The sequence below is a fragment of the Roseivirga spongicola genome (genome assembly GCF_034376045.1).
Lineage (GTDB): Bacteria > Bacteroidota > Bacteroidia > Cytophagales > Cyclobacteriaceae > Roseivirga > Roseivirga spongicola.
This window is the reverse complement of the sequence record NZ_CP139724.1, coordinates 346,029-461,371: the sequence shown is the minus strand read 5'-3', so window position 1 is coordinate 461,371 and position 115,343 is coordinate 346,029. Positions and strand designations below refer to the sequence as shown.

Annotated in this window: 95 protein-coding genes and 1 tRNA gene (2 of these 96 cut by a window edge); 46 read left to right on the top strand and 50 right to left on the bottom strand. The window is 41.3% G+C overall.

Features of this window, described 5'->3' with window-relative positions; all coding sequences use genetic code 11:
• The 6 genes from T7867_RS02085 to T7867_RS02060 all read left to right on the top strand — a co-directional run.
• On the top strand, positions 1–10,191 hold the 3' portion of the coding sequence (locus T7867_RS02085) for an Ig-like domain-containing protein (RefSeq protein WP_322299793.1). Its footprint begins 483 nt before the window's first position; 10,191 of the gene's 10,674 nt are visible here — the last part of the coding sequence; the start codon falls outside the window, past its left edge; it ends in the stop codon at positions 10,189–10,191.
• Between the two features lie 82 nt (positions 10,192–10,273).
• Positions 10,274–10,708: a hypothetical protein gene (locus tag T7867_RS02080; protein ID WP_068224778.1), complete on the top strand. Its 435-nt coding sequence runs from the start codon at positions 10,274–10,276 to the stop codon at positions 10,706–10,708.
• A gap of 442 nt (positions 10,709–11,150) precedes the next feature.
• Positions 11,151–11,978 carry a helix-turn-helix domain-containing protein gene (locus T7867_RS02075; RefSeq protein ID WP_068224776.1) on the top strand — a complete coding sequence of 276 codons (828 nt, stop codon included), beginning with the start codon at positions 11,151–11,153 and terminating at the stop codon, positions 11,976–11,978.
• Between the two features lie 397 nt (positions 11,979–12,375).
• Positions 12,376–22,275 carry a Calx-beta domain-containing protein gene (locus T7867_RS02070; RefSeq protein ID WP_322299792.1) on the top strand — a complete coding sequence of 3,300 codons (9,900 nt, stop codon included), beginning with the start codon at positions 12,376–12,378 and terminating at the stop codon, positions 22,273–22,275.
• An 82-nt stretch (positions 22,276–22,357) separates the two neighbouring features.
• The gene (locus T7867_RS02065) at positions 22,358–22,792 is read left to right on the top strand and encodes a hypothetical protein (protein WP_322299791.1); all 435 of its coding nucleotides are present in this window, start codon (positions 22,358–22,360) and stop codon (positions 22,790–22,792) included.
• Between the two features lie 203 nt (positions 22,793–22,995).
• Positions 22,996–24,564, top strand: coding sequence for a 7TM diverse intracellular signaling domain-containing protein (locus T7867_RS02060; protein ID WP_068219029.1), 1,569 nt, complete (start codon positions 22,996–22,998; stop codon positions 24,562–24,564).
• A gap of 2 nt (positions 24,565–24,566) precedes the next feature.
• Here the strand turns inward: T7867_RS02060 and T7867_RS02055 are convergent, their stop codons facing one another.
• From T7867_RS02055 to T7867_RS02045, 3 genes are read right to left on the bottom strand one after another with little or no spacing between them, the layout of a single operon-like run.
• On the bottom strand, positions 24,567–25,214 hold the full coding sequence (locus tag T7867_RS02055; protein ID WP_068219032.1) for a response regulator: 648 nt from the start codon (positions 25,212–25,214) through the stop codon (positions 24,567–24,569).
• Positions 25,207–26,964, bottom strand: a complete 1,758-nt coding sequence (locus T7867_RS02050) for an ATP-binding protein (protein ID WP_068219035.1) — start codon at positions 26,962–26,964, stop codon at positions 25,207–25,209. Before T7867_RS02050 ends, T7867_RS02055 begins: the two co-directional genes overlap by 8 nt.
• 2 nt (positions 26,965–26,966) lie before the next feature.
• Positions 26,967–27,446, bottom strand: coding sequence for a hypothetical protein (locus T7867_RS02045; protein WP_068219038.1), 480 nt, complete (start codon positions 27,444–27,446; stop codon positions 26,967–26,969).
• A 211-nt stretch (positions 27,447–27,657) separates the two neighbouring features.
• Here T7867_RS02045 and T7867_RS02040 point away from each other — a divergent pair, with 211 nt between their 5' ends.
• Complete coding sequence (locus tag T7867_RS02040) at positions 27,658–27,870, top strand: response regulator transcription factor (RefSeq protein ID WP_068219041.1); 213 nt, start codon at positions 27,658–27,660, stop codon at positions 27,868–27,870.
• A gap of 166 nt (positions 27,871–28,036) precedes the next feature.
• Here T7867_RS02040 and T7867_RS02035 read toward each other — a convergent pair whose 3' ends face one another.
• From T7867_RS02035 to queA, 7 genes are all read right to left on the bottom strand, one after another.
• Complete coding sequence (locus T7867_RS02035; RefSeq protein WP_068219044.1) at positions 28,037–28,768, bottom strand: 3-keto-disaccharide hydrolase; 732 nt, start codon at positions 28,766–28,768, stop codon at positions 28,037–28,039.
• A 5-nt stretch (positions 28,769–28,773) separates the two neighbouring features.
• A complete protein-coding gene (locus tag T7867_RS02030) occupies positions 28,774–29,826 on the bottom strand; it encodes a sugar phosphate isomerase/epimerase family protein (RefSeq protein WP_068219047.1) in 1,053 nt (350 codons plus the stop codon).
• Between the two features lies 1 nt (position 29,827).
• Positions 29,828–30,973 carry a Gfo/Idh/MocA family protein gene (locus tag T7867_RS02025; protein WP_288339361.1) on the bottom strand — a complete coding sequence of 382 codons (1,146 nt, stop codon included), beginning with the start codon at positions 30,971–30,973 and terminating at the stop codon, positions 29,828–29,830.
• Between the two features lie 33 nt (positions 30,974–31,006).
• Complete coding sequence (locus T7867_RS02020) at positions 31,007–32,239, bottom strand: nucleoside permease (protein ID WP_068219053.1); 1,233 nt, start codon at positions 32,237–32,239, stop codon at positions 31,007–31,009.
• A gap of 34 nt (positions 32,240–32,273) precedes the next feature.
• The gene (locus tag T7867_RS02015) at positions 32,274–33,062 is read right to left on the bottom strand and encodes a 3-keto-disaccharide hydrolase (protein WP_322299790.1); all 789 of its coding nucleotides are present in this window, start codon (positions 33,060–33,062) and stop codon (positions 32,274–32,276) included.
• A 54-nt stretch (positions 33,063–33,116) separates the two neighbouring features.
• Positions 33,117–33,779: a 2-C-methyl-D-erythritol 4-phosphate cytidylyltransferase gene (locus T7867_RS02010; protein ID WP_322299789.1), complete on the bottom strand. Its 663-nt coding sequence runs from the start codon at positions 33,777–33,779 to the stop codon at positions 33,117–33,119.
• Positions 33,780–33,846: 67 nt separating this feature from the next.
• On the bottom strand, positions 33,847–34,893 hold the full coding sequence (gene queA, locus T7867_RS02005) for a tRNA preQ1(34) S-adenosylmethionine ribosyltransferase-isomerase QueA (RefSeq protein WP_068220752.1): 1,047 nt from the start codon (positions 34,891–34,893) through the stop codon (positions 33,847–33,849).
• 279 nt (positions 34,894–35,172) lie between these two features.
• Here queA and T7867_RS02000 point away from each other — a divergent pair, with 279 nt between their 5' ends.
• Entirely contained in the window at positions 35,173–36,408 is a 1,236-nt protein-coding gene (locus T7867_RS02000) for an ABC transporter permease (RefSeq protein ID WP_245660223.1), read from the top strand.
• 70 nt (positions 36,409–36,478) lie between these two features.
• On the opposite strand, the gene recA is transcribed toward T7867_RS02000, so the two are convergent.
• Positions 36,479–37,498: a recombinase RecA gene (gene recA, locus T7867_RS01995; protein WP_068219065.1), complete on the bottom strand. Its 1,020-nt coding sequence runs from the start codon at positions 37,496–37,498 to the stop codon at positions 36,479–36,481.
• Positions 37,499–37,597: 99 nt separating this feature from the next.
• Between recA and T7867_RS01990 the strand changes: the two genes are divergently transcribed.
• The 9 genes from T7867_RS01990 to tsf all read left to right on the top strand — a co-directional run bounded on the left by T7867_RS01990 (position 37,598) and on the right by tsf (position 44,758).
• A complete protein-coding gene (locus tag T7867_RS01990) occupies positions 37,598–38,638 on the top strand; it encodes an aminopeptidase (RefSeq protein ID WP_068219067.1) in 1,041 nt (346 codons plus the stop codon).
• 44 nt (positions 38,639–38,682) lie between these two features.
• Positions 38,683–39,486, top strand: coding sequence for a DUF3108 domain-containing protein (locus tag T7867_RS01985; protein ID WP_068219070.1), 804 nt, complete (start codon positions 38,683–38,685; stop codon positions 39,484–39,486).
• Positions 39,487–39,553: 67 nt separating this feature from the next.
• A complete protein-coding gene (locus T7867_RS01980) occupies positions 39,554–40,240 on the top strand; it encodes a response regulator transcription factor (RefSeq protein WP_068219073.1) in 687 nt (228 codons plus the stop codon).
• On the top strand, positions 40,241–41,347 hold the full coding sequence (locus tag T7867_RS01975) for a sensor histidine kinase (RefSeq protein WP_068219075.1): 1,107 nt from the start codon (positions 40,241–40,243) through the stop codon (positions 41,345–41,347).
• Positions 41,347–42,057 (top strand): RluA family pseudouridine synthase, encoded by a 711-nt coding sequence (locus T7867_RS01970; RefSeq protein ID WP_317038751.1) that lies wholly within the window; start codon positions 41,347–41,349, stop codon positions 42,055–42,057. Before T7867_RS01975 ends, T7867_RS01970 begins: the two co-directional genes overlap by 1 nt.
• Positions 42,058–42,192: 135 nt before the next feature.
• Positions 42,193–42,636, top strand: coding sequence for a 50S ribosomal protein L13 (rplM, locus tag T7867_RS01965; protein ID WP_068219081.1), 444 nt, complete (start codon positions 42,193–42,195; stop codon positions 42,634–42,636).
• 10 nt (positions 42,637–42,646) lie between these two features.
• Positions 42,647–43,033, top strand: a complete 387-nt coding sequence (gene rpsI / locus T7867_RS01960; RefSeq protein ID WP_068219084.1) for a 30S ribosomal protein S9 — start codon at positions 42,647–42,649, stop codon at positions 43,031–43,033.
• 24 nt (positions 43,034–43,057) lie between these two features.
• A complete protein-coding gene (gene rpsB / locus T7867_RS01955; protein ID WP_068219088.1) occupies positions 43,058–43,828 on the top strand; it encodes a 30S ribosomal protein S2 in 771 nt (256 codons plus the stop codon).
• 96 nt (positions 43,829–43,924) lie between these two features.
• Positions 43,925–44,758 carry a translation elongation factor Ts gene (tsf, locus tag T7867_RS01950; RefSeq protein ID WP_068219091.1) on the top strand — a complete coding sequence of 278 codons (834 nt, stop codon included), beginning with the start codon at positions 43,925–43,927 and terminating at the stop codon, positions 44,756–44,758.
• 125 nt (positions 44,759–44,883) lie between these two features.
• Here tsf and T7867_RS01945 read toward each other — a convergent pair whose 3' ends face one another.
• The 5 genes from T7867_RS01945 to T7867_RS01925 form a co-directional block, all read right to left on the bottom strand.
• Positions 44,884–45,363 carry a hypothetical protein gene (locus T7867_RS01945; protein ID WP_068219095.1) on the bottom strand — a complete coding sequence of 160 codons (480 nt, stop codon included), beginning with the start codon at positions 45,361–45,363 and terminating at the stop codon, positions 44,884–44,886.
• Positions 45,350–46,495, bottom strand: a complete 1,146-nt coding sequence (locus T7867_RS01940) for a DUF4221 family protein (protein ID WP_068219098.1) — start codon at positions 46,493–46,495, stop codon at positions 45,350–45,352. The genes T7867_RS01945 and T7867_RS01940 overlap by 14 nt, the downstream gene beginning before the upstream one ends.
• Before the next feature lie 64 nt (positions 46,496–46,559).
• The gene (locus tag T7867_RS01935) at positions 46,560–46,766 is read right to left on the bottom strand and encodes a hypothetical protein (protein ID WP_157717570.1); all 207 of its coding nucleotides are present in this window, start codon (positions 46,764–46,766) and stop codon (positions 46,560–46,562) included.
• 556 nt (positions 46,767–47,322) lie between these two features.
• Positions 47,323–48,258: an MBL fold metallo-hydrolase gene (locus tag T7867_RS01930; protein WP_068220755.1), complete on the bottom strand. Its 936-nt coding sequence runs from the start codon at positions 48,256–48,258 to the stop codon at positions 47,323–47,325.
• Between the two features lie 43 nt (positions 48,259–48,301).
• On the bottom strand, positions 48,302–48,475 hold the full coding sequence (locus T7867_RS01925) for a hypothetical protein (RefSeq protein ID WP_185101236.1): 174 nt from the start codon (positions 48,473–48,475) through the stop codon (positions 48,302–48,304).
• A gap of 580 nt (positions 48,476–49,055) precedes the next feature.
• On the opposite strand from T7867_RS01925, the gene T7867_RS01920 reads away from it, so the two are divergent.
• From T7867_RS01920 to T7867_RS01900, 5 genes are all read left to right on the top strand, one after another.
• On the top strand, positions 49,056–49,595 hold the full coding sequence (locus tag T7867_RS01920) for an RNA polymerase sigma factor (protein ID WP_068219102.1): 540 nt from the start codon (positions 49,056–49,058) through the stop codon (positions 49,593–49,595).
• Positions 49,596–49,599: 4 nt separating this feature from the next.
• Positions 49,600–50,472 (top strand): DUF4097 family beta strand repeat-containing protein, encoded by an 873-nt coding sequence (locus T7867_RS01915; protein ID WP_068219105.1) that lies wholly within the window; start codon positions 49,600–49,602, stop codon positions 50,470–50,472.
• 5 nt (positions 50,473–50,477) lie between these two features.
• On the top strand, positions 50,478–51,272 hold the full coding sequence (locus T7867_RS01910) for a HEAT repeat domain-containing protein (protein ID WP_157717571.1): 795 nt from the start codon (positions 50,478–50,480) through the stop codon (positions 51,270–51,272).
• A gap of 17 nt (positions 51,273–51,289) precedes the next feature.
• The gene (locus tag T7867_RS01905; RefSeq protein ID WP_157717572.1) at positions 51,290–52,324 is read left to right on the top strand and encodes a DUF4097 family beta strand repeat-containing protein; all 1,035 of its coding nucleotides are present in this window, start codon (positions 51,290–51,292) and stop codon (positions 52,322–52,324) included.
• 139 nt (positions 52,325–52,463) lie between these two features.
• Positions 52,464–53,081: a LolA family protein gene (locus T7867_RS01900; RefSeq protein ID WP_068219114.1), complete on the top strand. Its 618-nt coding sequence runs from the start codon at positions 52,464–52,466 to the stop codon at positions 53,079–53,081.
• Positions 53,082–53,140: 59 nt separating this feature from the next.
• Here the strand turns inward: T7867_RS01900 and T7867_RS01895 are convergent, their stop codons facing one another.
• The 15 genes from T7867_RS01895 to T7867_RS01825 form a co-directional block, all read right to left on the bottom strand.
• Positions 53,141–54,076 carry a carbon-nitrogen hydrolase family protein gene (locus T7867_RS01895; protein ID WP_068219117.1) on the bottom strand — a complete coding sequence of 312 codons (936 nt, stop codon included), beginning with the start codon at positions 54,074–54,076 and terminating at the stop codon, positions 53,141–53,143.
• Between the two features lie 4 nt (positions 54,077–54,080).
• Complete coding sequence (locus T7867_RS01890; protein WP_084375623.1) at positions 54,081–54,848, bottom strand: DUF6503 family protein; 768 nt, start codon at positions 54,846–54,848, stop codon at positions 54,081–54,083.
• A 322-nt stretch (positions 54,849–55,170) separates the two neighbouring features.
• Entirely contained in the window at positions 55,171–55,890 is a 720-nt protein-coding gene (locus tag T7867_RS01885; protein WP_068219119.1) for a heavy-metal-associated domain-containing protein, read from the bottom strand.
• Positions 55,891–56,373: 483 nt separating this feature from the next.
• Positions 56,374–56,937 (bottom strand): AraC family transcriptional regulator, encoded by a 564-nt coding sequence (locus T7867_RS01880; RefSeq protein ID WP_068220762.1) that lies wholly within the window; start codon positions 56,935–56,937, stop codon positions 56,374–56,376.
• Between the two features lie 66 nt (positions 56,938–57,003).
• On the bottom strand, positions 57,004–57,465 hold the full coding sequence (locus T7867_RS01875) for a DUF3347 domain-containing protein (RefSeq protein WP_068219125.1): 462 nt from the start codon (positions 57,463–57,465) through the stop codon (positions 57,004–57,006).
• 19 nt (positions 57,466–57,484) lie between these two features.
• On the bottom strand, positions 57,485–59,245 hold the full coding sequence (locus tag T7867_RS01870; protein ID WP_068219128.1) for an efflux RND transporter periplasmic adaptor subunit: 1,761 nt from the start codon (positions 59,243–59,245) through the stop codon (positions 57,485–57,487).
• A gap of 2 nt (positions 59,246–59,247) precedes the next feature.
• Positions 59,248–60,456 (bottom strand): hypothetical protein, encoded by a 1,209-nt coding sequence (locus tag T7867_RS01865; protein WP_068219131.1) that lies wholly within the window; start codon positions 60,454–60,456, stop codon positions 59,248–59,250.
• Positions 60,453–61,688, bottom strand: a complete 1,236-nt coding sequence (locus tag T7867_RS01860) for a TolC family protein (protein ID WP_068219134.1) — start codon at positions 61,686–61,688, stop codon at positions 60,453–60,455. The genes T7867_RS01865 and T7867_RS01860 overlap by 4 nt, the downstream gene beginning before the upstream one ends.
• Entirely contained in the window at positions 61,685–62,416 is a 732-nt protein-coding gene (locus T7867_RS01855) for an acetolactate decarboxylase (RefSeq protein ID WP_084375624.1), read from the bottom strand. Before T7867_RS01855 ends, T7867_RS01860 begins: the two co-directional genes overlap by 4 nt.
• Positions 62,413–66,150: an efflux RND transporter permease subunit gene (locus tag T7867_RS01850; protein WP_068219141.1), complete on the bottom strand. Its 3,738-nt coding sequence runs from the start codon at positions 66,148–66,150 to the stop codon at positions 62,413–62,415. The genes T7867_RS01855 and T7867_RS01850 overlap by 4 nt, the downstream gene beginning before the upstream one ends.
• 196 nt (positions 66,151–66,346) lie before the next feature.
• The gene (locus T7867_RS01845; RefSeq protein ID WP_157717573.1) at positions 66,347–66,757 is read right to left on the bottom strand and encodes an HYC_CC_PP family protein; all 411 of its coding nucleotides are present in this window, start codon (positions 66,755–66,757) and stop codon (positions 66,347–66,349) included.
• 143 nt (positions 66,758–66,900) lie between these two features.
• Entirely contained in the window at positions 66,901–68,442 is a 1,542-nt protein-coding gene (locus T7867_RS01840; RefSeq protein ID WP_068219147.1) for an IS1182 family transposase, read from the bottom strand.
• Positions 68,443–68,608: 166 nt separating this feature from the next.
• Entirely contained in the window at positions 68,609–69,718 is a 1,110-nt protein-coding gene (locus tag T7867_RS01835; protein ID WP_157717574.1) for a hypothetical protein, read from the bottom strand.
• A 22-nt stretch (positions 69,719–69,740) separates the two neighbouring features.
• The gene (locus T7867_RS01830; RefSeq protein ID WP_322299788.1) at positions 69,741–70,232 is read right to left on the bottom strand and encodes a Cif family virulence factor; all 492 of its coding nucleotides are present in this window, start codon (positions 70,230–70,232) and stop codon (positions 69,741–69,743) included.
• Positions 70,233–70,278: 46 nt separating this feature from the next.
• Positions 70,279–71,928 carry a S41 family peptidase gene (locus T7867_RS01825; RefSeq protein WP_273272920.1) on the bottom strand — a complete coding sequence of 550 codons (1,650 nt, stop codon included), beginning with the start codon at positions 71,926–71,928 and terminating at the stop codon, positions 70,279–70,281.
• A 162-nt stretch (positions 71,929–72,090) separates the two neighbouring features.
• Between T7867_RS01825 and T7867_RS01820 the strand changes: the two genes are divergently transcribed.
• The 6 genes from T7867_RS01820 (at position 72,091) to T7867_RS01795 (ending at position 76,666) form a co-directional block, all read left to right on the top strand.
• A complete protein-coding gene (locus T7867_RS01820) occupies positions 72,091–72,843 on the top strand; it encodes a hemerythrin domain-containing protein (protein WP_068219163.1) in 753 nt (250 codons plus the stop codon).
• A complete protein-coding gene (gene ruvX / locus T7867_RS01815; protein WP_068219166.1) occupies positions 72,843–73,259 on the top strand; it encodes a Holliday junction resolvase RuvX in 417 nt (138 codons plus the stop codon). Before T7867_RS01820 ends, ruvX begins: the two co-directional genes overlap by 1 nt.
• Positions 73,256–73,816 carry a peptide deformylase gene (gene def / locus T7867_RS01810; protein ID WP_273272923.1) on the top strand — a complete coding sequence of 187 codons (561 nt, stop codon included), beginning with the start codon at positions 73,256–73,258 and terminating at the stop codon, positions 73,814–73,816. Before ruvX ends, def begins: the two co-directional genes overlap by 4 nt.
• 35 nt (positions 73,817–73,851) lie before the next feature.
• On the top strand, positions 73,852–74,235 hold the full coding sequence (locus T7867_RS01805; RefSeq protein ID WP_322299787.1) for a Dabb family protein: 384 nt from the start codon (positions 73,852–73,854) through the stop codon (positions 74,233–74,235).
• Between the two features lie 83 nt (positions 74,236–74,318).
• A complete protein-coding gene (locus T7867_RS01800; protein ID WP_322299786.1) occupies positions 74,319–74,861 on the top strand; it encodes a transposase in 543 nt (180 codons plus the stop codon).
• A gap of 122 nt (positions 74,862–74,983) precedes the next feature.
• Positions 74,984–76,666 carry an alanine/glycine:cation symporter family protein gene (locus T7867_RS01795; protein ID WP_068219179.1) on the top strand — a complete coding sequence of 561 codons (1,683 nt, stop codon included), beginning with the start codon at positions 74,984–74,986 and terminating at the stop codon, positions 76,664–76,666.
• Positions 76,667–76,698: 32 nt separating this feature from the next.
• On the opposite strand, the gene T7867_RS01790 is transcribed toward T7867_RS01795, so the two are convergent.
• The 7 genes from T7867_RS01790 to T7867_RS01760 form a co-directional block, all read right to left on the bottom strand.
• Positions 76,699–76,980, bottom strand: coding sequence for a DUF427 domain-containing protein (locus tag T7867_RS01790; RefSeq protein ID WP_322299785.1), 282 nt, complete (start codon positions 76,978–76,980; stop codon positions 76,699–76,701).
• 70 nt (positions 76,981–77,050) lie between these two features.
• A complete protein-coding gene (locus T7867_RS01785; RefSeq protein WP_322299784.1) occupies positions 77,051–78,274 on the bottom strand; it encodes an NAD(P)-dependent malic enzyme in 1,224 nt (407 codons plus the stop codon).
• A gap of 5 nt (positions 78,275–78,279) precedes the next feature.
• A complete protein-coding gene (locus tag T7867_RS01780; protein WP_322299783.1) occupies positions 78,280–79,893 on the bottom strand; it encodes a glutamate synthase-related protein in 1,614 nt (537 codons plus the stop codon).
• 57 nt (positions 79,894–79,950) lie between these two features.
• Positions 79,951–80,646 (bottom strand): ceramidase domain-containing protein, encoded by a 696-nt coding sequence (locus T7867_RS01775; protein WP_068219190.1) that lies wholly within the window; start codon positions 80,644–80,646, stop codon positions 79,951–79,953.
• 544 nt (positions 80,647–81,190) lie between these two features.
• A complete protein-coding gene (locus T7867_RS01770) occupies positions 81,191–81,742 on the bottom strand; it encodes a transposase (protein ID WP_322299782.1) in 552 nt (183 codons plus the stop codon).
• 238 nt (positions 81,743–81,980) lie between these two features.
• The gene (locus tag T7867_RS01765) at positions 81,981–83,120 is read right to left on the bottom strand and encodes a methionine aminotransferase (protein ID WP_322299781.1); all 1,140 of its coding nucleotides are present in this window, start codon (positions 83,118–83,120) and stop codon (positions 81,981–81,983) included.
• Positions 83,121–83,158: 38 nt separating this feature from the next.
• The gene (locus T7867_RS01760; RefSeq protein ID WP_322299780.1) at positions 83,159–85,000 is read right to left on the bottom strand and encodes a sugar-binding protein; all 1,842 of its coding nucleotides are present in this window, start codon (positions 84,998–85,000) and stop codon (positions 83,159–83,161) included.
• A 133-nt stretch (positions 85,001–85,133) separates the two neighbouring features.
• Here T7867_RS01760 and T7867_RS01755 point away from each other — a divergent pair, with 133 nt between their 5' ends.
• The 6 genes from T7867_RS01755 (at position 85,134) to T7867_RS01730 (ending at position 91,253) form a co-directional block, all read left to right on the top strand.
• Positions 85,134–85,853: a hypothetical protein gene (locus T7867_RS01755; RefSeq protein WP_322299779.1), complete on the top strand. Its 720-nt coding sequence runs from the start codon at positions 85,134–85,136 to the stop codon at positions 85,851–85,853.
• 41 nt (positions 85,854–85,894) lie between these two features.
• Positions 85,895–87,364 (top strand): cryptochrome/deoxyribodipyrimidine photo-lyase family protein, encoded by a 1,470-nt coding sequence (locus tag T7867_RS01750; protein WP_068219195.1) that lies wholly within the window; start codon positions 85,895–85,897, stop codon positions 87,362–87,364.
• Between the two features lie 36 nt (positions 87,365–87,400).
• Positions 87,401–87,577: a DUF2256 domain-containing protein gene (locus tag T7867_RS01745; protein WP_084375625.1), complete on the top strand. Its 177-nt coding sequence runs from the start codon at positions 87,401–87,403 to the stop codon at positions 87,575–87,577.
• Between the two features lie 77 nt (positions 87,578–87,654).
• A complete protein-coding gene (locus T7867_RS01740; protein WP_068219198.1) occupies positions 87,655–89,184 on the top strand; it encodes a cryptochrome/photolyase family protein in 1,530 nt (509 codons plus the stop codon).
• Complete coding sequence (locus T7867_RS01735) at positions 89,181–90,452, top strand: DASH family cryptochrome (protein WP_084375626.1); 1,272 nt, start codon at positions 89,181–89,183, stop codon at positions 90,450–90,452. The genes T7867_RS01740 and T7867_RS01735 overlap by 4 nt, the downstream gene beginning before the upstream one ends.
• 24 nt (positions 90,453–90,476) lie before the next feature.
• Positions 90,477–91,253: an amidohydrolase gene (locus tag T7867_RS01730; RefSeq protein ID WP_068219204.1), complete on the top strand. Its 777-nt coding sequence runs from the start codon at positions 90,477–90,479 to the stop codon at positions 91,251–91,253.
• Here T7867_RS01730 and T7867_RS01725 read toward each other — a convergent pair.
• On the bottom strand, positions 91,243–91,632 hold the full coding sequence (locus T7867_RS01725) for a hypothetical protein (protein WP_273515584.1): 390 nt from the start codon (positions 91,630–91,632) through the stop codon (positions 91,243–91,245). The two genes, T7867_RS01730 and T7867_RS01725, sit on opposite strands and share 11 nt — an antisense overlap.
• A complete protein-coding gene (locus tag T7867_RS01720; RefSeq protein WP_322299778.1) occupies positions 91,629–93,785 on the bottom strand; it encodes a T9SS type A sorting domain-containing protein in 2,157 nt (718 codons plus the stop codon). Before T7867_RS01720 ends, T7867_RS01725 begins: the two co-directional genes overlap by 4 nt.
• 94 nt (positions 93,786–93,879) lie before the next feature.
• On the opposite strand from T7867_RS01720, the gene T7867_RS01715 reads away from it, so the two are divergent.
• Complete coding sequence (locus T7867_RS01715) at positions 93,880–95,160, top strand: UDP-N-acetylmuramoyl-tripeptide--D-alanyl-D-alanine ligase (RefSeq protein WP_322299777.1); 1,281 nt, start codon at positions 93,880–93,882, stop codon at positions 95,158–95,160.
• Between the two features lie 100 nt (positions 95,161–95,260).
• On the opposite strand, the gene T7867_RS01710 is transcribed toward T7867_RS01715, so the two are convergent.
• From T7867_RS01710 to T7867_RS01695, 4 genes are read right to left on the bottom strand one after another with little or no spacing between them, the layout of a single operon-like run.
• Positions 95,261–96,205 carry a FecR family protein gene (locus tag T7867_RS01710; RefSeq protein ID WP_322299776.1) on the bottom strand — a complete coding sequence of 315 codons (945 nt, stop codon included), beginning with the start codon at positions 96,203–96,205 and terminating at the stop codon, positions 95,261–95,263.
• 53 nt (positions 96,206–96,258) lie between these two features.
• On the bottom strand, positions 96,259–99,000 hold the full coding sequence (locus T7867_RS01705; protein ID WP_322299775.1) for a carboxypeptidase-like regulatory domain-containing protein: 2,742 nt from the start codon (positions 98,998–99,000) through the stop codon (positions 96,259–96,261).
• Complete coding sequence (locus tag T7867_RS01700; protein ID WP_322299774.1) at positions 99,000–99,899, bottom strand: FecR family protein; 900 nt, start codon at positions 99,897–99,899, stop codon at positions 99,000–99,002. Before T7867_RS01700 ends, T7867_RS01705 begins: the two co-directional genes overlap by 1 nt.
• A gap of 14 nt (positions 99,900–99,913) precedes the next feature.
• Positions 99,914–100,405, bottom strand: coding sequence for an RNA polymerase sigma-70 factor (locus tag T7867_RS01695; RefSeq protein ID WP_322299773.1), 492 nt, complete (start codon positions 100,403–100,405; stop codon positions 99,914–99,916).
• Positions 100,406–100,592: 187 nt separating this feature from the next.
• On the opposite strand from T7867_RS01695, the gene T7867_RS01690 reads away from it, so the two are divergent.
• The 5 genes from T7867_RS01690 to T7867_RS19650 all read left to right on the top strand — a co-directional run bounded on the left by T7867_RS01690 (position 100,593) and on the right by T7867_RS19650 (position 102,276).
• Positions 100,593–100,667: transfer RNA gene (locus T7867_RS01690), tRNA-Val, on the top strand.
• An 86-nt stretch (positions 100,668–100,753) separates the two neighbouring features.
• Positions 100,754–101,038: a GIY-YIG nuclease family protein gene (locus tag T7867_RS19655; protein WP_068219230.1), complete on the top strand. Its 285-nt coding sequence runs from the start codon at positions 100,754–100,756 to the stop codon at positions 101,036–101,038.
• Positions 101,039–101,165: 127 nt separating this feature from the next.
• The gene (locus tag T7867_RS01685; protein WP_322299772.1) at positions 101,166–101,450 is read left to right on the top strand and encodes a GIY-YIG nuclease family protein; all 285 of its coding nucleotides are present in this window, start codon (positions 101,166–101,168) and stop codon (positions 101,448–101,450) included.
• Positions 101,451–101,577: 127 nt separating this feature from the next.
• Positions 101,578–101,862, top strand: a complete 285-nt coding sequence (locus tag T7867_RS01680; RefSeq protein WP_322299771.1) for a GIY-YIG nuclease family protein — start codon at positions 101,578–101,580, stop codon at positions 101,860–101,862.
• Between the two features lie 129 nt (positions 101,863–101,991).
• Positions 101,992–102,276 carry a GIY-YIG nuclease family protein gene (locus T7867_RS19650; RefSeq protein ID WP_407691166.1) on the top strand — a complete coding sequence of 95 codons (285 nt, stop codon included), beginning with the start codon at positions 101,992–101,994 and terminating at the stop codon, positions 102,274–102,276.
• Positions 102,277–102,399: 123 nt separating this feature from the next.
• Here the strand turns inward: T7867_RS19650 and T7867_RS01675 are convergent, their stop codons facing one another.
• Positions 102,400–102,702, bottom strand: a complete 303-nt coding sequence (locus T7867_RS01675) for a hypothetical protein (protein WP_068219238.1) — start codon at positions 102,700–102,702, stop codon at positions 102,400–102,402.
• A gap of 83 nt (positions 102,703–102,785) precedes the next feature.
• On the opposite strand from T7867_RS01675, the gene T7867_RS01670 reads away from it, so the two are divergent.
• Both T7867_RS01670 and T7867_RS01665 read left to right on the top strand, forming a co-directional pair.
• Complete coding sequence (locus tag T7867_RS01670; RefSeq protein WP_273515604.1) at positions 102,786–103,496, top strand: TIGR04283 family arsenosugar biosynthesis glycosyltransferase; 711 nt, start codon at positions 102,786–102,788, stop codon at positions 103,494–103,496.
• Between the two features lie 127 nt (positions 103,497–103,623).
• Complete coding sequence (locus T7867_RS01665) at positions 103,624–105,258, top strand: B12-binding domain-containing radical SAM protein (protein ID WP_273515607.1); 1,635 nt, start codon at positions 103,624–103,626, stop codon at positions 105,256–105,258.
• On the opposite strand, the gene T7867_RS01660 is transcribed toward T7867_RS01665, so the two are convergent.
• Both T7867_RS01660 and T7867_RS01655 read right to left on the bottom strand, forming a co-directional pair.
• Positions 105,259–105,564 (bottom strand): type II toxin-antitoxin system RelE/ParE family toxin, encoded by a 306-nt coding sequence (locus tag T7867_RS01660; protein ID WP_273515609.1) that lies wholly within the window; start codon positions 105,562–105,564, stop codon positions 105,259–105,261.
• Positions 105,546–105,785, bottom strand: a complete 240-nt coding sequence (locus tag T7867_RS01655) for a hypothetical protein (RefSeq protein WP_273515612.1) — start codon at positions 105,783–105,785, stop codon at positions 105,546–105,548. Before T7867_RS01655 ends, T7867_RS01660 begins: the two co-directional genes overlap by 19 nt.
• A gap of 213 nt (positions 105,786–105,998) precedes the next feature.
• Here T7867_RS01655 and T7867_RS01650 point away from each other — a divergent pair, with 213 nt between their 5' ends.
• Positions 105,999–107,315: a phosphatidylserine decarboxylase gene (locus T7867_RS01650; protein ID WP_273515613.1), complete on the top strand. Its 1,317-nt coding sequence runs from the start codon at positions 105,999–106,001 to the stop codon at positions 107,313–107,315.
• Between the two features lie 61 nt (positions 107,316–107,376).
• Here T7867_RS01650 and T7867_RS01645 read toward each other — a convergent pair whose 3' ends face one another.
• The 3 genes from T7867_RS01645 to T7867_RS01635 form a co-directional block, all read right to left on the bottom strand.
• Positions 107,377–110,061: a valine--tRNA ligase gene (locus T7867_RS01645; RefSeq protein ID WP_273515616.1), complete on the bottom strand. Its 2,685-nt coding sequence runs from the start codon at positions 110,059–110,061 to the stop codon at positions 107,377–107,379.
• 220 nt (positions 110,062–110,281) lie between these two features.
• A complete protein-coding gene (locus tag T7867_RS01640; RefSeq protein WP_068219255.1) occupies positions 110,282–111,631 on the bottom strand; it encodes a methyltransferase RsmF C-terminal domain-like protein in 1,350 nt (449 codons plus the stop codon).
• Positions 111,632–112,093 (bottom strand): Lrp/AsnC family transcriptional regulator, encoded by a 462-nt coding sequence (locus T7867_RS01635; RefSeq protein WP_068219256.1) that lies wholly within the window; start codon positions 112,091–112,093, stop codon positions 111,632–111,634.
• 222 nt (positions 112,094–112,315) lie between these two features.
• Between T7867_RS01635 and T7867_RS01630 the strand changes: the two genes are divergently transcribed.
• From T7867_RS01630 to hppD, 3 genes are all read left to right on the top strand, one after another.
• Positions 112,316–113,542: a Glu/Leu/Phe/Val dehydrogenase dimerization domain-containing protein gene (locus T7867_RS01630; protein WP_068219257.1), complete on the top strand. Its 1,227-nt coding sequence runs from the start codon at positions 112,316–112,318 to the stop codon at positions 113,540–113,542.
• Between the two features lie 116 nt (positions 113,543–113,658).
• Complete coding sequence (locus T7867_RS01625) at positions 113,659–114,816, top strand: homogentisate 1,2-dioxygenase (RefSeq protein WP_068219258.1); 1,158 nt, start codon at positions 113,659–113,661, stop codon at positions 114,814–114,816.
• Positions 114,817–115,006: 190 nt separating this feature from the next.
• A protein-coding gene (gene hppD / locus T7867_RS01620; protein WP_068219259.1) for a 4-hydroxyphenylpyruvate dioxygenase crosses the window boundary here: on the top strand, positions 115,007–115,343 show its 5' portion. 803 nt of this gene lie beyond the right edge of the window; 337 of the gene's 1,140 nt are visible here — the first part of the coding sequence; its start codon is at positions 115,007–115,009; the stop codon falls past the right edge of the window.

The following is a 115,343-nucleotide window of genomic DNA, read 5'->3' as shown; positions in this document are numbered from 1 at the left end:
GTGACAGTAGGTACTTTGGCGCTTTCTGTTGGTCATAAGACTTTGGCATCAGTCGATTTAACCACTCCTACGACTGGCTCGTTCGCTAATATAGATGAATTAGTCATTACTCCAGACGCTGGAATCATTGGAGGCTGGTCAATTGATGATTTGGTAATTGTAGCGGCTGCATCGGCCAACAACGCACCTACAGACATAGCGCTGACTTCAACCTCTATCAACCAAAGTGCGACTGGCATAAATGCAACAGTAGGCACGCTCTCTAGTACAGATGCAGATGGTGGTGATACCCATACCTATTCTTTGGTTTCTGGTTCAGGAAGTACTGATAATGCGAGTTTCAATATAAGTGGTAGTACCTTAAGAACAGGTGGTGCTCTAGCTGCAGGTACATATGATATAAGAATAAACACCAATGACGGTACTGATGATTTTGCCGAAGAGTTTACGATTACCGTGGTAGATAATGTAGCTCCTTCAGCCCCTAGTACCCCAGATTTAGCTACTTCCTCAGACTCTGGTAACGAAGAACATACCGCAGGGTCTACGTCAGATAACCTGACAAATGATACCACACCCGCCTTTGAAGGTACAGCGGAAGCTGGCTCTACCGTAAAAATAATATCGAATGTCGATGGAGAAGTAGGTAGCGGTATTGCTACGGGTGGAACTTATTCAATAACTACGAGCGCTTTGACTGCTGGTGCTCATACCATTACGGCAACTGCAACAGATGGATCCGCAAACACCAGTTCTGCTAGCTCTGCCTTAAGTATTACTATCGATACTACTTCACCTACAGTGAGTATTTCTACCACTTCCAGTAATCCAACCAATGATAATCCCATTCCCGTAACTATCACCTTCAATTCTGAGGCGGATAATATGACGGAGAACGACATTACCGTGGTGAATGGCACAACTAGTAATTTTGTTTCTCCGGACAGTACTAGTTTTTACGTGGATGTTACGCCTTCGGGTAATGGAGCCGTACAAGTATCCCTTGGTGCAGGCACGGCTTTTGATCGAGCAGGGAATGCCAATACTGTTTCGAATACATTAAGCGTAACTTATGATGGAACTGCTCCAGCGTTCAGTTCGGTAAGTCCAAGCTCAAGTAGTTCAGTGAGTAATGCGAATGTTGGTTACACCTTATCTGAAGCTATTGCTTCAGGTACAGTTACCTTTACCAGAACTGGAGGTTCAGCCGATGGCAGTTCTCCACATGTGGTAAACCTTACGGGTAGTGAGTTGAATGCAGGAGTAAGGGCTTCGGCAGCTTTGACCAATGCGCCATCTTTGGTCTCTGGAACGATTTACACAATCAGTTTCAATGGACAAGATGCTGCTGGGAATTCAGCAACGACTGTGGATGTTACCAATGTCACTTTCGATACCACGGCTCCAACCTTGGTTTCAAGCAATCCTGCAGACGATGCTACGGGCTTTAATATTAGCGACAATTTAACCCTAACATTTAGCGAGAATATTGCTTTTGGCACTGGCTCTATTTTAGTTATGGATGAGAAAGATGGTTCAAGATCGTTTCTAATTGATGCTGCTTCTCCAGGAACCCAAGCTTCTATTAGCGGTGCGGTTTTAACGATTAACCCAAGTGCTAATTTAGACCCTTCATCTCTTTATTCTGTTCAAATCTCGCCAACGGCTATTGATGATCTAGCAGGAAATGGTTATGCTGGAATCTATAATTCCACCAGTTATAATTTCTCAACGAACTTCCCTCCAACGGTCAGTGTGAACAATGGTTTGACGATGAATCAAGGAGCTACTGGTTTAATCGATACAGGAAAGTTAAATGCAACTGATACTGAGAGCAGTGCTTCAGATATAACATTTACCATTACTACAGCAGCAACCAATGGTACTTTGTTTGTTGATACAAACCCGAGTAACACTTACAATGCTGGAGATGTATTGCTAAGTGCTAATGCTACATTTACCTTAGATGATCTAAACAACGACAAAATTAGATATACCAACTCATCTGGAACTTCTGATAGTTTTGTGTTTAAGGTTAGCGACCCCAACGGTGGTGAATTAACCAATCAGACATTCAACATTACTTTGAATGATGTTACCCCTCCTTCTATCACAAGCCTAGGCTTAAACAATAGCAATGCCTTCGTAGAGATTTTCGCCAACGAAGGGCTTTACAGTACAAATGGGGGCAGTGGAGCACTGGAAATTTCAGATATAGACATCTCCATCTCTGGTGGAACGGCTACCAATCCGGTGATTACCAGTCTAAAACAATTAAATGGAACTTCTGATCTAGTAGGTGGCGAAAGTAACCTGAGAGTAAACTTTACAACTACGGGAGTAGCTGATGGAGGAGAAATCGTAACAATCAACTTTGCTGATGGTAGTTCAGTTTTTGATGTAGCTGGTAATGCTGCTGCGGCAACTCAGAGTAATAATACACGAATTCTGAATGATTTGGTGGATCCATACATAACAGGGGTAAGCTTAGCTGCAGACAATTCTTATATAGATGTAATCTTCAATGAAGGAGTTTATGAAGACAATTGCGGTGGCGGTGGTCTTACTGTAGCTGATTTTGATTTGAAGATATCGGGTGGTTCAGCAACCTTTAACACTATTTCTAGTGTTAAACAGAACAATAGTACTGTAGAGGCGTCTGCTTCTGCCTTATCAGGTGGAGAAACAACAATCAGAATATTCTTCTCTGTTACAGGAACTCCTGATGGAGACGAAACCCTTGAAGTAGATCTTAAAGCTAATGAGGTTTTTGATATTAACGGTCGTACCGCAATAGCAGACCAAACTGCCAATAATACTGCTACAATGAACGATAAGGCAGCACCGAGAATCAGCTCTATTGTTCGTCAGTCGCCAACCACATCGCATACCAATGCAGATCAAGTAAGCTGGGATATTACCTTCTCTGAAGTGGTTAGTAATGTTGGACCCGAAGATTTAACGGTTTTAGGTACAACGGGGACTGTCACTTCTGTAAGCAATCCAAGTGGTAATACCTATAGGATAACTATCTCTGGAGGAAATATGGAATCTTTAGAAGGTACCATTACACTAGGATTCGTTAATGGTCATGTTGTAAAAGATGCAGGAGGAAATGCCTTGATAAATACTGTTCCTACAGGCACTTGGGACAATACGTACGCTATTGATAACACCGCACCAGCTATAACAAGCTTTACAAGGAAGAACCCAACCAGTTCACTTACTTCTGTTAGTCAGTTGGTGTTTTTAGCCACTTTTAGCGAAGATGTAACCAGTGTAGACTTAAATGATTTTGCTGTTACCGGTCTTACTGGAGCATCAATAGCGGTAAGCCAATTAACCGCATCTACCTATGATGTTACAGTTTCTGGTGGGGATATATCTACCTACAGCGGTGTGGTTGGTTTAAACTTATCAAGCCCAAATATTACAGATTTAGCAGGAAATGCTTTACCAATAACAGAGCCTACTACCGATGAGACATACTCATTAGATAACACTGCGCCTACTATTACTAGTATTACAGTGCCATCAGACGGAAGTTATGAAACAGGTGAGCATCTAGACTTTACTCTGACATTTAGCGAAGTGGTAAATGTTGATGAAGGCTGCGTTAATCCTCCTGCTTTGAATATTACGGTAGGAAGTAATACAAGAGCCGCACATTATTTATCTGGCACTAACTCTAACTCAGTTAAGTTCAGATATACCGTACAAGCCAGCGATTCAGATACCGATGGAGTATCTATAAATTCTTTTTCAGTAGGAGATGGAGTTGTATATGATGCAGTAGGTAATTCGATGGTTGAAGATTTACCGTCAAATATGCCTAGCACTGCAGATGTTTTGGTCAATATTTGTGCGTCTGCTACCATTGCCAATGCCGGGTCCGATGAAGAAGTATGTGGTGGTTCAGCCACTTTAGCTGCCAACGCGGCTTCAGGTTACAATGAAACAGGAGCTTGGTCTGTAGTTTCTGGAGCAGGTGGTAGCTTTAGTGATGTAAATAGCCCAACAGCAACCTTTACTGGTATAAGAGGGGCTAATTATACACTTCGATGGACGATCAGCAATGGAATTTGCACCAACAGCACAGATGATGTGGTTATTACTTTTGACGAGGCGGTAACGGCCAATGCAGGCTCAGACCAAAACGTTTGTGGAACATCTACTTTCCTTGGTGCTTCATATAGCACTGGTAACACAGGAAGCTGGTCAATTCTGTCAGGTGCAGGTGGTTCAATTACAAGTCCATCGAGTCCATTTTCAAGCTTTAGCGGAGTTGTTGGAACAGTTTATACGCTTCAATGGACAGAAACTAATGGAAGCTGTTCAGATAATGATACGGTAAAAATCACATTCTTTGATAATCCAACACCAGCCAATGCTGGCCTAGATAAGGATATCTGTGGACCGACAGCATTATCAGCTAATGCGGCATCAGGCTTTGGAGAAACAGGAACTTGGTCTGTAGTTGCTGGGGCAGGTGGAAGCTTTAGCGATGCGAATAGCCCAACCGCGACTTTTACAGGAACAGAAGGTGTGAATTATACATTGCGTTGGACTATCAGCAATGGCGTATGTCCAATCAGCTCAGACGATGTAGTAATTACAGTAGAAGTAAACGATGTTGAAGCTAATGCTGGATCAGATCAAAATGTATGTGGAACACAAACCTTCCTTGGTGCAGTTTATAGCACAGGTAGTACAGGAAGCTGGTCAATTCTATCTGGGGCAGGTGGAACAATCACTACTCCAACTAGTAACACTTCAGTGTTCACAGGAACAGTAGGAACTACCTACACGCTTCAGTGGACTGAAAATAGTGGAACTTGTTCCGATACTGATATAGTTGAAATCACTTTCTTCGATAATGTGACCGTTGCAGCAGCAGGCTCAGACCAAGAGACATGTAACACTTCAGTGACCATGGCAGCCAATGCGGCCTCAGGATTTAGAGAAACCGGTACATGGTCTGTTGTTTCAGGAGCAGGAGGAGGCTTTGCCGATGCAAATAGCCCAACTTCTAGCTTTACAGGAACCAAAGGTGTAAGCTATACGCTACGATGGACAATCAGCAATGGTGTTTGCCCAATTAGTTCAGACGATGTTGTCGTTACTTTGAGCGATGATGTAACCGCCAATGCAGGTTCAGACCAAAATGTATGTGGAACTAATACCTTCTTGGGTGCTTCATATAGCACTGGTAACACAGGGAGCTGGTCAATTCTGTCAGGTGCGGGTGGTTCAATTACAAGTCCATCGAGTCCATTCTCAAGCTTTAGTGGAGTAGTTGGAACAGTTTATACGCTTCAGTGGACAGAAACTAATGGAAGCTGTTCAGATAATGATACGGTAAAAATCACCTTCTTTGATAACCCAACACCAGCCAATGCTGGCCTAGATAAGGATATCTGTGGGCCTACAGCATTATCAGCTAATACTGCATCAGGATTTAGAGAAACAGGTACTTGGTCTGTAGTTGCAGGAGCAGGCGGAAGCTTTAGCGATGCGAATAGCCCAACAGCGACATTTACAGGAACAGAAGGTGTGAATTATACATTGCGTTGGACCATCAGCAATGGTGTATGTCCAATCAGCTCAGACGATGTAGTAATTACAGTAGAAGTAAACGATGTTGAAGCTGATGCTGGATCAGATCAAAATGTATGTGGAACACAAACCTTCCTTGGTGCAGTTTATAGCACAGGTAGTACAGGAAGCTGGTCAATTCTATCGGGAGCAGGAGGAAGTGTAACTACACCAAGCAGTAATACTTCAAAATTCACAGGAACAGTAGGAACTACCTACACGCTTCAGTGGACTGAAAATAGTGGAACTTGTTCCGATACTGATATAGTTGAAATCACTTTCTTCGATAATGTGACCGTTGCAGCAGCAGGCTCAGACCAAGAGACATGTAACACTTCAGTGACCATGGCAGCCAATGCGGCCTCAGGATTTAGAGAGACCGGTACATGGTCTGTTGTTTCAGGAGCAGGAGGAAGCTTTGCCGATGCAAATAGCCCAATTTCAACCTTTACAGGAACCAAAGGTGTAAGCTATACGCTACGATGGACAATCAGCAATGGTGTTTGCCCAATTAGTTCAGACGATGTTGTCGTTACTTTGAGCGATGATGTAACCGCCAATGCTGGAGCAGACCAAAATGTATGTGGAACGAATACTTTCCTTGGTGCTTCATTTAGCACTGGTAGTACTGGAAGCTGGTCAATTCTATCTGGAGCAGGTGGAACAATCACTACTCCAACTAGTGCAATATCTACCTTCAAGGGTAAGGTTGGAACTACTTATACGCTTCAATGGACAGAAAACAATGGAAGCTGTTCAGATAACGATACAGTTGAAATCACCTTCTTCGATAATGTAACCGTTGCAGCAGCAGGTGTAGATCAGAAAATAGATGGTGCACTTGCCACTATGAACGCTACGTTAGCGGGTAATACTGCATCAGGATTCAGAGAAACTGGAACTTGGTCAGAAGTAGCAGGAGATGGTAATAGTGTGTTTAGTGATGCTAGCAGTGCAACTTCAACCTTTACAGGAACAGTAGGAGTAACTTATACTTTGCGTTGGACTATTAGTAATGGCGTTTGCCCAATTAGCTCAGATGATGTGCTAATTGAATTCGCTAACAATGCAGGCTTCACAATTACAGAGACGGCTTCGTCTACCGAAGTAGACGAGTCCGGTTCTACAGATACTTTCGATGTTGTGCTTGATTCAGAGCCAGCTTCAGATGTGGTAATCAATGTTTCAAGTGGAAGTACATCAGAAGTTACAGTAGACCAGTCTTCTTTGATCTTTACTTCAGGCAACTGGAATGTACCGCAAACGGTAACTGTTCAGGGTGTTGATGATTCAAAGGTTGATACTGATAAATCTGTTAAGATCACTTTGAGTATTGATGATGCTGCAAGTCATGATAACTACGATGCTGTAATTGATCAGAGCGTTTCGGTGATCAATGAAAACACAACAACTGCTAGTGTAACAGCAGCCGATGTATCTATAGCCGAAGCTGATGGAACAGCAACAGTAACCTTCACTTTAGATAATGCAGTTGAAGGAGGTCTTTCAGTAGATGTAAGCACGGTAAATGGTACTGCCACGGGCGGAGTAGACTTCTCACCAATAACAGCTCAAACCATTATGTTTGATGGTACAGCTGGCGAAACAGAAACACTTGATATCTCTATTACAGCTGATGCAATAGTTGAGGCAGATGAAACAATTACCGTTTCCATGAGCAACCTAACTCCTGTAACGGTGTCTTCAACAGACATTGATATTACAGACGGTGCCACGGTAACGATCAATAATGACGACCAAGCAACTGTAACCATTGCCGATGCAAGTGGAGCAGAAGCTGATGGAGCCATTACGCTAACGGCTACATTAGATAACGCAGTAGACGGAGGCTTCTTTGTAGAATTAAATACTGCCGATGTAACAGCGCTTTCAACCTCAGATTACACTGCGCTTATTAGCCAAAAGCTGACCTTCTCAGGAACAGCAGGAGAGCAGCAAACCTTCACTATTACTCCTACGGATGATAGTATTGAAGAATCTACGGAGACACTTACTGTGAGCATGAGCAACATCTCGGCAGGAACGGTAGATAAAAACAACATCGATATTACCGATGGAGCTACAATAACCATCACAGATGAAGATGATAATACCGCACCTGTTGGATATTCAGTTACCCTTGACGATGCCTTGATCGGCTCAGCCGAAACAGCCATCAGTACCTTCACCTTTGCAGGGGCAGAGATCGGTACTACATACAACTATATGGTGAACTCAGATAATGGCGGAACCAAGGTTGCAGGATCAGGAACAATTGCTACAGCTACAGATCAGGTAACATTAACAGACCTTTCAGGACTGAACGATGGAACACTGACCTTGTCAGTAACATTGACCGATGCCTCAAGCAATGTAGGAACAGTAGTAACTGCTCAAGCAACAATCGACCAGACCATGGAAGCTACCTTGTTACCAGCCGATGATGCGATTGACGTTCTACCAGATGCCAAACTAAGCATGGACTTTGGTGAAAATGTTTACAAAGGAACCGGTAACATCATCATTGCACAGAGCAGCAATGACGAGGTATTGGAAACTATAGACGTGACAAGTACTAATGTTGTGGTGAATGGATCTGAAGTAACCATAACTCCAACAAACCTATTGTTGCCACCAAGCACAGAGTTCTATGTTTCTATAGAAATAGGAGCAATTACAGACGATGCTGGTAATAGCTATTCAGGTGCTACAAACAAAACAGCTTGGACGTTTACAACAATTGCAGCACCAGTAGTAACCGCTACAACGGTTCCTACGGCAGAGACTTATGCGATAGGCGATAAGCTAACTTTCGAGACCAGCTTTACGCTGCCAGTAACTATTACAGGTACGCCAAGCCTGCCAATTACAATTGGGACAGAAACGAAGGCAGCCACACTAAGTGGAACAGTAAGCGAAAGCAACACTGCTACATTTACTTATACCATTACAGAAGGCGACTTGGATACAGACGGTATCACGGTTGGATCAACCATCGACCTGAACGGAGCTACCATAGTAGATGAGTTCGGAACCGATGCGATCTTAACGCTTAAGAATACCGCCAGCACGGCCAATGTTAACGTAGACGGAATAAGAGCAACACCGAGCATTACTTCAGTGGTGAGCGACCTGACCAATGCAGCATTTACAGTAACTGTTACTTATGATGAACCAGTTTCAGGCCTAACAGCCGAAGACCTGAACATCACCAACGGTACGGCAGATAATTTAACGGTAGTAACCGCAGGCCTAGTTTGGACAGCAGACATTACCCCAACAGCAGACGGAGCAATTACTGTGGCAGTAGCCGCAGCAGCAGTAACCGATGCTGCAGGTAATACCAGTGTAGCTTCAGCAGCTGAGATTGCAACTACCTTCGATGGTACAGCACCAGCAATTACAAGCATTGCAAGGGTTGAATCAGAGCGAGTGAACACAGGAGTAGACAAGCTCAACTTCACTGTGAAGTTCTCTGAGAATGTAACAGGAGTAGATGCATCAGACTTCCAAGTGGCAACCACAGGTACAGCCACAGCAAGTGTCAATACAGTCACTCAAGTAGATGGTAAAACCTATACAGTGAACGTGAACGGAATCTCAGGCGAAGGCACCATAGGCCTGAATGCCAAAGATGATGACAGCATCATAGATGCAGCCACCAATGCCCTAGCTTCAGCATTTACAGGAGAGGTGTACACCACCAACTTTGTAGCTACAGATATCGCGCTTTCTACAACAAGCATTCAAGAAAATAATGCAGTAGGAACAGAGATTGGAGCATTCAGTACTACAGATGCCGATGCTGGCGACAGCCATACTTACACTTTAGTGTCAGGAACAGGAGATGCAGACAACGCAAGCTTCACCATTACTGGTAATAAGTTGCTAGCCGCAGAAGTCTTCGACTTTGAGACTAAGAACAGCTACAGCATCAGAGTGAAAACAGATGACAGCTTTGGAGGAACCTACGAAGAAGTGTTCACCATAGAAATCATCAATGAGGCAGAAGCAGTAATAGTAGTGACAGGCGAAGGAACCTTTGATGAAACCATTCTTGGTCTTTCGGCCACTAAGAGTTGGACTATTGAAAACCGAGGCGAAGCCGCTACAGAAGTTAGAATCATCAGTTCAAGCCAAGGCTTTAGTGTTAACCCAGGCTCTGTTCAGCTTAACCCAGGTGATACAAAGAACATCACCGCAGTGTTTACACCAACAGAAGCCAAAGTGTACAATGGAGTTGTGGTGTTCAACTATGACATCACCAATAGCATCCAAGACAATGTATTGGAAATTGGATTGAGTGGAGAAGGTGTGATAGTGACGGGCTTGGATAACGGACAGATCAGCGAAGAGCAGATCGGAGTGTTCCCTAACCCAGCCAGCACCTATGTGACCATAGACTTGAGCGAGCTCAGCGGCATGCCGTTGAACATCCAGATGATCAGTCCAACAGGAGTGAGCAGACTAGAGAAAGAAGGTTATGACAAGTCGGAGCTGACTATCGATGTAACCAACTTTGAAAGTGGTCTGTACATCATCCAGTTCAGCAATGAGAGATCACTTGTGAGAAAGAAAGTCCTAATCAGAAAGTAGTAACAGAAGTAAGTAGAATATACCGACCCCACGTCCTCCCAATCTTTGGGAGGGCAGGGTGAGGATAAAACATGCAACCAAGATGAAAATAAAGAGCATATACACCCTCACACTAATAGCAGTAATCGCTTTGTTGTCGTTAGGCTGCGAGCAGAAAGATGACGGTACGGGGCCAAGCATTCAAGACCTTGCTTACGAGAAGCTAGCTGGTCAGTGGACGCTAGGAGAGTTTGGGAGCATCAAGCTAGAAGGAGCAGATGTTAGCCCCAACTATCCGGGCTTTGCCCTGTCTTTTGCAGATGGCACATACACCACCACCAACGCTGGCGACCTATTCAGTGCCAGTGGCACATGGGAGTGGGCCGATGAGTCAGCCGCAGTGGTAAACCTAGACGATGGCAAAGTGGTGAACATCCAACAGCTCACCTTTAGCAAGTTTGTGTTCAGCTTTACTAAGTCCGATGGGCCGGTAAGAGCTGGCATGGCCGGTAACTACGTGATAAGGGTAGAAAAATAAATTGTTGATCATATTTATGTTGATTTTGAGCTCATGGCAAACGTGTCATGAGCTCTTTTCTTTGGCTAATACTAAAAGGGTGGGCTTAATGGAATACGAAGTATGATTTTGAGAAAAAAATAAGCAGAAATAAGAATTAGGCTGTTTGTTGATATTCAGTGCTTTACCTTGTGAAAGTAGGCGAATGCTACTAGATGAAGGCAAAACCATTTAGCTAAATCTCTTGGTTTTTTAAGGTTGTATTCTGTTTTAATGGTATTTTTAGAGCGGTTATTGGGGTTTTTAACCAGATCGCCATAGACTCAACTTTTATTTCGCCTAATATGAGGTGTCCTTCATTGTACAAATGTAAGACGCATTTTTTCTCGTGGCCATTACTTAATGGTTATCTCAGTGATTACATCCTCTGGTTTGGGTTTGTTAATCATTTGGCTAACTGTAAATGACTTTAAAGCTCGGCCATATTGAACCTCGCAAAGAGCTTTCTTGTGCTGTCAGGTCTTTCTTTGAAATGTCTTACGATGCAGAGAAGAGTAGAGAAGATTACCTGCTTCCTTCTGGTAGAATTGCATTCTTCTATATCAAAACAGAGAGCGAGTTTCAAGTTGAATTCGAATCTTCAAACAACTGTTCAACAGTAAGCACTGGTTATTATTTAGCTTATTTAGATGGTGCTGCTCGTTATGTTCACCCTAAAATAACAGTTTTAGCAGCCTCGATATATCCTGTTTATCTAGGTCTAATCTTCAGAGTAAAACCTAAAGACATATTGAATACTTTTACTAGGCTAGACACTATCTTTAATATTGAAGATAGTGGTTTGCCAGTAGATGTTAGTCAGCTGAGTTCACTTCGGCTAATGAACCAGATGCAGCGATTTATACTAGCGCAACTTCAGAAAAACCCCATGAGGGAAGATGTAGAGTCAGTTTATAAGAAAATAGTAGACGCCAAAGCATACTCCCTTACTGTAAAGGAGCTTTCAGAGTGGATGGGCTATACGGAAAGACACTTTACAAGCATATTTCAAGAGTATTCAGGCTTTTCCCCTAAGCGATTTATACAGCTAGTTAGGTTTGATCGATCTCTGAAAATGATTGATGATCTTGGTAGTTCTGGTAAATTATCTGATGTGGCTTACGAAATGGGCTACCACGATCAGGCTCACTTCACAAGAGATTTCAAACAGTTTTGTGGTAAAACACCTAAAGAAATAAGAGCTGAGAGAGGCTCTGCTGCTTATCTTTTTCGCAGAGGCAGAGTGTATTAGCCTGTGCCAACTTCCGATTAGTACAATTTATTGTGTTCGAAAGGTTCTTTTTTTGTGTTCTAAGACCCCTCTTTCAGATGCATACTACCATCTGTTAGAGACTCAACTAAAACATTAACGAGTTTCCCTGCTACTACCAGGTCTATTATAAGCTAATGGCTTAATAATGGTGTCCTTGTTTTAGGGAGCATAACACCTTTCACCACACTCATGAAATATACAGTTAGGCAACCTTTCAAATCCAGTGGGCAAGAAGTTCCTACTGGTAAAATAGTATTGAACATTCCTGCTAAAGAGAACATTTAAAGCTCATTTGAGTCACCGAATCTCTTGAATACTAACTGTCCTTTTATAAACGAATTACCAAGCATCTCCATATAGTTTAATTGACTTTTTTATGAAAAGAATCATTCTGTTTTTAATTCTATTAACGTACTATCAAGCAGCATATGCCCAATCAGTTTTTCAAGGGTTAGAATCTTCGGGTTCTGATAGCCGGAATTACACCTCAAATATCACTCCGTATAATCTTAATACTGATACAGACTTATGGACTAGATATACATCTAATATTGCTGAAACAAACGAGATATATTCAGGTGCTACTACTGCTGATTATGCAGAGGAGTTTACTAAAACAGTGAGGGGTGAGGATGAGTATTCAAATACACTTAGTGCTGGAGATATTGCGTTTGTGGGGTATCATACCGATTCAGACGATGGCTTTACTTTTATAGCTTTAACGGATATACCCGGAGGTGAAGTTATTTATTTTACGGATAAAGGTTGGAATGCAACAAATGCTACTTGGTATCTAAATTCAGAAGACCATATTACTTGGACTGCACCAGCAGGAGGAGTTTCTATAGGTACTGTTATATCAATCATAGAAACTTCAGGCGATAGCTTTACCGTTACTCACGGAACAGCATTTCTGTCTGGAAGTGGCTTCAGTTTACTTGGGGGAGACAGTATATTGGCTTATCAATCATCATCTGGTGTAGAACCGGCTAACCCAACTTTTATTGCCGGTATATACGGAGATGATAATTATGTACACACTGTTGGATGCGATGATGCAGGCGGTTGGCTTAGCTGTTCTACTTGTACTCATATTAGTGGATCTTGTAGTACCGCAAGTGGAGATACTTCGGGTATGCCTGCAGGTTTAACAAATGGGGAAAATGCTTTAGCTTTATTTCCTAATAAAGGAGAGGAAGATAATGCTAAATACACAGGAACACTTACAGGAACAGTTTCTGTTGTAAGAGCAGCAATACACAATCCTGCTAATTGGACTACAAATCAGAGCCCTATTAATATAGCTGCTAATCAATATTCAGGTATTAATATAACTCCTGATGTATCCAATAATGCCCCCACCGCCTCTGCCTTCACTGCAAATCCATCAGGGAATCTGACTTATACCTTTTCGACTAATGATTTTGGTTATAACGACAGTGATTCAGATGCTTTAGATCATGTATTAATTGAGGCTGTACCAACAAACGGTACATTGTATTTAGATGCTAATTCTAATGATACATTTGATGCGGGAGAAGCAGTCACTGTGGCTCAGCAAGTGACAAAGGCAGATTTAGATGCTGGTAACCTTCAATATATACAGAACGGAAATACAAACACTTCATTTCAGTTCGAAGTCAATGATGGTAAAGCCGATAGTTCTGGAGACTATGTTGCTACCTTAAATATGATCTCTCATTCAGTGGTTAACTGGGCTGGAGGAAGTAACGCAAATGCTGCTACTACAGGACAAGATGGTGTAGCTGCAATAGCCCTAGGCGAGTTTAGATTAGATGCTGGCGCAAGTGTACCTTATACCGAGTATGACGATTTTAATTATTTTGCAAATTTCCCGCCTGATGGATTGGATTTAGCCTATTCCAACAGTCTAGTGAACACTTCGGCACCTAATGCTGGTTATTCGTTTGCTGAAACCTCTGGAGCAGAGTTCAGCTTAGATTCATGGGTTTTCTTTTCAACTACAGATAGAACGCCTGGTGATGATTTTAGGATGATTGGGCTTAGAAATGGGGTGGAAGTTGTACGGTCAGATTTTCAGTTAGGAGATATAGACAATATGCAATATGTTACCATGACCAGAGATACACACTATTCTGGTAGTGAGTGGCAGAATGTTGATGAAGTTTATTTGGTTCACCTAGGTACTAATCCGAATGACGCTCAAAACAAAGGCCAAGTTAAGTTTATGATAGGTGATGTAACCGTATCTGCTGCGGTAGCGCCTACCCCACCAATTATAGAAGTAGGCACGGAAAACACTGCCAGCTCTAGCAATGCAGTTACTCCGCAAAGTAATTTTTTCGAAGACTCTAGAAGGGAATATTTAATTACAGCTTCCGATCTGGGTGCTCTAGGGTTAAAAAATGGAGATAAGTTGTATTCACTAGCATTCAAATATACTAGTGTAAACCCAGTAACATCCAATGTTACAATTAGTCTCAAATCTACCACGCAAACGGAATTTTCTAGTTTCTCATTCGAAGGTGGGGGAACGCAGGTCTTTTCAGGAACACATACACCTAGTGTGGGATGGGCCACAATAGTTTTCGACACTCCATATACTTATGATGGCAATGGCATAGTGGTGAGTTATTGTTATGATAACAATTCTTTCAGTGGTAACTCTACAGTAGAGTATAGTGTAACAACATATAGCTCAAATAGGTATGCTTATACCGATGGTGCTTCAGGTTGTAGTCTAAGTAGTTTTGGAGTCAACTCGAATAGACCGAACATGCAGTTTGCTACTGTCCCACCTAATAATGCTCCTACGGATATTTCGCTTACTGCTACTTCTATCAACCAAAGTGTTACAGGAGTAAACACAACGGTTGGTACACTTTCTACCACAGATGCAGATGGTGGTGATACCCATACCTATTCTTTGGTTGCAGGTACAGGAGACGATGATAACGCTAGTTTTAATATTAGTGGTACTACTTTAAGAACAGGCAGTGCCCTGGCCGCAGGTACATACGATATAAGAATAAACACCAATGACGGTACTGATGATTTTGCCGAAGAGTTTACCATTACCGTGGTAGATAATGTAGCTCCTTCAGCGCCTAGCACCCCAGATTTAGCTACTTCCTCAGACTCTGGTAATGAGGAGCATACCGCAGGGTCTACTTCAGATAACCTGACCAATGATACCACACCAACATTTGAAGGTACAGCGGAAGCTGGCGCTACCGTAAAAATAATATCGAATGTCGATGGAGAAGTAGGTAGCGGTATTGCAACTGGTGGAAATTATTCAATAACTACGAGCGCTTTGACTGCTGGTGCTCATACCATTACGGCAACTGCAACAGATGGATCCGCAAATACCAGTTCTGCTTCTTCTGCCTTGAGCATTACCATCGATACTACTTCACCTACAGTTAGCATTTCTACCACTTCCAGTAATCCGACCAATGATAATCCCATTCCCGTAACTATCACCTTCAATTCTGAGGCAGATAATATGACGGAGAACGATATTACCGTGGTGAATGGCACAACTAGTAATTTTGTTTCTCCAGACAGTACTAGTTTTTACGTGGATATTACGCCTTCGGGTAATGGGGGCGTTCAAGTATCCCTTGGCGCAGGCACGGCTTTTGATCGAGCAGGGAATGCCAATACTGTTTCGAATACATTAAGTCTAACTTTTGATGGAACTGCCCCAGCGTTCAGTTCAGTAAGTCCAAGCTCAAGTAGTTCAGTGAGTAATGCAAATGTTGGTTACACCTTGTCTGAAGCTATTGCTTCAGGTACAGTTACCTTTACTCGTACAAGTGGTACAGCCGATGGCAATTCACCACATGTGGTAAACCTTACAGGCAGCGAGTTGAATGCAGGAACTTTTTCTGCAAGAGCTCTTACCAATGCACCAAGCTTGGTTAGTGGAGCAACTTATACTATATCATTTGATGCAACAGACGTGGCAGGTAATAGCGCTACTACTGTGAGTTCTACGGGTGTGACTTTTGATAATATTGCACCAACTATTACGTCCATTACAGCACCTGTTAATGGGGCTTATAATTCAGGAAAAAACCTACAATTTACAGTAGCCTTTAGTGAGTCAGTTAGCTATGACGATGGGAACTCATGTGAGCCACCTTATTTGCAGATCAACGTAGGAGGTGCTATTAAAGTAGCGACTTACTCATCAGGGAATGGTACGGCTTCTTGGACTTTTACTTATTCAGTGGGGAGCAATGATAGTGATGATGATGGTATAGCAATCAGCTCTTTTAGTTTAGGAGATTTAGGGGTTCAAGATGTAGCAGGAAATGCTCTGAACACTACTTTGCCAACATTGCCGAATACATCTGCCATTATCATAGATAATACGGATCCAGTAATTAGCTCTGTGAGCCCAAGTTCGAGCAGTATGATAAGCAATGCTAATGTAGGTTATGCTTTATCAGAAACAATAGCTTCCGGTACAGTTACCTTCACTCGTACCAGTGGTACAGCCGATGGCAGTTCACCACATGTGATAAGCCTTACAGGCAACGAGTTGAATTCAGGAACTTTTTCTTTAGGAGCTCTTACCAATGCACCAAGCTTAGTTAGCGGAGCAACCTATACTATATCATTTGATGCTACAGACGCGGCAGGCAATAGCGCTTCTACTGTGAGTTCTACTGGTGTGACTTTTGATAATACAGCTCCAGTAATTAGCTCAGTTAGTCCTAGTTCTAACAGCGCTGTAACTAATGTAAATGTACGTTACACTCTATCAGAGGCAATTGCTTCGGGTACAGTTACCTTCACTCGTACTAGTGGCACAGCCGATCGCAATTCTCCACATGTGGTAAGCCTAACAGGCAGTGAGTTGAATGCAGGAACTTTTTCTGTAGGCGCTCTTACCAATGCACCTACTTTGGTAGATGGTTCTGTTTATACAATCAGCTTTGATGGAGTAGATGGAGCGGGCAATGCGGCAACAACTGTGAACTCAACAGAAGTGACTTATGATGTTACCTTACCAACAATTACATCCATTACTGCCCCTGCAAATGGCTCATACAACGCAGGTAAAGATCTAACATTTACTGTGACCTTTAGTGAAGCAGTGACTTATAGTCAGATAGGTTCATGTTTTCCTCCGTCTTTGAGAATCGATGTTGGAGGATCTATCAAAGCTGCAACTTATGTATCTGGAGACGGTACCGATTCTTGGACCTTTACTTATTCAGTGGGAAGTAATGATAGCGATAGTGATGGAATTGTAATCAGCTCTATTGATGTAGGTGATCTAGGTATTAAAGATGAAGCAGGAAATGTTTTAAACACTACTTTACCAACACTACCAAATACATCGGCTATTCTAGTAGACAATGCAGCTCCTACAATTAGCACATTAAGTCCAGCAGACAATACCACTGGTGTTAGCTTAGATGGAGACTTTGTCCTTACATTCAACGAGGCCGTAGTAGCTAATACAGGTAATGTTACCGTGCATAGAGTGAGCGATGATGGTGTAGTAAGAACATTTGATGTGACTAATAATGCTATTGTATCTGTTTCTGGCAGTGTAGTTACGCTTGATAACACTTCAGATCTTGCTCTCAATACAGAGCATTATATTTTGGTTGATAATGGAGCGTTTGAGGATGTGGCAGGGAATAGTTTTGCAGGTATTTCAAGTATCGCAACTTGGAGTTTTACCACAATCGAACAAACTAAAATGTCAATTGATGATCCTTCTATTGCAGAAGGAGAATCTGATAGCAAAAGCCTTACGTTTACGGTTTCTTTGTCTCAACCAGCACCTGCAGGAGGAGCAACAGTAGACTATGCTACTTCTGATGGCACAGCTAGTTCGGCTTCAGATTATACTGCTACTTCAGGAACGGTAAGCTTTGTAGAAGGAGAGTCTAGCAAGACCATTACCGTTACTGTTTCTGATGATGCTGTTGTGGAAGATGATGAAACATTAACCGTAGGTCTTACAAACCCTGCCGGTGCTAATGTGGTGATTGATGATGCTACAGGAGTTGGAACCATCACTAACGATGACCAGGCAACTGTAACTATTGCAGACGTTACTGTAGCCGAAGCTGATGGAACAGCAACGGTAACCTTCACTTTAGATAATGCAGTTGAAGGAGGCCTTTCAGTAGATGTTAGTACTACAAATGGTACCGCCACGGGCGGAGTAGACTTCTCGCCAATAACAGCTCAAACCATTACGTTTGATGGTACAGCTGGCGAAACAGAAACACTCGATATTACAATTACAGCTGATGCTATAGTTGAGGCAGATGAAACAATTACTGTTTCAATGAGTGGACTGACACCAGCAACTGCGGCTTCAACAGATATTGATATTACAGACGGAGCCACGGTAACTATCACAAACGATGATGTAGCTGTGATTACCATTGCCGATGTAACAATAAGCGAAGATGCTGGAACAGGAACCGCAACGCTTACCTTAGACAAAGCAGTAGCAGCAACATTCGATGTTTATGTAAACTCAGCAGCCGGAACAGCTGGCCACAACGATGACTTCACTGAAGTATTTAATGAGATTGCTTCATTTGCAGGAACAGCAGGTGAGACGCAAACCATCAACTTCACTGTGCTAGATGATGATGTAGTTGAACTTGATGAAACCTTCAGGTTATTGTTGAGCAGTGTAACCAATACATCTCTAAATCATGATGATTTTAACCTAACCGATGAGGCAACGGTAACCATTAAAAACGATGATGCCGCTACACTTGCTATTGATGATGTTGATAAGGCGGAAAATGCTGATGGAACAACAGCTACATTGACCTTTACAGTAACGCTAACTGGTGATGTTGATCAAGGTATGACGGTTGATTTCGCAACAAGCGATGGAACAGCACTTTCCGCTAGCGATTATACTTCAGGGTCAGGAACCTTGAACTTTGCAGGTACCGATGGCGAAACGCAAACGCTTTCAGTTGCAGTTTCAGATGACGATTTAGTTGAAGCAGACGAAACATTTGATGTCACGCTTTCTAACCTGCTAGCCGGAGGAAGAAACGTTAGCATCTCTGATGCTACAGGAGTTGGGACCATCACTAACGATGATCTAGCGTCTATCACTATAGCCGATGTCACTGTTGATGAAGAAGACGGAACGGCTACTGTAAGTTTAGTGCTAAATAAAGCGGTAGAAGGAGGTCTTACTGTAGACCTAAGTACAGCAGATGGAACAGCGACTACTACCGATAGCGATTACACCGCGTTGGTTTCTAGTCCAGTAACTTTCGCTGGTACAATTGGTGAGTCACATGATGTAAACATTACTATTGGCTCGGATTCCAAGCTTGAAGCAAACGAGACCTTTACAGTTTCCATGAGCAACCTAACTCCTGTAACGGTGTCTTCAACAGATATTGATATTACAGACGGAGCCACGGTAACCATCAATAATGACGACCAAGCAACTGTAACCATTGCCGATGCAAGCGGGGCAGAAGCTGATGGAGCCATTACGCTAACCGCTACATTAGATAACGCAGTAGACGGAGGCTTCTTTGTAGAATTAAATACTGCCGATGTAACAGCGCTTTCAACTTCAGATTACACTGCGCTTATTAGCCAAAAGCTGACCTTCTCAGGAACAGCAGGAGAGCAGCAAACCTTCACTATTACCCCTACAGATGATAGTATTGAGGAATCTACGGAGACACTTACTGTGAGCATGAGCAACATCTCAGCAGGAACGGTAGATGAAAACAACATCGATATTACCGATGGAGCTACAATAACCATTACCGATGAAGATGATAATACCGCACCTGTTGGATATTCAGTTACCCTTGACGATGCCTTGATCGGCTCAGCCGAAACAGCCATCAGCACCTTCACCTTTACAGGGGCAGAGATTGGAACTACTTACAACTATATGGTGAACTCAGATAATGGCGGAACCAAGGTTGCAGGATCAGGAACAATTGCAACAGCCACAGATCAGGTAACATTAACAGACCTTTCAGGACTGAACGATGGAACACTGACCTTGTCAGTAACATTGACCGATGCCTCAAGCAATGTAGGAACAGTAGTAACTGCTCAAGCAACAATCGACCAGACCATGGAAGCTACCTTGTCACCAGCCGATGATGCTATTGATGTTCTACCAGATGCCAAACTAAGCATGGACTTTGGAGAAAATGTCTACAAAGGAACCGGTAACATCACCATTGCACAGACCAGCAATGACGAGGTATTGGAAACCATAGACGTGACAAGTAGCAATGTTGTAGTAAATGGTTCAGAAGTAACCATAACTCCAACAAACCTATTGTTACCACCAAGCACAGAGTTCTATGTTTCTATAGAAATAGGAGCACTTACCGATGATGCAGGGAATAACTATGCAGGTGCTACAAGCAAAACAGCTTGGACGTTTACAACAATTGCAGCACCAGTAGTAACCGCTACAACAGTTCCTACGGCAGACACGTATGCGATAGGTGATAAGCTTACTTTCGAGACCAGCTTTACGCTACCAGTAACTATTACAGGTACGCCAAGCCTACCAATTACGGTTGGAACAGAAACGAAGGCCGCCACACTAAGTGGAAAAGTAAGCGAAAGCAACACCGCAACGTTCACTTATACCATTACAGAAGGCGACTTGGATACAGACGGTATCATGGTTGGATCAACCATCGACCTGAACGGAGCTACCATGGTAGATGAGTTCGGAACCGATGCGATCTTAACGCTTAATAATACCGCCAGCACGGCCAATGTTAATGTAGACGGAATCCGCGCAACACCAACCATTACTTCAGTGGTGAGCGACCTGACCAATGCAGCCTTTACAGTAACTGTTACCTACGATGAACCAGTTTCAGGCCTAACAGCTGAAGACCTGAACATCACCAACGGTACAGCAGATAATGTAACGGTAGTAACCGCAGGCCTAGTTTGGACAGCAGACATTACCCCAACAGCAGACGGAGCAATTACTGTGGCAGTAGCCGCAGCAGCAGTAACCGATGCCGCAGGTAATACCAGTGTAGCTTCAGCATCTGAGATTGCAACTACCTTCGATGGTACAGCACCAGCAATTATAAGCATTGCAAGGGTTGAATCAGAGCGAGTGAACACAGGAGTAGACAAGCTCAACTTCACTGTGAAGTTCTCTGAGAATGTAACAGGAGTAGATGCATCAGACTTCCAAGTGGCAACCACAGGTACAGCCACAGCAAGTGTCAATACAGTCACTCAAGTAGATGGTAAAACCTATACGGTGAACGTAAACGGAATCTCAGGCGAAGGCACCATAGGCCTGAATGCCAAAGATGATGACAGCATCATAGATGCAGCCACCAATGCCCTAGCTTCAGCATTTACAGGAGAGGTGTACACCACCAACTTTGTAGCTACAGACATCGCGCTTTCTACAGCAAACATTCAAGAAAACAATGCAGTAGGAGCAGAGATTGGAGCATTCAGTACTACAGATGCCGATGCTGGCGACAGCCATACTTACACTTTAGTGTCAGGAACAGGAGATGCAGACAACGCAAGCTTCACCATTACTGGTAATAAGTTGCTAGCCGCAGAAGTCTTCGACTTTGAGACTAAGAACAACTACAGCATCAGAGTGAAAACAGATGACAGCTTTGGAGGAACCTACGAAGAAGTGTTCACCATAGAGATCATCAACGAGGCAGAAGCAGTAATAGTAGTGACAGGCGAAGGAACCTTTGATGAAACCATTCTTGGTCTTTCGGCCACTAAGAGTTGGACTATTGAAAACCGAGGCGAAGCCGCTACAGAAGTTAGAATCATCAGTTCAAGCCAAGGCTTTAGTGTTAACCCAGGCTCTGTTCAGCTTAACCCAGGTGATACAAAGAACATCACCGCAGTGTTTACACCAACAGAAGCCAAAGTGTACAATGGAGTTGTGGTGTTCAACTATGACATCACCAATAGCATCCAAGACAATGTATTGGAAATTGGATTGAGTGGAGAAGGTGTGATAGTGACGGGCTTGGATAACGGACAGATCAGCGAAGAGCAGATCGGAGTGTTCCCTAACCCAGCCAGCACCTATGTGACCATAGACTTGAGCGAGCTCAGCGGCATGCCGTTGAACATCCAGATGATCAGTCCAACAGGAGTGAGCAGACTAGAGAAAGAAGGTTATGACAAGTCGGAGCTGACTATCGATGTAACCAACTTTGAAAGTGGTCTGTACATCATCCAGTTCAGCAATGAGAGATCACTTGTGAGAAAGAAAGTCCTAATCAGAAAGTAGTAACAGAAGTAAGTAGAATATACCGACCCCACGTCCTCCCAATCTTTGGGAGGGCAGGGTGAGGATAAAACATGCAACCAAGATGAAAATAAAGAGCATATACACCCTCACACTAATAGCAGTAATCGCTTTGTTGTCGTTAGGCTGCGAGCAGAAAGATGACGGTACGGGGCCAAGCATTCAAGACCTTGCTTACGAGAAGCTAGCTGGTCAGTGGACGCTAGGAGAGTTTGGGAGCATCAAGCTAGAAGGAGCAGATGTTAGCCCCAACTATCCGGGCTTTGCCCTGTCTTTTGCAGATGGCACATACACCACCACCAATGCTGGCGACCTGTTCAGTGCCAGTGGCACATGGGAATGGGCTGATGAGTCAGCCGCAGTGGTAAACCTAGACGATGGCAAAGTTTTGAACATCCAACAGCTCACCTTTAGCAAGTTTGTGTTCAGCTTTACCAAGTCCGATGGGCCGGTAAGAGCTGGCATGGCCGGTAACTACGTGATCAGGGTAGAAAAATAAATTGTTGATCATATTTATGTTGTTGTTTGGGCCTGCAATAGAAATATTGCAGGCTCTTTTAATATTAAAGCATCCAAAAAAATGAATGAGGAGATTTGCCTTTGATTTGGCTTCAGAAAGTGCATATTAGTAACCTATAACTGTACTTGCCTGTGCTAAAAAATCGAGTTAGCGTCTCTTTCTGCCTGCTCTTGCTCTGTGTCATGTCCCTCAATGCCTTTCAGGTTAATGAGCAGATAGTGCAGTTTTCTGATATGGATAGAGCTTATAAAGTCAACGATTTTGTGAGCGTTTATCAAACTCCCGACACCATTTCGGCACAAGAAGCATGGCGAAGAATTCAAGCGGGCATCTTGGAAGAGGTTCCGTACCAAGGGAATCCGGGAATGACTAATTCAGATGTAGCCTATTGGTTGGTGTTTCAAGTCTATAATAGCCTAACGGACAACGCTCAATTTTACTTAGAGCTTTCATATCCGCAGTTAGATGCTGTGAGCCTCTCGGAAATTCATGGTGAAAGTGCTAAGCTGCTTTTTGCTACAGGAGATAAGTTCAAATTCAGTCAGAGGTCCGTAGACAATAGAAACTTTGTGTTTCCGATCAGCATTTCTTCTAAAGAGCAAAAGACCTTTCTATTAAATGCGGATAAGCGCAATTCTGCTGTTAGGTTTCCGCTACGATTATACAGTCAATCTCATTTTTTAGAAACAGCCAATAGAGAGCAGATTTACCTTTCTGTATACTATATATTCTTGGCTGTTTTGGTTATTTCTTCATTGATGGTAGGGCTTGGGCTTAGCAATAAGGTGTTTGTTTGGTATGCCGTTAGTGTGTTTTGTTATGGGTTGTGGCTGTTTACTTGGCAGGGATTCTCCTATCAATACATTACCTCTAATTGGCCTGAGTTCAACAGACATTTTCTTCCATTTTGTTCTCAGATAGCGATAATGTCTCTATTGATATTTGTGCAGAGCTTTTTTGAAACGAAAAATACGTTGCCTGCTTTCAATAGAATAATGAATGGTGTATTGCTGCTCTTTGTTTTAGGAACAGTTGTCTGGGTAATTATTCCTAATACTTATGTAGCCTTTGCGCCTAGGCTCTTTGCTTTGAGATACTTTTGCGTAGGGCTCATCTTAGTGTTTTCAGTTACTGCTGCCATAAAATACCGAAAGCAGGGAATGAATAGGTCGGTGATATTCGCCATTTCCTACGCTCTCTTTTTCATTACCATTGTTGGTAAAATACTCGATGAGTATGGTTTAATTACTGAGTTCAATTTTGTAGTAGATCCTATTCTCATAGGGAATTTAATGCAGGTTACAGGGCTTTCCGTTGCTATGATGATAATGCTCATAAAGGTGTTGAGAGAAAAGGAGCTACTTAAAACCACTAATATGGAGTTAGCTAGGTCTTTAGAGCAGACTAAGCGCGAAGCTTCAGAAGAGCCATTGGTACCTAAGTTTGAATACTTAACCTTAAAAAGTAAAGCCGTCATTAACTTGGCCGATATAGAATACATCTCATCAGATGGTGGCTATTGCGAGTTCCACATAAGAAATAAAGAGCATCCAGAAATTGATCGTAGATCGCTTACGTCATTAGAAGCAGATTTGCCTGAGTATTTTGTTAGAATCCACAGATCTACCATTATCAATTTAAACCATGCTCGACAGGTCAAGTCTAGTGCGGTGGTACTTACCTCTGGAGTTAAATTGGTGGTTTCCAGAACCTACAAAGAGGCGCTTTTAGAGGCGGCAGGGAAGAGCTAAACCTAAAGGTTGATCACTTCATTTTGAATAGCCCATTTGACTAAGCCGACCGAATTTTTTAGCTCGAGCTTTAACAGAATGTTTGACCTATGACTTTCTACGGTGTGTACGCTTATGGATAGTTCTTCGGCTATTTCTCCTGTGGTTTTTTCATCACAAATCAGCTGAATGATTTCCAGTTCGCGCTTGGTGAGCAAGTCTTTTTTAGCGAAGGAGCTAGAAGATTTCTGGTTGTCAAAGTCTAGGAAGTTCTGCATTAGCAACGGATCGAAGTAATTTCTGCCTTGCATTACATCTCTTATCGCTTCAAGTATTTTCTCTTTGTTGGAGTTTTTAAGCAAGAAACCGAAAGCCCCATTTTTAATCATCCGCTTGGCCAAGCGCGGGTTATCGTGCATACTCAAAGCGATTACCCTAATCTGTGGATAATGCTTGTTGAGATAGGTTGTACATTCCAAACCATCCATTTCTGGCATATTAATATCCATTAGCACTAGGTCTATGGTTTTAGTTTCAACAGCCTCAATAACTTGATTGCCATTGAGTGCTCCGCCCGCAAACGATAGATCGGAAACACCATTAATAATGGCTTCCATTCCATCTATTATTACCTGATGGTCGTCTGCTACCAGAATATTCGTTTTATTCATCGATAGGTATGTTTATGTTAAATTCTGCCCCATTGCCAGGAGCGCTCTGAATTTGGAGTTTTCCTCTTAGAATGTCTACCCTAGAGGCAATACTCTTCAGGCCTAAGCCTTCCTTAATTTCAGTTTTATCAAAGCCTTTTCCATCATCTTTATATTGAATGGATAGTGTAGAGTTGCTTAGTTTCACTGACAAGGCTATGGTTTGAGCATGAGCATATTTCATGCTATTGTTAATGAGCTCCTGAATAATGCGATAGATCAGCACTTCTTTTTCTTCATCAATAATGCCTTCTTCTACTGCAATTTCTTCTTTAACCTTTAGTTGGGTTGAAGCCTTTACATTGTCTAGCAGGTCTAAGATGGCTTCTGCTAGCCCAAGCTTTGTTAAGCTGGCTGGTACCATGTTGTGCGAAATTCGTCTCACTTCGGTACATGCGTTGTCAATTTGCTCCAATGATTTTCGATAGCCTTCTCGATCTTCTACTTTATCTTCAAAATTACTGAGCCTCAACTTTACACTTGTCAATAACACCCCGATACCATCATGAAGGTCTTTTGCTACACGCTTGCGTTCTTGTTCTTCGCCCATAACCATGGCCTGTAGGTTTTCTAGTTTCTTTTTTTGCAAGGTTTGAATAAAGATGAGGTAAGAAATGAGCAAGGCTATGACCAAGATTATCAGTCCGATACTAAACAGGCGAGCCTTTCGGCTAGCAAAGAACGCGGTTTGTTCAGCTTGGTCAAGCTGTTTATCTGTTCTGTAATCTTCGGTTATTTGAGCTACTCTGGTTCGTTCCTTTTCCATCAGAATTCCAATAACTTCAGAATATCTTTGATTACTGTAGGTTAATGCCTTTCTAAAATCTCCCACCAGTTCATAAGCCCTAGAAAGGCGGGTAAATGTGGTGGCGTAAACCTCATGTTCCATTTTATGTCCTCGACTTTTTTCTAGTCTATCAATTAACTCTACAGACTCTAGCAGAACGGCAATAGCAGCTGGGCCATTTTCTTGCTGAGTGTAAATACTACCGAGCAATGAATTTACTTGAATGGTGCCTAACGTGTCGCCTGCATTAGTATATAGGTGTTTAGAGGCTTTTGCATGATATACTGCGGAGTCTAAATAAGTGTCTAGGTTGCCGGGTACTTCGTCTATTAAAAAATTGTAGGCCGATCCGAGCCAAAAATGACACTTAGCTATATCTGTTGCTGACCTATTTCCTTCAAGTAGCGTCAATGCCTTTCTGTTGAAGTCTATGCAATCAGCTAGCTTTCCGAACCTGTAGCTATTAATGCCTAAGTTGATGTAAGATTTATATAGCTCTTCTTTTAGGTTGTACTCAATTCTGAGATTATAGGCGCTCTGAAAATAGATTTTCGAAGATTCCTTTTGGCGCATCAGGTCATACACCTCACCTATTTTGTCATTAAGTTCGGCCATTATCAGTGCATTCTCTTCTGTTGCTTTCAATAGCTTGAGGGCTTCGATTAAGAAGTTAATGGCGCGTTCTCGATTGTTTGAAGTATTGCTCTTTAAATGGGCATCACTGATTAGGCTGAGGTATTTTACTCTTTGGTAAGTACTTGTGCTGGATGTGTCTATTTTTTGAATGATAATGAAAGTACTATCAGTATCACCATTTGCCAATTGTTGGTTTGCAGCGAAAAATAGTGAGTCGAAAGTATATTCTTGAGAAGAGGCATTCTTCATTAAGAAGAACGCCAGTAAGATCATAAAGAGTTGCCTCATTCTTATTGAACAGGGGGAATATCGGTTTCACAATATTTATCGTCCCAAACAACCAAAGCAGACTCCGCATCTTTTTTGTTTGACTTTTCAAACACCTGCATAAGTAGCTTTTTTCCACTCAGGTTTTCATGGAAGAATATGGTATGCTTTACCATGAGCAGCTTTACCTTTCCAGACTGATTGTCAAAATCTCGCTTTATGAATTCTAAGTATACATTTCCATCGGCATCTGCATTGTTTATGGAGTATACCTCATGGTTTTTGGGTGAAAGTAAATGGTGTTCCATGTCCCATTTATTATGGAAGGCCATAAAGGTTGCTTTTACATATTTGCCAGGAATCGCTGCAACATCTTTAGGTAGTTCAGAACTGTCGAGTATTCCATTTATTCCAGTATGAAAATGGATATACGCTTTACTATTTACCAAGTCATTGACCTGGGCTAAGTCTTCAGCTTTCTTAATTGGTTTGCCAAGTTTCATGGTTACGTTATTTGTTGATGGTTGATTATACTTTAAAGATAGAAGTTTGTAAAAGATTTAAAATCAGCAGCTTCTGTGATGTGGGTAAATGGCAGAAAACCACTACCCGAATTAGGGTAGTGGAAAACTACTAATTCTTTCTTTCGGAACTTTCATTGAAAGAACTGATCTATAAAATGGCTCACTTTGGTTCTACTAAACCGATAGTATTATGAATGCCGTGCAGATTAATGAACAGTTTACTGACAGAGAATTCGAAATTATTAGCCTTATGGCTGAAGGGGCTAGCGCTAAAGAAATTGCAAATCACTTATTTGTTTCCATCAATACGGTTACTACCCACCGCAAAAATATTTTGGGCAAAACAACAGCGCCAAATACCACGGCCTTGGTGGCTAAGTGTATTCGGCTTGGATGGATATAACTGGAGTAGCATTAACGGAGACTCAAAGTCTGATAGAAGAGCATAAAAAAAGCTGTTTCAAAAGAGTGCATCCTCGTCATTCCCCATTTTGCGAAAACCACAATTCAGGGTTATGAATAACGGGTAACCTCTTGAAACAGCCTTTTTAGTTATTGTTAAGGCTTGTTTAGAGCTCTCTTATCCAGATATTTCTATACCTCACTGGGTTGCCATGGTCTTGTAGAGCAATTGGGCCAGGGCCGTGAGCAGGATTTTGTGGAAGACCAATGTATGGAGTAGTGCCAGATAATATGTGATGATTCTGTACTACCACACCGTTGTGTAAAACAGTAACTGTTCCACTGGCTACTTTAATGCCATCTTCATTGAAGCGAGGCGCCTTGTAAATAATGTCGTAAACGTTCCACTCGCCAGGGGCAACAGTGGCATTTACCAAAGGCATAGCCTGCTTATAAATGGCTGCAGCTTGACCATTGGAGTAAGTTTTAGACTCGTAGCTATCTAATACTTGCACTTCATAAATTCCCTGAAGAAATACGCCAGAATTACCTCGCCCTTGGCCTTCGCCCACAATTACAGTTGGTGCAGACCATTCAATATGTAGCTGGAAATCTTCAAACTCTTGTTTGGTTTGAATGTCTCCAGTGCGAGCTACAACTTCCATATAGCCGTTTTCTACTTTCCAAGCAGCGGGCTTTCCTTCATTTTTAGATTCCCAAGCATTTAGATTCTTACCATCGAAAAGAACAATGGCATCTGAAGGGGCAGCTCCATTTTTGCCAGGGGTAATTTTTCTAGGAACGGGGTCCCATACTTCGGTGGCTTTTGGGTCGGTAATTTGAGCCATCAACCCTGCTCCAAAGCAAATTAAAGTAAGTGTCAACGCAATCTTTTTCATATCAATCAATTATCTATTCCTAATAGTTTTTTGAATTCATCATCTGAAATACCAGCATCGGCAAAATCATCGAAGTTTTTCTGAGTTGCCTCTATAATGAACTGGCTAATATATTCTGCACCCTCTCTGGCTCCTTGCTCAGGAGATTTAATGCAGCATTCCCATTCTAAAACAGCCCAACCGTCATATCCATACTGTGTTAGTTTTGAGAAGATGCCCTGAAAATCTACTTGCCCATCGCCAATAGATCTGAACCTTCCCGGACGGTCTATCCAGTCCTGATAGCCACCGTATACACCCGATTTGCCATTCATGTTGAATTCGGCATCCTTTACATGGAACATGCGAATGAACTCATGGTAATGATCTATATAGGCCAGGTAGTCTAACTGCTGAAGTACAAAGTGAGATGGATCATAAAGTAGCTTTACTCTATTGTGTTTACCAGTAGCTTCATAGAACATCTCAAAAGTAGTTCCATCATGAAGGTCTTCACCAGCATGAACTTCGTAACAAACATCTACACCTTGTTCATCAAAATGATTAAGAATAGGTTGCCATCTATTCGCTAGCTCGGCAAACCCTTTTTCAATTAGGCCGGCTGGTCGCTGTGGCCAATTGTAGAAATATGGCCAAACTAATGCGCCAGAGAATGTAGCGTGTACATCTATACCCAAGTTTTTAGAAGCTACGGCAGCCTTTTTTACCTGATCTATAGCCCACTCATTTCTTTGTTTGGCATTCATTCCTTTTGGTGCAAAGCCTTTGAAAAGCTCTTCGTAAGCAGGGTGAACAGCTATGAGTTGCCCTTGTAAATGGGTGGATAGTTCACTTACCTCCAAGCCATACTCGGCTAATGTGCCCTTAAGCTCATCGCAGTAAGTTTTACTTTCTGCCGCTTTGTCTAAATCTATAAGGCGAGCATCCCAAGTTGGTATTTGCACTGCCTTATAGCCTAAATCGCTTGCCCATTTAGCAATATTAGGTAAGCTGTTGAACGGTGCCTGGTCATCTGCAAACTGTGCTAAGAATACAGCTGGTCCTTTTATTGTTTTCATCTTAATCTTCTATTTCTGTCCACACATTACCATTTTTAGACGATGCTAAAACGGCTTCAATAAACTTCATTCCTCTCACCCCTTCGTGTACTGTAGGGAAGGCACCTTCTAGATACTCTTCGCCCCGAATGGCTTTGGCTGCTCCAGAATAAATATTTCCCATAGAGTCGAAAATGCCCTCTGGGTGCCCTGGAGCTATTTTGGTGCTTATAGCGGAAAGTTCGCTGTTGTACTCGTGCCCTGGCTTGAGCACCTGAACTGGCTTTCCTTCTTCCATAAAATAGAGGTAGTTAGGGTTTTCTTGTTCCCACTTTATACCTGCTTTGGTACCATAAACCGCTATGCAGAGATTATTTTCTTCACTGGTGGCAATTTGGCTAGCTCTTACTAGGCCTTTCGCACCATTATCGAACTGACACATAGCAGTTCCATCAATATCTAATGGATTGTCTTCGTAAAGTGTATTTAGGTCTGCTAATACTTTGGTGGTTTTTAGCCCAGTGGTGTACTCTACCATGTTAAAGGCGTGAACTCCAATATCTCCCATACAACAGCTTTGACCAGCTTTTTCTGGGTCTAAGCGCCAAACGCCAGCTCTTTTTTCCTTGTCGTGAATAACAGGGTTAATCCAGCCTTGGTAGTATTGGGCATCAACCTTCTGAATTTTACCAAGTACACCTTCGGCTATCATACTTTTCATTTGGCGTACCATTGGGTAGCCAGTGTAGGTATGGGTTAGGGCAAAAGAAACACCATGCTTCTTGGTTAGAGATTCTAGCTCCATAGCTTCTGCAGCGGTATTGGTAATTGGTTTTTCACAGATTACGTGAAAACCGTTTTCAATTAGCTGTTTGGCCATTGGGTAGTGAAGAAAGTTTGGTGTTACCACCACTACTACTTCAATCCTTTCTTCGGCTGGTAAAGCCAGTTCTTTTTCTACAAAAGTATCTATATCAGCATATGTTCTGCTTAGGTCTAGCTCTAGCTTTTTTGCAAACTTCTGACCGTTTTCAAAGTTGGAATCGAATACTCCTCCAACTAAAGTATACTCTTCGCCAATATATGAGGCTATTCTATGAACAATACCGATGAAGGAGTTGAGTCCTCCACCCATCATGCCCATTCTAATTTTCCTTTGTGTAGACATAAATTTTGAAGTTTTATAATTTGGGTTCTACTCTTAGTCTTGTTTGTAAGCTACTTTCTCGTTTTTGAAGAAAATAGAGAAGAGGATAAATACTAACACAGAGAAGCCTGCAGGTAATAACCAAATGTTCTCCCAAGTGTGAGTTCCATCTGCATTGGTGTACATTCCTGAAATTTGGCCAGCAGCCCAGAAACCGATTAACATACCTACACCGTAGGTAGCAAGAGTGATAAGCCCTTGGGCGGCACTTTGGAATTTGGCTCCAGCTTTAGAGTCAGTATATATCTGACCAGATACAAAGAAGAAGTCATAACATATTCCATGAAGTGCAATACCTAATAGTAGCATCCAGGTGCCAGAATCTGCATTTCCGTAGGCAAATAGTACGTATCTAATTGCCCAAGCTAGCATTCCGAATAGTAAAGTCTTTTTTATGCCATAACGAGTTAAAAAGACAGGTAATAATAGCATGAAGGCTATTTCTGATATTTGACCGATAGCTTGCTTTCCTGTGGCGTTAGTCATGCCAATCTCTAAAAGGAAAGGGTTGGTCATTTGATAGTAAAATGCTAGCGGAATACAGATAAGAACCGATGAAAAGAAGAATACAGCAAAGTTCTTATTGGCCAAAAGCTTAAGTGCGTCTAGTCCAAGAATATCAGAAACCTTAATTTTTTCACCCTTGTCAACTTGCGGTGGAGTTTTAGGTAGGGTAAAGCTGAATATACCAAGAACGGCAGAAGCTGCTGCTACCATTAAGAAGGTGTTTTTTAACATACCCGCCTGAGCTGCTTCTTGAGAGTCCCAAGAGAGCGCACTGATTACAAACCCAGCGATAACCCACCCAATGGTTCCGAATACTCTAATCTTAGAGAACTGTTTAGAAGGATCGGTTAACTGTCTGAATGAAACAGAATTTACAAGGGCCAAAGTAGGCATGTAAAGAATCATGTATGCTAATACGTATGGGTAAAAGCTGGCAAAATCTGTGGCCTGATACATCATGTACATCAGCACTGCACCAGCAAGGTGTAATACGCCAAGAATACGCTCGGCATTAAAAAATCTATCGGCAATAAGGCCAATAATAAAAGGTGCTATAATGGCTCCCCAAGATTGTGTTGAAAAAGCCATGCTGGCTTGAGCATCGGTAGTTTGGAGGTTGTTGCCCAAATAAGAGCCTAGTGTTACAAACCAGCCACCCCAAATAAAAAATTGGAGAAACATCATAACGCTAAGTCTGATAGAGATTCCCGTTTGGTTCATAGTTATCAAGTTTATGTATTTGTCTGTAGTTGAATTAGTCTTTTAATTGTTTGATCATCACCTTTCTGAATTGCACAGGATGACTCTCACTTTGAAGTGCAAAATAACCGCCATTGAGCGGTTTGCCATCTTCCATAATATTGTCTTTTAGGTTACTTACCATTCCAATACCCATTACAGGGTTGCTATATTTCATTACGGTATCGCCTTCCACCACATGAGCGATTTCGCCATTGGCTCTCGCCACTATATCCATGGTAATCCATTGGTCTCCATCATAAGTTTTGGCAGTTGAGGTAATACAATGGTCAGTGATCTGAACTCCATCAATATCTACGTGGGTTCCAGGAGTACAAAGGCTGCCAGTAGGCCTAGGGTTGCCATCGCTTAGGCCTCCTAAAAACTGAGCTTCTAAAGAAATGGGGAAGTCTTGTTGTTCTCCCATGGTTTCTGGTGCCTGTGAGTGAAACATTACTCCACTATTTCTAGTGGCCCATGCGGCTCCACCTTCTACTTGCTCTCCAATAAATCGGTACTCTACTCTTAGAACATAATTAGAGAATGGCTTTTCATAAAAAAGATGTCCAAAACGGTTGTCGAACCTGTAGTACTTGTCATAAGAAACGGTAAGAAGACCGTCTTCTACTCTGAAAGTCTCTCCATAATTTTCACCAGCCGGATAGCCAGTTATTTTAGGTGTCCATCCTTCTAAGTCCTTGCCATTGAACAGGTTCTCCCATTCGTTGTTGTTTTGAGGGGTGCAGCCTAAGACTAATAAGAGTACTGCCACACCAAGAAGGGTGGTTAATTTTGCGCGTTCCATAGTAAAATTTAGGAGCAATAAGTTAGCTAAAATCTTATTCTTAGCAAGCCTAGTTTATGCCTTCAGTAGAGTTTCGGCAACAAGTAAATCTTCTGGAGTAGTTATTTTTATGTTTTTATAGTCGCCCTCTATTAAGTTAATACTGTGGCCTGCTTGTTCTAAAACTGAAGCATCGTCTGTAAAGCTGGGAGTGTATTCTTGTTCAAACGCCCTTTTAATGAGTTGAATTTTAAAGGTTTGAGGGGTTTGAATAAGCCTGAAGTTAGTCCTGTCTTCTTGTTGGTTAGCGTGTGGAGTAATGGACCTAATAGAGTCTTTGAGTTGAATTGACGCAATGGCGTTCCCTGTCCGTTTCGCTTGTTCAAAAGACTCAGAAATTATTTGACGTTCTAATAATGGTCTAACACCATCATGAATGGCTACTAATCCATCGTCTGCCTTTATACTAGAAAGACCATTTTTTACAGAATGAAAGCGCTGTTCGCCACCAGCTATAATGTTATGAGGAATTTTGAATTGATGTTCATCAACTAACTCCTTCCAGTAAGGAATCTGACTCTCTGGAAGCACGAGGATAATTTGAATATCATCAAAATGGAATGCCTCAAGCGTGTGCATAAGAATAGGCTTCCCTGCCAGCTTTATAAACTGCTTCGGTAGTTCGCTTTTCATGCGGGTTCCGCTTCCTCCTGCTACTACGATGGCGTATTTCTGCATAGCACAATATTAAACAAAAAAGCCTTCCTGAATCAGGAAGGCTTTTCTTTAGCACTGCTTTATTATCTTAGATAATTAGCATGGCATCACCATAGCTGAAGAATCTATATTTCTCTTTGATAGCCTCTTTGTAGGCTTTCATTACATTCTCGTAACCACCAAAAGCGGCTGCCTGCATCAATAATGTAGACTCAGGTAAGTGGAAGTTAGTCACTAAGGCATTACAGATTTTGAACTCGTAAGGAGGGAAGATAAACTTATCTGTCCATGCTGAGTTCGCTTTTAACCTGCCTCCCGCTGAAACCGAAGATTCTAATGCTCTCATTGAAGTTGTTCCAATAGAAACCACTCTTTTCTTCTCATCTAGCGCTCTGTTTACTAGCTGAGCAGTTGGTTCTCCAATGCTGTAGTTTTCAGAGTCCATTTTGTGCTTAGTTAGGTCTTCAACATCTACCGGACGGAAGGTGCCTAAGCCAATATGAAGCGTAATTGGAGTAACATCAATGCCTTTAATTTCCAATCTCTTTAAAACCTGCATGGTAAAATGGAGGCCAGCTACTGGTGCAGCCACTGCTCCTACATGCTTAGCATAAATTGTTTGGAAACGCTCTCTATCCTCTGGCTCTGTGTCTCTTGGGATAGTTCTTGGGAGCGGAGTCTCGCCTAAAGTATCGATGGTTTTGTAGAATTCTTCATCGGTACCATCGAACAGGAATCTGATGGTTCTACCTCTAGATGTAGTGTTGTCGATAACCTCAGCTACCAACTCACCTTCTCCGAAGTAGAGCTTATTACCTACACGGATTTTTCTAGCAGGATCTACCAACACATCCCAAAGGTGCATTTCCTGGTTGAGTTCTCTCAAAAGGAATACCTCAATTTGGGCGCCTGTCTTCTCTTTTTGGCCATAAAGCCTAGCAGGGAAAACTTTAGTGTCGTTGTTAACCATCACATCACCTTCATCGAAATAGTCCACAATGTCTTTAAAGACCTTGTGTTCAATTTCTCCAGTGTCGCGGTGCAACACCAACATTCTTGACTCGTCTCTGTTTTCGGCTGGATATTTGGCAATTCGGTCTTGAGGTAACTCAAACTTGAATGCCGATAATTTCATTTTCTCGATACTCAATTCTCCTGTCTTTTGAAATAGCTGGCAAAGATAAAAAATAAATAATGAGCGACATAAGGTAAGTTGAGCAAATGAATAATTCAAGTAAAGAATTAAAGAAGTAGTGCTTCTCCACTCAACCACCTTAACTTCCTTTCGCTCCATGAATTCACTTTTTTAACCATTAAAGGTTTGAGCATGTTTACTTTTTCCGATTCTTTACGTTGCAATAGTAACCACTAAAAGCTAGGTCGATTTATGCGCTTTGGTATCTTTTTGAAATTAATGGGCGAAAGTATTCGCTTTGCAATTCAGGTCTTAACTACAAACCTCCTCAGAACAACGCTCTCTTTGTTAGGTGTAACCATTGGTATTATGCTGATTATTTCGGTATTCACCATGGTGGATTCATTGGAGAAAAATATTCGCGATAGCCTCGATTTTCTTGGCTCAAACGTGGTTACTGTAGATAAATTCCCGTTCGGAACAGGGCCAGACCCTAATTATCCGTGGTGGAAATACTTCAGAAGACCCAATAATAGCTACTCTGAATTTGAGTTTTTGCAGGCTAATTTAAAGAATGCTGCCGCTATTACTATTGTAGGGCAAGCTTCTACAACCGCCAGATATGGTAGTAGTAGTTTGGGAGGAACAGACCTTTGGGGAATGACCTACCAGTATAAAGATGTATATGAGGTAGATATTGCTCAAGGTAGATATTTCACTCAGCAAGAAATAGAAGGGGGGAGAAATGTGGCGATCATCGGTGATGAAATTGCCCAAACACTTTTTCCTAATGAAAGTGCTATAGGGAAAGATATTAAGGTTCGGGGCTTTAAGGTTCGGGTAATTGGAATAATGACCAAAGAAGGCGAGAGCTTTATAGGTACACCAAGTAGTGACGACCGAATATATATTCCTTATAAGATGTTTAACAAAATGTACTACATCGGTTCAAGATGGGGTATAAACCCTTCTCTAGCTGTGAAAGGCTTTGAAGACGATATAGGAATGGTGGAACTTCAAAATGAGATGGAAGGGCTGCTTAGAAAAGTTCGTGGACTTCGTCCTAAAGAAGAATCTAATTTTGCGCTAAACAGGCCAGAAGCTATTGCTGAAGCATTGGGTGGTATTTTTGATGTGCTAGGTCTTGCTGGTTGGGTAATCGGAGGTTTTGCCATTTTGGTAGGAGGCTTCGGAATTATGAACATCATGTTTGTGTCTGTACAAGAAAGAACCAAGCTTATAGGAATTCAAAAGTCGCTTGGGGCTAAAAATTATTTCATTCTATTCCAATTCTTGTTCGAATCTGTTTTTCTATGCTTGTTCGGAGGAGCCATTGGGGTATTCATTGTCTTCCTACTTACATTCATTCCGTTCGGCACCTTAGAAGTTACATTGAGTGTTAAGAATATTTTATTGGGTGTAGTGGTGTCTAGTATAATTGGGGTGGTTTCTGGAATTATCCCTTCTGCAAAAGCAGCTAGACTAGACCCGGTAGAAGCTATGAGAGCTGGTTAAGAATTTGATTGTTTAAAATAAGAAAGGCTACTCATCGAGTAGCCTTTTCTGTTTCTATTTTAGAGTAATATTATTCCTCTCCTTCGGCAGGAACTTCGCCACTGATGTGAGCCTTAATTTTACCCTCAAGCTCTTCTGATAATTCAGGGTTGTCTTCAATGAGCGATTTTACTGCATCGCGCCCTTGGCCAAGCTTTTCGTTGCCATAAGAGAACCATGAACCAGCTTTCTTAATAATGCCTAATTCAACCCCAATGTCTAGAATTTCACCTGACTTTGAGATTCCCTGACCATACATAATGTCAAACTCAACCACTTTGAATGGAGGCGCTACTTTGTTTTTCACAACCTTTACTCTAGTGCGGTTACCCATAATGTTGTCTGCACTCTCTTTAATCTGACCGATTCGTCTAATATCTAAACGAACAGAAGCATAGAATTTAAGGGCGTTACCACCAGTTGTGGTTTCTGGGTTTCCAAACATTACGCCAATCTTCTCTCTTAACTGGTTAATGAAAATACACGCACAACCCGTCTTATTAATGGTACCTGTTAGTTTTCTTAATGCTTGTGACATTAAGCGAGCTTGAAGCCCCATTTTGCTGTCGCCCATTTCTCCTTCAAGTTCACCTTTAGGAACCAAGGCGGCTACTGAGTCAATAACAATAATGTCTAATGCACCAGAACGAATTAAGTGTTCTGCAATTTCTAAGGCTTGTTCTCCATTGTCTGGCTGAGAGATCAATAGGTTTTCAGTATCTATTCCTAATTTCTCTGCATATGTTTTGTCAAAGGCATGCTCTGCATCAATAAAAGCGGCTAAGCCTCCTTTTTTCTGTGCTTCGGCAATGCAATGCATGGTTAGTGTGGTTTTACCAGAAGATTCTGGCCCGTAGATTTCAATCACTCTTCCGCGAGGAATACCACCAATGCCCAAGGCAATGTCTAGCCCTAGTGAACCGGTTGGTATAGAAGGGAGGTCAACAACTTTTTCATCACTTAGCTTCATTACAGTGCCCTTGCCGTAAGATTTTTCCAACTTGTCTATAGTGAGCTGAAGTGCTTTTAGTTTTTCTTTATTATCACTCATGTTAATTGGGTAAGACTTGAAAGATGTGCGTTTAGAGTGTGAAGATAGCAGTAAAGCCTGCAATACACAACCATATAATCTTTGTAATTTCGCTGCCCTATGAAGGTCAAGAAAATCTTAAAATGGGTAGGCTTAAGTCTATTGCTGATAATCATAGTTTTAGGAGTTTGGCAGCGAGAACTTGTTGCTTATGGGTGGCTTCAACTCAAAGGGCAGCTTAACGTAGTGAATAATGCTATTCCATTAGAAGAGTTTATGGAGTTGCCAACTACCACTGAAGAGCAAAAGAAAAAGGTAGAGATAGTACTAGAGGCTAAGCAATTTGCTTTTGAGGAATTGGGGATTAATTATTCCGAAAACTATTCTAAGATATTTGATCAGCAGGGAAAGCCATCTATGTATGTAGTAACTGCTTGCGATCCGTATTATTTCAGACCCAGAATGTGGAAGTTTCCTGTGGTGGGTAGTGTGCCTTATAAAGGGTTCTTTGAATTAGAGAAAGCTAGGGAAGAAGCAAATAGAATAAAGACTGAAGAAGCAATAGAGGTAGATATCAGAACAGCCGGTGGATGGTCGACATTAGGTTGGTTTCAAGACCCTGTGCTTAGCAATATGCTCAATAGGTCTGAAGGAGATTTGGCTAGTTTAATTATTCATGAGCTAACCCATGGAACCCTCTTTGTGAAAGATTCTGTCACTTTCAATGAAAACCTCGCATCTTTTATAGGAGATAAAGGAGCAGTAATGTTCTTGGAGAAAAAATATGGTAAAGGTTCTGCTCAAGTGACGGACTATCAGCAGAGTCTTAAAGATGAAGTTACTTTTAAAAACTACATGCTAGGTGCGGCACAGCACCTAGATTCTGTTTATAAGGCAATGGTAGACTTATCGATAGATGAAAAGGAACAATTGAAATCTGATGCGTTACTAAGAATAAGAAACAATTATGATACGTTATCGTTTGGTTCTGAGGTATATCAGGGTTACTTTAAAGAACGTACGCCTAAAAACACTTTCTTCATGTCCATGCTTCGGTACAACAGTCAGCAAGAAGAATTGGAAAGACAATTGCAAGACGACTTTGGAGGAGATTTACTGGCTTATTTGACTTACTTAAAAAAACGCTTTCCTTCGCTATAACTTTTTTTGGTATGGCCTTTGTCAAGTGAAGGGTAAAAGAAGAAATGAAAAAGACACTACTTGCCATATTTCTACTAACTGCTTTCGGTTTGAAGGCACAGAAATATGAACTTTCAAAAGAAATTCCCTTTCAACCAGGAGAGAAAATTGAGTTGAAAGCTACTGTCGGTTTCATAAGAGCTGCAGAAGCAACCTTTTCTGTTAGCGATGTAATTTATACTATTAATAATAAGCCTACTTGGAAGATAGATATCAATGCTAAAACGGTAGGTGTTTTCGAGTTTTTCTCTTCAGTCAGAGATAATTGGGGTACTTATTATGATACCACCAGTTTAGTGCCTCAGCAGTTTTATAGATACATAAAAGAAGGAAGGTTTCGTAAAAATGAGATTCTTTACTTCGATCATGATAAAGATTCAGTAACTGTAGCTAAGCTTCATAAAGAAACCATGAAGCTGGAGAGTCAAAAAGATCACGCTATTCCTGAAAACGTTCAGGATATGGTAAGTGGCTATTATTATCTGCGTTCCATTGATTTCGATAAGATTAAGGAGGGAGAATTGATTGTGATCAATACTTTCTTTGACGACAAGCAAAAGCCTTTTGCGGTAAAATTCATGGGTAGAGAGGTGCTCAAGACCAAACTGGGAGATGTGAATGCCCTCGTACTTGTGCCAATGATGAAAAAGGATAGCCTGTTTGAAGAAGATAACACCCTTAAAATTTGGTTATCTGACGACCTAAATAAAATTCCATTGAAGGTTCAGGCTAAAATCTATGTTGGTTATCTCAATGTAGAACTGAAAAATGTCGAGAATTTGCGACATCCACTCTCAATCATAGAGTAAACTATCAAATACATGTTGCCTAAAAGCTTTCAAAAACTATATCTTTGAGCAATTAATAAGACAACTCATGGCGAATAAGCAGAGCCCCAAGGTCTTGGTGGTAGATGATGATCCGGATATTCTGGAGCTTTTAAAGTACAACCTCAAGAAGGAAGGATACGATGTTGAAACTGCTGAAGACGGAATGAAAGGAGTTTCAATTGCTAAAAGATTTACTCCAGAGCTCATTTTGTTAGATATAATGATGCCTCAGCAAGATGGTGTAGAGACTTGTCGTCAAATTAGGGAGATTCCTGAAATGGCAGATGCTCATATCATTTTCCTAACTGCAAGGGCTGAAGAATATTCAGAGGTAGCCGCTTTTGAAGCTGGAGCAGATGACTACATCACAAAGCCTATTAAGCCTAGAGCTTTAATGAGTAGAATTAGTGCCCTTTTTAGAAAAGAAAGTAAGAATAAATCTAAGCCGCAGGTAGTGGCCGGAGATCTTACTATAGATAGGTCTAGTTATACCGTTTCAGCAAATGGTAACCAGTTTACCTTGCCCAAGAAAGAGTTCGAACTCCTTTACTTTTTGGCTCAGAACCCTAATAAGGTTTATAGCAGAGACGAATTGCTTCAAAATATTTGGGGTACAGACGTTTATGTATTAGCCAGAACAGTTGATGTTCACATTAGAAAAGTGCGTGAAAAAATAGGAGATGGCTACATCTCTACAGTGAAGGGCGTAGGCTACAAGTTCGAAGTCAACTAAATGTATTTTAAGTCGAGAGTTGTAGCACTGGTGCTGGCTGCCTTAGTGGCCATAGTTACCACTGCATTCTTATCTCTCTTGCCAGATTCTACGCCAACTGTAATGCTGGTGGCTGGCTTGCTCTCTTTTGCAGTTACCTACTTGTTGGTTTATGTGACCTTCGAGTTTTTGGTTATGAAGGAGATAGGTGAAATCTACAATGTGCTCAATAAGATGCGCAAAAAAGATTTCTCCTTTATAGAAGAATATGATAATGGTAACTCAAACCACCCCCTAAAGCGGATTAATCAAGAGATATATAAGTACGGAATTAATCGTCATCGAGAGATTGAGGACCTTAAAAAACTCGAGGCTTTTAGAAGAGAGTTTTTAGCAGATGTGAGTCACGAGTTGAAGACTCCCGTGTTTGCCGCACAAGGTTTTGTCCATACTCTATTGGACGGAGCTATAGATGATAAAAAGATTCGTAAGAAATTCTTGAAGCGTGCAGCCAAGAGTTTGGATAATCTCGACTCACTTATTCAAGACTTGCTAACCCTTTCTCAAATTGAAACTGGTGAAATTAAGATGCATTTCGAGCATTTTAATATTGTTTCAATAGCCGAAGAGGTAATAGATCAGATGGAAAGTAAAGCAGAAGATAAGAACCTTACCGTAAGGTTCGATTCTGCTTATGAAACACCCATCTTCGTTCATGCCGATGCAGACAGAATTTATCGAGTGTTAACCAACTTGGTGTCAAACGCTATTAAGTACACGCTAGAAGGCGGTGTTCAAATAGGCTTTGAGGTAAAAAGTGAAAAAGTGCTCGTATATGTGAAGGATACTGGGGTGGGTATTCCACCAGAGCATCTTACTAGAATCTTCGAACGATTCTTTAGAGTGGAGAAGTCTAGGTCTAAGGAAATGGGCGGTACGGGACTTGGCCTAGCAATTGTAAAGCATATTCTAGAAGCGCATAACACCAAAGTCAGTGTAATCAGTACGGTAGGAAAAGGTTCAACCTTCAGCTTTAAGTTGCCAATAGGTCAAAGCGCTGAAGAAATGGAGGAGGAGTTAGAAGAAGAAAGGCTTGAGCTAGAGTCTTTAGGGGAGGATAATAGATAATGAAGCTAGATTTTAAATCGCTAGTCTTATTTGAAGACGATAATTTTTTGGTAGCCAACAAGCCTCCGTACATTTCATCGCTAGACGATCGGAACAATGATGTGAATCTTCAGATGCTGGCCAAGCGATATGACGAATCACTTTCTGCCTGTCATAGATTAGATAAAGAAACTTCTGGTTGTTTGTTGTTCGCTAAAAATGCCGAGGCTTACCGACATGCCTCCATTCAGTTCGAAAAACGAACCGTAGACAAGGTTTACCACGCATTTGTGAATGGTATTCATGAATTCAGAAACCTAAAGGTTGAGCTACCTATACTCTCTTTAAATAAAGGTAGTGTAGTGATAGACTTTAAAGGAAAGCCTGCAACTACCATTTTCAATACATTGGAGGTTTATAAAAGGCACTCTTTAATAGAGTGTAGACCAGAAACGGGTAGAATGCACCAGATAAGAATTCATCTAAGTAAAAAAGAGGCACCTATTATAAACGACCCTTTGTATGGAGGGGCTCCTTTGTTCTTGTCTGAGATTAAAAAGAAGTTCAATTTGGGTAAGTATGAAGAGGAGCAACCACTTATTAAACGATTTGCCTTACATGCCTTTGCCTTAAGTTTTCGCTCCTTAAATAACGAAGAGGTAACTGTTCAAGCAGGCTATCCGAAAGATTTAAGGGTTATAGAAAAGCAATTAAAAGCTAATAGGTACTAGATTGGGCTCCAATCCCTCTGGTTTTCAATTAATTTGCAAGCCTATGTTGGAATTGAAAAATCAAACTTCTATCTTTGTGTCCCTTTTTACGGGAAGGTCTGAATAAAGTATTTAAAGTCAATAAATTATACTGAAGTGGATACACTAAGTTATAAGACAGTATCGGCAAACAAAGCGACAGTAGACAAGCAGTGGGTGTTGGTCGATGCCGAGTCTAAAACATTGGGAAGATTGGCCAGCGAAGTGGCTAAAATCATCAGAGGTAAGAACAAGCCTAGTTTTACTCCACATGTAGATTGTGGTGATAATGTAATTGTTATCAATGCCGATAAAGTAAGACTTACAGGTAAAAAGTGGACTGACAGAGTATACCTAAGTTATACTGGTTACCCTGGCGGTCAGAAGAGAACTACTCCAAGAGAATTGAAAGCAAAATCTTCTACTCTTCTAGTGGAAAGAGCTGTAAGGGGTATGTTGCCTAAGAACAGATTGGGAAGAAGTATTTTCCACAACCTGCATGTTTATGAAGGAACAGAGCATCCTCATGAAGCTCAAAAACCAAAAGTTGTAGAATTATAAGAAGCCTTCAATGGAAGTAATTAATACTATAGGAAGAAGAAAAACATCAGTTGCAAGATTGTACATGCAACCTGGTAAAGGTGAAATCTCTATCAACGGAAGAAACCTTGGTGAATACTTCGGTTCTGATGTGATGGAAATTGTTGTTAAGCAGCCATTGGTTAAAGTTAACCAAGAGTCTAACTTTGATCTTAGAATCAATGTAGATGGTGGTGGACCAAAAGGTCAGGCTGAGGCTATTAGAATGGCTATCTCAAGAGCACTTTGCGAAGCTGATGCAGAATTCAGACCTGCTTTGAAGAGCGAAGGTTTCTTAACTCGTGACCCTAGAATGGTTGAGCGTAAGAAATACGGTAAGAGAAAAGCAAGAAGATCATTCCAGTTCTCGAAACGTTAATTCGAATTAATTTCAAAATATATAATGTTTAATTTAACTCATAAAGACTTACTTGATGCTGGTGTTCACTTCGGACACTTAACGAGAAAGTGGGATCCAAGAATGGCTCCGTACATCTTCATGGAGAAGAACGGAATCCATATCATCGATCTTAATCAAACCCTTAGCAGCCTCGAAGAAGCGTCAAACGCTGTTAAGAACATCGTACGTTCTGGTAGAAAAGTTATGTTCGTAGCTACTAAGAAACAGGCAAGAGCGCTTGTTTCTGAAGAGGCTAAGAGATTGAACATGCCTTTCGTGACGGAAAGATGGTTAGGTGGTATGTTAACCAACTTCGCGACCATTAGAAAGTCATTAAAGAAGCTTCAGGGAATTGATAAGCTCATGAAAGATGAGGCTTACAAAGCTTTGGCTAAGAAAGAAAGATTAATGAAAACCCGTGAAAAAGCTAAATTAGAGAAGCTTTTAGGTGGTATCACTGATCTTACTAGACTTCCTGCAGCACTTTTCGTTATCGATGTAAAAAGAGAGCACATTGCAGTAGCTGAGGCGCACAAACTAGGTATCCCGGTTTTTGCACTTTGCGACACTAACTCTAACCCTAACGATGTAGACTTCCCAATTCCTGGTAATGATGATGCGTTCAAGTCGATCGAAATCATTACTCAAGCATTCGGTAAGGCTATCGAAGAAGGTCTTGCTCAAAGAAAGGTAGATAAAGAAGAGAGAGAAAGAGAGAAGGCCGAGCAAGAGAAGAAAGATGTTGATGCTCAACCAGAAAATCAAGACGCATAATTAATTGACAAAAACTTGATATAAATTGAACATTGAATTCGCTTCGATGTTCAATTTTTGTTTTAACCAAATTAGGAATCATAAATAACTCATAAAATGGCTATTACAGCAACAGACGTTAACAAACTAAGACAAATGACCGGTGCCGGTATGATGGATTGTAAAAAGGCATTGGTTGAAGCAGATGGCGATTTCGATAAAGCCATTGAAATCCTTCGTAAGAAAGGTCAGAAGCTTTCAGAGAAAAGAGCTGACAGAGAGACAAAAGAAGGTAGCGTGTTTGTAAGAACTAGTGAAGACAAAACTTCTGCTATCATCATTTCATTCACTTGTGAGACTGACTTCGTAGCTAAAAACGATGACTTCCAATCTTTAGGTAATGAAATTGCTGATGCTGCAATGGCTAACAAACCTGCCGACCTAGCTGCTTTGAACGAGTTGAGCCTTGGCGAACTTACTGTTCAAGCAAAAGTAACTGAGTACATCGGTAAAATTGGTGAGAAGCTAGCGGTTAATCACTATGAAACTCTTACTTCTGAGCAAGTTGCTTCATACATTCACTCTAACGGTAAATTAGGTGTTCTTGTGGCATTGACTGGCACAGATGGTAATGATGTTGCTGAAGCTGGTAAAGATGTTGGAATGCAGATCGCTGCTATGAACCCTGTAGCTGTTGATAAAGACGGTGTAGACCAAGCAACTATTGAGAAAGAAGTAGAGATCGGTAAAGAGCAAGCGAGAGCTGAAGGTAAGCCAGAGCAAATCATTGAGAAAATTGCAATGGGTAAGTTGAACAAGTTCTTCCAAGAGAATACTTTGTTGAGCCAGCCTTTCGTAAAAGATTCTAAGCAATCTGTTCAGCAATACTTAGATTCAGTAAACAAAGGAATGACCGTTACTGAATTCAAAAGAGTAGCTATCGGAGACTAGTTTTCTGATTAAATATAGTGCTTAAAAAGCAGTCCCGAGTGATCAGGGCTGCTTTTTTGGCTTTCAGGTAATAGCCCTTTATAGCTGGAATCGTTGTGAAGAAAATAAACTAGGGGAATTGGTCTCTATCTCAAGTCTTTCAATCTTATAGCCAGAGTATCTAGAGCTTGCTCATTGTATGGAGATACTTCTTCTATTTGGACTGCTTTCTTGTCTTTTAAATATACTATGCTAGGATAAATACTTGCCAAAGTAGAAGAATAAAATATATTATCCGTATCAACAAAAACATTTTCTCGTTCCACCAAATCTCTACCTAATTTTAGTTTTAATCCCTTTATTGAGGAAACTGCTGTAAATATAATGTCTAATTGATTTGTTCTGTCAATATTAGTCATTACAAAATTCTCTGAATTAGTTATGCAGCCTTCGCAGCCAGCATTAGGTATAATAAGTATAGCCGTCTCTAAATAGAATTCATGATTTAGATTTCCAGATTTGATAATTGAATTAACTTCTTCAAGCTTAGGGTTTGAATTTTTTGAGCAAGCGATTACGAGTATAGAAATGAATAGGATGATTATCTTTGACTTATTTTTTAACATAGAGATACTTTTTAAAGACTAGGATATCCTCATTATTTTTTTCGTAAAGGTTATCTTTAAGATATATTCCATCAACAGTTGCAAATGCTTCGTCATTTAACATGATATCTTTTACTTCTCCTATTTTTTGGAACGAAGAATCTAACAGTATTACACCTGTAAAGGTGTTGTCATTGGACTTGTTTTTCGATTTACGAGGTTGCTGCATATTTGCTTCTACAGAATTTTCTGTAATCTTAAGGCCGAACGTAATAGTGCGTAGGTATATTTTTTGATATTCATCATATAGGATGTTACGAAACCAGTTGTTACCTACTTGATATTTATAATTATTGAAATCAGTGAAAGATCCCTTGAATTTCGGGGGGGCTTCAGCATTATTAGAACCAGCATAATATTTTTTGATTTCATTGGTCTTAAGATCAATAACACTAATGTGACTATCAAAGGGGACAGAGCTTACATATTTGTTTTCATGCTTATTTAATGTGCCGAATATTGTTTCATTTTTACCTAAGTATTCTTTGAAGTCATCTTCCCATTTCATAAGTAGACGTTTTTCTTTTGTACGAAGGTTGTATTCGAGTAATGGTTTATTGTTGTTTTTCGTTGTAAAATTATTATTTCTTACTGGAATATAGATTGAATTAGTTAATTCATTATAGTTAAAAGAGTTGCTGAAAGTCTGTATTGAAGGATCTGAGTCGTCATAAGACAATAGAAGTTGACTTCTGACAACTTGACCATTGTTGGTAATGACATGAAGTTTATTGGTCAATCTACTAAAAGTGATTATTGAATCTATTCCATCAGTAGTCAGTCTGCTTACCTGCCCAATTCCCGTAGGACCTTCCTTAAAAAGTTTTATGGTTTTTAACTTAGTTCCATTTGCTAATGAAAAGAAATGGAGTTCATATTTGTAATCATCGAATACATAAATGCTATTGGATTTTTTGTCATATCCCACTTTGCTACCGAATCTCTTGGTCGTTGTGTTCAAAGGAAATATTATTCGTTCTTTTAACTCTAAAGTGAGTTTATCTTCAAAAATCACATCTTCTGGTCTTGAGTTGCATCCAGGTAATAAAATATATAAAATTAAAAGGAGGTAGGTGTTGAGTTTATTAGACATTATGACTGATTTTGTGAATTATAAGGTCAGGTACTATAGATTTATAATACCTGACTAATAATATTTACTCTGCTTTACGCGGCATCTTGCATTCTCTTGCCGTAGGATCTAGGGTTCCTTCCTCTTGGCATTTCAAAGATAGCAAGGTTTCACCTTCTTCGTTGGTAGAATAGTCCTTAACGCACCAGTCCTTTGTACCCTCTTTTAAAGTGCAGGTAGCGTTTGAAATCATAGGTGTAAGTACTCCGCACAACATTAGAACGATTGCCATTGATATCGCTTTGATTCTCTTTTTCACGTTTTGAATAATTATTAGTTAACCTACTCACTTTTGTTCAGGCATTTTCGGCATCCTCCTGTTTTTTTGAGCGGCAATACAAAGGCAGTTGTATACAGGACTGAGAGATGTATTGTGTGTGCTCATTCTTCGTTTTGCTTAGCAGCCAGATGAAGTTCTTTTTCTTAAGAATAGTATGAAGTAAGTTATCGAAAACATAAAAGTCAATAAAAAAGTAAAAAACATAATAAAATTAATTCAATGATATTTGAATGCCTAGAAATGGTAGTAAGAAGTGAACTGCTCTGTTAGTTACTAAACATGATTTATTTGGGGGGTAGATGTTGAGTTTTAAAAACAGGTAAGCAATCTGTTCAACAATACTTAGATTCAGTAAACAAAGGAATGACTGTTACTGAATTCAAAAGAGTAGCTATCGGATAATTTTATCCTTCAAGCCCATCAGGCCAAAGGTCAGATGGTATAAAATCAAAAAAAAAGCGACTTCGCAAGAGGTCGCTTTTTTTGTCTGCTAGAATTAATACTGATCTTACTTTTCCTGGAATCCGAAGATTTGCCCTTGCTGCGCCACATTGAAACCAGCCTGGCTTACTTCTTCATATTCTGGACTATTCATGTCCAGAATAGGGTTGGTATGATTGGCATGAATAAAATGAACCTTGGCTTTATCTGTTTTTGATAGCTCACTAAAGAGTTCCATACTTTCTTTAGTGAAAGGATGAGGAATAAGACTCATATCTCTGCCTTCTAGTTCACCGTCTTGGTAGAAGCTGGCATCAATGAGGATGATGTCATTGTTTTTAACTACTTCTCTAATGTCCACGTCCCACTTATTCCATTTGTCAATATCTGGGATGAAAACAACGGACTTTTGGTTGATCTGAATTTTGAACCCGACAGTTTCACTATACTCATCTCTGTGTGGAACAGTAAAGGGCATAACGGAAATATCTTTAGAAAGCTCAACCAAAGTTGAGTCTTGCATGGGTTTAATGCTGATATTATTCAGGCTTACTAATTGATTCCATGGGCCATTTTCTTCCAAGAAAGTCTTCATTTTAGGCATGGCGTGTACAGGAACGCCTGCAGTTCCCATCACTTCTCTGCCCAAATGCATGAGGCCGGTGTAATGACCAATATGGGCATGAGTAAGAAATATGCCGTCTAATGGATAGTCATTCGTTTCTGAGATTTCATCTAGCATTTGTAGCTGTTCTTTGAAATCTGGTGTAGCATCGAACAAGTATCGCTTTTTATTGATTGGGTCTATTAGGCCTAAAGATACCGTGTACAGTGGTTTTCTCTGTCCTAAATTTATGGCTTTCCATTCTTCTTGATAGCCAGCTTGTGGATAGCCAGCGTCTTGTGCTACACCCAATACCATAATAAAGGGAGTTTTCGGGGCAGTGTTTTCTACTTGACTTACCTCGGAGCAGCCTAAAAAAATGAATAAAAAAAGAGCCATAAGAGGCTCTAGTTTTTTTGTTGAAGATGATGCTGTTGTCATATTAGCTACCACAACCTACACAATCAAAATGAGAATCCATAGGTTTAACACCATTCAATTTCATTTTAAGGTTGTGAATTTGGTCTTTAATGTCCATATCATTGAACATGTCTCCAGTAAGCTGAGAAGATAGTTCATCTATCTGCTTTTGTAATTGTTCTGCAGTTTGTTCCATTGCTGGGTATTTGTTTAGGGTACGATGATGAATTTAAAGCTTCTCAACGTCAAATCAAATAACTCTAGTTCATTAACGATGGCTTAAAATTTAAAATGTTGAAAATTAATTGTCGGCCTTGAGTAGTTTTTAGCTAGAGTTCATTGATTCATAAATTTGTCTAAACTAGTCTTAAGGTCTCTCTAAGACTTCAGGTAGAAGGTCGAAGCGAGACGCTTTGACCAGAGTCGGTTTTGGAGATTGGTGCTTGAAAATTGGAATTTAACCCTTGCCCCTTTAGGGGCTCTACATCGGTAGCTTAATGATTAGCAGAATTCATTTTGTGCCTTGAGGTACAAAACATTATTTCACCTAGCCTTCTGGTGACAAGGTGTTCTGTGTGTTTCAAGATTCTGTTTCGGTAACAGCGCGGCAGGCCCGCCAGAGCAGGCCTAGGCGCAAGGGTTTGTGCGGCTGGGCGTCCCCAGAAAATAAAGATTGAATAAAATCTTAAATTGTGTGTAACCATTTCCAAATGGTCGGGTTTCCCCCACTGAATTCTTAAGACGAAGCATTGGATTCAATCTCAGACAACACATTAATGCTAAAGGTTAAGGCCGGCCAACTGGATCAGTTGGGGCTATTGTTTGAACGATACAATAGGCCGTTGTATGGGTTCTTCTTTAAGCTCACCTGCGACCAGGAAGTTAGCGAAGACCTTGTGCAGAATGTGTTTGTGAGGATCATCAAATACCGTCACACTTATAAAGGTGACGGTAAGTTTTCTACCTGGATGTACCACATGGCCAGAAACCTTTTTGCGGATCATTATCGAAAGGAAAAGCGAAGGGGTTATAAAGAAGATGTGGAGACTGCGGACAGGTATTACCAGAATGAAGAAAATGCAGAGCGTTCTAAGATTGCCAGTGAGGAACTGGACATGCTTCAGCTAGCGCTGAATAAACTGCCGGAGGATAAGAAGGAGATTCTTGTGCTCAGCAAGTATCAGGGCATGAAGTACAAAGACATAGCAGATTTGCTCGATTTAACTGAAAGTGCCGTGAAGGTGCGAATCTTTCGCGCGCTGAAGGAGCTAAAAGTGTGCTATGAGAAACTTGAATACGAGGTCGTAAAACCATAAGGAAATGAAAAGGAAATTATTACTCATGTCGGTTGCACTAATGCTTGCCTCAGTGGCATGGGCACAGAGCAAATCGGAAACAATAACCAGGAGCCTGGAGGTCAAAAACAAGAATATTGAATTCTGGTTCTGCGTGTGCAACATTAACGGCAGTGTTGATGTGGAGGCTTATGATGGCAACACGGTGGAAGTAACATTGGAGAAGCGTGTGAATGGTAAAAACCAGGCCGATGTGGATTTGGGAATGCAAGAGTTACAGCTCAAGAGTGAGCAGGGCGATGATTTTGCCAAACTATATGTAAGCATGTCTGGTCAACGCATGACCGAAAAGGCCGATCCGCTTCAGTGTGGCTGGGATTGGAATGGCAATGACAACAGGCGTGACTACTGGTACACTATGGATTATAAGATAAAGGTGCCCAAAGGCATTAGTGTAAAACTCTCTACTGTGAACAAGGGAGATGTCTTTGCCAAGGGCGTAACAGGAAATATTTATGCTTCTAATGTGAATGGAGATGTAACCTTGGAGGGAGTTCAAGGTGATACTAAAGCAAATACGGTAAATGGCAAAGTGGAGGTTTCTTATGTGAAGATGCCTAAGGAGTTTGCCAGTTTCAAAACTGTGAATGGAGATATTGAAATTTTTGTACCATCGGGCGGAAACGGAGTGTTCAACTTCCAGAGTCAGTGGGGCGAAATTTACAGTGACCTTGAGTTTAGCGAGAAGTTGGCACCTAAGGTGACCAAGACTTCAGCAGGAAATGGAACGAAGTATAAAGTATCTAACTCCAACAGCTACCAGTATGGCAGCTCGGGTGGAGCAAGCTTTGAGTTTGAGACACTCAATGGAGATGTATATCTAAGAAAGCAAAAATGATGGAGATGGACGATAAGTACATGTCTTTGATTACCGAATATATTGATGGAACACTCACAGAGGTTCGAAGAGAAGAATTCGAGACTTACGTAAAAGATGGGTTCATTGATATGAAAGAGTTGGAAGAGCTGGCCAGCATGCAAGAGCAGATGTTGCAGGCTCCTGAGCCAGAGCCTTCGGAAGCCTTAAGAACTAACTTCTACCAAATGCTTGCAGAAGAGAATCGTAAGCTGAAGAAACGCAGCAGTCGTGACCTGTTCGGTGAGTTTGTTCAAGCCCTGTTCTCAACAAACAAAGGCAGGCTAGCTTTCGGCTTCAGTGTATTGATGCTCGGTCTTTTTATGGGAAATGTTTTCTCTAGGTCTGCATACACTGGTCAGGTAGAAAGCCTTAGCAACCAGATGGCAGACATGAAAGAGGTAATGATGATGACCATGCTCGAAGGTGAGTCTGTAAGCCAGAGGCTTAAGGGGGTTCAGATGAGCAGTGGGTTGGTGAGCGAAAATAAGGATGTAACCGATGCTCTTTTGCTGACCCTGAATAATGATGAGAACACCAATGTGAGATTGGCCGCTTTGGCTTCATTGGCAGAATATGCCGAAGATCCTGCTATAAGGGAGGGCTTGGTGAGCAGTATAACACAACAAAAATCGCCATTGGTTATGGTGGCAATGGCAGAGCTGATGGTCGAATTACAGGAGTCGCAAGCCAAAAAGGAATTTGAGCCTATTCTAAATGCTGAAAATACACCAGATGATGTGAAATCAGCGCTTCGTCAGAATTTAGATAAAATCATGTAACAGAAAAGATGAAAGAAATGAGAATTACAAGATCACTATTGTGTGGAGTGCTAGTGTTCGCTTTAGTAGCGCCTACAATGGCACAGAACGAAGAGGTGAAGGTAGATCAGAAGTTGAAAGTGAAAGCTGACCCAAATGTACAAGTAGAAGTAGATCCGGTCATTGATCTAAATTTTGATACAAACATTGAGGTGGGGTCCGATTTTGAAGCGAACATTCAGGCTTTTGCTGAAAGTACCGTTGAGCGCGTGTTGGATGGTTTTGGAATGGCCAACTTAGAAAAGGACAAGCAAAAAAATAAAGCTGAATACCAAGAAACTACTCAAGAGGTAGAGATTCCACTTTCTAAGCCAGGCGAAAGAGGTGTGCTTGATGTAGATACTAAGAATGGTAAGATAAAAATCACTGCTTATGACGGGCCTACTGTTAAGGTTAAAATGACTAAGTATGAGAAGAAGGTAAAGAAAGATGAGTCTGCCGGAGGATTGCGATTGGTGAGTAGTGGTGGTTTTAATTTTGAAGCAAGCGAAAACAATAACCTTGTAAAAGTTGAAAACGAAGGCTGGAACGACCGTGTAGATTTTGAAATTCAGGTGCCTAGAAACTTCAATATTAAGGCGGAGGCCTATAATAATGGAAGCATTGAAATAGATGGGGTTAATGGCGAACTTAACATAGAAAGTTATAATGGCCCCATTACCTTGAATAATATTTCTGGTTCGGCAAGTGCATCGACCTATAACGGGTCTATAGTTGCGGTTTTCACAAAAGTTTCGGCCGATGTAGCCATGGCTTTTAGCACTTACAATGGAGATGTAGATGTTAGTGTGCCGAACGGAACCAAGTTCTCTCCTAAGATGAAGACTAATAGGGAGATTTATACTGACTTTGAATCATTCAGCATAAAAGAGTCTAAGCCTGTCACCAAAAAACCTGCTAAAGGTGGTTTTAATGTGAAATATGAAAACTGGGTAGAGGCCGATTTGAACGGTGGAGGAGCAGAAGTAATGATGAAAACTACTAATGGCAATATTTTTATTCGAAAGAAATAACTGTTAGTCAAATACATTTTTAATCCTGTGAATAGCAATTCAAAGGATTTTTCTATTTTTGATATACTCAACCGGTGGAACTCAATAGCCAGTCAGCTCAATTTGCCCCAACTTTGAAAATTAAGAGCTTTAAAAAATTATGAAGACACTGATGAAATCCGTTACACTGACCCTCTTGCTATTGATTGGAGCCAATCTTATGGCTCAAGATGCTACCAGCAAAGTGCAAGAACTTTATAATAAGTACAGCAACATTCCTAAGTATAGAGTAAACGTTGTCTATGAGGCTGTAAATGACAACATGGGCTTCAAAAATGTACAAGAGGGAATTTTAGCAGTAGATGGTGAAAAATACATATTGAAGTATGGACCAAATGAAACTTGGTTAGATGATGGTAAAACCGAGTATATTGGTACCAAAGAGCCAGACCATTCTCAGATAATGTACTTCTGTTCTGGGCAGAATACCGAGGCAATTATTGACTTTGGTGAAGCTATGACCTTCTTTGGTTCTGGTCACTCTGGTTCTGTGGATGGTTCAATGTTGAAATTAAAGCCATCTTCAAGTGCTGCCTATAAAGAAATTCATGTAGAATTTAGTGGTAGCGACATTATGTCTATCACAGCTTTAGACGATTTCGGAACTGCACATAAATACACCTTCTCTAACTTCTCTACTAACACTTCGGGGACTAGCTTTACCATTAACCCTGGAGAGTACTATGAAAAGATAGATGAAAGAAGAGGATGTAATTAAGAATTTGAATTTGCCAAGCAACTAAACCAATGGGCCGAGATCGTAGATTTCGGCTTTTTTTATTTTCTAGTTTGATTAATGCTCAAATCGAACACATCATTTCTCTGATAGTGACCAGTTACATCCAGAGCCATCTTTTCCTCAATACAGCGGGTTAAGTCCACTTCTTTCACAAAAACACCCTCCTTGTCCCAAATCGGCTCCATTATATAGTGCCCGTCAGGGCCAACAATACAGCTGCCACCGTTCAGCAACATGTGCTCGGGTTTGTCTTGGAGTTCTGTCGGTAGGTTCAGTTCTTTTGGGATGTCTTTTACTCTCATAATCTGACCTACTCCAACAGCGTAACAGCGCCCCTCAAAAGCGTATGATCTAGTGGCTATTTGCAGCATCTCATGAACCTTCGGCCAAACAGCCACATGAATGTGCTCTCCTGAGTTGTGCATGGTTTGGCGAGTTAAAGGCATCCAATGCTCCCAACAGATTAAACCGCCAACTCTACCAGTGCTAGTTTCTACCGCCTGAAGTCCTTTTCCATCACCTTGGCCATAAATAAGCTTCTCGGTGTAGGTTGGCATTAGCTTGCGGTGGTGGTTTGCTAGCTCACCCTTTTGGTTCCAGGTAAGCAAACTGTTATAGATAGTACCGTTACCAAGTCCAGAATTTACTTTTTCATTGATGCCCATAACAATGGAAAGGTTGAATTCTTTAGCCCAATGGCCTATTTGGGCAACCTCTGGTCCAGTAATATCTAAACTGTTTTCATAAGTTCTGGCGAACACCTCCTTGGTGGGTTTAAAATCCCACTTCGCGTATTCATCGCAGTAGTCAATCCAAGCTGGATAGCCAGTAAACCAAGTTTCTCCAAATGTGGCTAACTGAGCACCTTGTTCCGCAGCTTCTTTTAGCAGTGACTCTACTTTAGCAAGTGAATCGGCAACGTTTAGATAGGAAGGTGCGGATTGTACAACCGCAATTCTTGGTTTCTTATTCATTTGATCACTTTATACTAATTGCTACACCTTCGTTAATTATTCGAGAGAGTTCTTCTAGCTCTCCATTCTCATAAAGTTCGCTGATGTTATTGATGTCCATAGATTCATCTTCAGGCTTGAAGTTGATGTAATCTTGAATCAACACATCATTAACTCTTCTCGGATTAATAGCCTCTCTAAAGCGCATGCCGCCACCATCGGTGTGGTAAAGGTAGGCTAGGTAGTCCATGCTGTAGTCTTCGGTGTCGAACCAGTAGAGAAATACATCATCAAAATCCTCTCCACCGCCAGATTGCTTGAAGGTTACCCGGATTTCATGATAGTCTTTTCCTTTGATGCTGGTAGTTCCTTGGTACTCTTTAATTACCGCTTCATCATTCAGCCCAAATGGCAATCGAAAGAAATAAATTACTGAATTCACTGAGCGTGAATAAGCGGCTCTCTTTTCTTCTTCTAATTCAACTGAGTCTCCATTGATATATCGAGTTAAACCCTCGTTAGTTAGAACATCATATACTTCTTGGTCAATAGAATCTGTTTGTGTTCTGGTGTATTTGTAAAGGCCGTTCTGGAGGCTGTATGTATAGCTCATATCACGAAAAGTCAGGGAGAATTCAGCGTGATCAAGCTGTTCCATGCCATGATGGGAAATAGATTTGTCTACTATGTCTTGAGCCTCTGATTTCGGTGGGGTTTGCTTGTCTTCTTTTTGTGGGGAGCTACATGAGATTAAAAGAACGAATAATAAGAAAAGTACAACTCGGTTTTGCATAGTTCAATTTATCAGAATTACAGCCGAAGTTAACGATAAGTTCAATGTGAATTCAGCTTCTGGGGTCTAATTGAAAGATAACCGACACTTTTGGAATAGGCATAAAAAAACCATCCCGATCTCTCGGGATGGCCAATAAACACACACAATACCAGAGGATTGGAACCTCCAGGTCTCTTTAATTTCTTTTGATGCTTCGAAGTAATACTAAAAAAATGTTACCTGCAAGCGATTTGGTATATAAACTATAAAGTAGATGTTTTGGTTTCAAAGATTCTAAAAATAATTCAAAATACTTTGGAAAAAAGATTGTGATGCTGATTTAGAGTAGCATCACAGCGGCCATTGCCACCATGGTAACATCTTCAATTATGGTTACTTTACTCATGGGTAAATTGAAAACATCACCTAGGCAGGCACATTTTATTTTCTTCTTATCTAGGTTGCTTTTGATAACTCCAATGGAACTTGCCCCTAAAACTATAACAGTAATGAGGTTTGTAGTTGTTGGGTAAATGTTGATTAGATATGCGATTCCGAGGGCCAATTCTACAAATGGATAAATCTTTCCCCAATGGCTCCATTTTTTAGCTATGATGTCATACATCTTGTAACTGTTAGAAAAGCCTTGAATGTTTAGCAGTTTGAAGAATGAGAACACAATAAAGAATCCAGCCATAAAGTGTCTCATCCATAGCCTTCCATTAAATGAATCAAATGGATACTGTGTCAGAGTACTAATAAGAATAATGAAGAAGGCGATTAGGAGTAGAGGCTTGTAGGTTGAGAAAAAGCTTTTTTGTTCTTCTTCAGGTTTGATGGATGAAATGGGCTCTTGCCTAACAATCTGATATTTCGAATCTCTTCCAATAGCATCCTGAATCTCAGTTTCAGAATAAAGAGCATCTGAGTCGATTATGGTTTTGCCATTGGTCAAGTCAATTTCAACAGATTTGACTCCTTTTAATTTTTGGATGTTTCGGGTGACTTTGGCTTTACAGCCTTCGCAAGTCATGCCGGTAATGGTTATTTGCTTTTTCATTGATGGATAATTTTTAAGCAAATGTCTCCTGTTACAGAGAGGGCTGCGTTACACTATTTCAGTCATAGCGTATGATATTTCGGAGTCTAAGTAACCAGAGTTCAATATAGGAAAGGACGTCATGCCGGAAAAATTGGCCTTAAATTCAGACTAAGCCTATTTTATCCGGCATCTCACCGACAGTATCCTTTAGATTCTGGGTGTTTTTCTTCGATGCTAAAAGAACTTATAAAGAAAAATTCCGGAATGACGGTTTGGGGTGTGTTATAAGGGTTTTCGAAAATTTTACATCGAACTCTGGTTAAGTAAGGTGAGTTCTACTTAGAGATAAAGAATTGATTACGGAGAGTGACTATAAAGTTCATAGTGGACTTTGTTTGATTTAACCCTAACTCTAAAGGGAAATGAAAGTCGTTTGAACAGCCCTTTGGGGAATCAAAGGGCCTGTTTGATCACTTTATGGCCACCTAAACCGAACTCAATTTAAACTCTATCTATTGTTCTTCTTTGGCCGAGATCTCGGAACTTAGATGGGGTAAGTCCTGTCACTTTTTTGAACTGAGCAGAGAGGTACTGGCCGCTGTTGTATTCCAGCAAATCGGCAATTTCTGCCAGGCTCATTTGGTCGTAAACCAAGAGCTCTTTCGCCTTTTCAATTTTCTGTAGGGTAATGTATTGGCCAATGGTCTTTCCTTCAATACTGGAAAAGAGGTCGTTGAGATATGAATAATCGAGCTGTAGTTCTCTGGTAAGGAAGGACGAAAAATTCTCATTACTTCCTTTTCTTCCGCTCTGGTGGTGGATTTCTCGAATGATTGCTGTTTTGATGAGCTCCACTTTTTGACTTTTGTCATCATCGAGCAAATCGAACCCCTTCTGTTTTAGTTCCGATCTGAGTTCGGTAAGTGCTTGGTTGCTTAGGTCGTCTTCCAGCTCAATAGACCCCAAATCTACCCTGCGGACTTTCAGATTGCCCGTTTCATTCAAAATCTGTTCAACCACCATTACACAGCGATTGCAAACCATGTGTTTAACAGAGAGTTTCATTGGTCTCTTTTTTCTGGGAGTATATAAGGCATGCCGTAGCTCAACCTCCGACATGCCTTTTATAGTTTATTGAATCACTTCTTCTACACTTCCGCAGTGAAGCATTAAGTCTCCAAAGTATGGATTGTTCACTTCTTCTTCAGCAGCTAACCAGTAAGCTCCTTGGTTATTGAAAGCCATTGGGCAGTACTGCTTGTAAAGTGGGGTTTCATTATTGTTGGCTTTCACTACTTCATACATTTCCATTGAAAGCGTTTCAAAAGCCTGACGCTGAATTTTTACATCAGAAGTATTGGCAATGGTTTCTAATGAGCTGTCCAGTTTCTGATTTGAATTGCTTTTTAAGAAAGCTTTGGCTGCTTTGCTCGCTTCTGCCGCATCGGTTTTCACCAGAGCATCTTTAATGGCCAGATAAGATTCTACCGGATTTGCAGATTCTGTTGCTGTTTCCTGTTTCGTTTCTTTTGCGCCAGATCCGCAAGAAGTAAGTATTAGAGTTAGTCCTAAAAGTGCTATTAGCTTTTTCATTGTACAGGTATTATATCGATTAATTGTTTTCTATGGTGTATTCTACATTTCCACAGTGGAGCATCATGTCTCCGAAATATGGATTGATAATTTCTTCGTCCATTGATACCCAGGTGGCTCCTTTGTCATCATTAGCCATTGGGCAATACTGAACGTAAAGCATGTTTTCTCCTGAGTTGCCAAATGAGTCGAGCGCATTGATCAGTGCCTTAGAGAGGTTGATAAACTGAAGTCGCTGCTCGTCTCTATCGTCAGAGTTGTTGATTTTTTCTAGGCTTTCTTCCATGGGAGTCAGCAGTGCCATCCAGTGGATATGAGCATCACCCTGAACCAAACTCATGTCTACCTTGGAAAGTGACGCTTTCACCTTTTCTGCCTGGTCTCTGATTGGTCGTGCATTGCCTTCTACCATGGCATCTTTGAGAGGAATGTAGGCTTTGGCCACAGCGTTAAGCTGATTTTGGAAAGCCTTTGAAGTGCTAGATTTGAAATCATTAACCTGAGGAATTTCAACCTCTTTGAATCCCGTTTCGGGTGACTTACTATTTGAAGATGGGGTCATCATGCTGATTTTACCCTTGAGCTGAGACTCAGCATCTAGTGTAAAGGCTCCGTTGGTTACCACTTCTTCTCCTGCAGATAGGCCTGATAGCACTTGGTAATTATTTCCTATAGCTTCTCCGAGTTCTACCTCGCGGAGCTCAAAGCTATTTTCATCGTCTGACTTTACGTAAGTGACTGATCTTTTGCCTGTCCATAGTACGGCAGACCTCGGTATGACTAGATCTGCATTTTGAGAGGTGCTCAATTGGGCCTTAATGAACATGTCTGGCTTGAGTGTTTCGTTGCGGTTTCTTACATCGGTCCTTACCTCAATAATTCTGCTGTTAGCTTCAACTGAAGGTGAAATAAAGCTAACGGTAGACTCATAAACCGTTGGACTGCCATTCGGTTTGAATTGAATCTTATCTCCAATTTTCACCTTGCTCAGATCCTTTTCATACACTTCAAATACTGCCCAAACCGTAGATAAATCGGCTATCTGGTAAAGGGTTTGCCCTTGCATAAGGTGGGCACCATTATTAGCGAGCTTTTTGGTAATTACTCCATTGTAATTTGAGAGCAGATCGAAGTTTTGCATCACTTCTCCAGACTCCTCAATCTGTTTGATCTGTTCATCAGTGACTTTCCAGTACTTGAGCTTTCTGCGTGCAGCTTCAAGCAAAGTTGGGTTAGTGTTCGAAAGCTTTTTGGCTTCAAGTAACTCGTTTTGGGCAGCCACTAATTCTGGAGAATAAATAGAGGCTACTCTTTCACCTTTTCTTACATATTCGCCCTCAAAGTCTTTGTAGAGCTTTTCTATTCTTCCTGGGAAATGGGTGGTTTGAGATTGAACTAAACGTTGGTCAGCTTTTATCCGGCCATTTAGAACCAAAGTGGCATCTGCATTGAGGCTTCCCACAGTTTGAGTTTGAATATTGGCCAGCGCTATTGCCGAATTAGACATTTTCAAAACCCTCGGATTGTCGTCTTGGGCGGCATCTGCTACAGGAATCAAATCCATGCCACAGAAAGGGCAGGAGCCAGGCTCTTCTTGCCGAACTTGTGGGTGCATAGAACAGGTCCATAGGCCTGCTTCGTTATGCTCACGACTGTGTTCAGCAGAAAGAGATTCTGCCTGATTTTTAGCGCTGTTTCCGCCAAAGAGAATCGCGCCAAGGGCTAGTCCTATCACTAGTGTTCCCAGCACGGTGTATATCGTTTTTTTATCCAGTTGCATGACTAGAAATTAATTTTTGCTGTTTTTATCATCGATTGATCACCGGCCTGAGTCCAGGCCATGTAGACATCATCACCATTGCTGGTGATTACCGGAAAACCACTGGCTCTTTCGGCTGTGGTTTCTGCCACTGTCATTTTGTTAATCAGTGCGCCTGAGTTGTCGTATTCCGCTAGCATAATGGAGGCTTTTTCATCAGCATTGTCCATCCAGCTTACCAGTACATGTCCGTTGTTTAGAGTAGTGGTTCCAACCCTTCCACTCGTATTCACTTGGCTTACCATCACAGGTTCACCAAAATTGGCACCACCATCTTTTGAGAAAGCTAGTTTCACTTCTGGCGTTCCGCCTTTAGCCATAAACCATGCTACGGCTACATTATTCCCCTTGGCTGTAACCGAAGGGCCATTCACTGGGCAGGCAGGCATTTCCCACAACTCTACCATTAATGGTTTGGGTTGAGTCCATTCACCATCTACCAATCTCACTACCGACATATCCCTGATTTCGTTTTTAGATCGGTCTCTGTAAATAACCACTATGCCCTCGTCTGTCTGAGCTGCTGTGGTTTGGCAACAATCACAAACCCTGTCGTCTAACTCCCATTCTTCCAAAGCATTTCCATTCTTATCGAAAATAGCTGCTCTCAAAGACATTGGTCCACCACCATGGCCGCCATGACTTTCTTCTCCTTCCACTTTGGTGTTTCTGCCATCTAACCAAGTCATAAATGTTCTCTGGTCAGAAAGGGGAAGCATGGTGACGAAGCCATGTTCTGCGGCAATTCCATCTGTATGTGGAATAAATGAGTCGCTCCACTCACTACCGTTATTGGCAGACATCGCTACTCGCACATCATAGTCGAAAGTGCCTTTGTCGCTTTTCTGCAACCAATGGGCTGCCATGTGGCTATTGTTCTCAATTACCGATGGAAAATCCGCCCAGTTGACAAACCAATTGTCGCCTTCTGCTATCAATTTCGGTGCTCCCCATTGCTCGTTCTCCAACTTGGTAAAGTAGAGCTTGGCTACCTTTTCAGGAGTTCTTTCAACATAAGAAAGGAAGGTTTCTCCCTTGCTGTTGGTGAATAGTCTTGGTAGGCTGCTTGGGTTATCAGTTTGTAAGACAATTTCCTGAACCGGTTGAGGGGGCTGATCTTTGCATGATGCTAAGAGCGCCATGGACAAAACAATTGTTAGTAGTTTTTTCATGGTTTGATAGTTAAAAAGTTTCCGGTTAAATATCTCTTTTGAAGCCAGGCCTGATGCTGCTTGGTCATGGCTTTTACCTGAGCTATTTGAAGTTGTAAGAGCTGCTGCTGTGTCATTAGCAGTTCTTCAAAATTGCTGCTGTTGTTGCTGTACTCACTGGTGAGCACGTTAAGAAGGGAACGCGTGTTTCGAATTTCCCTCTCATAAAGTTCTAATTCCCTACTTGAAGTGCTTTCTAAGTACTCCGCTTTTACCCATTGATTCTTGATGTCGTTTTGAATTCTCTCATTTTGAAGGGATAGACTTTCTTTAACAAGCTCAGTCTCTTTGATAAGCGACCTGTTCTTTTTACCGAAAACGGGTAGGCTCAACGATACCATAGGCATGAGTGCATCTTTACCGTTATCTGCCATCGTCATATCCTTGCGCTCACTGATCAGAACATAGTCTAGGCCTACACCAATGTTGGGTCTACGTTTCAATTCTACCAGTTTCAATTGAGTATCTGCTCCAGCAATGTCCTTCTGATTGGCCTTGATTTTCGGGTTATTCGCCAATGCAGAATCAAGACTGGAAGTGATAGTGTGCTCGGGCAATGGATTGCTAATATCTACCTCGCTGTCTACAGAGCGGTTCAAATAAGTGTTGAAGTCGCTCACCAAGGGCTTTCTCTTTAGTTCAAGCAGCTCCAGGTTGGTAGCGGCATCCTCAATTTTAATCTGAATCCGAATCAGATCGGCCAATGAAGTTAGGTTAGATTCGTACTTGGTTTTGGCTATTGGTTCGTAAGTTTTGAGCAGTCTAAGGTTTTCCCTCTTTAGCTCAATCTCTTGTTCCAGTTCGGATAGCATCAACCAGGTTTCCGAAACCTTGAGGAATAGGCTGTTTCTGGCCTCTTCGAATTCAGCAAATCTGGCTTCAGCCATTTTTACCGCCAAGTCTTCTCGTGCGGAGTTGGTGCCCATCCATGGGAACATTTGGTTCAGCGAAATTCTCAATCTTTGCGCCCCCACTCTGGTCTCAACCGGAGAAACAAAGACTCCAAAGCTGACTGTTGGATCTGGCAAAGCACCTTGCTGATCTACTCTTTCCAGAGCTGCCAGGTACTGGGTGAACTTGGCTTTTAGTGCAGGATTGTTTTCAGCAGCCAACTGCCAATAATCTTCCAGCGACTGTGCCGAAAGACCCATTGCCGTAAAGCTTAGAATGAAAAGTATTACATATTTCTTCATGGCTGTGCTGCTTTAGGTAAATAAATCTTCCAGTTCCCATCAATTTGAAGGTCGTCTACATGTCCCATGAGTGATCCATCTGCTGTTATGAAGTGCAGATGTAGGAAACTCCCATGATGGGTGAAAACGCCCTGATGGTTCTTCGAATAGAAGCCAATAATTTCCACCTTCTGACTTTCCAAAACTCCTGTTCTTCCTGACTCTTTGTAGGCCTGATGGTTCTGTTCTTCGGCCAGTGAGGCATTAATAATATGCCAGTTTAGGATTTTAGGATTGGCTTCAATTTTAAAAGGGATTACATCGTTGGCATTTAGGTTGGATGTCTCAGCCTGATCTTCAATCACTGACTCTAGCGATTTCAGATCAACCGTTTCATTCATTTCCACTTCCTGCCAATCCTCTACTTCAGTAGTGACTAAAAGTGCTGCCCCAAAAGCATTTGAGTTTTGAACCAGAATGCTATCAGGATTAGCAACTGATGTAATCACTTCACCTTGAGTGATGAGTATTTCGCCTTGCAAGCCTTCCATGGCCCCAAGGCCATAACTGTTCTTGCCTAACTGCAAATCATTCAGGTTTACCCTGGCCTGCAACTGATTTTGCTGCATAATCTCTATTAGCTTTCCATAAACTTGATAGGAGATTTTTACCGACTTCTGTTCGCCTTGACAACCAAGGAGAAGGAAGAAAGCCATAAGCGTTATATGTCTTTTATTGATCGATTTCATTCTTCTTGATATTTCAACTGTATCTCTTTGTAGGAGGCGTAAAGCACAGGAACTACAAAAAGTGTGATCAAAGCAATGAGCATTCCCCCGAAAGAAGGAATAGCCATAGGTACCATCACATCGGAGCCACGGCCGGTGCTGGTCAAAATAGGTAACAAAGCCAGTAGTGTAGTGGCTGTAGTCATTAAACATGGGCGAACTCTCTTCTTGCCTGCTTCGATTACTGCCTCTCTGATTTGTGTTTTATCATTTGGTTGGTTTTCTCTGAAAGACTGACCCAGATAAGTTGCCATCAAAACACCATCATCCGTAGCTATTCCAAATAGCGCGATAAAACCTACCCAAACAGCCACACTAAGGTTGATTGGGTGTATTTGAAATAAATCTCGCAGGTTAGTTCCGAATAGGTTGAAATTCAGGAAGCCGTCCTGGCCATATAGCCAAAGCATAAGGAAGCCGCCACCAAAAGCAACTGCTACACCACTAAACACCATTAGTGAAACAGGAACTGATTTGAACTGGAAGTACAAAATCAAGAAGATGATGATCAGCACAATCGGAATTACAATGCTCAGCCTCGCTTCCGCCCTGATTTGATTCTGATAGCTTCCGGCAAATTCATAGGAAATTCCCGCAGGTAATTTCAGCTCACCAGTCGAGATTTTTTCATCGATGAGCCTTTGCACATCTTGTACTACCTGCACTTCTGCTTGCCCGGCTTGCTTATCGAAAATCACATAGCCCACTAGGAAAGTGTCTTCGCTTTTGATCATTTGAGGCCCACGGGTGTATTCAATTTCAGCAACCTCACTCAAAGGGATGTTTCTGTTTCCAGCTATTGGAATAAGGATGTTGTTTAAAGCCTCCGGATTATCCCTCAACTCTCTCGGGTACCTCACACGGATGGGATAGCGCTCTCTGCCTTCAATAGTTGTGGAGAGTTTCATGCCTCCCACCGCTACTTGCAAATAGTCCTGAACCTGAGAAATGCTCAACCCATAACGAGCCAGGTTGTCTCTTTTCAGATTGATGAGCAGGTAAGGTTTACCAACTATTCGCTCTGCGAAAACCGCCTGTGCTTTTACCGAAGGCACCTGTCTTAGAATGTCTTCCAACTCCAGTCCAAAGGCTTCAATAGTAGCTAAATCAGAACCTTTCACCTTAATGCCCATTGGCGCACGCATACCGGTTTGGAGCATCACCAAGCGGGTTTCGATAGGCTGAAGTTTAGGTGCTGAGGTTACACCCGGAAGGGTAGTGGCCTTTACGATTTCCTGCCAAATATCATCTGGCGACTGAATTTCGTCCCTCCATTGTCTGAAGAATGAACCGTTTTTATCTGGAACCAGGTCGCCATTTGAATCTCTGATGAATTCTCCATCTTTCACTTTGAATCTGAGCCTGCGGCCATTTTCATCTGTTTTATATTCACTTTTGTAGTTGATCACATTCTCGTACATGGAAATAGGAGCAGGGTCGAGCGCACTTTCAGTTCTTCCAAATTTGCCCACTACAGATTCAATTTCAGGAATGCCGGTAACAGCCATGTCGAGCATTTTGAGCACCTCTTTGTTTTGCTCAATGCCAGCATGAGGCATAGAGGTTGGCATCAAGAGGAAGGCTCCTTCGTCCAATGCTGGCATAAACTCCTTGCCAATTCCAGGCAGGCTGTGGTTTAGTTTTGAGTAGAGTTTTGTAGTTCTTGTTTCTTCTCCAAAAGCCTTAGGGATAAAGCCAAATACCTTGTCGAAACCTAGCCAAATGGTTATCCCGAAGAGAACAATGAAAGAAGGAATAATCAAGAAGAGCTTTCGGTTGTTTAGCGTCCAGTTCAGCAAAGTAGGATAGACATTGATAAAGAGGCTAAATACGCCCAAGGTGAAGCCGATGATGATAGCGACAAAGAGAAAATTCAACAATGAACCTCCTTGTACCCCTAAAGGCATCCATTCTTCAGCCAAAAGAATGTTAACAGCCAAAAGCGCGATGACTAGTGTAGAATGCTTTAAATAGGAACTCGTTTTCGGTACATAGATTTGAACGAGGTTGCAAATGCCTATACCAATGAGCACAAATGCGGCAAGTGCCTGTCCATTAAATAAGGCAATCGACCCGACAAGCATCGTTATGGCATTCAGGATGATTCTGAAGTTTTTGTTTTTCGGTCTGAAACCAAAGAACCAGTAAGCCAAGGTTGGTAGAATCAACAGCGCTACCAAAATGGAGGCAATCAACGCGAAAGTTTTGGTAAATGCCAATGGGCGGAAGAGCTTCCCTTCTGCAGCTTCCAAGGTAAATACCGGAATGAAACTGACCACCGTTGTCATCACTGCTGTAATGATGGCAGGTGCTACTTCTTTGCTGGCTTCGAAAATCAAATCGACCAGCTTTTGGTCTTTTTTCATCTCCAGATGTCGGCTTACGTTCTCGGTGAGCACAATCCCCACATCTACCATGGTTCCGATGGCAATGGCAATTCCCGAAAGGGCTACAATGTTGGCGTCTACTCCAAAATACCGCATGGCAATAAAGCACATGAGTACAGCTATGGGCAAGAGTGAGGAAATGAGAATGGAAGCCCTCAGGTTCATCAGCATGACAATCACTACCACCACCGTGATGATGATTTCAAGAGTCAGTGCTTCCTCTAAAGTGCCAATGGTTTCCTGAATTAGCTGGGTTCTATCATAGAAAGGAACTATGGTGAGCTTCGATTCAGTGCCATCGGACAAAGTTTTTGAAGGCAGGCCAGCAGCAATCTTCTCAATCTTCTCCTTTACATTCTGAATCACCTCCATGGGGTTCGATCCGTATCTGGCTACCACCACACCGCCAACCGCTTCTGCTCCTGATTTATCTAAAGCTCCTCTGCGTGAAGCGGAGCCAAGCGAAACAAAGGCTACATCCTTCACCCTAATTGGCGTGTTGTTGACGGTTTGGACAACTGCATTCTCCAAGTCTTCCAGACTCTTTACATAACCCAAACCACGAACTAGGTACTCAGCCTGGTTGATTTCCATGGTTTTGGCACCAATGTCTCGGTTGCTTTCTCGAACGGCCTTGGTAATTTCCATCAGCGTGACTCCAAAACCCTTCATGGCTTCCGGGTCGATATCTATTTGATATTCCTTCACGAAGCCACCAACTGAAGCCACTTCAGAAACACCAGGTGCCGAACTCAGTGCATACTTCACTGTGTAATCCTGCACAGAGCGAATCTCCTGAGGATCCCAACCGCCAACAGGGTTGCCGTTTTTATCCCGTCCTTCGATGGTGTACCAGAATATCTGGCCAAGAGCCGTTGCATCAGGGCCAAGGGAGGGTTGAACGCCATCGGGAAGTAGGTTCTGAGGCAAGGCACTGAGTTTTTCAAGAATTCGGCTTCTGCTCCAGTAAAACTCTATGCCATCTTCGAAAATGATGTAGATGGAGGAGGCTCCAAACATGCTGGAGCTTCGAATAGTTTTCACGCCCGGAAGCCCCAATAGAGTGGAGGTAAGCGGGTACGTGATTTGGTCTTCTATGTCTTGGGGTGAGCGACCTGCCCACTCTGTAAATACTATTTGCTGATTCTCTCCAATGTCTGGAATGGCATCTACGGGCACAGGGTCTTTTGGCAAATTTACCTGCCAATCGAATGGTGCCGTTACCAGCCCCCAACCTATGAGAATGACCAAAAGCAAGAAGGTCACCAGTCGGTTGTAGAGAAAGAACTTAATAAGGTTATTGATCATTTTTGTGGTTTTACAATCCTGTAATGAATGTGAAGGTACTCGATTAGGAGTACTGAAGGTGCTTGTAAAACTGTCATTGCGATCCCGATTCCCCGATATTTTGGGGCGGGAGAAGCAATCTGTCAAGGTTAATTGGGAGATTCCTTCGTCATGAGCTCTATCGAGTTCATTCCTCGGAATGACGTGCTTCTACACCTTAAGACTGTAAACCAGAAGGGATTTTGAGATTGTGGAAGAAAATGTAGAGTTCGGGTCGATGAATATCAGGTGGGCCAGTATTCTTTAGTTCAACCTCATCGTCCTGATCGATTATCAAAGTCACCAATTCTGAAAATGGCGCTTCGTATAAAAGATGGTAATTAGTGAATGGAGCGTCTTGAAATGCGGTCATCTGTTGCTCATCATCAACCACCTTTAGGCTCCATTGGTCATCACAACAATGATCCATGTCTGTGTGCATCTCCATACTCATGCCGCACTGCCTTTCCACTTTTTTGAAAAGTGCAGACTCCTTAACTCTACCCATGCAAAGGTGCTCTCCGAACAGAACCCCACTACTTGTGATGAAGTAAACGGCTACGAATAATATGGTTAGCGTTCTTTTCAAGAGTTAAGTTTCTCGAAAGTAAGGAGTGAATAAAAAGAGGCCGTCTCAGAATTAACTGAGTCGGTCTTTTTTATTTTTAGTGGATTGTGGGTTTAGATTGACGGTTTTTATGATTGCCTGTCTTAAGAGATGTGTCTTTTAGGTTAAGCGGCTCTGAGGTTGCCCATTTTGGAGATGTTGTGGGCGATTGATATGAGGAGTGTCTCTATTTCCACTTTTTCCAATCCCCTTAACATAAAGCGTTTGAAGCCCTTGTTGTGCTTGATTATGCCGAAGGTTGCTTCTACGTCTGCCGGCCTGTTGGCCCTGTGCCTCAGCCCCTCATCGCTGTGCAGGTTTCTGCGCACCTTTTCCTTCAGTTTTCTCAAGCCGTGGTTAAGCTGTACTGTGCGGTTCCCTTCGGCCTTGTGGCACCGGGGCCTCAAAGGGCAACCATTGCAGTTTTTGGCCTTGTATAGGCTAAGGTGCTGTTGGTAACCTGTCTTGGTAAGCCTGGTCTGTTCTCCTGTCTTGTCCATGGGTTGCCCCATGGGGCAATAGAGCTTGTCGGACTGTTCATCGTAATGCAGGTTGTCTGCCCTGAATGGGTCTTCCTTCCACTTTTTGGTCTGTTCCTTATGGAAGTAGTTGTACTTCACGTAAGGCTCGATCTGTTCTTCTTGTAGGTAACTGTAGTTTTCTTCGCTGCCGTAACCGGCATCTGCACAGAGGGACTTTGGTGTGGTTTTATACAGCTGTTTGAACTGCTCTAGGTGGGGCTTCAGGGTCTGGGTGTCTGTGGTGGTCTGGTGGAGGGTGGTGTTGACGATGAACTGAGAGGAGGTGCTGATCTGCCAGTTGTAGGCCGGTTTTAGCTGGCCGTTGAGCATGTGGTCGTCCTTCATCCTCATAAAGGTGGCCTCATGGTCGGTCTTTGAGTAACTGTTCCTGTTTTGGAGTATGGCCTGCTTCTGCTCATACTCCCGGAGCTTTCCCGGCCAGTTCTTTTTGGCGTAGTTGAGCTTCTGCTTTACCTTTTTGCTTACCCGTTTGCCAGAAAGTGCCCTGTCTATCTTGGCCACCGTCTGTTCTACCTTGTTGGCGTCTATGGCCTTAAAGTCCATCTCTGGGGTGGTCGAAAGCTCTTCTTCTGCCAGTCTTTGGGTGTATTCCCACAGTTCTTCCAGTTGTCTGCCAATGCGCTCTTTGCTGGTGTTTATGGCCTTGCCCCATACAAAACTGTAGCGGTTGGCATTGGCCTCTATCTTGGTGCCATCGGTGTAGAGTTCCTTGATGCCCACCATGCCCTCTTCCACCAGCAACTGCACTACTTGGGCGAAAATCACCTTCAGGTCGTCCTTCAACCGATCGCTACGGAACCGGGCAAGGGTGTTGTGGTCTGGCTTGCTCATGCCGCTGATCCACATGAAGTGGATGTTCTCTGCCAAAGAGGCCTCCAGCTTGCGGGATGAGTAAACATTGCTCAAATAACCATACACCAGTACTTTCAAAAGCATCTTGGGATGGTAGGAAGAACTCCCGCCACCTTTGTACTTCCGCTCCAGCACCTCTGTGTTCACCCTATCGATCACAGAGTTTACCAACCGTACAGGGTGGTGGGCGCTGATCAGTTCCTCAAGACTGGGGGGCAAAAGCATCAACTGACCTTGGTGGTAATCCTTGAAGACTTTCCGCTTGTTTGTCATACCTTAAAATAACACTCAAAGGCCTTATCCTAAAGAATTCAAGCAACTAATATCAAGAACATGAAAAAAGGGTGCCCTTTTGAGACACCCTCAGATAATTCTTAACTATTAAAGTGATGTTAAGTCTGTATTCATATCAACCTCCTTAATTATAAAACGTTTTAAATTAAACTTTGTTTACACTATTAAATATAGATTCAATATCTATGCCATCTAGCTCTTCATCCTTAATTGCTAGAGAATAAAGATTAGGGTCTAATTTAAAAGCTTCTCTAAGATTAGCATTAATGTCTTCCACAAACTTATTAATTATTTTGTTATTATCTACTTTCTCTTCTTGGATGTCTTTCAGCATTCGGTGATAATTGCAAGCTAAATTGTAATAAATAGCAGGCCATCCAGGTCTTTGAGTTTTTATAGATTGTAGTATTTCATTGGATCTTCTATGATCTTTTAAATGTTTACTGTAGATGAAAGCTTCGTTTAATTTTGGTAAATATAATTCATTATCATCTGTTGAGCCATCAAGTTTAGATAGTCTAAAAATTCTATTCCATAAATTAGCCGATTTAGTATATTCTTTGATTCTAAATAGTAGTCGTGCGAGTCGCTTTAGTAATTCAATATCTGTAATGTCATTACCAAAATCATGAACATAGTTAAGTACTGTTTTTCTGTCCTTTTCGTTTAAAATATCCTGTTCTTCAAACTCAGTCAGTCTTTCAGAATTGATGCCCTCACTAACGTGCGATTTAAGTATGTCATTTAGATCATTTAATCTTTTCTCACTATTTGCAACAAGGGTAATAATGTCTGTTACAGTCACTAAGTAGCCAGTCATAAAACCTAAACTGAGGAAAAGGGTAATTAAGCAATAAATTATTGTTACACCATGAGGGTTTATTTCTAAGGATTCAGAAATTTTTAATACTAAATGCTGAAAGAATTCGATAATCTCATTGAACTGAACCAAAGAGATACCCACTATAATCTTAGTAAGCCAATCAGAAATCTGTTTAAATGAAGTATTTCTTTCTAATGGAGAATTGGATTCATTTTCTTTATAGGAAGGGAAGCCAAATACAAACCCTAGAAGGCAACCTACTAGAGAGCTGGCAAACACCAACATTATAAATGTTGCAGCAATATTCAATCCTTGACTTGTAGTATCAGAAGTAAAGGAGAATATTACAATTGCAGTTAAAGCTATGATCACTACTCCTGCAACAAAGATTAGATATCCAAAAAGTTGATGTGTGTTTATCTGCTTATTCATTTGATGAATAATTTGCATAAACCTAATTAAGAATTTTTCCTTTTTGAAAATCCTCTTCTCCAATTGCTCCTCCGTAGCTATTGTCTGAATCGATGTAGATTTTCCAGACACCTGATACTTTTTTGAGGGTGACATGAAATTTGCCGTAGTATGATTGAGAACCAGAATCGGTATAGCGGGTTAGCTTAAATATGCCAGTTTCATAAGCCCAATTGGCCTTCTGGATTCTGGAATAAAAGCTGAACTCGATTTTCTGCTTCACCTTAGCCAGGTTCCAGCGATTGAAGTTCTCTAGGTTGGCATCTTTATATTCCTGCCCAATCATCATACTTCCGCTTTCTTGAGGAATGCGAAGTACATCATCCGTATGAATTTTATTAAACAAACTAGCATCCAAGTCTTGGTAGGCTTGCATAAAATTGAACCAGACATCTTTATTGATAGCTTCAGTTTGGCTCTGAGAGAACAGATTTACAGATAGAATGAGCAGTAGGCTCGAAAAAACAACCTTCATATTTTAATGACCTTTACTTAGCAACGCCAAATACCTAGGCTTCTTATTACATGCGTTGTAAAAGAACAGTATTAGACTTCTCTTTCAGTTTATCTGGATTCATAAAAATGTTTACGGCCTCTCTGTAAACCTCATTGCTGTTGTTGTAGACCTTATAGAAGGCATCGTCATTATCAAAAACTTCTCGTGCTATTCTACCTTTTAGTAGATTTTTGAGTAGTTCTTTAGATTTAGTGTACTGCTTTCTGTTAAAGCGAGCTCCATTTTTTTCGCCCATTGCAATAACCTCTTGAAGCATAGCGTCTGTAATCTCAAAATCGTTAATAAACTCATCTACGCTCATGTTCTTCATTTCAGGATTGTTGTCCCTAAAATCGAGTGTATATTCTCTAATGGTGTTGTTTGCTACCAGTCTATTAATGTATGCACTATTATCGGTTGTGTCTAAGGCTACAAAGTAATCTGGCATAATGCCACCTCCACCGTAGACTGTTCTACCTGAGGCTGTTTTATAGGCTAAATCTTCATCGAAATGGACAGAATCTTGAGAGAATAGTTCTCCAGAAACGAATCTATCGTAATAGTCATTATTGTAAACTTCTTCGCCATCTTCATAAGGCTTTTGAATAGACCTACCACTTGGTGTGTAGTATCTAGCGATGGTCATTCGAACTTCAGAACCATCTTTTAGATCGAATGGGTATTGAACCAATCCTTTGCCGAAAGACCTTCTGCCCACTACCAATGCTCTGTCGTTATCTTGGAGTGCTCCGGCTACTATTTCTGAAGCTGAGGCTGAGCCTTCATTAATTAAGACCATTACTGCTCCTTCTTCGAATATACCACCCTCTTCGGCTCTGTCTTCCCTGTCGTACTTTTTGCTTTGTCCTTTTTGGCTTACAATTACGGCCCCTTCTTTTAAGAATTCATCGGCAATGCCAATGGCAGCACTCATGTAACCACCGCCATTGTTCTGTAAGTCTAAGATTAATTGGCTCATACCTCTCTCTTTAAGGTTGCTTAAAGCCTCCTTAAATTCACGGTATGTGGTTTCAGCAAACCTGTTGATTTTGATGTAGCCTATTTTGTCATCAATCATATAGCTCGCATCTAATGAGGTTTGAGGAATGGCTCCTCGCTTCAAATCGTATTCAATAATATCTTCCTGATTTTTGCGAACAACTCCAACGGTTACTTCCGAACCTCTCGGCCCTCTAAGCATATCGTAAACCATTCTGTTGTTGAGGCCAATGCCTGCTATATTTTCACCGTCTACCGATACAATTTTGTCACCTGCCTGAATTCCTGCAGTTTCGGAAGGGCCGCCAGTCAGTGGAGTTACCACGTATAGCGTGTCTCTTAATAAGTTGAATTCAACTCCAATGCCATCGTAGGTGGCTCTAAGTTGAGACTCCATCAATTCAGCATCTCTTGGTGGTATATAAACCGTATGCGGATCTAGCTTATCCAACATAACCTCGATAGACTCTTCTAAAAGGGAAGCAGTGTTTACGGTGTCTACATAATCGTTTTCTATGTAGTCCAATAGCTGCGTAAACTTCTGAATAGACGCCTGGTACTTTTTGTCTGTTTTGGGTTCGGCAAAATTAGAGCCAATTAAAACGCCTGCAATCAGTGCAATGGCTAAAAGAATAGGTAGTCTTATATGGTATGATGAATTCTTGTATTCGCTCACTTTTTTAAAATTTATCCGCAAAAATATGTAAACCCTTCAAAAACATGGGTAAATGTCATGGTATGAATCTAACGGTATGTTTTCATTTGTGTTCACTGAAAAATCTAAGTTGAACATTTACTCTCTTAGTCAAAATTAGTAGATTCGTTAAACCCCAATAAAATGGAAAACCTTCTTAAAAGAACCATCAATGATTTAGTTACCGAGAACCATGTTAGGGCTTCAGTGCTCTATTATTTTGGGGTGAAGTTCTATGATTACAAAACAGAGACTCTGGCAGAAGTCTGTTCCAATCATGGCTTAAAAGCAGCTTCTGTAATTAAGGCGTTGGAACTAATAAATGATGATAAGGAAACTACTCAGAGACAACTTCAGTCTTTGCCTGTTGAGCTTATGGTAGAATACCTAAAGCATGCACACTACTTGTTTGTGAAAAAACGCATTCCTTACATTGCCCAGCTTATTGATGGTGTTACAGAGGTTGATTTCAGGTACAAAACACTTTCTGCCGACTTGAAGTCGATTTTTCCGCTGTTTGTTCAAGACTTTATAGAGCATATTTATGAGGAGGAAGACACCTTCTTTTCTTATGTTAGTCAGCTGTCTAGGTTCTTGAAAGACGATGTTCCTAGTTCAGAAGTATTTTACTTAATGGAGAAAAACTCAGTTCGTGAGTTTGCTTTAGATCATGAGGTGCATGATAATGAGATGGAGGGTTTTAGAAAATTCACCAATAACTACACTTATTGCGATGAGGCCGATTTACACATTAAGGTGCTCTATTCTGAATTGGAAAGACTAGAAAAAGACCTCATCTTGCACGCCAAAATTGAAAACGAAATTCTTTTTCCTAAAGCACTTCAGTTGGAGCGCTTGGTGAAATTGAAATTTCACGACTTGTCTAAAAGCAATTAATGGGTAGAATTATTGCCATAGATTATGGCTCAAAAAGAGTGGGGCTGGCTGTTACAGACCCACTTCAGATTATTGCATCTCCGCTAGATACGGTACACTCCAAAGACGTAATTCAGTTTTTAAAAAACTATGATCAGTCAGAAGGTATTGAGTCTTTTGTGCTTGGTATGCCTAAAAACCTTGATGGGAAGGATACAAATGCTACCCAACAGGTAAGGCAATTTCACAACCTTTTGAAAAAGCAGTTTCCAGAAAAAGCCGTTTATTTGCATGACGAAAGATTTACCTCCAAAATGGCAATGGATGCAATGATTGCCGGAGGAATGAAAAAGAAGGATAGAAGAGAAAAAGGCAATATAGATAAGATTAGTGCATCCATAATTCTTCAATCTTATCTGGAAAGCAGAGGCTTATGATTTACCCAATTTTAGCATACGGAGATAACATTCTAAGAAAAGAGGCGGAAGACTTTCCTCAAGACTCCAAAGATTTGACACAACTGGTAGAGAACATGTTCGAAACTATGTACAGTGCCAATGGAGTGGGGTTAGCAGCTCCTCAAATCGGGTTGTCTCATAGGATTTTCGTTATCGACTCTACCCAAATGGGAGATGAAGAAGATCAGGCCAAAGGGGTGAAGCGTGCCTTTATCAATCCAGAGATACTAGATGAATACGGAAACGAATGGGCTTTTGAAGAAGGCTGTTTGAGTATTCCAGATGTACATGCAGATATTCTCAGACCAGAGAAGTTAACCATTCATTATTACGATGAACTCTGGAATGAACATGAAGAAGAGTTCGATGCATTAACAGCTCGTGTGATTCAGCACGAATATGATCACTTAGACGGTGTGCTTTTTACCGATTACATTAAAGGGTTGAAAAAGCAAATGCTTAGATCAAAGCTGGTTAATATTTCTAAAGGGAATATTGATGTCAGATACCGAATGAAATTTCCAATCAAGAAATAGCTGTCATTTCCATATCTTGACTAAAAGTTCCAGATATGAAATGGCTATCCCTGTTATTCCTAGCATTCGTTCTTTTAGGTTGTCAGACTGGAAACTCTGAAGGTAGAGATCAGTCAGAGCGTCCATTTATTCATTCCGTATACTTTTGGTTCAAGGAAGGGGTGACAGAAGAGCAGAAAGAGCACTTTTTTACTGATGCCGAGAAGCTGCGAGATATTGAAGTCGTTCAAGCACTTTACACTGGTGTGCCTGCCGAAACCACTCGTCCAATAGTGGAAAGAAGTTATGATTTCGCGGTAATTGTTCATTTCAAAGATCTTGCCGCGCACGATGTTTATCAGCAACACCCCATTCATTTAGCACTGCTAGAAAATGGAGCTACTCTCTGGGAGAAGGTGATGATTACAGATGTGAATTGACCTTAGCGTCAGTACCGTAGGTCAGACGCGTAATCCTATGATTAGATAGCTAATGTGGTTATATTCAGTATTCAATAATCACCATGAAGATTTTAGAGGATTTTTGCTACCACGTTTATAACCAATCAAATAATGGAGTGAAGGTATTCTTAGATGATGAGGACTATAGTTATTTTCTAAATAGAGCAAAGGTTTGGATTGCTGAGAAAGCCGATGTTCTTGCCTATTGCATTATGCCAAATCATTTTCACTTTTTAATACATGCTAATGCAAAGTCTTCAGAGATTGTAAGGATTGGTAGTTTAAACCTTAATGGTGTTTCTAATGGCTTTAGACTTTTGCAAAGTCAATATGCTCAATATTTCAATCGTAAATATGGGAAGTCAGGTTCGGTTTTTCGTCCCAAGATTAAATGGAAACTTTTAAATAGCTCCTCTGGAGAATATGTGACTAACTGCTTTAATTACATACACAACAATCCATTAGAAGCTTCTTTGTCAGCTAATCTAGAAGGATGGAAACATTCTTCGTATTTAGAATATTGCGGATTGAAGACACAGCTGTTAGTTGATAAGCAGTTAGCGAAACAGTATGTAAAAGCTGATTGGGAAGACTTTGATTTGTAAAAATCCCGTCTGACCTTCGGTGCTGACGGGGTTAAACGACCACTCCTTAAGCATCTTTTGCCTTTGTTCAGAATGGATAATTTCTATTTTTGCAGCATCCATAAAACTAAACAACCTACTTTATGCAGCAACTCAACGATTTTCTTAAGGTAATCGATAGCTATATTGGTAGCTCTTGGTGGTTTCCTTTTGCACTTTTAGGAACAGGGCTATTCTTTACTATTTACCTTAAGTTTCCACAAATCAGATATTTCCGCTTTGCCTTTAATGTGGTAAGGGGAAAATACGATAAAGCTGGAGACGAAGGAGATACCTCTCACTTTCAGGCTTTAACTACCGCTCTTTCTGGTACAGTTGGTACTGGTAATATTGCTGGTGTAGCCTTAGCATTGCACCTTGGTGGCCCTGCTGCATTATTTTGGATGGTTATTACGGCCGCTATAGGTATGTGTACAAAGTTTGTTGAGGTAACGCTTTCGCACAAATACAGAGAAAAAGCTGCTGATGGTACTATGGCTGGTGGCCCAATGTACTACATGAAGAATAAGCTGAACATGAAATGGTTGGCAGTTATTTTTGCTGTAGCAACAGTACTTTCATCGTTCGGAACAGGAAATATGCCTCAGATTAATAGTATTGCTGGGGCGGTAAAGTCTACTTTTCAGATTGAGCCGTGGATTACAGGAGCTGTTCTTTCTGTAATTTTGGCTTTTGTTATTATCGGTGGTATTAAGAGAATTGCTTCTGTAACTGAGAAGCTTGTTCCTGCAATGGCTGTAATTTATTTTCTCGGCTGTTTCTCCGTGATCTTCGCCAATTTAGATAATGTAATTCCTTCTATTGTATCGGTATTTTCTAGCTTGTTCACCACTACAGCGGCAACAGGTGGTTTTCTTGGTGCTACAGTAATGTACGCCTTCAACACGGGTGTTGGTAGAGGTTTGTTCTCAAACGAAGCTGGTCAAGGTTCTGCACCAATTGCTCACGCATCGGCTAAAGCTCATGAGCCTGTTTCAGAGGGTATGGTGGCCATTCTGGAGCCATTCATTGATACTATTGTTATCTGTTCAATCACAGGTCTGACTCTTCTGTCTTCTGGTGCATGGCAAGACAAGCACTACAATGACTTTGCAGTAACTGACATGTCTATTTTGGTAGGAACTGAGTATACCGATGATAACAAGGATGATAGAAAAGCCCTTAAAGAGCATTTATCTGGAGAGAACCCTCTCCCTGTTTTTGACGGAATGCTTCAGGTTGAAAATGGTCAGATTGTTAGTGATGTTACTGTTATTCATGCTCGTTCTGTGGCTGAAGAAGTGGTAGTAAACGAATCTTTCGGAGGAGACCCATTAACTGGAGAGGTTGAAATTAGGAATGGAATTTTGCAAGATGCAAGCATCTCATTCTACGGGAAATCTCTGGTACATAGTTCACCTCTAACGGCCATAGCCTTTACCAAAGGTTGGTTAGGTAATGCCGGTCAATATATAGTTTCAATAGGCTTATTGCTCTTCGCTTTTAGTACGGCAATTTCTTGGTCTTACTATGGAGATAGAGCCATGACCTTCTTGGCAGGATCTGGCTCAGTGAAGTATTACCGAATTGTATATGTAGCAGGGTTCTTCATTGCAGCGATTGCAGATACTACAATTATTTGGACTATTGCTGCTATTGCTATTGCCCTAATGACTCTGCCTAACTTGGTAGGAATTATCATGCTTCGAAAGGACATGAAGAACACCATTAACGATTTCTGGTCTGGCTTTAAGAAGGAGTATCCAGACGAAAGAACTCCAGAATAAGATACTAAAAAGCCCTCATTTGAGGGCTTTTTTTATGTTTCTACACTAACACCTCTCCAAAAGGCTACATAGCCTTTAATTGGTTTGGCTGCTTCTTTCGTTTCGGGATAATACCAGGCGGCATCTTTGTTTTCATTACCTTCTACACTAATGGTATAGTAACTAGCCTGACCCTTCCATGGGCACGAAGTGTGAGTGTTACTCTCTTTAAAGAACTCTTTTTTGATTGAATTAGGCGGAAAGTAATGGTTGCCTTCAATTACGATGGTTTCATCACTTTCTGCCAATACTTGATTGTTCCAAATCGCTTTCATAATTATACCTTTGAAAGCCTAACAAATGGAGGGAATCAATGTTCAGCCAAAGAGTCGTTTTCAAGACCATTTAGTCATTCATTTCGGCTTCGGCCTCAGCTATTTGTTTTTCAAGTTCTCGCTCAGAATGAGCCGCTTTTTCGACTGCTTGAGCCACTACTTCTGCCAATGATGTATCTAGCGCTGAAGGAATAACTTCATCTGCTGTTGGATTTTCAAGAGAGTTGGCAATAGCATAAGCTGCCGCTAGTTTCATTTCGGTACTAATTGTACTAGCACGTGCCTTTAGAGCACCTTTGAAGATTCCTGGGAATGCCAATACATTATTGATTTGATTAGAGAAATCACTTCTGCCGGTACCAACAATAGTGGCCCCTGCTTCTAATGCATCTGCAGGCATAATTTCAGGAGTTGGGTTTGCCATGGCGAAAATGATAGGGTTCTCGGCCATGTTTTTAATATCCTCTTTGTTGAGAATGTTTCCTTTGCTCACTCCAATAAACACATCGGCACCTTTTATAACCTCGTGAATATCTCCTTCCACGTCATCAAAGTTAGAGTACTTCAACAGCTCGGTCTTGGCCTTATTTAAATCGTTACGGAAACGGTGAATAGCACCTTTAGAATCACAAACGATGAGTGTTTTTACAGACTGGCAAAGCGGAGAGTCTATATGGAAACACCTCAGAAGTTTAGCAATAGCAATTCCCGCAGCGCCCGCTCCATTTATTACTACTTTCAGATCTGTAAGTTTCTTACCCGTAACCTTGCAAGCGTTAATCATGGCTGCAAGGGTTACAATGGCGGTTCCGTGTTGATCGTCATGAAAAACAGGAATGCCAATATCTTGAAGTGCTTCCTCTATTTCAAAGCTCTCAGGTGCAGCAATATCTTCTAGATTAATACCTCCAAATGAAGGTGCAATTCTCCTGATTGTCTCAATGATGTGGCGAGTATTTTTGCTGTCAATACAGATTGGAACGGCATTAATGCCTGCAAACTTTTTGAAGAGCATGGCTTTTCCTTCCATAACAGGAAGAGAAGCTAATGGCCCAATATCTCCAAGGCCTAGCACTGCCGTGCCATTGGTAACAACGGCAATTGTGTTGCCTTTTATAGTTAAGTCGTATGCCCTCTCAGGGTTCTTCTCAATTTCCAAACATGGTTGAGCAACACCTGGAGAGTATACTAATGATAATTTCTCTTTTGAGTCTACAGGAATCTTATTGACCATCTCAATCTTACCCTGCATTTCCTCATGTAATTCAACTGATTTCTTATATACCTCTTCCATTCTTTCTACGCTTTCGGTCCTGCGAAATTTATGGCCACTAATTTATGCATATCCCAGCTGAATGTGCTGAGGTTATTGGGGTTAAATTTGCTAATGTGGTCATAACCACAAGCTCGTGCTATCACTTTAATTAGCTCATTAGTAGCTGAAAAGTAGTTGGAGAGTTGCTTGGCAGAAGACTGAATGACCAGCCTGCTTCTTAGTTTCTCTTTTTGCGTTGCAATACCTACTGGACAGAAGTTGGTGTGGCATGCTCTCATTCCTAAGCATCCAATGGCTTGTAAGGCGGCATTAGATACTGCGATGGCGTCTGCACCTAGCATCAAGGCTTTAGCATAGTCTTCCGCCACTCTTAAGCCTCCAGTGATGATGAGACTAACGCCTTTGGCTTCTCGTTGGTCTAAGTGCTTTCTTGCTCTTGCTAAAGCAGGAATAGTTGGAACATTGATATTATCTCTAAGTATTGCTGGTGCTGCGCCAGTGGCTCCCCCTCTTCCATCTAGAATGATGTAGTCTACTCCTACTTCTAAGGCAAAGTCAATGTCTTCTTCTATTCTTGAGGCTGCCATTTTGAATCCAATAGGTATACCTCCTGTGGCTTCCCTTGCCTTTTCGGCAACTGCTTTGAAATCTTCGACAGACCTTAGGTCGGTGAAAGTAGCAGGAGAGATTGCTGATTCGCCTTCATCCAAACCTCTGACTTCTGCGATTTTTCCATTCACTTTATTGCCTGGTAAGTGGCCTCCGGTTCCAGTTTTTGCTCCTTGACCAGCTTTGAAGTGAAATGCTTGGGCTTTAACCACTTTTTCATACGAGAACCCGAACTTTCCCGAAGCCAATTCATAGAAATATCTGGAGTTAGCTTCTTGCTCTTCAGGTAACATTCCTCCCTCACCAGAACAAATTCCTGTTCCGGCCATTTCTGCTCCTTTTGCCAAAGCGATTTTAGCTTCTTCTGATATAGCACCAAAGGACATGTCTGAAACAAAGAGTGGTAGATCTAATTTTAGGGGCTTTTTAGCATTGGGGCCTATAATTGTTTCTGTTACTACTGCATCATCATCCATCAAAGGCTTTGAACCCAATTGGGCTGGCAGAAACTGTATGTCTTCCCATTTGGGTAATGTATTTCTATCTACGCCCATAGACACTGTAGCCCCATGCTTCCCTACATTGTCAAGGCCGTTTTTGGCAAGTTCTTTTATATGGTCTTTGTGGGGTTCGGTATCTTCTGGGTTAGTGTCGGCATATATGCCCAAGTAGGCTTCTCTGTCGAATTGAGCGGGGTTGTCAACTTCATAAGCTTCAACATCAGCTTGGTCTATGAAGACTTGGTTGTCTTTTATTTCCGATTCGAATTTGTGTAGAAACTCTGAGTTGTCGTACTCACTAACTCCTGTGTCGATTCTATAATCCCAATTATGCAGCCCACAAATAAGATTGTGACCATCAACGAAACCATCGGCTAGCAAAGCCCCTCTGTGTAAACAGCGTCCGTAAAGAACGGACACCTCACTGCCATATTTAATAACAACTAAGTCGGTTTGGGAAACTAATGCGTGTGCTGGAGATTTATCTTCAAGCTCTGAGAACTGCGCTACAGAAACTGGTTTTTTCATAAGGTTAACTTTTTATATAAAGCCCCCTATGAAGAAATATGTTTTGGGAATGCCAGATCAGTCCACTTTCAAGTGTTTCTTCTTTAATTCTTTGGTTCTGATAAAATAGAGGTAGTTCGCAAGGAAATAGGCGCCTATGCCAGAGAAAATATGCCAGAGAAAATGGGTGCCTATTGGTATTATACTAGTGTAATAATGGTCGGCTTGTCTGAAGTATATAGCAAGAACGAAGCAGACCGAACCTAAAACAATACTATACGTTTTCTCCCAATTGTTTTTACGCAGAATCAAAAATATGGGCACCAAAAAGGCTAAGCCACTTATGGCATAAGAAACGTTTAGACCGCTTTGCCCGCCTATTAGATTTAAGGCTGTAAACCTCATTAGGAAGACTGGTACAACCAGCACAAAGCTCATCCACTTTTTAGGGAGTACTTTCGACCAGAAATAGATGGTAATTAACAGGGTGAGAATCATGGCAGGAATAAAGTCCATATACAGAAGCCATCTAGAAGTTCTCAACCCGTGAAATAAGGTGCTTCCTAGTCCATTGAGGAAAAGAAATGGAATAGCTGCTAGTAGAAATGAGTAGTCTTTAGGTTGTTTCCTGATTTTCCACAAGAAATATACGGCAGGTGCAGCTATGGCTAATGATGAAATAGCATTCCACGGCTCTACAATCAAGGCATCAGTAACATGAGTCTCTGCGTACCAAGGTCCACCGTCTGTAATTTGTTCTGGTCCTAAAATCATTCCGTATCACTCAACCACATTGGATAAACGAAAGTTGCAGCTATTCTGGATTTTTAGAGGGGATGGTTGAATTTTTGATCACGCCTATCATTTCATGGTTACTTGATGGGCTTCTGCCTATCAATCAGAGTCCCTTTTAGGAGGCTCTGATGGGGAAGTGCTAGCGTTGATTTGTGGTGTTTGTCTTATTCATCTTGATGTAAAACAAAGCTAGGTTTGATAGCGCAATCAATTTCTCAACAGCCTGATCACCCTCAGAGTCTCTCGCAGAGGACTCTGAGGACGAGTAGTAGGTAGACGTAAATATATTTAGTTGCAGCTATTCTGGATTTTTAGAAGGGATGGTTGAATTTTTGATCACGTCTGTCATTTCATGGTTACTTGATGGGCTTCTGCCTATTCCTCAGAGTCCCTTTCTAGCGTTGACTTGTGGTCTTTATCTTATTCACCTTGATGTAAAACAAAGCTAGGTTTGATAGCGCAATCAATTTCTCAACAGCCTGATCACCCTTAGAGTCTCTCGCAGAGGACTCTGAGGAAGAAATTAGATAAAGTCTTTATAGTCTTTTAAAAAATCATGGGTTTCTTCTCTAAAATAGAAGCCGACACTAGAGTGAGGATATTTTGTGTAGTCTAAAACCAACGATTCTGGGTTCCTATGTATGTAATCTAGTTTCGTTTCAACCATTTTTCTATTAAAGCAAATTTTGCCATCGAATGAAGGCTTAAAGACCTGATGCAGCTTGCCTTTATTCCGCTCTTTTGAAGTGACCCCTTCGGATAGTTGTTCAAGAAGTCTATGGTTCTTGGTTAGTTTTAACTGCTTTATTACTTCATAGGCAAGAAATCTTTTACCATTACCTACTAAAGAGTTAAGGCTTTTCGTGCAAGAGTCATCAACGAATAAGATGCAGTGAAAATGATTTGGCATGATTACATAAGCTAGCAATGAGGTTTCATTGTCAGCTAGATATTTGAACCATTTGTTGAAATAGCTATATAGGTCGGTAATCTGAAATAATGGTAGCCATCTGTAGCAGGTGAAGGTAATAAAGAAAACTTCATTCTTTAATTCAATTTGTTTGTGCGTGGCCATTAAATGAATTTACATAAAATTCATCAGAGTCCCATTTAGGAGACTCTGATGGGGAAGTGCTAGCGTTGACTTGTGGTGTTTGTCTTATTCATCTTGATGTGAAACAAAGCTAGGTTTGATAGCGCAATCAATTCCTGATCACCCTTAGAGTCTCTCTCAGAGGACTCCGAGGACGAGTAAGAGGCAGACTAAATAGGTTTAGTCTATCGTTTTGACTGTGCGCTTAATTCTAGGTGATCTACAACTCTTTCAACTTATCTGCAGCGGCTTTGAGGGTCTCTTCATTTTTGGCGAAGCAAAACCTAAGTACCTTGTTGTCTTGCCCATCTTGATAGAATACAGAGGTTGGAATAGCGGCAACTCCAATTTCTTTAGTCAACCATTCTGCCATTTCTACATCTGGCTTGTCAGTTATAGCTGAATAATCCATCAACTGAAAGTAAGTACCGCTAGACTTTACAGGTTTGAACCTTGAGCCTTCCATAGCTTTCAAGAAAAAGTCTCTTTTCTCCTGATACATCGCTGCAATAGACTCGTAATTCTCCGGTGTTTTTAGGTAGTCGGCAATAGCATATTGGCTGGGTGCATGAATAGTGAAGGTGTTATACTGATGAATCTTCAGTATTTCTTTCATAAGAAAATCTGGTGCCACTAAATAGCCCATTCTCCAGCCAGTGGCGTGAAATGTCTTTCCGAATGAAAAGGTCGCTACAGCTCTTTTTCTTAGCTCTTCTGATGTTAAAATAGAATTGTGCTCTTTGCCATCGAAGACGATGTGTTCATATACTTCATCGGAAAGCACCAGTATTTCAGTGTCTTTAGTCAACCTTTCCAGTTCCTTTAAATCATCCTTAGAAATGGTCGCTCCGCTCGGGTTGTGCGGAGAGTTGATGATGATCATTCTGGTTTTATCTGAGATCGCCTGTTCAACAGCTGGCCAATCAATGCTGTAGTCATTTGGCTTTAAATTCACCCCCACAGCTTTAGCTCCTTGCAAGTCAATAATGGCTTCATAAGCATCATAAGCAGGGTTCATAATAATCACTTCATCACCGCTATGTACAAATGCACTAATGGTGTTGAATATTGCCTCAATGGCTCCACAGGTTACTAGAACATTTTCAACTTTTGGTAACCAACCATGACTTCTTTCAATTTTCTCTGCAATGGCTTCTCTCAGGCTTATAACACCAGCCATAGAAGGATATTGATTCTGGCCTTGCTTCATGTAATGGCAAACCTTTTCAATAAGTTCTGGGGCAACATCAAAATCAGGAAAGCCCTGAGAGAGGTTAATGGCTCCGTATTCTTGAGCCATTTTCGACATTTTAGTAAATATGGTAATCCCTACATTGGGTAGCTTCGATTCAATTTGCATGTTGGGAAGTTATGAAGCTCCAATGAGCTGTCAAAACCTTAGTCCTTCAAGACAATGCCGCTACCAATATAATTCTCGTTAGAGTTCCATAATGGCTTCCATGAAATGGTTGTTTCATGCATAAAGTCCATATCATAATCAGTTTGGAAAAGGTTCAGTCTAATTGATTTCCAATCAGTAATCTGCTTTTCTTTTAGATAGTTGAGGGGAATCGCCATTTCTACATTGTAACCTAGGTCTGTCTTTTTAGACACCACTTGAGTTCCTTCAGGTAGAGCTGCTCTTCGGTATAGTCTAGTGTTTGCAGAGTTATCTGAATTTGGGGATGTACTTAAAGTGAGCGTCTCGCGGCCACCAGTACCCATGGCTGAAATATTCAAAGCCCGTGCATCAAGCGTTACGTGAAAACCATCTTGTCTTAAAGGGTTTCCATTATCTTCTACATTAAGATTGTTATCAGTCACCTGTGCAGCTACATAGAGGAAGTCTTTATCATAAGCTAAGTCGAAAGTAAATGATCCATCTTTTACACCTTGATGAGAAAATGGGTCTGTTTTTAGGACCGCCTGTTCCGCTACTTGGTTTTTCAGACTTGACCAGTCTTCTAAATTGCCGTCTATTTGAATTTTTTTGGAAGTCTTTGCCAGTTTTAAAATTGCTTCTGGGCGAATGGCATGACTAAATTCAGCCTTTACCTCTGGGTAGTTGCTTGAGCTATAAATTACTTCTGAGCTCATGATTAAATTCTTGAAGTTATTAAGGTTGAAGTCGCTGGCTTTTAAATCAATTGTTACTTGTTCTACCGAATTAGGATTGACCTCATAAGTCTGCTCAGCAACAGCAGGTAAAAGTTTTGTGTTGTATTTGAAAGATAGCTTGACCGTCATAGGATAATCGCTGTCATTTGTGATTTTCAAAGCAATTTGCCCTTCGTTGAAGGTCTTTGACTGAACCAAAATTGGTTCTACAGATATAGGGTTACGATTAATTAAAGGAGTGAAAGCCGCTTTGAAATCGTCTGTTATCATATCTTCCGACCAAATGCCTTCCAGTTGTAAGTTGGCCATTATTGGGCCTTCATCGGTCATTGTAATCCAAACCACATGGTCAAACTCTCCAAATTGAGGGCCTCTAAGTGAGCTTCCTCCACCAGTGGTTGCCAGAATATAGTATTTTCCGTTATTCCTTTCATACTGGACATAACTGTGTCTGTGACCAGCATAAACAGTGTGTTTTCTATTAACAAGCAGTTTTTCAACATCAGGCCATCTGAGTGTTTCGGCTTGCTGAGCCCAAAGCGGCTGATGCAAAAAGAACATGGTCCATTTAACGTCTTTGTTTTCCTCTAAGGTTTTCGCGATCCATTCGTACTGCTCGTCATCAATAGTTCCTCTGCTAGAACCTCTATAGTTGTCTTCAGAATTTAGACACATGAAGAGTACGTCTTGGTAAACGAATGAATAATAGGTTTTTCCATACATTTCTAACCATTTATCTTCCATTACCTTGTTAGTGATGTCGTGATTCCCCGGCACATAGAAGAATGGCATTTGCAGTTGGTCAATAAAACCATTGAATTCAGCCCACTCTCTATCTAAGGTTTCTTCATTGGTGGTGTAACCTTCAATAAGGTCGCCAACAGACATTACAAACTCTGGCTGAAGCAGATTTAGTTTTTTGACTCCATCTAAGAATACACCGGGTCTGTGCCCTCCAGTTCTGTCTGTAACTATTGCAAACTGGAAGTTTCCAGGTTTATTGTTAAGGTCTAAGCTTGTATAAGGCTTTGGCCCATCGAATGACTCAATTTTAACACTTGGTCTTTGTGCTAGAACTGAGAGGGAAATTAGAGTGAAGAGGAGGATGAAGTGGTTTTTCATGGTTAAGGTCGATTGAGCGTTCAAGGTAGTGTTGTAAAATGATGTCAATTCGACCTGTTCGTTATGTTTAGATTACGAATGAGAAAGTCATTTATCTCTAAAATTATTAGCTTGAACCTACTTTGATTGCCTCATGAAGTTTAAGCCAAATTTTAAGTTCAATTGGAAATATGCCCTTGGTGAAATTGTGCTCATTTTCATAGGTATCAGTTTGGCCATGGGTTTTGATAATTGGAGTCAGAATAAAAGAGAAAGGGAACAGTTGGAAGGGTACTTGGAGACCATTAGGAAGAACGTTGTGAGCGATACGGCAAGTATTGCAGAAACTGATAGTCGTTACAAGAGCTTTCATGAAATAGCCTTGAATCACCTGAATATGGCCATTCACGATGAATATTCTGAAGAAACTCTTCTAGGGTCGTTACAGGTTTTGGCCGAACAATATGTTGTGATAGACCAATCGGGGTTTGAAGCCTTAAAGAGTTCAGGCTTTATAAAAGACTTGCAAGGTACTACCTTAGAAGATGCACTTTTTGCCTATTACACCTCTTATTCAAAAGCACTATTGGAAGAAAACAGCCTCAATAATTTCATAGAAAATATGGAGGCTGAACTTTATAATTCATCGAGTAAAGAGGTGACACATGTCCTTAAATGGACTTCGGCCAAACAATTAGGCCTAGAGTTAGAAGAAGAAGCTCAAATGAATTCCGCATTGAAATGGTTTTTCTCAGAACCTCACCTTTTAGGAATTATTCAACGCTATGCCGATGAAGATAGCCCACGTTACGAGTTAATGCTCTCCAATGCTAAGGAATTGATTAGCCAAATAGATTTAGAGTTGAAAAACTGATTAAGCCCTAAACAATTTCCTTCAACCTGCTTTATAAATTTATGCCAAAGCAGGAAGTTTCCATTGTCTGGTTTAAGCGAGATCTTCGACTCACAGATCACTTGCCTCTGAGAAGAGCGATTGAGTCTGGAGATAAGTTGCTTCTGCTTTACTGTTTCGACCCAGAACTGATTGCAGACCCACATTATGATGTGCGACATTGGCGATTTATTTGGGAATCTATTGAGGATATGAATGAAATTCTCAAGCCTTTAGGTCATCAGGTTGAGGTGTTTTACACTGGTTTTCGAAAATCGTTAACCTACTTCTCTGATATCTATCATCTAAAGTCTATATACTCTCACCAAGAAAGCGGACTTAAGGTTACTTATGATCTAGATAAATGGGTGAAGAAATTCTGCGGTCAGAATGGAGTGCAATGGAATGAGTATTTGCATAATGGTGTGTTACGCGGGGCTAAAAACCGGAAAGATTGGCTGAAGGAGTTTCATGGTTACATGAAGTCTGCTTTGGATCGACCAGATTTAGAAAAACTCCAAACAATTGAACTCGCTGAGTCTGTAAGGCAGAAGTTCGGCAAGCCGGTTCCTAAAGAGTTTCAATCGTACAATCCCAACTTCCAAAAAGGGGGAGCTTCAATTGGTAAGAAGTATATGAAAAGCTTCTTGACCGATAGAGTGCAGCATTATTCTAAGTCAATCTCAAAACCCGAAGAAAGCAGAAAAGGCTGCAGCCGCTTATCTCCTTATATAGCTTGGGGGAATTTGAGTCTCAGAGAAGTCTATCAGGCCAGATTAACTGCTAAAGATCAATTTGGCTTCAAAAGGCAGTTGGCCAACTTTGGTTCTAGACTTCAGTGGCATGCGCACTTTGTGCAAAAGTTCGAAATGGAAGACCGTTACGAGTTTGAGAACATCAACCGGGGATATGATTTCTTAGAGAAGGAAGAAAAACCAGAACTGATTCAAGCTTGGAAAGATGGTAAAACTGGAGTGCCATTGGTAGATGCTTGTATGAGGTGTTTGAAGGAAACGGGCTATATTAATTTCAGAATGAGAGCCATGCTTGTAAGTTTTCTAACGCACCATTTATGGCAACACTGGAAAGAAGGAGCCCAGTACTTGGCTTCACAGTTTTTAGATTTTGTGCCGGGTATTCACTATCCACAGTTTCAGATGCAAGCTGGGATGACCGGCATAAATACCATCAGAATCTACAATCCCATCAAGCAAAGCCAAGATCATGATCCTGAAGGAAAGTTTATCAAGAAATGGGTGCCAGAGCTATCAGATGTGCCTTCTGAGTACATTCATGTGCCTTGGCTGATGCCTCCCTTGGAGGCTCGTATGCTGAACATAAACCCCGAAGATCTTAAGCCAGTGGTAGATGTTAAAGCCGCGGCTGAAAGAGCTAGAAAAGCACTGTGGTCACATCGCAATCACACTGAAGTGAGAAAAGAAAACTACCGCATCCTGAAAAAGCATACCATTCCGGGGAGGCGAATGCAGTAGCCAAAACCTTTCCATATACACGGGGTTATTTGCCTAATGAAAAAAGGACAGTTACCAACCAAGATTTGCCCCGTTTGCAATCGCCCATTTGAGTGGCGCAAGAAATGGAGAAACTGCTGGCAAGAAGTGGTTTACTGTTCAGAAAAATGTAGAAGAAATAAAACCCCTTCGGTTCATGACGACCTTGCTAATAGAAATGGTGGGCTTTCCTGAAAGCTGGTAGAATTAAGGTTGGGTAGTGCTCCCATTGATAAGGGGAGCTGTCCAGAGGACTGAGGGGTAAGGGGTCTATGAAAAAACTAAGACTAATTCTAGGAGATCAGCTGAATCACCAACATTCTTGGTATCAAGAAAAAGAGGGAAATACGCTTTATGTAATGATGGAGATGGGGCAGGAGCTGACCTACACCATACATCATGTTCAGAAGGTTATCGCATTCTTTCTAGCCATGCGAGCCTTTGCTGAGCATTTGGAAAAGCAAGGACATCAAGTGCTCTATCTAAAGCTAGATGATGAAAGGAATCAGCAGTCCTTGACAGATAACCTCTCTTGGATAATAGAGGAGCATAAAATTGAAAAGTTCGAATACCAGATGCCTGATGAATACAGGCTAGATAAGCAACTTCAGGGGTATTGCGGAGCAATTGAAGCAGACTTCGAAGTCTTCGATACAGAGCATTTCATGACTTCTCGAACTGATCTTGCTGACTTTTTTAAAGGTAAAAAGCAGTTGCTCATGGAGTCATTCTACAGAAACATGCGCAAAAAGTATAAGGTGCTAATGGACGAAGGCGAGCCTGTTGGAGGTAAATGGAATTATGACCACGACAATAGGAACAAAATGCCAGAAGATACCTATGTACCTGAACCAAAGTCATTTCAAAGAGATGTAACAGACTTGGTTGAGCTGTTAGAGGAAAGAGGTGTTAAAACAATAGGAAATGTAGATTCTAAAGATTTTCTGTGGCCCGTAACAAGGGAAGAAGGGTTAAAACTCTTCGATTTCTTTCTGAATGATTGTATGCCATTCTTTGGCAAGTATCAAGATGCCATGACCACCAAAGGTTGGTCTTTATTCCACTCGAGAATATCTTTCTTACTGAATTCGAAAATCCTTTCTCCAGAAGAGATTATTCGAAAATCTGAAGAATACGGGCGGAATAATGAGGATGTTCCGCTTTCAGCAATCGAGGGCTTTATTAGGCAAATACTAGGTTGGCGAGAGTATATGCGAGGCATCTATTGGAAATATATGCCGGACTATGCCAAAGAAAACTTCTTCAACCATAAGAGAAAACTACCAGACTGGTTTTGGACAGGTGAAACCAAAATGAAGTGCCTTTCTCACACCATCGGACAATCTCTAGATTATGCTTATGCACACCATATTCAGCGATTGATGGTAACGGGGAATTTTGCGCTGTTGGCGGGCATAGATCCCGATGAGGTAGATCAATGGTATCTAGGTATTTACATAGATGCAATTGAGTGGGTGGAAATTACCAATACTAGAGGAATGAGCCAGTTTGCTGATGGAGGTATAGTGGCTACTAAGCCCTACGTTTCTTCTGCCAATTACATGCATAAAATGAGTCATTACTGTGGTTCATGTCATTACAAGTACAAGGAGAAATTAGGTGAGAAGGCCTGTCCGTTCAACAGTCTATACTGGGATTTTCTCGATAGAAACAGAGAGAAGCTCGAGAAGAATCATCGAATGGGCATGATTTACCGAGTTTGGGATAAAAATTCTACTGAAAAGAAAAACCAAATCATTGAACAAGCGGCTAAGTACCTGAATAAGATGGAGGAAATATGAGCAGGGCGATTTACTGGTTTCGGAACGATTTGAGGTTGGAGGATAATGAAGTCTTAAACAAGGCTGTTGAGGAGAATCCAGAGATTTTGCCCGTTTATGTTTTTGATGAGAGCCTATTGAGGGGAGAGCAGTGGGGTATTGAAAGAATGGGCTCTCATCGTCTTAAATTTCTCTTGGAATCGCTGGCGGATCTTAAGGCTCATTTACAACAACTAGGCTCAGACTTATTGATTAAAGTTGGAGATACAGTTACTGTACTTAACGATATCAGGAAAAACTATAATTGCGATGTGCTTTATGCTCAAAAGGCTTCTGCTTATGATGAAGTACAGTTGGAGAAAAAGCTCTCAGCAACCATAAACACTAAGTTCATTTGGGGTGAAACGCTCTATCACCTGAACGATTTGCCTTATCATTTAGATGAACTTCCAGATATATTCATGCAGTTCAGAAAGTCGGTTGAGAAAAAGGTCGATGTAAGAAAAATACTAGAAGCACCTTTGCAAATTCATTCGCCCCAAGGTTTCGATTCTGAAGTGCCTTCTATGGAAGACTTAGGCTTTGAGCCCGTTGAAGAAGATGATAGGTCAGTTATTCAGTTTCGTGGAGGAGCTAAAGCAGCCAATGATAGGTTGAATTATTATTTATGGGATAAGGAGTTGCTAGGTAACTATAAGCAAACGCGTAATGGCCTTATGGGAGGTGATTACAGCAGCAAGTTCTCTCCTTGGTTGGCTCATGGTTGTACTTCACCACGACAAATCTATTGGCAAGTAAAGAAATTCGAGAAGTACGTAAAGAAAAACAGCTCAACCTATTGGTTGGTTTTCGAACTGGTTTGGCGAGATTATTTCCACTTTGTGGCCAAGAAATACGGCAATCAGATTTATCAGAGAAAAGGAATTTTGGGTGAAGATAAAATCGACTGGGGATCTGATAAACTCTTTCACTTATGGCGAGATGGTAAAACAGGTGAACCTTTTGTTGATGCCAATATGCGGGAAATGAATGCTACGGGATTTATGAGTAACAGAGGAAGGCAAAATGTAGCCTCATACCTAATGCACCAAATGAAGATTGATTGGAGGCTAGGAGCTGCTTATTTCGAGAAAATGCTGATAGACTACGACCCATGTTCAAACTACGGTAATTGGATTTACATTGCCGGAGTTGGAAACGACCCAAGAGAAGGTAGAGAGTTCAACATTGAACGTCAAAAAGAGATGTACGATCCCAAAGGAGAGTACCAGGAGTTGTGGGCAGATTAAGCCTAATTCTTTCTACATTTGGCTATGCAAAACCTTCGTGTAGCTCTTATCCAATCTGATATTCATTGGCATGAAATAGGTGCGAACCTAGCCATGTTTGAAGAGAAAATCTGGCAAATACAGAATGATGTGGACCTTATTCTACTTCCAGAGATGTTCCAGACAGGCTTTACTATGGAGCATAAGGGGTTAGCCGAGCCCATGAACTTCAACACTTTTAAGTGGATGAAGCAAATGTCTGCGCAAAAGAATGCAGCTATTTGCGGTTCTTACATCGTCAAGGAGGAGGGCAAGGTGTTCAATAGGCTCTTGTGGATGCAACCCGATGGACAGTTTAAGACCTATGATAAGCGTCACCTTTTCCGAATGGCCAATGAGCACAAGCATTTCGATATGGGTGCAGAAAAGCTCATAGTAGAGTGGAGGGGCTGGAAAATCTGCCCAATGGTTTGCTATGATCTAAGGTTTCCTGTGTGGTCTAGAAATGTAGACTTAGCCTATGATCTGTTGGTTTATGTGGCGAATTGGCCAGCTGTTAGAGTAAATGCTTGGGATACTTTACTGGAAGCAAGAGCTATTGAGAATGTGAGTTATTCTATTGGTCTCAATCGTGTAGGGAAAGATGGAGTTGGCATTGGATATAATGGTCATTCAGCGGCTTACAGTCCAAAAGGAGAGCAGTTGGCGTTTTCTGAAAAGGAAGAGATTATTTACGTAGAACTTTCTGCTGAAAGCCTTCAGTCGTTCCGTAAGAAGTTTCCTGCTCACCTAGATGCAGATGAGTTTGAAATCAAGAGTTGATAGATTTAGTTAAGACGGCTTTCAACTGTGCGGTAGATTGAAAGTTGTGCACCGGTTGTTTCAACAGCTGTAAGACTTTCTGCAGTTGTTGGTTTTTCCCATCCACAAAGAATAGCTGGTTTGCTTTGCTCTTTCTTAAGGCTTCTATCGCTTTAGAAAGAGTGCCTAGACCTTCTGATTCAACTACATCGAAAAAGCATATGACTTGTTCTGATTCAGCTATCATTTTAGCGATCTCCTGAACTAAAAATGGCTCCGATTTACTGTCGGCTTCCACAAAGTTAAACGCTGCATCAATTTCACTTAATACGTCTTTCTCGGTAAAGCTAAAAGCGATTCGCTCTATCGGTTTTATCTGAAAGTAACAGAAGAGAATCATCGCTGAATCAGTATTCTTTTTGTCAAACTCTTTCCGTTATTCGCTCTTACTCTAATAAGGTAAATGCCAGCAGGTAGCGAGCCAAATTGCAAGTTGAGCACTGTGGATTGTTGAATAGGAATGGCTTCTTGAATAAGCCTTCCATTTAAACTTATGATGTCTACAAGCCCAGAAATATTAGTCAGTATTTGCGTTTGGTTGTCGGTTGGGTTTGGAGAAATAGAAACTCTCAAATCTGTTTCAGATGAGTTGTCATCTTGTATGTTCCTTAGAAATAATAATCCTCCCTTAGAACTGCCTACTACTAATGAGGGGCTACCGTCACCAAAAAGGTCTACCGCTGCCAAGTAGCTAGCTCGTCCCAGTCTAGTGTTGGTAAGGGTTTCATTATTTAAAAGTAAGTCTTGATTGGTGTCTGACTTTCTAAAATTTTCATCTGCTTGGTCGCTGTGCAGAGTAAGCATTCCACGACTATCTACGGTTATCACTTGTGGCTTTGCATCGGAAGAGAATCTCCCTATGGCAATTGAAAGGTTCTGTCTGCTAAAGTCATTTTCAAAACTACCAAAATCGGTTTGCTCATCGGAGAAAGTGAAGCTTCCTCGATTATAATATGCAGACATGCTTCCGAATTGTTGGCCTATGATGAAGTCATCAAGACCATCACCATTCAAGTCGAATAGAGTAGGGTTACTGGCTTCACTCACGTTTAGTTCTAGGTCTATTGGAGAACCAAAGTTTCCGGAGTTGTCTCTTGGAAGAACAAAAACTCTTGCATCCAAAGGGCCAACACGTGCTTGCAAGATTAGGTCTGTATTGCCGTCTCCATCTAAGTCGGAAAAAAGAGCTTTAAGTTGGCTGAACCCAAGGCTAGAGAGGCTCTGAAAGTCATTAGTTATAAGTTCGAAACTTGGGTTGAAGCGGTTGCCTGTGTTTTCATAGTGCCAAATAGTTCCTATAAATTCACCGTTGATTTGAGTCCCTGAGTTGCTGATGAACATATCCAAATCTCCATCGCTATCTATGTCGAAAAAAGTAGGAAAGGCATTCTCTCCAACATCAATCATCTCGTTTTGTAAAAAGGCTGAAGATGTGTTGAAATCAGGGTTCTCATTAGAGCCTAAATTGATGAATGAATTGACGTTTTTCTGAAAGTCTACCAAGTTGCCAACGTTGTTGTCAAGGTTGCTAGAAACAACGAGGTCCTTCAGTCCATCAAAATTGATATCTTCCAAGAAGGCAGCGGGAAAAAACTGAAGACTCACAGGGTCGTCTGGGGGGTAAGTCTCAAAGGCTGTCATTAGCGCTTGGTTAGCGCTTCCTTCATTCCTGAAAAAGTATAAATTCTCGCAGAGTTCATCGGAAGCAATGATGTCTATGTCCCCGTCATTGTCGGCATCAAATGGGGTAATCGTTTTTCCTCCAGCATGCAAAATCACCTGTTGGTCTGAAGGTTCGCTTACTAAATTGCTGAATCCACCTACAGTGCCACAAGGCTGTCCAAACGAAAAATCGTTACATCCACAATCATAAAAATCGCCCCAAGTTCTAGTGACTCGCGTGAAGGTCAAGTTCCCACAGTTGCCAGTGTTTTCATAATAATCAATTGAACCTGCGCTCCCGAATCGGTAGGTGAGAATATCCAGTGCACCGTCTCCATTAACATCCGCAATACCCGGAATGTCCGTTGGTGCCACCTGAATATTCGACCCAGAGTCCCATGTCAGAAATTCGCTGGCCAATTCCCACGAAACACCGTTGGCAGTACTCGTGTTTCTATACACCTTAATCCCCAAAGCCGTGCTAGTAAAAAGGTCCTTTTGTCCATCGCAATCATAGTCTTTCAGAATCATCCAATTCACTACATCTTCAGGAAAAAGGTTTTGGTAATTAGGGCTAAAAATCCACTGGTTATTTATGTTTAAGTAAGTAGAAAGGCTTCTTGAGATACGGTGAAAAATTACTAGGTCTAAAATTCCATCACCATTTAGGTCCATTGTCTGAAACTGAGCCGAGTTCAACCCTCCTTCAAAAGCCCTGTTCATTATCTCATTGTTTTCTGAAACAGAAATACTCTGATCGAACTTAAATTGAACCTGAGCTTGTATGCTCAGAGCAAAAGAAAGTAGAAAGGCAGTTAGTGAGTACCTCATTGAAAGTTTTCAGCTGGCTAAGTTAAGTTCAACTGGTTAGAATAACGTAATTTCTGGTCGATTGATATTAACTTCGGGCTTATAACTATTTCGAATGATTGAACAGCTGTATCAAACCTTTTTAAAGAGCACTGGTGTTTCTACCGATACTCGTACTATTCAAGATGGAAATATCTGGTTCGCTTTAAAAGGGCCTAATTTCAATGCGAATAAATTTGCTCAACAAGCATTAGAATCTGGGGCCATGGCCGTAGTTGTAGACGACCCTGAATTTGCCAATAATGATCAATGCATTTTGGTTGAAGATGGTCTTGTGACATTACAGAAGTTGGCTAATCATCACCGAAGACAATTCAAAGTTCCGGTTTTGGGTATTACTGGAAGCAACGGAAAAACCACCACAAAAGAACTGGTTAGAGATGTGTTGGCTAAGAAGTTCAATGTTCTAGCTACAAAGGGTAATCTTAATAATCATATTGGAGTGCCTTTAACACTGCTTAGGTTAAATAGTGATATTGAGTTTGCTATTATTGAAATGGGGGCGAATCATCAGAAGGAGATAGCTGCACTTAGTAGCATAGCTGAGCCAGAGTTTGGACTGATTACCAATATTGGTAAGGCTCATTTAGAGGGCTTTGGAGGTCTTGAAGGTGTATTTAAGGGTAAGACAGAGCTTTATGAGTTTATCTCGGCTAGAAAAGGAAAACTATTTGTGAACAGCCGAAATGAAAGATTGCTAAAAAAGGCGCAAGCACTAGTAGACGAGGTTTACACCTATCCAGAAGAAGGAGACTATTTTCATGCTAAGTTGGTATCTAACAAGCCCAATGTTAAACTCAAATCTGATTCAGGCAAGTTGACAAGTACCAATCTTGGGGGTGAGTATAACTTTGAGAATATGTGTGCAGCCTTGTGTATTGGAAGATATTTTGGTGTGGAGGAAGATGATGCACTAGAAGCTATAGCTGCTTATCAGTCAGACAATAACAGATCACAATTACTAAAAAGAGACTCCAATACCATCTTTTTAGATGCTTATAATGCCAACCCAACATCTATGAGTCTATCACTACAAAATTTTGCTAGTGAAGAGGGGTGTAAGGTGGCGATTTTAGGAGATATGTTTGAGCTAGGCGATGAGGCGCAACAAGAACATTATGCCATTGGAGGGCTCAGTACTACACTTTCAATAGACTTGGTAATATTTTGTGGTAAGCTGATGGAAGCTGCACATAGGGCCAACCCAGATTCATTGTACTTTGAGTCTAAGTCTGATTTAGCGTCATTTTTGATTGCTAATAAGCGAACAGAGACATCTTATTTGGTGAAAGGTTCTAGGGGTATGAGTTTAGAGAGCTTAGTAGAATTGCTTTAAAATAGAGAGAGGGACGGCACCACCCATCCCTCAACCTCAACCTAAGAATTGGTGACATGTACTGCTTAACCATTTAAACAATAGTCACCTTTTTTTAATGTCATTTAACCTTGAAGACGGCTGTGTTCTCCTCTTCATTAACTTCAAAGCCTCTACCTTTTTGAACTGCTATAGTTTGAGCTGCGTCTTTCAAACTCGAAAAAGTGGTTGTTATCGGGCTAGTCAATTCGCTTGAAGAGAAGTCATGTTCAATTTCAACCTTGTATAATCTTTTTACTTCATTGAGAACTTGCTCAAGAGGAATGCTCTCGTAATCATACTGGCCATTTCTCCAACTATCAATTCTGTCTACCCTGGTTTCTAGTATTTCAGAAATTGAACCATTTACTACATTGACGGCCATTCCTGCGGTAAGATATTGTTCGTTGCTCTCGTCTTGAGTAGCAACTCTCACTTTTCCCGTTTTACATGCTACTTGTAATAAGTTAGCTCTAGAGCGAACATTAAAACTAGTGCCTAGTACCTGTACCAAGCCATTAGTGGTTTCTACAGTAAAGCTGCTGCCCCGTTTCACTTCGAAAAAAGCTTCTCCGGTCAAAATGACTTTGCGAGCCGTGGCCCAGCCCTTCTCAGGAAATGAAACAGAACTTTCAGCATTTAAGTAAACTGCAGAGCCATCTGGTAGCTCAACAGTGCGCACTTCCGCAAGGGAAGTTTCTATAGTGATTTGATTGGTATTCTGTTTTAGAATGAAAAAAGCACCGATTGCTAAGATGAAAGAGGCCGCTATTCCGATTACCCAATTTCTTCGCGAAATGGATATTACTTTAGGTGAATAGGTTTTTGAAATTCTACTTTCAAGCTTGCTCCAAGCCTCTGCTTTAGATATTCCATCTGGAATATTGAGCTGCTTGGCTTTCGAAACGAATTTGTCCAATGACTCGAATTGGAGATCATTTTTAGCCTTTTCTTTGGCTTCTTGACTAGAGATTTTACCCTCAAGCCAATCTTGTTCCCAATCCGTTAGGTGCTCTTTTCCGGTCATTGCGCTCTTAATACCCTGAGCGTCAAGAAGACCCTACTATTATTGGATAAAATTTAGAAGTTTAGATTCAGAAAAATAGATGGGGTTCTGTCTAGCAATATAATATTACGGAAGAGGTCTTCTGGTAGCTGAGCGTTCGATCCATCACTAATAGCACGCTCTATCTCATCTCTTTTTAGCCTTTTGCTGTGAATGTTCATTCGGTTATACAAGTTGAGTATAGATAGGCCAATCTCACCTTTCATATACTCGTTACCAAATTTCAAGGCAACAGAAATATCCATTCGGTGATAGGCTGGTAGTCTCTCTACGGTTTTTAACGTGTTTACTACCTCGTAGTCAATGACCTGATTTTGGTTGTCTCTTATAAAGTTTATTGTGGGGCTATAAAATGGTTTACCACTGCCATATACCCATGTAGCAGATAGATTCCAGTTTGGTAGTTCTAAGATGTTTACCAATTTGAGTTCATTGCGCTGATCTTCTCTCGCAGCAAAAGACTCATTGTTGTTTATTTCTTCAAACCTGTTTTGAGCTCTACTATGTGTGTAAGAAATCCACCCTTGGTAGTTGCTCCAGCGCTTTTGAAGGAGCACGTCTATGCCTTCAATTTCGCTCGTTCCTTGTGTTATGTTAATCGAAGGCACTTGTTGCTGTTCGGCAGTATTATACAAGTGAGAGATGTTGTATTCAGTGAGGCCAGAAACGTTCTTTTTATAGTACTCAACATCAAAGGTCAGGTCATTCTTCTGATATTGAAAACCGGCTATGTAGTGATCCGACTCCATTACCGGAAGGCTGCTTCTTCCGTTCGGATCATTTTTATCGTATGCTAAGTTCCAACCGTTTTCACTATTAGAATAGGGGTCGTCATACACCTCTTCTCGCATAAATTGAAAATACTTTCCCGTGGTGGCTTTCAGTTCAAGCGAAGGGCTGAGTTGGTAAATAAGTGCCAATCGCTGACCAAAATAGCTGTTGTCACTAACGTTAGTAGTGTTGAATCTCCCGCCTATTTTTAGCTGAAGCTTTTTGCTCAACGAAATATTATCAGAGAAATATGCCGAAAGAATATTGCCCTTAGCACTTGGGTCTCTATTATCGGGAGTTGCTCCAGAAAGGTCTCTAATATTGTTTTGACTGAATACATTGATATTAGAAAATGTTAGGCCAACATTTAAGTTGTGTCTGCTGCCTAAGCTTACTTCGTTTCTGAAGTTTAACTGAAAGTCTTCAACGGAGTTGTTTCTCTCTAATTCATAAAGCCCCGTGATGTCACCAGTGTCGGTTCTACGTTCATTATTGTAGAAATAATCGAAGAAATGGTGAGAGTATGCGGCCTGGAGGCTAGAATAATAGTTTCTGTTCCAGTTTCTGGACCATATAAAGCCTACTCCTGTATTACCCCAGTCAGCTTTTTCTTTGTAGCTATCTATTTGATCGATTGTCGATGGATCGTTAGGGTCTTGAAAACTGACTATATCAAAATCAGTGTCGAGGTCGTCATTTCCCTTATAAAGGCTCAAGCTCATTACATCTCGTGTAGAGACTTTGTAAGAAGCCTTTAGGTTTACATCGTAGAAATGAAAGTCAGGCCGTATAAAATCAGATTCATTCTGACCATTGTTGAAGGCCTGTTGGTTAACCTGATTCGATTTATTACGATAGTTAGAATATAGGTTTTCAAAAAGATTACTTCGGATGATGTCAGTATAAGCTCGTCTTCCGCTTATATGAATTGCTCCTCTGCCACTTGCAAATGGAAGATTAGCACTGAGTCTAGCACTTAATAAGTTAATACCGAAAGAATAATGGGGTTCATTAAAGTTTCCTGTGGTACCTGTAATGTCTACAACTCCTGATACTCTTCCTCCATATTTAGCATCGTAGCCCCCTTTGTAGACTTGAATATCTCTTACGGCATCCGCATTAATAGCACTAAACACTCCAAAGAAATGGTCTAGTCGGTAAATGGTGAACCCATCAAAGAGTACAAGGTTGTGTGCCGAAGGGCTGTTTCTGATGGTAAGTGCCGAAGAGGTTTCATCTGCACCACCTATTCCGGGTAAGTACTGCAAAGACCGGAAAATGTCTAATTCCCCTAAGCTAGGAAGGGCTGATAAGTTTTTCGGGTCGATGGTGATTTGAGATATTTCATCTCCATACTTTACAGTGGTGAACTTGTTTTCAACCACGGTGAAATCAGAAAGGTCTATCGCACTTTCTTGCATCAAAATTTTCATAGTTTGTTTAGAACCACCCGGCTGTAGTTTAACCTCCTCTTTTTTGTAGCCTAAATAATTGACCACAATAGTGCTGGTGTCTGATGGTACCTGAGGGAGGGAAAAGTATCCGTCTTTGTTGGTGATTACGCCTTTGCTGAGTCCACTTACACTTACTAACGCATTAGGAAGGCTTTCTCCTGTGTTGGCATCTTGTACTAGGCCGAATACAGTAATATCAAAGAGGCTCGGTGTGTTTAGGTCTAGGTCTACATTCTTGGGGATTAGAATTATTTTATCATTCAGTAATTGATAGTCAATGCCCTTATTGGCCAGAATTTTATTCAGAAAGTCGGTTACTGGTCTATTAGAGAAGTCGCCACTTACTGTAGTTCCAGTAATTAAGGCATCATCATAAGCAATTTTCAGGTCGTATTTATTCTTGAGAATACGCAGTACTTTGGCTAATGAAGCATTGTCGAAACTTTCTGAAATAACAATGGAATTGATGTCTTGAGCCAAACTGATTTGGCTGAAAATCAACAAGCATATAAACCACTTGACTAACCGCACTACTCAACTATTACTTGATTGCCTTCGGTTTGAATAGATAACCCCATTGGTACGAAAACAAGCTGTAAGGCTTCTTTCATATTGGTTTTACTAAAAAAACCAGAGTAAAAGCGTTGGCCTATTTCCGACTTTACTTCAATCTCTATCTCGAATTGTCTTTCTAGCTCTTCTATCACGTTGTTCAATGGTTCGCTGTTAAAATAGAAGTTACCCTCTCTCCAGGTAGCAGTTTGGTTTAGGTTGAACTCACTGACAGCTAACTCTCCTTCTATAAGTTGAGCTTCTTCTTCTTTCTCGATAATTACACTGTTGCCTCTCGATTCTACCTGAACCTTACCTGTAAATACGGAAACCTTCAGTTGGTTAGATCTACTATAGACATTAAAAGAGGTGCCCAACACAGTAATGTGCGAGTGATTACCCAAGACCTTGAAGGCTTCTCCGTGCTCAACATCAAAGAATGCCTCTCCCGAAAGAGTAACCCATCTGCTTTTCTCAAAATCTTTCTCTTTGAAAGAGAGTGTGCTTCCTGCGTTTAGGGTCACAGTTGAATTATCGGGCAGTACAATAGTGGCGAGCTCGCCATCTGAAGCTGTATAGGTTGTTAGCTTTTCTCCTTTATTGAGGTAGCCAAAGACCGCTACTAGGGCTATGATAGCTGCAGCTACTAACCAGAGCCATGGAGTTTTTTTAGTACCGTTCGGTTGTAGGACTCTGAGATTATCTGATGGCTTTGACTCTATTTTGGCGATTAGATCACTCCATGCTTCCTCTTTACTCTTGCCAAAATCAGGAACTTTTAATCTATCAGTGAATTCAATGACTTCCTCCACCTGAAGTTTCTCTTCAGTAGATAACTCTGTATCGAGCCAGTCTTGTATGAGTTGGTCTTTTTTCACTGTTCTAAAATAGCTTAAATTTTATACTTAATGTGCTCTCTAATATGGCCTAAAGCTCCATGCATTCTTTTTTCTACTGCTTTAACACTCAGCTCTAGCCGGTCAGCAATTTCCTTATATGTCATTTCTTCAATGCGATTCATCAAGAATACCTCTCTTTGTTTTTCTGGCATGGCCGAAATAACCCTTTCAAGTTCAGCTTTGAACTCTTTCTCTTCTAAGGCAAAATCAGGTGATTGCTCTTCTTGGTGCTTATTCTGTTTCTCAGCAAATGTCAACACTACCTTGTCATGTCTGATTTTATTAAGCAACATGTTATTAGCAATGGTATAAAGATAGCTTTTGACGGTTTCTTGCTGTACATCGTCTCGCTTATCCCATAGCTTCATGAAAACATCTTGGGTAATGTCTTCCGCTAAATCACCGTCACCAGACTTGTAGTACAAGAAGTTCTTGATTGGGGAGTAGTACTGATCAAAAATGCTCTTAAATTCAGAAAGAGTCATGCAAGGTTAAAGCTTTGGCTAAAGATAAAGAAAAATAGATTTTTTGGGAATTCTCTAGGCTTGAGAGCGATGATGAAAAATTTATTAAAATATTTTCGCCTACCTGTTTGCATTAATGAAAACTGGGGTTACCTTTGCACTCCCATTACGACAAAAGCAGCTAAAAACTGCGAAAAAGTCAGGAAATGGGCGCTTAGCTCAGTTGGTTCAGAGCACCTCGTTTACACCGAGGGGGTCGGGGGTTCGAATCCCTCAGCGCCCACACTAGAAAGCCAGTTCGGAAGATCTGGCTTTTTTTATGCTCTATAATTTGGTGTTTGTTTCCCTAGGCATAACTTCATTCTTGTTATGCACACGCTTTATATTCTTTATTCAAAGGGCCTCGATCGATACTATGTCGGTGAAACTGAGGATTTCGATGTTAGATTAGAACAACATAATACAGGTTATTTCAAAACCTCATCAACATCAAATGCCAGTGATTGGGAAGAATATTTAACTGCAGTTTGTCAAGATGGGTCTCATGCTAGGAGGGTTGAAATGTTTATCAAGAGGCAGAAGAGCCGCGTTTTTATAGAGTCTTTGAGGGGTGATAGTCAAAAGCTAAGCTCAATTATTGAGAGGTTTATGTAGGTCGGTGGTTCGCCCCGAAGCCTCGGGGCCCTCAGCGCCCACACAGAAAAGCCAGTTCGGAAGATCTGGCTTTTTTTATGCCCTATGGTTTGGTGTTTGTTTCCCTAGACATAACTTCATTCTTGTTATGCACACGCTTTATATTCTTTATTCAAAGGGGCTCGATAAATTCTATGTTGGTGAAACTGAGGATTTCAATGTTAGATTAGAACAACATAATACAGGGTATTTCAAAAACTCATCAACATCAAATACCAGTGATTGGGAAGAATATTTAACTGCATTTTGTCAAGATAGGTCTCATGCTAGGAGGGTTGAAATGTTCATCAAGAGGCAGAAGAGCCGCGTTTTTATAGAGTCTTTGAGGGGTGATAGTCAAAAGCTAGGTTCGATTATTGAGAGGTTTATGTAGGTCGGTGGTTCGCCCCGAAGCCTCGGGGTCCTCAGCGCCCACACGGAAAAGCCAGTTCGAAAGATCTGGCTTTTTTTATGCCCTATGGTTTGGTATTTGTTTCCCTAGGCATAACTTCATTCTTGTTATGCACACGCTTTATATTCTTTATTCAAAGGGCCTCGATCGATACTATGTCGGTGAAACTGAGGATTTCAATGTTAGATTAGAACAACATAATACAGGGTATTTCAAAAACTCATCAACATCAAATGCCAGTGATTGGGAAGAATATTTAACTGCATTTTGTCAAGATAGGTCTCATGCTAGGAGGGTTGAAATGTTCATCAAGAGGCAGAAGAGCCGCGTTTTTATAGAGTCTTTGAGGGGTGATAGTCAAAAACTAAGCTCAATTATTGAGAGGTTTATGTAGGTCGGTGGTTCGCCCCGAAGCCTCGGGGCCCTCAGCGCCCACACAAAAAAAAGCCAGTTCGAAAGATCTGGCTTTTTTTATGCTCTATAATTTGGTGTTTGTTTCCCTAGGCATAACTTCATTCTTGTTATGCACACGCTTTATATTCTTTATTCAAAGGGCCTCGATCGATACTATGTCGGTGAAACTGAGGATTTCAATGTTAGATTAGAACAACATAATGCAGGTTATTTCAAAAAATCATCAACATCAAATGCCAGTGATTGGGAAGAATATTTAACTGCATTTTGCCAAGATAGGTCTCATGCTAGGAGGGTTGAAATGTTCATCAAGAGGCAGAAGAGCCGCGTTTTTATAGAGTCTTTGAGGGGTGATAGTCAAAAACTAAGCTCAATTATTGAGAGGTTTATGTAGGTCGGTGGTTCGCCCCGGGATTCTCTTTAGTTTAGAGCCGAAAAATATGGGTGTCAAAAAGCCCTTCCATAGAAAGGGCTTCCAATATAAATCTATCACACTGAACTCAGGAAGCTCAGTTAATTACTCCTCAGGAATTTGATTGAGTACAGTTTGGTGTTCTTCCGAGTTTACATCTCCAGAAATAACTAAGGTCCCTTTTAAGCCGCCTTTAGATTCTAGCGAATAAAGTGTCGATTCGTCTCCAGGATTGGTCATCCCGTCAAACCTATATTTCTTGATAATCTTAAGGTCGGTAGGCTTAAACTTTTGCTTAGACGCCAAAGCATTTACTCCATCTTCCGTTAATTCAAATTGTTCTTTATATCCTCTCTCATTTAATGTAGCCATTACCTGAGATAGTGTTTCTTCATTTGTTTTCATCATATTTATGAAACGGAGCAGTTCGCTGAATGTTTATTCAAAAGGCTGTTCAATCTGTCTGAATATCTATTTTCGTAGGTCTTTTTATGAAGCTGAGCATTATAATTCCCACACTCAATGAGGCTGCCATTATTGGCACACAAATACAATCAATAGCCCGAAAAGCCAATAAAAAAGACATTGAGATTATTGTGGCCGATGCATATAGTGAAGACGATACAGCCAACATAGCTAGGGAAGCTGGTGCTAGTGTGGTTTTGGTAGACCGATGCTGCAGAGCTCGTCAAATGAATGAAGGAGCTAAGGTGGCTACTGGCGATGTTTTTTACTTTGTTCATGCAGACCTAACCTTGCCTGATGGTTTTGTCGATGATATACTAGAAGGAGTCGCTGCTAAACGGTCTTACGGTTGCTATCAGGTAGCATTTGACAGGCCTGTAAAGGGGCTTCAGTTTAACAGTAGTTTATCCAAATATCAGGGGATATTTTTTAGAGGAGGAGATCAGACCCTCTATATGACCAAGGCATTCTTTAGTAAGATTGGAGGTTTTGATAATGAAACAGTCATAATGGAAGACTATGAGATTCTTCTTCGCGCTAGTCGTTACGAGAAAATAAATATTATGCCTGCAAAGGTCATTATCTCAGCAAGGAAGATGGAGCAAAATAATTATTTCAGAACCAATTTGGTTAATGTGTTGGTTTTCAGTCTCTTCTTTCTTGGTGCTTCTCAGAATACCCTTGTTCGTATTTATCAGAGGTATGTGAAAGGTGCAAAGTACAGAGAGATCGGATAGATTTTTTTTAATAAAAGTTGTCTTCGAAGCTGTTTTAGTAAAACATCATTTTGCATCTTTAGTACAGTCACGACAGGTAGGGCGTATGATTTTGTAGAGGTCGGGCTATTCAACCAAATCTTCTGCTATGAACGTTCTACTGAGTTACCCAATTTTCCCAACAAGTTTCTGGTCTTTTGAAAAAGCCGTACAAGGTATTGGCAAGAAAGCATTTATGCCGCCTCTGAGCCTTGTTACTGTTGCAGCTCTGCTTCCACAAGAATGGAATTTCAGACTTAGGGATAGAAACATTGAGCCTGTTACTGAAGATGACTGGGAGTGGGCCGATATGGTAATGCTTTCTGGTATGATTGCCCAGAAGGAGGACTACATGGCACAAATACAAGAAGCCAAGAGAAGGGACTTGCCTGTAGTTGTTGGCGGCCCTTATGCCACTTCCCTTCCGAATGATATGCTAGCTGCTGGTGCAGATTTTTTAGTTCTCGATGAAGGTGAATATACCATAAACCTATTTGTAGAAGCACTTAAAAGGGGTGAAGCTTCAGGCATATTTAGGTCGAAAGATAAGCCTGATGTGACTTTGAGCCCAGTGCCTAGGTACGACTTGTTGCAGCTAGATGCTTACTTCTTAATGGCGATTCAATATTCGAGAGGCTGCCCTTTCCAATGCGAGTTTTGCGACATCATTATTCTATATGGAAGAAAGCCTCGGACGAAAACTTTCAGTCAAGTAGAAAAGGAGCTAGATGTTCTATTCGACCTAGGGTGGAGAGGAGGGATCTTCTTTGTAGATGACAACTTCATTGGAAATAAGAGAACTGTGAAGCCATTCCTTGAAAACCTTATCGAATGGCAGACTAATAAGGGCTATCCATTCAGTTTTACCACGGAAGCGTCTATAGATATGGCTCAGGACGATCGTTTACTGGAGCTTATGGCCTTGAGTAAATTCTCTACTGTATTTATAGGTATAGAAACGCCAGATACGGATAGCTTGAAGCTTACTATGAAACATCAGAATAACAGGAAGCCAATGAACGAGTCGCTGGAGAAGATTGCGAAATCTGGGCTCAGAATTATGGCGGGCTTCATTATTGGTTTCGATGATGAGAAAAAAGGTGCTGGAGAACGAGTGTTCCAATTTGCAACGGAGAATGCTATTCCTGGGGTGACATTCAGTATGCTACAAGCTTTACCGGGAACAGCTTTGTGGGATCGCTTGAAGGCAAGTGGTAGACTGTTGGATGACGCTAACCTCAACCAAACCACGTTGCTCAATTTTGTGCCTACGCGGCCTATTGAAGAAATTGCTGAGGAGTATGTGGATGCTTTCTGGAAACTCTATGATCCTAAGGTTTACTTAAAACGTGTATTCGATCACTTTATGCTGGTTGGGCAAGCCAAGGTTCATCAAGACCCTGAATTAAGAAAGAAACTTGCGAACCAACATAAAACGGACTTCGATCTTAAAGGAGTTCTTTTCGGACTGAAAATGCTTGCTAAGCTAGGCTTCGTCAGGAGTACGCGCTTCGTTTTCTGGAAATACCTCTACTTAATGTTTAAGAAGAACCCTGGTGGAATTGGTAACTTCTTGTCATTCGCTGCATTTATGGAGCATTTCCTCCCATATCGTAAAATGGTCAAGAAAGAGATTCAAGAAGCGTTACAGGCCAGAATCGATGGTAAGGTTAAGGTGTTAGATACCAATATTGAGCTATCGGATGAGCTTACAGAAGGAGTGGAATGGTATAAGGCGAGTTAACTATTTCAGTATATCTAGCAATTTTTTAGGGTCTTGTCTATTGTCCCAGAATGCAATAATTATGACTCTGCCTTCTTTGACCTTATAGAATAGACTATAATGATTCATTGCTGCAGCTCTGACTTCTGGTAAAGAGGTTTGTGGGTGTTCAAGAGGGAAAGAAGCAACAAGTGTAAGTCTCTGATCTATTTTGTCGAGAAGCTTATTAGAAAACCGACTTGAGTGTGTGCGTTTATTCCAAAAAGAAAGTACCTCTCGAAGCTGTTTGCTGGCTGTCTGTGTCCAGATTATTGTGTCTTGAGCCATTCGCGTTCTTGATCGAATAGTTCTTTATGAGGGATGGTCTGTCCGCTCTCTAAGTCTTGCAGAGACATTTCTATCATCAGCATTTGCTCTTTGGTGAGCTCAATTTGTTTCTCGTCAGAAGAGGTGCTGAGTAGCTTGTCTACGGCATTAAGTATATACTCGTCACTTACTGCCATGAGCTTAGTGATAAGTGTATTTCGAAGGTTTTCAACAGTTGCCATGCTTAAAATTAGAAAACGATTTGATTAGTACTTAGTTGCAAACCCAAAAAAGTAGTCTTCCCAAACTGCCTACTCTTAATTTATAATCTCTAATTACACATTAATTCCAAAAGCAGGTTGTATTACTTGATCTAGGAATCGAGTAGTTATGCCTGTCAATGAGATAAGAGTATTATGTAGTTTTATCTCGTCAATAAATTAAAACACACACAAATGGAATATCAATCTTTAGAGGTTATTGCTAGCCTCAAAAAACAAATCAATGACGACAAGATCTTTGCTCAAGCACTTGTTCTATCGCTCAAGGCCGCAAAAGAGAATGCTGCAGATGGCAAACTCAATGCAGACCTTTATGGTGCATTGAATAAGCTGTATGACGACAATGCTTGGCCAACAACATCAGAGGATTATCTAAGGTACCTCAAGACTTTTGCTGAAGTGGTTCCTTCAGAGAACCAAGTGCCTGGCTATACAGCCTGGAATAATAACGATCAACAAAACGGCTATAGCCAGCAGGTTTACGATAGGCTGTGTCAGTTTTATTGGTTGGTGGATCAGGGTCCTAAAGTAGACGGTGCTAAAGTTACATTGCAGGATTATAGGAGTAAAATCAACGATTTTAGCTTTGCTGAATGGTTAGATCAGTATGCCGATGCTTGGGGAAGCTTCTTGAATACAACGGCTTCCATGACTCCTGAAACGCTTAAGTCTTTTGAAGATGACGTGATGTACAATCTTCCAGACTACTCAGACGATAAGCCTAATTGGACTACGTTCAATAAGTTTTTCTTCAGACAACTGAATTCAATTGAGCCTAATTTACAACCTATGCGTCCGGTTGCGGCACCTGATGATAATACCATTATCTGCTCGCCAGCAGACTGTACGTTTAAGGCGATATACAATATTGACGATCAGGGTAATGTAGTTGAGCCGTTGTCCAATGCGGAAGGTATTACCTTGAAGCATACGCATACCATTGGTACTGTACAGCAATTGCTGAATAATAGTCCATTGGCAGAGCGTTTTTACGGAGGCACCTTTGTTCACTACTTTTTGAATCCGTTCGATTATCACCGTTTCCATCTACCTGTTGCAGGTAAAGTGGTAGATTCTCAAAAAGTGCATGGCAATGTTTTCTTGAATGTTGAGATTACAGATAACCAATTTGATGCTCCCGATGGTGCTGGTGACGGCTATGAGTTCACTCAGGCCAGAGGAGTTATTATTGTGGATACTGCGGGTAGTGAGGCTGGAGATGTAGGCTTAGTTGCTACCATTCCAATTGGCATGGCGCAAGTGTCTTCGGTGCACATGGAATTGCAAAACGGTGCTTTGGTAAACAAAGGGGATGAGTTTGGCTATTTTGCTTTCGGTGGGTCCGATATCATTATGGTGTTCGAACGCCCACAAGAGGCCTTAAGGTTTGTAAAGCATTGGGACAACCGACAAGTGAATGCTACAGACGAGCAAAAGCAGATTGCTCCGTTCCACTTTAAATATGGACAGCCTTCAGTGATTTTTAAATAGACTGGGATATAATGGAACTTGAGAGGTGACTTCCAGAAGCCACTTCTCAAGTTTTTCTTTTCTAACCGAGTGAAGCCAATTTCTCTTCTAAGACCTTAATCTTAGATTCTGCATCGGCCTGCTTCTTCTTCTCATTGGCCACTACTTGCTCAGGAGCTCCATTGACGAACTTTTCGTTACTCAGCTTTTTCATTACGCTGTTGAGGAAGCCTTTGGTGTACTCCAATTCCTTAGTGATTTCCTCCTTTTCAGCCTCTACATCTATTGAACCTTCAGGTAGTGGTAGGTAGAATTCATCCGATTTGATTACAAAACTCAACGAGTTGTCAATCTTTTCTTCAGTGAATTTCAGGTCTCCAATGTTACAAAGCTTCTTAATGGTGCCTGCAAATCTTTGATAAGCCTCCTGCTCGTTCGCTTTAATGTATAGATCGAGAGAGTCTTTTGGTGATATGCCTTTGCTACTTCTGGCATTTCTGATTTGTGAGATCAGCTCAAAAGCCACTTCAGCATTCTTTGTTAGTCCTGAATCTGTACTTCCAACTACTGGCCATGAAGAAATGATAATGTCATCACCTTCCGCTCTGTCTCTCATTTCAGACCAAATTTCCTCCGATATAAATGGCATGAAAGGATGTAATACCTTCATGATCTTCTCGAAGAAGTTGAGCGTTACTTCATAAGTAGCAGGGTCGATTGGCTCACCATAGTTCGGCTTAATCATTTCTAGATACCAAGAACAGAAGTCGTTCCAGATGAGCTTATATGTAGCCATTAGGGCATCTGAAATTCTAAACTTGCTGAAATGGTCTTCAATCTCAGCTAATGTCTCGTTGAACCTAGAATCGAACCACTGAATAGCTATTGTGTTCTCGCCTGGAGTTGAGTTGCCACTAACTTCCCATCCCTTAACCAGACGGAAGGCATTCCAGATTTTGTTGGCAAAGTTTCTTCCTTGTTCTACTAGTTTCTCATCGTACAACAAGTCATTTCCGGCAGGAGAAGAGAATAGCATACCTGTTCTAATTGCATCTGCTCCGTAGTCTTTAATTAAATCTAACGGATCTGGAGAGTTGCCTAGCGATTTGGACATTTTTCTTCTCTGCTTATCGCGAACAATACCCGTTAAGTATACGTGCTTAAATGGTTTTTCACCAGTGTATTCATAACCAGCAATAATCATTCTAGCTACCCAGAAGAAAAGAATCTCTGGAGCTGTTACCAATACCGAAGTAGGGTAAAAGTAGTCCAAGTCTGCATTCTTTCCTTTGATGATCTTGCCAGTTTCTTTGTCCCAGCAATCGTCATTGAAGCCATCGAAAACTGACATAGGGAATAACCATGATGAAGCCCATGTATCGAGTACATCTTCATCTTGGTGTAAGTCAGCTTCAGTTAAGTTTTGGTTGCCAGACTTTTCTTTGGCCAATTGAATGGCTTCTTCCAAGCTTTCAGCCACAACAAAGTCATCATCACCTTTACCATAGAAGTAAGCTGGAATTCTTTGTCCCCACCACAGCTGACGCGAGATACACCAGTCGCGTACATTTTCCATCCAGTGGTTGTAAGTGTTCTTGAATTTCGAAGGAAGTAACTCTACCTCGTCATTCATTACCACCTCATGGGCTGTTTTGGAAATATCCTTCATGTTGATGAACCACTGAAGCGAAAGCTTCGGCTCAATCACTGTATTAGTTCTTTCTGAGCGACCGATTTTGGTAGTGAATTCCTCAAAGCCCATCAAAATACCTGCTTCATCTAGGTCTTTGATAATCTGCTTACGAACAGCAAAGCGTTCCATTCCAACGTAGGCTTCAACCCCACATTTTTCATTCAATGTGCCATCAAGGTTGATGGTGTCGATCACCTCAAGGTTATGTCTCTGACCAATTTCATAGTCATTCGGGTCATGCGCAGGTGTAACTTTCAGGCAACCAGTTCCGAATTCGATATCTACATAGTCATCGCCAATAATCGGAATCTCACGATTTACGAAAGGAACAATAGCCATCTTACCGATGAGGTGCTTAAAACGTTCATCTTTTGGGTTAACGGCAATACCAGTATCACCCATAATGGTCTCAGGGCGCTGCGTTGCAATAACAAGCGTTTCGTCTGAGTCCTTTATTTTATACTCAACCTTATAAAGTTTTGAGGTTTCTTCTTTGTCGGCATAGATTACCTCTTCGTTAGAAACTGTGGTTTGGGCTTCAACATCCCAGTTTACCATTCTCCATCCACGGTAGATATAGCCTTTTTTATAAAGGTCAACGAATACCCGAATTACCGACTTGTAGTAAGCATCGTCCATAGTGAACGCAGTGCGGTCCCAGTCACAAGATGCTCCTAATTTCTTAAGCTGCTCAAGGATAATTCCACCATACTTTTCTTTCCATTCCCATGAGTATTTCATGAACTCATCGCGAGAAAGGTCTGATTTCTTGATTCCCTTTTCGCGAAGCATTCTTACCACTTTAGCTTCAGTGGCAATAGACGCGTGGTCGGTGCCTGGAACCCAAAGGGCTTCCTTACCTTCCATTCTGGCTTTACGAATAAGAATATCCTGAATGGTGTTATTGAGCATGTGGCCCATGTGCAATACACCCGTCACGTTTGGAGGCGGAATGACTATTGTGAATGGCTCTTTTTTCGGATTGACTTTGGCTTTGAAATAGCCTTTATCCATCCAATGCTGATACCATTTGTCTTCTACCTTTTGCGATTCGTATTTACTTGAAAGTGACATAAAAGTGTACTACTTAAAATTGAGGTGCAAAAATAGAGTATTAAGTCGGAAGACGGAAGATGGAAGACGGAAGATTCGTCTGTTTAAGGTTTATTGTTTTAAGTTCTATGTTTTTACCCCTAAATCCCCTGAAGGGGACTTTTGTTAATCTGGGGAACAGGCTTTATCTCTCACCCTTTAGGGCCGGGGTCAAATCCGAGTTAGAACATTGAACTTAAAACTATGAACTAATCCTAATTCTCCAATTCGTAGGATAGTAGTTATTCACTCTTTGCTGAATGCGATTGGCCCAACCAAGTCCGAGTCCTTTGTAAGTGATCAGGTTCCAGCCGTTGGGCATCGATTCAAAGTCGAAACTCTCTTTGCGCAGGTAGTTTAAGGTCTCTTCAAGGTTGAGCTCGAAGGTTGAGGCTTTTTCTAAATTTAATTCGGTTGAAAAGGCCAAAGCTTCATTAGGTATGAGTTTTTTGCCTTTTAGTCTGCCAATGTTAATACCTTCTGAAATGATGTAGAGGTTAGAGTTGATGTCATGAATCACCTCTTTCCAATGATTCGGCAAGGCTATGAACAAGTCGTTGTGTTTGATGAAATCGAACTTTTCTGGGTTCATGAGCCAAGGTTTAATGCTGTCAATCTCTTGTCTCGAAGCGAAGTTCATCGGCTTCTTCTGCTTTCTAAGTTTTTTCTCACGCCCTTCCGTTTTTCTAACTGCGGCAATAAAGAGACCTTCACCTTTTACTTTGTGTGGGTAGGCATGAAAGCCCTTAATGCCGTTCGTTTCTGTTTCGGTAAAGCCCCAGTCATTATTAAGGTTAATAGAAATACCTTCGGCATCTAGTTGCTCATTTAACCATTGAAGATTTTCTTCATTTTCTAGCGAATTGTAGGTACAGGTGGAATAAATCAACACACCTCCCGGTTTTATGGCTGGCCAAATATCGGCCAGAATACGTTGCTGACGAGTTGCACAAAGCTTGACTGCTTCAGGGCTCCACTCGTTCATAGCCTCGGGTTCTCTGCGGAAAAGTCCTTCTCCCGAACAGGGTGCATCCACCACGATTACATCGAATTGTATGTTCAGCCTATCAAAATGTGAAGGATCATTATTGGTGATTACTGTATTAGGCAAGCCCCACTTGGTGATGTTTTCGGAAAGGATATTCGCTCTGCTTTTAATGACTTCATTGGAAACCAATAGGCTGCCTTCGCTCAACAAGCTTTGAATGTGGGTGCTCTTTCCTCCTGGAGCAGCGCAGAGGTCAAGCGCAAAAATGTCTTCCTCTAAATCTACCGCCTGTTTCAAAACCTCCTCCAATACCATGGAGCTTGCTTCCTGTACATAATAGGCTCCGGCATGAAACGCAGAATCTAGGGTGAATGATGGACGCTCTGACAAATAAATACCATTGTCAGCCCAAGGGATTTTTTCACCACCTAACTTACTAGAATAACTTTTTAATGGATTGAAGCGAATGCTGGTTGGAGAATCAGTGTCAAGGGACTGAAAGAAAGCTTCGGCTTCAGAAGGAAGTAGTTCTTGGATTTTGGATTGAAATTCTGCTGGAATCATTTAAATCTTGTAAGCCGTTGTGTGAAGGTTTTCTGAAAGTACAAAAGAACTTTGAACCTGACCTAAATTGGCAATAGTAGAAAGCTTGGTAAGCACAAATGTTTCATATACCTCCATACTTCGCACCACTACTTTTAGCAGGAAATCGTAGTTGCCAGCAATATGGTAGCACTCCATTACCTCAGGGTATTGTTCTACCTCGTTTACAAACTTTTCAAGATAAGACCGTGAATGTTTTGTAAGGCTGATGGATATGAAAGCAATAAGTCGTAAGCCAAGTTTTTTGTTGTCGACTAGGGCCACATATTTCTTAATCAGTCCCTCTCTTTCCAGTCGCTTCACTCGCTCAAAAACGGGAGTAGTGGAGAGGTTCAACTGATCGGCCAAAGCCTTGGTGGTAATTCGAGCATCGCCCTGAAGTACTTCTAATATCTTAATGTCAACAGCGTCTAGCTTAAGCATAGAATATTATTCTAGTTCAAGCTCAAATTTAGCAAAAGAAAATGTGTTTATTCTTTTTTGTATATGATTTGTAGAATGATAGTCTGTTTATGAGAACAATGATGGGGGAATAATACAGCAGGTTCAACTTCTACATAGATTTGTAATAGTGTATTGAAGTATGAGTTGGGGATTCCTGCCTTCGGAGGGATGACAAGTACTCGGAACAGCATCAATTAACCTATGGAAGAATTATTAGAAAAGTTTGAGAATAAGCGGCCTGAGATTGTTTTTGAATGGCAAGATCAGGAAACTGAGGCAGAGGGTTGGGTAGTGATCAACTCCTTACGAGGAGGTGCTGCTGGTGGCGGAACCCGGATGAGAAAAGGCTTGAATAAGCGAGAAGTAGAATCGCTCGCCAAAACGATGGAAGTGAAATTTACTGTGTCTGGTCCTCCGATAGGTGGTGCTAAATCGGGTATCAATTTCGACCCAAACGACCCTAGGAAAGAGGGAGTGCTCCGCAGATGGTTTACTGCTGTAAGCCCATTGTTGAAGTTCTACTATGGTACTGGTGGTGATTTGAATGTAGATGAGGTACACGAGGTAATCTCGATGACCGAAGAAGCTGGAATCTGGCATCCTCAGGAAGGTGTTTTCAACGGCCACTTTAAGCCCAATGAGGCTTCAAAAATCAATAGAATCGGTCAGCTAAGAAATGGCGTGGTTAAAGTGATTGAAAATCCATTTTTTTCTCCTGACGTGAACCGCAAGTACAAGATTGCGGATATGATCACAGGTTATGGTGTGGCAGAGGCAATTCATCATTACTACGATATCTGGGGTGGCGATTATAAAACTAAGAGAGCAGTAATTCAAGGCTGGGGAAATGTAGGTGCAGCAGCCGGATTCTATCTAGCACAAATGGGTGTTTCGGTTGTCGGAATTATCGATAGAGAAGGTGGTGTCTTGAAGCAAGAGGGTTTCACTTTCGAAGAAATTCGCGACTTATTCCTCAATAGAAAAGGAAATCAACTAGTAGCTGATGATATGGTTCCTTATGACGAGATCAACGAACAGATTTGGGATTTAGACTTCGAGATATTTGTGCCAGCGGCTGCCTCTAGGCTAATCACTAGAGAGCAGGTCGATCGCATGATTAAGACGAATTTAGAAGTAGTGTCATGTGGAGCCAATGTTCCATTCAATGACCCTGAAATCTTCTTTGGAGAGACAGGTTTGTATGCAGATAGTAACCTTTCTGTCTTGCCTGATTTCATAGCGAACTGTGGAATGGCGCGCGTTTTTGCGTATCTTATGCAGAGAGGTGTGGCGCTTACCGATGAGGCAATTTTTGCCGATACTTCTGAGGTAATTGCCAAAGCCTTGAAGAACGTACACGATATTTCAAATGACCGTACAGGAATATCAAAAAGAGCGTTAGGCTACTCACTTGAGCAGCTGGTTTGAGCTGAGCCCCCTCTCGGTCCCCCCCAAGGGGGAGATGATTCCTTCAGCTCTTTGAAAGGATCATAGGAGTGAGGAGTCGCAGAAAGAGTAAAGTGAAAATTAATAAAAGGTAAGCTATGCCATTTTATCATCGCCTAGGAAAAATACCGCACAAGCGGCACACCACTTTCAAAAAACCTGATGGTGGTTACTATTACGAGCAACTTTTTGGCACCATTGGTTTCGATGGTATGTCGTCTTTGCTATACCATAATCACAGACCTACACAGGTTAAAGAGGTGCTGAAGTCGTACGATGTGTCACCAAAAATTGCGGTCGATAAGAACATGCTTTCGCTCGGAATTAAGGGGTTCGATGTAAAGCCAAAAGAAGACTTTTTAGATAGCAGAACAGCTGTTTTGGTCAACAATGATTGCGAAATTGTATTGGCTGCCCCTAAGAAATCGCTTAGAGAATACTTCTACAAAAATGCCGATTGTGATGAATTGCTATTCGTACATGAAGGAAGCGGAACTTTAAGAACGCTTTTGGGGAATATTCCATTCTCTTATGGAGATTATCTACTCATTCCTCGTGGAATGATTTATCAGATAGATTTCGATACCGAAGCGAATCGACTGTTTATTGTTGAGTCGCACCGACCCATGTATACCCCGAAAAGGTATCGTAACTGGTTTGGTCAGCATTTGGAGCATTCTCCTTTCTGTGAGCGCGATTTTAGAGCACCATCTGAACTAGAAACGCATGACAAGAAAGGTGACTTTGTCGTGAAGGTGAAAAAGGAGGGGATGATTCATGAGTACGTTTATGCTTCGCACCCTTTCGATGTAGTAGGTTGGGATGGCTATAATTTTCCGTACGCATTCAGTATTCATGATTTTGAGCCAATAACTGGTCGTGTGCATCAGCCGCCACCAGTACACCAAACTTTCGAGACCGATGCGTTCGTGGTTTGCTCTTTCGTGCCAAGGCTTTATGATTATCATCCAGAGGCAGTGCCTGCTCCATACAATCACAGCAATATCGATTCTGATGAAGTGCTGTACTATGTAGATGGAGACTTTATGAGCCGCAATAATATTGAACGTGGTATGATTACGCTGCATCCAGCTGGTATACCTCATGGGCCACATCCGGGAGCCATGGAGCGCAGTCTGGGTAAAAAGTTAACGGAAGAGTTGGCGGTAATGGTGGATACTTTCAAACCGCTGAAAGTAACGGAAGCAGCCATGCAAATGCTTAATAAAGATTACCACAAATCGTGGTTGGAATAGTTGAAGGTTCAAGGTGAGCCCCTAAATCCCCTGAAGGGGGCTTTAGTTCATCATTGACGTAACTTCATCTTTCACCCTCCCGATGTTTCGGGAAGGGTTGGGATAAAAACCTTAAAGCTTAGAGCATAAAACTAGTCGTAGTATTCGTGCCAACAGACCAAAAGAAAAGTAAAACAGTAAACTAAAGAATATGGCAACAGAGAACGTAACCTATTCAGGAGAGAAAATATTTAAAGATGCGCAGGATTTTCTGCCCATTAACGGAACAGACTATGTAGAACTATATGTGGGGAATGCCAAGCAGTCGGCTCACTTCTACAAAACCGCATTTGGCTTTCAGTCGGTGGCCTATGCTGGACTGGAGACAGGTGTTAAGGATCGCGTGTCTTATGTGCTTCAGCAAGATAAAATCAGGTTGGTCTTGACTTCACCGCTGAAGCAAGATGGCGATATCAATGCACACATTAATAAACATGGTGACGGTGTAAAAGTAGTAGCCCTTTGGGTAGAAGATGCTACAAAAGCCT

Bases quoted from the DNA above. Each gene is read 5' to 3' on its own strand.
- T7867_RS01635 (WP_068219256.1), bottom strand. From the start codon at position 112,093: ATGCTTAAGCTAGACGCTGTTGACATTAAGATATTAGAAGTACTTCAG.
- T7867_RS19655 (WP_068219230.1), top strand. From the start codon at position 100,754: ATGCACACGCTTTATATTCTTTATTCAAAGGGCCTCGATCGATACTAT.
- T7867_RS01900 (WP_068219114.1), top strand. From the start codon at position 52,464: ATGAAGACACTGATGAAATCCGTTACACTGACCCTCTTGCTATTGATT.
- T7867_RS01840 (WP_068219147.1), bottom strand. From the start codon at position 68,442: ATGACAAACAAGCGGAAAGTCTTCAAGGATTACCACCAAGGTCAGTTG.
- T7867_RS01830 (WP_322299788.1), bottom strand. From the start codon at position 70,232: ATGAAGGTTGTTTTTTCGAGCCTACTGCTCATTCTATCTGTAAATCTG.
- T7867_RS01725 (WP_273515584.1), bottom strand. From the start codon at position 91,632: ATGATTCTCTTCTGTTACTTTCAGATAAAACCGATAGAGCGAATCGCT.
- recA (WP_068219065.1), bottom strand. From the start codon at position 37,498: ATGAGTGATAATAAAGAAAAACTAAAAGCACTTCAGCTCACTATAGAC.
- T7867_RS01650 (WP_273515613.1), top strand. From the start codon at position 105,999: ATGGAATATCAATCTTTAGAGGTTATTGCTAGCCTCAAAAAACAAATC.
- T7867_RS02025 (WP_288339361.1), bottom strand. From the start codon at position 30,973: ATGTCTACACAAAGGAAAATTAGAATGGGCATGATGGGTGGAGGACTC.
- T7867_RS01770 (WP_322299782.1), bottom strand. From the start codon at position 81,742: ATGGCCACGCACAAACAAATTGAATTAAAGAATGAAGTTTTCTTTATT.
- T7867_RS01920 (WP_068219102.1), top strand. From the start codon at position 49,056: ATGCTAAAGGTTAAGGCCGGCCAACTGGATCAGTTGGGGCTATTGTTT.
- T7867_RS01715 (WP_322299777.1), top strand. From the start codon at position 93,880: ATGATTGAACAGCTGTATCAAACCTTTTTAAAGAGCACTGGTGTTTCT.
- T7867_RS01655 (WP_273515612.1), bottom strand. From the start codon at position 105,785: ATGGCAACTGTTGAAAACCTTCGAAATACACTTATCACTAAGCTCATG.
- T7867_RS02045 (WP_068219038.1), bottom strand. From the start codon at position 27,446: ATGAAACTTGGCAAACCAATTAAGAAAGCTGAAGACTTAGCCCAGGTC.
- T7867_RS01980 (WP_068219073.1), top strand. From the start codon at position 39,554: ATGGCGAATAAGCAGAGCCCCAAGGTCTTGGTGGTAGATGATGATCCG.
- T7867_RS02035 (WP_068219044.1), bottom strand. From the start codon at position 28,768: ATGAAAAAGATTGCGTTGACACTTACTTTAATTTGCTTTGGAGCAGGG.
- T7867_RS01925 (WP_185101236.1), bottom strand. From the start codon at position 48,475: ATGGAACAAACTGCAGAACAATTACAAAAGCAGATAGATGAACTATCT.
- T7867_RS01875 (WP_068219125.1), bottom strand. From the start codon at position 57,465: ATGAAAAAGCTAATAGCACTTTTAGGACTAACTCTAATACTTACTTCT.
- T7867_RS01930 (WP_068220755.1), bottom strand. From the start codon at position 48,258: ATGGCTCTTTTTTTATTCATTTTTTTAGGCTGCTCCGAGGTAAGTCAA.
- T7867_RS01745 (WP_084375625.1), top strand. From the start codon at position 87,401: ATGAAAAAAGGACAGTTACCAACCAAGATTTGCCCCGTTTGCAATCGC.
- T7867_RS02055 (WP_068219032.1), bottom strand. From the start codon at position 25,214: ATGAATAAAACGAATATTCTGGTAGCAGACGACCATCAGGTAATAATA.
- T7867_RS01680 (WP_322299771.1), top strand. From the start codon at position 101,578: ATGCACACGCTTTATATTCTTTATTCAAAGGGCCTCGATCGATACTAT.
- T7867_RS02065 (WP_322299791.1), top strand. From the start codon at position 22,358: ATGAAAATAAAGAGCATATACACCCTCACACTAATAGCAGTAATCGCT.
- T7867_RS01865 (WP_068219131.1), bottom strand. From the start codon at position 60,456: ATGAAAAAACTACTAACAATTGTTTTGTCCATGGCGCTCTTAGCATCA.
- T7867_RS01975 (WP_068219075.1), top strand. From the start codon at position 40,241: ATGTATTTTAAGTCGAGAGTTGTAGCACTGGTGCTGGCTGCCTTAGTG.
- T7867_RS01710 (WP_322299776.1), bottom strand. From the start codon at position 96,205: ATGACCGGAAAAGAGCACCTAACGGATTGGGAACAAGATTGGCTTGAG.
- rpsB (WP_068219088.1), top strand. From the start codon at position 43,058: ATGTTTAATTTAACTCATAAAGACTTACTTGATGCTGGTGTTCACTTC.
- T7867_RS01740 (WP_068219198.1), top strand. From the start codon at position 87,655: ATGAAAAAACTAAGACTAATTCTAGGAGATCAGCTGAATCACCAACAT.
- T7867_RS02060 (WP_068219029.1), top strand. From the start codon at position 22,996: ATGTCCCTCAATGCCTTTCAGGTTAATGAGCAGATAGTGCAGTTTTCT.
- T7867_RS01760 (WP_322299780.1), bottom strand. From the start codon at position 85,000: ATGAAAAACCACTTCATCCTCCTCTTCACTCTAATTTCCCTCTCAGTT.
- T7867_RS01970 (WP_317038751.1), top strand. From the start codon at position 41,347: ATGAAGCTAGATTTTAAATCGCTAGTCTTATTTGAAGACGATAATTTT.
- T7867_RS01870 (WP_068219128.1), bottom strand. From the start codon at position 59,245: ATGCAACTGGATAAAAAAACGATATACACCGTGCTGGGAACACTAGTG.
- T7867_RS02075 (WP_068224776.1), top strand. From the start codon at position 11,151: ATGACTTTAAAGCTCGGCCATATTGAACCTCGCAAAGAGCTTTCTTGT.
- T7867_RS01885 (WP_068219119.1), bottom strand. From the start codon at position 55,890: ATGAAAAAGCAAATAACCATTACCGGCATGACTTGCGAAGGCTGTAAA.
- T7867_RS01785 (WP_322299784.1), bottom strand. From the start codon at position 78,274: ATGGAAGAGGTATATAAGAAATCAGTTGAATTACATGAGGAAATGCAG.
- T7867_RS01630 (WP_068219257.1), top strand. From the start codon at position 112,316: ATGGAAGAATTATTAGAAAAGTTTGAGAATAAGCGGCCTGAGATTGTT.
- T7867_RS01990 (WP_068219067.1), top strand. From the start codon at position 37,598: ATGAAGGTCAAGAAAATCTTAAAATGGGTAGGCTTAAGTCTATTGCTG.
- T7867_RS02050 (WP_068219035.1), bottom strand. From the start codon at position 26,964: ATGAGGCAACTCTTTATGATCTTACTGGCGTTCTTCTTAATGAAGAAT.
- ruvX (WP_068219166.1), top strand. From the start codon at position 72,843: ATGGGTAGAATTATTGCCATAGATTATGGCTCAAAAAGAGTGGGGCTG.
- T7867_RS01855 (WP_084375624.1), bottom strand. From the start codon at position 62,416: ATGAAATCGATCAATAAAAGACATATAACGCTTATGGCTTTCTTCCTT.
- T7867_RS01985 (WP_068219070.1), top strand. From the start codon at position 38,683: ATGAAAAAGACACTACTTGCCATATTTCTACTAACTGCTTTCGGTTTG.
- T7867_RS02015 (WP_322299790.1), bottom strand. From the start codon at position 33,062: ATGGAACGCGCAAAATTAACCACCCTTCTTGGTGTGGCAGTACTCTTA.
- T7867_RS01640 (WP_068219255.1), bottom strand. From the start codon at position 111,631: ATGATTCCAGCAGAATTTCAATCCAAAATCCAAGAACTACTTCCTTCT.
- T7867_RS01915 (WP_068219105.1), top strand. From the start codon at position 49,600: ATGAAAAGGAAATTATTACTCATGTCGGTTGCACTAATGCTTGCCTCA.
- T7867_RS01670 (WP_273515604.1), top strand. From the start codon at position 102,786: ATGAAGCTGAGCATTATAATTCCCACACTCAATGAGGCTGCCATTATT.
- T7867_RS02020 (WP_068219053.1), bottom strand. From the start codon at position 32,239: ATGAACCAAACGGGAATCTCTATCAGACTTAGCGTTATGATGTTTCTC.
- T7867_RS01895 (WP_068219117.1), bottom strand. From the start codon at position 54,076: ATGAATAAGAAACCAAGAATTGCGGTTGTACAATCCGCACCTTCCTAT.
- T7867_RS01945 (WP_068219095.1), bottom strand. From the start codon at position 45,363: ATGTTAAAAAATAAGTCAAAGATAATCATCCTATTCATTTCTATACTC.
- T7867_RS01720 (WP_322299778.1), bottom strand. From the start codon at position 93,785: ATGAGGTACTCACTAACTGCCTTTCTACTTTCTTTTGCTCTGAGCATA.
- T7867_RS02080 (WP_068224778.1), top strand. From the start codon at position 10,274: ATGAAAATAAAGAGCATATACACCCTCACACTAATAGCAGTAATCGCT.
- T7867_RS01675 (WP_068219238.1), bottom strand. From the start codon at position 102,702: ATGATGAAAACAAATGAAGAAACACTATCTCAGGTAATGGCTACATTA.
- T7867_RS01940 (WP_068219098.1), bottom strand. From the start codon at position 46,495: ATGTCTAATAAACTCAACACCTACCTCCTTTTAATTTTATATATTTTA.
- T7867_RS01820 (WP_068219163.1), top strand. From the start codon at position 72,091: ATGGAAAACCTTCTTAAAAGAACCATCAATGATTTAGTTACCGAGAAC.
- T7867_RS01790 (WP_322299785.1), bottom strand. From the start codon at position 76,980: ATGAAAGCGATTTGGAACAATCAAGTATTGGCAGAAAGTGATGAAACC.
- T7867_RS01730 (WP_068219204.1), top strand. From the start codon at position 90,477: ATGCAAAACCTTCGTGTAGCTCTTATCCAATCTGATATTCATTGGCAT.
- T7867_RS01735 (WP_084375626.1), top strand. From the start codon at position 89,181: ATGAGCAGGGCGATTTACTGGTTTCGGAACGATTTGAGGTTGGAGGAT.
- T7867_RS01685 (WP_322299772.1), top strand. From the start codon at position 101,166: ATGCACACGCTTTATATTCTTTATTCAAAGGGGCTCGATAAATTCTAT.
- T7867_RS01695 (WP_322299773.1), bottom strand. From the start codon at position 100,405: ATGACTCTTTCTGAATTTAAGAGCATTTTTGATCAGTACTACTCCCCA.
- T7867_RS01910 (WP_157717571.1), top strand. From the start codon at position 50,478: ATGGACGATAAGTACATGTCTTTGATTACCGAATATATTGATGGAACA.
- T7867_RS02040 (WP_068219041.1), top strand. From the start codon at position 27,658: ATGAATGCCGTGCAGATTAATGAACAGTTTACTGACAGAGAATTCGAA.
- T7867_RS01800 (WP_322299786.1), top strand. From the start codon at position 74,319: ATGAAGATTTTAGAGGATTTTTGCTACCACGTTTATAACCAATCAAAT.
- T7867_RS01935 (WP_157717570.1), bottom strand. From the start codon at position 46,766: ATGGCAATCGTTCTAATGTTGTGCGGAGTACTTACACCTATGATTTCA.
- T7867_RS01780 (WP_322299783.1), bottom strand. From the start codon at position 79,893: ATGAAAAAACCAGTTTCTGTAGCGCAGTTCTCAGAGCTTGAAGATAAA.
- T7867_RS01905 (WP_157717572.1), top strand. From the start codon at position 51,290: ATGAGAATTACAAGATCACTATTGTGTGGAGTGCTAGTGTTCGCTTTA.
- T7867_RS19650 (WP_407691166.1), top strand. From the start codon at position 101,992: ATGCACACGCTTTATATTCTTTATTCAAAGGGCCTCGATCGATACTAT.
- T7867_RS01755 (WP_322299779.1), top strand. From the start codon at position 85,134: ATGAAGTTTAAGCCAAATTTTAAGTTCAATTGGAAATATGCCCTTGGT.
- tsf (WP_068219091.1), top strand. From the start codon at position 43,925: ATGGCTATTACAGCAACAGACGTTAACAAACTAAGACAAATGACCGGT.
- T7867_RS01625 (WP_068219258.1), top strand. From the start codon at position 113,659: ATGCCATTTTATCATCGCCTAGGAAAAATACCGCACAAGCGGCACACC.
- queA (WP_068220752.1), bottom strand. From the start codon at position 34,893: ATGAAATTATCGGCATTCAAGTTTGAGTTACCTCAAGACCGAATTGCC.
- T7867_RS02010 (WP_322299789.1), bottom strand. From the start codon at position 33,779: ATGCAGAAATACGCCATCGTAGTAGCAGGAGGAAGCGGAACCCGCATG.
- T7867_RS02000 (WP_245660223.1), top strand. From the start codon at position 35,173: ATGGGCGAAAGTATTCGCTTTGCAATTCAGGTCTTAACTACAAACCTC.
- T7867_RS01645 (WP_273515616.1), bottom strand. From the start codon at position 110,061: ATGTCACTTTCAAGTAAATACGAATCGCAAAAGGTAGAAGACAAATGG.
- T7867_RS01795 (WP_068219179.1), top strand. From the start codon at position 74,984: ATGCAGCAACTCAACGATTTTCTTAAGGTAATCGATAGCTATATTGGT.
- T7867_RS01835 (WP_157717574.1), bottom strand. From the start codon at position 69,718: ATGAATAAGCAGATAAACACACATCAACTTTTTGGATATCTAATCTTT.
- def (WP_273272923.1), top strand. From the start codon at position 73,256: ATGATTTACCCAATTTTAGCATACGGAGATAACATTCTAAGAAAAGAG.
- T7867_RS01850 (WP_068219141.1), bottom strand. From the start codon at position 66,150: ATGATCAATAACCTTATTAAGTTCTTTCTCTACAACCGACTGGTGACC.
- T7867_RS01890 (WP_084375623.1), bottom strand. From the start codon at position 54,848: ATGCAAAACCGAGTTGTACTTTTCTTATTATTCGTTCTTTTAATCTCA.
- T7867_RS01805 (WP_322299787.1), top strand. From the start codon at position 73,852: ATGAAATGGCTATCCCTGTTATTCCTAGCATTCGTTCTTTTAGGTTGT.
- T7867_RS02030 (WP_068219047.1), bottom strand. From the start codon at position 29,826: ATGAAAACAATAAAAGGACCAGCTGTATTCTTAGCACAGTTTGCAGAT.
- T7867_RS01860 (WP_068219134.1), bottom strand. From the start codon at position 61,688: ATGAAGAAATATGTAATACTTTTCATTCTAAGCTTTACGGCAATGGGT.
- T7867_RS02070 (WP_322299792.1), top strand. From the start codon at position 12,376: ATGAAAAGAATCATTCTGTTTTTAATTCTATTAACGTACTATCAAGCA.
- T7867_RS01765 (WP_322299781.1), bottom strand. From the start codon at position 83,120: ATGCAAATTGAATCGAAGCTACCCAATGTAGGGATTACCATATTTACT.
- T7867_RS01665 (WP_273515607.1), top strand. From the start codon at position 103,624: ATGAACGTTCTACTGAGTTACCCAATTTTCCCAACAAGTTTCTGGTCT.
- T7867_RS01775 (WP_068219190.1), bottom strand. From the start codon at position 80,646: ATGATTTTAGGACCAGAACAAATTACAGACGGTGGACCTTGGTACGCA.
- T7867_RS01750 (WP_068219195.1), top strand. From the start codon at position 85,895: ATGCCAAAGCAGGAAGTTTCCATTGTCTGGTTTAAGCGAGATCTTCGA.
- T7867_RS01660 (WP_273515609.1), bottom strand. From the start codon at position 105,564: ATGGCTCAAGACACAATAATCTGGACACAGACAGCCAGCAAACAGCTT.
- T7867_RS01880 (WP_068220762.1), bottom strand. From the start codon at position 56,937: ATGAAACTCTCTGTTAAACACATGGTTTGCAATCGCTGTGTAATGGTG.
- rpsI (WP_068219084.1), top strand. From the start codon at position 42,647: ATGGAAGTAATTAATACTATAGGAAGAAGAAAAACATCAGTTGCAAGA.